96 protein-coding genes (1 of these 96 running past the window's edge) are annotated in these 115,343 nt (G+C 73.9%); 57 read left to right on the forward strand and 39 right to left on the reverse strand.

The features are described from left to right. The 3 genes from VF202_02420 to mreD all read right to left on the reverse strand — a co-directional run. Positions 1 to 557: septum site-determining protein MinC (locus VF202_02420; GenBank protein ID HEX7038948.1), on the reverse strand; the 557-nt coding region annotated here is incomplete at its 3' end. Then, entirely contained in the window at positions 554 to 2,353 is a 1,800-nt protein-coding gene (locus VF202_02425) for a penicillin-binding transpeptidase domain-containing protein (GenBank protein HEX7038949.1), read from the reverse strand. The genes VF202_02425 and VF202_02420, both read right to left, overlap by 4 nt. After that, entirely contained in the window at positions 2,353 to 2,844 is a 492-nt protein-coding gene (gene mreD / locus VF202_02430) for a rod shape-determining protein MreD (GenBank protein ID HEX7038950.1), read from the reverse strand. Before mreD ends, VF202_02425 begins: the two co-directional genes overlap by 1 nt. A gap of 121 nt (positions 2,845 to 2,965) precedes the next feature. Here mreD and VF202_02435 point away from each other — a divergent pair, with 121 nt between their 5' ends. Together VF202_02435 and VF202_02440 are read left to right on the forward strand one after the other, a co-directional pair. Next, a complete protein-coding gene (locus VF202_02435; GenBank protein ID HEX7038951.1) occupies positions 2,966 to 3,877 on the forward strand; it encodes a GNAT family N-acetyltransferase in 912 nt (303 codons plus the stop codon). A gap of 129 nt (positions 3,878 to 4,006) precedes the next feature. Further along, positions 4,007 to 4,897 (forward strand): isoaspartyl peptidase/L-asparaginase, encoded by an 891-nt coding sequence (locus tag VF202_02440; protein HEX7038952.1) that lies wholly within the window; start codon positions 4,007 to 4,009, stop codon positions 4,895 to 4,897. 107 nt (positions 4,898 to 5,004) lie between these two features. On the opposite strand, the gene VF202_02445 is transcribed toward VF202_02440, so the two are convergent. Then, on the reverse strand, positions 5,005 to 6,105 hold the full coding sequence (locus tag VF202_02445) for an S-adenosylmethionine:tRNA ribosyltransferase-isomerase (protein HEX7038953.1): 1,101 nt from the start codon (positions 6,103 to 6,105) through the stop codon (positions 5,005 to 5,007). Further along, complete coding sequence (locus VF202_02450) at positions 6,102 to 6,827, reverse strand: SDR family oxidoreductase (GenBank protein ID HEX7038954.1); 726 nt, start codon at positions 6,825 to 6,827, stop codon at positions 6,102 to 6,104. Before VF202_02450 ends, VF202_02445 begins: the two co-directional genes overlap by 4 nt. 36 nt (positions 6,828 to 6,863) lie before the next feature. Between VF202_02450 and soxR the strand changes: the two genes are divergently transcribed. Beyond that, positions 6,864 to 7,301: a redox-sensitive transcriptional activator SoxR gene (soxR, locus tag VF202_02455; GenBank protein HEX7038955.1), complete on the forward strand. Its 438-nt coding sequence runs from the start codon at positions 6,864 to 6,866 to the stop codon at positions 7,299 to 7,301. A gap of 145 nt (positions 7,302 to 7,446) precedes the next feature. Here the strand turns inward: soxR and VF202_02460 are convergent, their stop codons facing one another. Continuing rightward, complete coding sequence (locus tag VF202_02460; GenBank protein HEX7038956.1) at positions 7,447 to 10,530, reverse strand: DNA translocase FtsK; 3,084 nt, start codon at positions 10,528 to 10,530, stop codon at positions 7,447 to 7,449. Between the two features lie 105 nt (positions 10,531 to 10,635). Here VF202_02460 and VF202_02465 point away from each other — a divergent pair, with 105 nt between their 5' ends. Next, positions 10,636 to 12,999: a diguanylate cyclase gene (locus VF202_02465; protein ID HEX7038957.1), complete on the forward strand. Its 2,364-nt coding sequence runs from the start codon at positions 10,636 to 10,638 to the stop codon at positions 12,997 to 12,999. An 82-nt stretch (positions 13,000 to 13,081) separates the two neighbouring features. On the opposite strand, the gene VF202_02470 is transcribed toward VF202_02465, so the two are convergent. From VF202_02470 to VF202_02480, 3 genes are read right to left on the reverse strand one after another with little or no spacing between them, the layout of a single operon-like run. Then, positions 13,082 to 14,326: an AI-2E family transporter gene (locus tag VF202_02470; protein HEX7038958.1), complete on the reverse strand. Its 1,245-nt coding sequence runs from the start codon at positions 14,324 to 14,326 to the stop codon at positions 13,082 to 13,084. Further along, on the reverse strand, positions 14,323 to 15,051 hold the full coding sequence (locus VF202_02475) for a M23 family metallopeptidase (protein HEX7038959.1): 729 nt from the start codon (positions 15,049 to 15,051) through the stop codon (positions 14,323 to 14,325). The genes VF202_02470 and VF202_02475 overlap by 4 nt, the downstream gene beginning before the upstream one ends. A 14-nt stretch (positions 15,052 to 15,065) precedes the next feature. Beyond that, positions 15,066 to 16,073, reverse strand: a complete 1,008-nt coding sequence (locus tag VF202_02480; GenBank protein ID HEX7038960.1) for a methyltransferase — start codon at positions 16,071 to 16,073, stop codon at positions 15,066 to 15,068. Between the two features lie 175 nt (positions 16,074 to 16,248). Here VF202_02480 and VF202_02485 point away from each other — a divergent pair, with 175 nt between their 5' ends. The 4 genes from VF202_02485 to hemW all read left to right on the forward strand — a co-directional run bounded on the left by VF202_02485 (position 16,249) and on the right by hemW (position 21,122). Then, positions 16,249 to 17,427, forward strand: a complete 1,179-nt coding sequence (locus tag VF202_02485; GenBank protein HEX7038961.1) for a sugar ABC transporter permease — start codon at positions 16,249 to 16,251, stop codon at positions 17,425 to 17,427. Next, positions 17,420 to 18,328: a carbohydrate ABC transporter permease gene (locus VF202_02490; GenBank protein HEX7038962.1), complete on the forward strand. Its 909-nt coding sequence runs from the start codon at positions 17,420 to 17,422 to the stop codon at positions 18,326 to 18,328. The genes VF202_02485 and VF202_02490 overlap by 8 nt, the downstream gene beginning before the upstream one ends. 110 nt (positions 18,329 to 18,438) lie before the next feature. Then, the gene (locus VF202_02495) at positions 18,439 to 19,812 is read left to right on the forward strand and encodes an ABC transporter substrate-binding protein (GenBank protein ID HEX7038963.1); all 1,374 of its coding nucleotides are present in this window, start codon (positions 18,439 to 18,441) and stop codon (positions 19,810 to 19,812) included. Positions 19,813 to 20,003: 191 nt separating this feature from the next. Then, complete coding sequence (gene hemW / locus VF202_02500; GenBank protein HEX7038964.1) at positions 20,004 to 21,122, forward strand: radical SAM family heme chaperone HemW; 1,119 nt, start codon at positions 20,004 to 20,006, stop codon at positions 21,120 to 21,122. A 3-nt stretch (positions 21,123 to 21,125) separates the two neighbouring features. Here the strand turns inward: hemW and VF202_02505 are convergent, their stop codons facing one another. Then, a complete protein-coding gene (locus VF202_02505) occupies positions 21,126 to 25,952 on the reverse strand; it encodes an NAD-glutamate dehydrogenase (GenBank protein ID HEX7038965.1) in 4,827 nt (1,608 codons plus the stop codon). A 152-nt stretch (positions 25,953 to 26,104) separates the two neighbouring features. On the opposite strand from VF202_02505, the gene lspA reads away from it, so the two are divergent. Beyond that, entirely contained in the window at positions 26,105 to 26,761 is a 657-nt protein-coding gene (gene lspA / locus VF202_02510) for a signal peptidase II (protein ID HEX7038966.1), read from the forward strand. Between the two features lie 254 nt (positions 26,762 to 27,015). Here the strand turns inward: lspA and prmC are convergent, their stop codons facing one another. From prmC to rpmH, 6 genes are read right to left on the reverse strand one after another with little or no spacing between them, the layout of a single operon-like run. After that, positions 27,016 to 27,891: a peptide chain release factor N(5)-glutamine methyltransferase gene (prmC, locus tag VF202_02515; protein ID HEX7038967.1), complete on the reverse strand. Its 876-nt coding sequence runs from the start codon at positions 27,889 to 27,891 to the stop codon at positions 27,016 to 27,018. A 10-nt stretch (positions 27,892 to 27,901) separates the two neighbouring features. After that, positions 27,902 to 28,507, reverse strand: a complete 606-nt coding sequence (locus VF202_02520; protein HEX7038968.1) for a R3H domain-containing nucleic acid-binding protein — start codon at positions 28,505 to 28,507, stop codon at positions 27,902 to 27,904. Between the two features lie 10 nt (positions 28,508 to 28,517). Further along, complete coding sequence (locus VF202_02525; protein ID HEX7038969.1) at positions 28,518 to 30,164, reverse strand: YidC/Oxa1 family membrane protein insertase; 1,647 nt, start codon at positions 30,162 to 30,164, stop codon at positions 28,518 to 28,520. Continuing rightward, positions 30,161 to 30,466 (reverse strand): membrane protein insertion efficiency factor YidD, encoded by a 306-nt coding sequence (gene yidD / locus VF202_02530; GenBank protein HEX7038970.1) that lies wholly within the window; start codon positions 30,464 to 30,466, stop codon positions 30,161 to 30,163. Before yidD ends, VF202_02525 begins: the two co-directional genes overlap by 4 nt. Before the next feature lie 5 nt (positions 30,467 to 30,471). Then, the gene (rnpA, locus tag VF202_02535) at positions 30,472 to 30,816 is read right to left on the reverse strand and encodes a ribonuclease P protein component (protein HEX7038971.1); all 345 of its coding nucleotides are present in this window, start codon (positions 30,814 to 30,816) and stop codon (positions 30,472 to 30,474) included. Further along, positions 30,813 to 30,956, reverse strand: a complete 144-nt coding sequence (rpmH, locus tag VF202_02540) for a 50S ribosomal protein L34 (protein ID HEX7038972.1) — start codon at positions 30,954 to 30,956, stop codon at positions 30,813 to 30,815. The genes rnpA and rpmH overlap by 4 nt, the downstream gene beginning before the upstream one ends. 303 nt (positions 30,957 to 31,259) lie before the next feature. On the opposite strand from rpmH, the gene VF202_02545 reads away from it, so the two are divergent. Next, positions 31,260 to 32,303 (forward strand): hypothetical protein, encoded by a 1,044-nt coding sequence (locus tag VF202_02545; GenBank protein HEX7038973.1) that lies wholly within the window; start codon positions 31,260 to 31,262, stop codon positions 32,301 to 32,303. 12 nt (positions 32,304 to 32,315) lie between these two features. On the opposite strand, the gene gatA is transcribed toward VF202_02545, so the two are convergent. Next, a complete protein-coding gene (gatA, locus tag VF202_02550) occupies positions 32,316 to 33,650 on the reverse strand; it encodes an Asp-tRNA(Asn)/Glu-tRNA(Gln) amidotransferase subunit GatA (protein HEX7038974.1) in 1,335 nt (444 codons plus the stop codon). A gap of 120 nt (positions 33,651 to 33,770) precedes the next feature. Between gatA and VF202_02555 the strand changes: the two genes are divergently transcribed. The 3 genes from VF202_02555 to VF202_02565 all read left to right on the forward strand — a co-directional run bounded on the left by VF202_02555 (position 33,771) and on the right by VF202_02565 (position 37,932). Beyond that, complete coding sequence (locus tag VF202_02555) at positions 33,771 to 34,769, forward strand: PP2C family serine/threonine-protein phosphatase (protein HEX7038975.1); 999 nt, start codon at positions 33,771 to 33,773, stop codon at positions 34,767 to 34,769. Between the two features lie 143 nt (positions 34,770 to 34,912). Next, the gene (locus VF202_02560) at positions 34,913 to 35,290 is read left to right on the forward strand and encodes a Rid family detoxifying hydrolase (protein ID HEX7038976.1); all 378 of its coding nucleotides are present in this window, start codon (positions 34,913 to 34,915) and stop codon (positions 35,288 to 35,290) included. Positions 35,291 to 35,313: 23 nt separating this feature from the next. Continuing rightward, positions 35,314 to 37,932: an ExeM/NucH family extracellular endonuclease gene (locus tag VF202_02565; GenBank protein HEX7038977.1), complete on the forward strand. Its 2,619-nt coding sequence runs from the start codon at positions 35,314 to 35,316 to the stop codon at positions 37,930 to 37,932. A 61-nt stretch (positions 37,933 to 37,993) separates the two neighbouring features. Here VF202_02565 and VF202_02570 read toward each other — a convergent pair whose 3' ends face one another. The 5 genes from VF202_02570 to sdhC form a co-directional block, all read right to left on the reverse strand. Next, positions 37,994 to 38,593, reverse strand: coding sequence for a hypothetical protein (locus VF202_02570; protein ID HEX7038978.1), 600 nt, complete (start codon positions 38,591 to 38,593; stop codon positions 37,994 to 37,996). A gap of 206 nt (positions 38,594 to 38,799) precedes the next feature. Further along, positions 38,800 to 39,498, reverse strand: coding sequence for a succinate dehydrogenase iron-sulfur subunit (locus tag VF202_02575; protein HEX7038979.1), 699 nt, complete (start codon positions 39,496 to 39,498; stop codon positions 38,800 to 38,802). A gap of 72 nt (positions 39,499 to 39,570) precedes the next feature. After that, positions 39,571 to 41,310: a succinate dehydrogenase flavoprotein subunit gene (sdhA, locus tag VF202_02580; protein ID HEX7038980.1), complete on the reverse strand. Its 1,740-nt coding sequence runs from the start codon at positions 41,308 to 41,310 to the stop codon at positions 39,571 to 39,573. A 37-nt stretch (positions 41,311 to 41,347) separates the two neighbouring features. Continuing rightward, positions 41,348 to 41,803, reverse strand: a complete 456-nt coding sequence (locus tag VF202_02585; GenBank protein ID HEX7038981.1) for a succinate dehydrogenase hydrophobic membrane anchor subunit — start codon at positions 41,801 to 41,803, stop codon at positions 41,348 to 41,350. Further along, the gene (gene sdhC / locus VF202_02590) at positions 41,796 to 42,155 is read right to left on the reverse strand and encodes a succinate dehydrogenase, cytochrome b556 subunit (GenBank protein ID HEX7038982.1); all 360 of its coding nucleotides are present in this window, start codon (positions 42,153 to 42,155) and stop codon (positions 41,796 to 41,798) included. Before sdhC ends, VF202_02585 begins: the two co-directional genes overlap by 8 nt. Positions 42,156 to 42,309: 154 nt before the next feature. Here sdhC and VF202_02595 point away from each other — a divergent pair, with 154 nt between their 5' ends. Then, the gene (locus VF202_02595; GenBank protein ID HEX7038983.1) at positions 42,310 to 43,083 is read left to right on the forward strand and encodes an HAD family hydrolase; all 774 of its coding nucleotides are present in this window, start codon (positions 42,310 to 42,312) and stop codon (positions 43,081 to 43,083) included. Between the two features lie 85 nt (positions 43,084 to 43,168). On the opposite strand, the gene folE is transcribed toward VF202_02595, so the two are convergent. Then, positions 43,169 to 43,771 carry a GTP cyclohydrolase I FolE gene (folE, locus tag VF202_02600; GenBank protein ID HEX7038984.1) on the reverse strand — a complete coding sequence of 201 codons (603 nt, stop codon included), beginning with the start codon at positions 43,769 to 43,771 and terminating at the stop codon, positions 43,169 to 43,171. Between the two features lie 77 nt (positions 43,772 to 43,848). Here folE and VF202_02605 point away from each other — a divergent pair, with 77 nt between their 5' ends. Together VF202_02605 and dps are read left to right on the forward strand one after the other, a co-directional pair. Then, positions 43,849 to 45,084, forward strand: a complete 1,236-nt coding sequence (locus VF202_02605; GenBank protein HEX7038985.1) for an alanyl-tRNA editing protein — start codon at positions 43,849 to 43,851, stop codon at positions 45,082 to 45,084. Positions 45,085 to 45,165: 81 nt separating this feature from the next. Next, on the forward strand, positions 45,166 to 45,675 hold the full coding sequence (gene dps, locus VF202_02610) for a DNA starvation/stationary phase protection protein Dps (protein ID HEX7038986.1): 510 nt from the start codon (positions 45,166 to 45,168) through the stop codon (positions 45,673 to 45,675). Positions 45,676 to 45,768: 93 nt separating this feature from the next. Here the strand turns inward: dps and VF202_02615 are convergent, their stop codons facing one another. Continuing rightward, positions 45,769 to 46,188: a bifunctional nuclease family protein gene (locus tag VF202_02615; protein HEX7038987.1), complete on the reverse strand. Its 420-nt coding sequence runs from the start codon at positions 46,186 to 46,188 to the stop codon at positions 45,769 to 45,771. 41 nt (positions 46,189 to 46,229) lie between these two features. Between VF202_02615 and gatB the strand changes: the two genes are divergently transcribed. Further along, positions 46,230 to 47,642 carry an Asp-tRNA(Asn)/Glu-tRNA(Gln) amidotransferase subunit GatB gene (gene gatB, locus VF202_02620; protein ID HEX7038988.1) on the forward strand — a complete coding sequence of 471 codons (1,413 nt, stop codon included), beginning with the start codon at positions 46,230 to 46,232 and terminating at the stop codon, positions 47,640 to 47,642. 171 nt (positions 47,643 to 47,813) lie between these two features. Next, positions 47,814 to 49,589: an Ig-like domain-containing protein gene (locus tag VF202_02625; protein ID HEX7038989.1), complete on the forward strand. Its 1,776-nt coding sequence runs from the start codon at positions 47,814 to 47,816 to the stop codon at positions 49,587 to 49,589. A gap of 28 nt (positions 49,590 to 49,617) precedes the next feature. Here the strand turns inward: VF202_02625 and VF202_02630 are convergent, their stop codons facing one another. Further along, entirely contained in the window at positions 49,618 to 50,748 is a 1,131-nt protein-coding gene (locus VF202_02630) for an S-layer homology domain-containing protein (protein ID HEX7038990.1), read from the reverse strand. 69 nt (positions 50,749 to 50,817) lie between these two features. After that, positions 50,818 to 52,431: an S-layer homology domain-containing protein gene (locus tag VF202_02635; GenBank protein HEX7038991.1), complete on the reverse strand. Its 1,614-nt coding sequence runs from the start codon at positions 52,429 to 52,431 to the stop codon at positions 50,818 to 50,820. A 123-nt stretch (positions 52,432 to 52,554) separates the two neighbouring features. Here VF202_02635 and VF202_02640 point away from each other — a divergent pair, with 123 nt between their 5' ends. Then, positions 52,555 to 54,426: a tetratricopeptide repeat protein gene (locus VF202_02640; protein ID HEX7038992.1), complete on the forward strand. Its 1,872-nt coding sequence runs from the start codon at positions 52,555 to 52,557 to the stop codon at positions 54,424 to 54,426. A 91-nt stretch (positions 54,427 to 54,517) separates the two neighbouring features. On the opposite strand, the gene VF202_02645 is transcribed toward VF202_02640, so the two are convergent. Both VF202_02645 and VF202_02650 read right to left on the reverse strand, forming a co-directional pair. Further along, entirely contained in the window at positions 54,518 to 55,873 is a 1,356-nt protein-coding gene (locus VF202_02645; protein HEX7038993.1) for a UDP-glucose/GDP-mannose dehydrogenase family protein, read from the reverse strand. Between the two features lie 25 nt (positions 55,874 to 55,898). Continuing rightward, a complete protein-coding gene (locus tag VF202_02650; protein ID HEX7038994.1) occupies positions 55,899 to 57,491 on the reverse strand; it encodes a P-loop NTPase in 1,593 nt (530 codons plus the stop codon). A 151-nt stretch (positions 57,492 to 57,642) separates the two neighbouring features. Here VF202_02650 and VF202_02655 point away from each other — a divergent pair, with 151 nt between their 5' ends. The 5 genes from VF202_02655 to rfbF are packed head-to-tail and all read left to right on the forward strand — an operon-like array spanning position 57,643 to position 62,782. Further along, the gene (locus tag VF202_02655) at positions 57,643 to 58,941 is read left to right on the forward strand and encodes a hypothetical protein (GenBank protein ID HEX7038995.1); all 1,299 of its coding nucleotides are present in this window, start codon (positions 57,643 to 57,645) and stop codon (positions 58,939 to 58,941) included. Positions 58,942 to 58,990: 49 nt separating this feature from the next. Then, positions 58,991 to 60,079 (forward strand): SDR family oxidoreductase, encoded by a 1,089-nt coding sequence (locus VF202_02660; protein ID HEX7038996.1) that lies wholly within the window; start codon positions 58,991 to 58,993, stop codon positions 60,077 to 60,079. Continuing rightward, entirely contained in the window at positions 60,076 to 60,642 is a 567-nt protein-coding gene (rfbC, locus tag VF202_02665) for a dTDP-4-dehydrorhamnose 3,5-epimerase (GenBank protein HEX7038997.1), read from the forward strand. The genes VF202_02660 and rfbC (VF202_02665) overlap by 4 nt, the downstream gene beginning before the upstream one ends. Then, positions 60,639 to 61,985: a Gfo/Idh/MocA family oxidoreductase gene (locus tag VF202_02670; protein HEX7038998.1), complete on the forward strand. Its 1,347-nt coding sequence runs from the start codon at positions 60,639 to 60,641 to the stop codon at positions 61,983 to 61,985. The genes rfbC (VF202_02665) and VF202_02670 overlap by 4 nt, the downstream gene beginning before the upstream one ends. Continuing rightward, positions 61,982 to 62,782 carry a glucose-1-phosphate cytidylyltransferase gene (gene rfbF, locus VF202_02675; GenBank protein HEX7038999.1) on the forward strand — a complete coding sequence of 267 codons (801 nt, stop codon included), beginning with the start codon at positions 61,982 to 61,984 and terminating at the stop codon, positions 62,780 to 62,782. The genes VF202_02670 and rfbF overlap by 4 nt, the downstream gene beginning before the upstream one ends. A 27-nt stretch (positions 62,783 to 62,809) precedes the next feature. Here rfbF and VF202_02680 read toward each other — a convergent pair whose 3' ends face one another. Together VF202_02680 and VF202_02685 are read right to left on the reverse strand one after the other, a co-directional pair. After that, positions 62,810 to 63,346 (reverse strand): NYN domain-containing protein, encoded by a 537-nt coding sequence (locus tag VF202_02680; protein ID HEX7039000.1) that lies wholly within the window; start codon positions 63,344 to 63,346, stop codon positions 62,810 to 62,812. Between the two features lie 84 nt (positions 63,347 to 63,430). Continuing rightward, on the reverse strand, positions 63,431 to 63,961 hold the full coding sequence (locus VF202_02685; protein ID HEX7039001.1) for a GNAT family N-acetyltransferase: 531 nt from the start codon (positions 63,959 to 63,961) through the stop codon (positions 63,431 to 63,433). An 86-nt stretch (positions 63,962 to 64,047) separates the two neighbouring features. Here VF202_02685 and metK point away from each other — a divergent pair, with 86 nt between their 5' ends. Both metK and VF202_02695 read left to right on the forward strand, forming a co-directional pair. After that, positions 64,048 to 65,223 carry a methionine adenosyltransferase gene (gene metK, locus VF202_02690; protein HEX7039002.1) on the forward strand — a complete coding sequence of 392 codons (1,176 nt, stop codon included), beginning with the start codon at positions 64,048 to 64,050 and terminating at the stop codon, positions 65,221 to 65,223. Between the two features lie 68 nt (positions 65,224 to 65,291). Next, the gene (locus VF202_02695; GenBank protein HEX7039003.1) at positions 65,292 to 66,131 is read left to right on the forward strand and encodes a hypothetical protein; all 840 of its coding nucleotides are present in this window, start codon (positions 65,292 to 65,294) and stop codon (positions 66,129 to 66,131) included. Between the two features lie 97 nt (positions 66,132 to 66,228). Here VF202_02695 and fusA read toward each other — a convergent pair whose 3' ends face one another. Further along, complete coding sequence (gene fusA, locus VF202_02700) at positions 66,229 to 68,286, reverse strand: elongation factor G (GenBank protein HEX7039004.1); 2,058 nt, start codon at positions 68,284 to 68,286, stop codon at positions 66,229 to 66,231. Positions 68,287 to 68,398: 112 nt separating this feature from the next. Here fusA and VF202_02705 point away from each other — a divergent pair, with 112 nt between their 5' ends. Beyond that, on the forward strand, positions 68,399 to 69,028 hold the full coding sequence (locus VF202_02705; GenBank protein ID HEX7039005.1) for a CYTH domain-containing protein: 630 nt from the start codon (positions 68,399 to 68,401) through the stop codon (positions 69,026 to 69,028). 126 nt (positions 69,029 to 69,154) lie between these two features. Here the strand turns inward: VF202_02705 and VF202_02710 are convergent, their stop codons facing one another. Then, positions 69,155 to 69,910 carry a glucose 1-dehydrogenase gene (locus VF202_02710; GenBank protein ID HEX7039006.1) on the reverse strand — a complete coding sequence of 252 codons (756 nt, stop codon included), beginning with the start codon at positions 69,908 to 69,910 and terminating at the stop codon, positions 69,155 to 69,157. Between the two features lie 239 nt (positions 69,911 to 70,149). Here VF202_02710 and glyA point away from each other — a divergent pair, with 239 nt between their 5' ends. After that, entirely contained in the window at positions 70,150 to 71,364 is a 1,215-nt protein-coding gene (gene glyA, locus VF202_02715; protein ID HEX7039007.1) for a serine hydroxymethyltransferase, read from the forward strand. Positions 71,365 to 71,461: 97 nt separating this feature from the next. Here glyA and VF202_02720 read toward each other — a convergent pair whose 3' ends face one another. Then, positions 71,462 to 72,931, reverse strand: coding sequence for a HAMP domain-containing protein (locus tag VF202_02720; GenBank protein ID HEX7039008.1), 1,470 nt, complete (start codon positions 72,929 to 72,931; stop codon positions 71,462 to 71,464). Further along, positions 72,931 to 73,851: a DUF4388 domain-containing protein gene (locus tag VF202_02725; protein ID HEX7039009.1), complete on the reverse strand. Its 921-nt coding sequence runs from the start codon at positions 73,849 to 73,851 to the stop codon at positions 72,931 to 72,933. Before VF202_02725 ends, VF202_02720 begins: the two co-directional genes overlap by 1 nt. A gap of 126 nt (positions 73,852 to 73,977) precedes the next feature. On the opposite strand from VF202_02725, the gene VF202_02730 reads away from it, so the two are divergent. The 4 genes from VF202_02730 to VF202_02745 are packed head-to-tail and all read left to right on the forward strand — an operon-like array spanning position 73,978 to position 79,247. Then, positions 73,978 to 74,982, forward strand: a complete 1,005-nt coding sequence (locus tag VF202_02730; GenBank protein ID HEX7039010.1) for an isocitrate/isopropylmalate dehydrogenase family protein — start codon at positions 73,978 to 73,980, stop codon at positions 74,980 to 74,982. Continuing rightward, positions 74,982 to 75,842 (forward strand): permease-like cell division protein FtsX, encoded by an 861-nt coding sequence (locus VF202_02735; protein ID HEX7039011.1) that lies wholly within the window; start codon positions 74,982 to 74,984, stop codon positions 75,840 to 75,842. Before VF202_02730 ends, VF202_02735 begins: the two co-directional genes overlap by 1 nt. Then, complete coding sequence (locus tag VF202_02740; protein HEX7039012.1) at positions 75,839 to 77,134, forward strand: peptidoglycan DD-metalloendopeptidase family protein; 1,296 nt, start codon at positions 75,839 to 75,841, stop codon at positions 77,132 to 77,134. The genes VF202_02735 and VF202_02740 overlap by 4 nt, the downstream gene beginning before the upstream one ends. A 4-nt stretch (positions 77,135 to 77,138) precedes the next feature. After that, a complete protein-coding gene (locus VF202_02745) occupies positions 77,139 to 79,247 on the forward strand; it encodes an adenylate/guanylate cyclase domain-containing protein (protein ID HEX7039013.1) in 2,109 nt (702 codons plus the stop codon). Here VF202_02745 and VF202_02750 read toward each other — a convergent pair. Further along, entirely contained in the window at positions 79,208 to 80,074 is an 867-nt protein-coding gene (locus VF202_02750; GenBank protein HEX7039014.1) for a hypothetical protein, read from the reverse strand. The two genes, VF202_02745 and VF202_02750, sit on opposite strands and share 40 nt — an antisense overlap. A gap of 65 nt (positions 80,075 to 80,139) precedes the next feature. On the opposite strand from VF202_02750, the gene VF202_02755 reads away from it, so the two are divergent. From VF202_02755 to VF202_02840, 18 genes are all read left to right on the forward strand, one after another. Then, positions 80,140 to 81,690, forward strand: a complete 1,551-nt coding sequence (locus tag VF202_02755) for an N-acetylmuramoyl-L-alanine amidase (protein HEX7039015.1) — start codon at positions 80,140 to 80,142, stop codon at positions 81,688 to 81,690. 137 nt (positions 81,691 to 81,827) lie between these two features. Then, positions 81,828 to 82,238 carry an NUDIX domain-containing protein gene (locus VF202_02760; protein ID HEX7039016.1) on the forward strand — a complete coding sequence of 137 codons (411 nt, stop codon included), beginning with the start codon at positions 81,828 to 81,830 and terminating at the stop codon, positions 82,236 to 82,238. Continuing rightward, the gene (locus VF202_02765) at positions 82,235 to 83,254 is read left to right on the forward strand and encodes a hypothetical protein (protein ID HEX7039017.1); all 1,020 of its coding nucleotides are present in this window, start codon (positions 82,235 to 82,237) and stop codon (positions 83,252 to 83,254) included. The genes VF202_02760 and VF202_02765 overlap by 4 nt, the downstream gene beginning before the upstream one ends. Next, positions 83,247 to 84,452, forward strand: coding sequence for a Wzz/FepE/Etk N-terminal domain-containing protein (locus VF202_02770; protein ID HEX7039018.1), 1,206 nt, complete (start codon positions 83,247 to 83,249; stop codon positions 84,450 to 84,452). The genes VF202_02765 and VF202_02770 overlap by 8 nt, the downstream gene beginning before the upstream one ends. After that, positions 84,449 to 85,198: a sugar nucleotide-binding protein gene (locus tag VF202_02775; GenBank protein HEX7039019.1), complete on the forward strand. Its 750-nt coding sequence runs from the start codon at positions 84,449 to 84,451 to the stop codon at positions 85,196 to 85,198. Before VF202_02770 ends, VF202_02775 begins: the two co-directional genes overlap by 4 nt. 76 nt (positions 85,199 to 85,274) lie before the next feature. Further along, positions 85,275 to 85,880, forward strand: coding sequence for a dTDP-4-dehydrorhamnose 3,5-epimerase (gene rfbC, locus VF202_02780; protein HEX7039020.1), 606 nt, complete (start codon positions 85,275 to 85,277; stop codon positions 85,878 to 85,880). 136 nt (positions 85,881 to 86,016) lie between these two features. Beyond that, positions 86,017 to 87,126 (forward strand): dTDP-glucose 4,6-dehydratase, encoded by a 1,110-nt coding sequence (gene rfbB / locus VF202_02785; GenBank protein HEX7039021.1) that lies wholly within the window; start codon positions 86,017 to 86,019, stop codon positions 87,124 to 87,126. Then, the gene (gene rfbA / locus VF202_02790) at positions 87,123 to 88,019 is read left to right on the forward strand and encodes a glucose-1-phosphate thymidylyltransferase RfbA (protein HEX7039022.1); all 897 of its coding nucleotides are present in this window, start codon (positions 87,123 to 87,125) and stop codon (positions 88,017 to 88,019) included. Before rfbB ends, rfbA begins: the two co-directional genes overlap by 4 nt. 102 nt (positions 88,020 to 88,121) lie before the next feature. Further along, positions 88,122 to 89,246: a DegT/DnrJ/EryC1/StrS family aminotransferase gene (locus VF202_02795; GenBank protein HEX7039023.1), complete on the forward strand. Its 1,125-nt coding sequence runs from the start codon at positions 88,122 to 88,124 to the stop codon at positions 89,244 to 89,246. Then, on the forward strand, positions 89,237 to 90,172 hold the full coding sequence (gene cysD, locus VF202_02800) for a sulfate adenylyltransferase subunit CysD (GenBank protein ID HEX7039024.1): 936 nt from the start codon (positions 89,237 to 89,239) through the stop codon (positions 90,170 to 90,172). Before VF202_02795 ends, cysD begins: the two co-directional genes overlap by 10 nt. Before the next feature lie 19 nt (positions 90,173 to 90,191). Next, positions 90,192 to 92,117 (forward strand): sulfate adenylyltransferase subunit CysN, encoded by a 1,926-nt coding sequence (gene cysN, locus VF202_02805; protein HEX7039025.1) that lies wholly within the window; start codon positions 90,192 to 90,194, stop codon positions 92,115 to 92,117. 28 nt (positions 92,118 to 92,145) lie between these two features. Then, positions 92,146 to 93,669 carry a lipopolysaccharide biosynthesis protein gene (locus VF202_02810; protein ID HEX7039026.1) on the forward strand — a complete coding sequence of 508 codons (1,524 nt, stop codon included), beginning with the start codon at positions 92,146 to 92,148 and terminating at the stop codon, positions 93,667 to 93,669. Between the two features lie 80 nt (positions 93,670 to 93,749). Then, complete coding sequence (locus VF202_02815; GenBank protein HEX7039027.1) at positions 93,750 to 94,709, forward strand: sulfotransferase; 960 nt, start codon at positions 93,750 to 93,752, stop codon at positions 94,707 to 94,709. Next, positions 94,687 to 96,030 (forward strand): O-antigen ligase family protein, encoded by a 1,344-nt coding sequence (locus VF202_02820; protein HEX7039028.1) that lies wholly within the window; start codon positions 94,687 to 94,689, stop codon positions 96,028 to 96,030. Before VF202_02815 ends, VF202_02820 begins: the two co-directional genes overlap by 23 nt. 14 nt (positions 96,031 to 96,044) lie before the next feature. Continuing rightward, positions 96,045 to 97,193 carry a polysaccharide pyruvyl transferase family protein gene (locus tag VF202_02825; protein ID HEX7039029.1) on the forward strand — a complete coding sequence of 383 codons (1,149 nt, stop codon included), beginning with the start codon at positions 96,045 to 96,047 and terminating at the stop codon, positions 97,191 to 97,193. Further along, positions 97,190 to 98,404, forward strand: a complete 1,215-nt coding sequence (locus VF202_02830) for a glycosyltransferase family 4 protein (GenBank protein ID HEX7039030.1) — start codon at positions 97,190 to 97,192, stop codon at positions 98,402 to 98,404. The genes VF202_02825 and VF202_02830 overlap by 4 nt, the downstream gene beginning before the upstream one ends. After that, positions 98,392 to 99,486: a glycosyltransferase family 1 protein gene (locus tag VF202_02835; protein ID HEX7039031.1), complete on the forward strand. Its 1,095-nt coding sequence runs from the start codon at positions 98,392 to 98,394 to the stop codon at positions 99,484 to 99,486. The genes VF202_02830 and VF202_02835 overlap by 13 nt, the downstream gene beginning before the upstream one ends. After that, complete coding sequence (locus VF202_02840) at positions 99,483 to 101,342, forward strand: O-antigen ligase family protein (protein HEX7039032.1); 1,860 nt, start codon at positions 99,483 to 99,485, stop codon at positions 101,340 to 101,342. The genes VF202_02835 and VF202_02840 overlap by 4 nt, the downstream gene beginning before the upstream one ends. On the opposite strand, the gene VF202_02845 is transcribed toward VF202_02840, so the two are convergent. Beyond that, entirely contained in the window at positions 101,318 to 102,238 is a 921-nt protein-coding gene (locus VF202_02845) for a glycosyltransferase (GenBank protein ID HEX7039033.1), read from the reverse strand. The two genes, VF202_02840 and VF202_02845, sit on opposite strands and share 25 nt — an antisense overlap. A gap of 79 nt (positions 102,239 to 102,317) precedes the next feature. On the opposite strand from VF202_02845, the gene VF202_02850 reads away from it, so the two are divergent. The 3 genes from VF202_02850 (at position 102,318) to VF202_02860 (ending at position 107,490) form a co-directional block, all read left to right on the forward strand. Beyond that, on the forward strand, positions 102,318 to 105,380 hold the full coding sequence (locus tag VF202_02850; GenBank protein ID HEX7039034.1) for an exopolysaccharide biosynthesis polyprenyl glycosylphosphotransferase: 3,063 nt from the start codon (positions 102,318 to 102,320) through the stop codon (positions 105,378 to 105,380). Between the two features lie 95 nt (positions 105,381 to 105,475). Further along, positions 105,476 to 106,396: a polyprenyl diphosphate synthase gene (gene uppS, locus VF202_02855; GenBank protein ID HEX7039035.1), complete on the forward strand. Its 921-nt coding sequence runs from the start codon at positions 105,476 to 105,478 to the stop codon at positions 106,394 to 106,396. Beyond that, positions 106,393 to 107,490: a mannose-1-phosphate guanylyltransferase gene (locus VF202_02860; GenBank protein HEX7039036.1), complete on the forward strand. Its 1,098-nt coding sequence runs from the start codon at positions 106,393 to 106,395 to the stop codon at positions 107,488 to 107,490. The genes uppS and VF202_02860 overlap by 4 nt, the downstream gene beginning before the upstream one ends. A 5-nt stretch (positions 107,491 to 107,495) precedes the next feature. Here the strand turns inward: VF202_02860 and VF202_02865 are convergent, their stop codons facing one another. Continuing rightward, entirely contained in the window at positions 107,496 to 109,094 is a 1,599-nt protein-coding gene (locus tag VF202_02865) for an aldehyde dehydrogenase family protein (GenBank protein ID HEX7039037.1), read from the reverse strand. 151 nt (positions 109,095 to 109,245) lie between these two features. On the opposite strand from VF202_02865, the gene pyrR reads away from it, so the two are divergent. From pyrR to VF202_02885, 4 genes are all read left to right on the forward strand, one after another. Then, the gene (gene pyrR / locus VF202_02870; GenBank protein HEX7039038.1) at positions 109,246 to 109,806 is read left to right on the forward strand and encodes a bifunctional pyr operon transcriptional regulator/uracil phosphoribosyltransferase PyrR; all 561 of its coding nucleotides are present in this window, start codon (positions 109,246 to 109,248) and stop codon (positions 109,804 to 109,806) included. Then, the gene (locus VF202_02875) at positions 109,803 to 110,810 is read left to right on the forward strand and encodes an aspartate carbamoyltransferase catalytic subunit (GenBank protein HEX7039039.1); all 1,008 of its coding nucleotides are present in this window, start codon (positions 109,803 to 109,805) and stop codon (positions 110,808 to 110,810) included. Before pyrR ends, VF202_02875 begins: the two co-directional genes overlap by 4 nt. Beyond that, positions 110,807 to 112,075 (forward strand): dihydroorotase, encoded by a 1,269-nt coding sequence (locus VF202_02880; GenBank protein HEX7039040.1) that lies wholly within the window; start codon positions 110,807 to 110,809, stop codon positions 112,073 to 112,075. Before VF202_02875 ends, VF202_02880 begins: the two co-directional genes overlap by 4 nt. A gap of 68 nt (positions 112,076 to 112,143) precedes the next feature. Continuing rightward, positions 112,144 to 112,848 (forward strand): Crp/Fnr family transcriptional regulator, encoded by a 705-nt coding sequence (locus VF202_02885; GenBank protein HEX7039041.1) that lies wholly within the window; start codon positions 112,144 to 112,146, stop codon positions 112,846 to 112,848. A 72-nt stretch (positions 112,849 to 112,920) separates the two neighbouring features. Here VF202_02885 and VF202_02890 read toward each other — a convergent pair whose 3' ends face one another. Together VF202_02890 and VF202_02895 are read right to left on the reverse strand one after the other, a co-directional pair. Further along, positions 112,921 to 113,511 (reverse strand): SCO family protein, encoded by a 591-nt coding sequence (locus VF202_02890; protein ID HEX7039042.1) that lies wholly within the window; start codon positions 113,509 to 113,511, stop codon positions 112,921 to 112,923. 168 nt (positions 113,512 to 113,679) lie between these two features. Next, on the reverse strand, positions 113,680 to 115,343 hold the 3' portion of the coding sequence (locus VF202_02895) for an HD domain-containing phosphohydrolase (GenBank protein ID HEX7039043.1). 625 nt of this gene lie beyond the right edge of the window; the window shows 1,664 of its 2,289 coding nt (coding positions 626–2,289); its start codon lies off the right edge, out of view; the stop codon is at positions 113,680 to 113,682.

The raw sequence follows: 115,343 nt of genomic DNA on the forward strand, positions 1-115,343 counted from the left end.
GACCAGGGCCTTATGACGATGGCCCCGTCCTTCAGGAGCGCGACCTCGGGGCCGCGTCCGTTCGCCTCGTCGTGGCCGGCGGCCTGCGCCACGGCACCGCCGATGCGGAGCTGGGGGCTCAAGATGCGCTCGGCCCAGATCACCGCCTTCTCGTTGCCGCCGGCGCCGGCGTGGGCCAGGCCCCGCAGGGTGCCGATCACGATGATGTCGTCGTTGGCGAGGACCTCGGCGCCGGCGTTCACGTCGCCGAGGACCACCACGGAGCCCGTGGACTCGACGCGTCCGCCGCTGCGCACGGTGCGCGCGACGATAACGGTCTCGCCCCGCGACTGCAGCTTGTTCACCGGCGGACGCACGTCGGTGAACGTGCCGCCGGCGTCGCGCACGCTGCGGGCCACGGCCTCGATCACCTCGACCGGCGTCCTGTCGGAGACCTCGAGCGCGACCCTCTCCTTGAGCAGGTCGGCGTGGGCGTTGAGCGACTCCTCGACCTTGGCGACGTCGTCGCCGGGCTCGAGGCTCAGCAGTATGCCGCCGCGCGTACCCCTGGCCTTCACCGGGAAGCCTGCACCTCCACACCCTTGAGCTGCCAGTACCCGGCGAGGAAGTCCCGGGCCACCGGGACCGAGACGCGCGAGCTGGAGCCGCCGTACTCGATGAATACCACGAGGGCGATCTGAGGCTCCTCGACGGGGCTGAAGCCCATGAACCAGGCGTGGGTCCAATCGCCGCCGCGGCCGGTCTGGGCCGTGCCGGTCTTGCCGGCGACCGTCCACGGGTAGACGCGCGGGCCCATGGTGTTCGCCGAGGGGTAGTCGGTGAACATCAGCTCCATGCCGTCGATGAGCGTCTCCCAGTGGACGCCGGGCACCTGCGTGACGCGCGGCTCCATCACCTGGTCGCCGATGCGCTTGACGAGGAACGGCCGCGGCATCAGCCCGCGGTTGGCGATCGTGCACACGAACTGGGCGATCTGCACCGGCGTCGCCAGCACGTCGCCCTGGCCGATCACGGTGTTGAGGGTGAAGCCTGGGAGCCAGCCGTGCTCGTAACGGGGCTGGGCCCTCACCCACTGGTCGTCAGGTATGCGGCCGGCCTTCTCCTCGAGCAGGCCGACGCCGGTGGGGCGTCCGAACCCCAGCTCGCGGGCGCGCTCGACGAGGTCGGCGATGAAGGGCGCCCAGCCGCGACCGAAGTCGGGGGTCGAGTAGGCCGCGTTCCAGTAGTAGGTGTTGCAGCTGTCGGCGATCGCGTGGCGCACGTCGTACATGCCCTTGTCGAAGGTGGCCCAGTTGCGCCAGGTGATGCCGCCGTAGCGGAACACCGCGGTGCAGGGGAAGCGCTGGTCGGGCGTGACGTAGCCGTTCTCGAGCAGCGTCGAGGAGGTCACGACCTTGAACGTCGACGCCGGCGGGTAGGCCTCGACCGCGCGGTTCGTCAGCGGGTTGTCGTCGTCGTGGAGGATCGCCTCGACGGCCTCGGGGTCCGACGGCCGGTGCGTGAACACGTTCTGGTCGTAGGTGGGCGAGCTGGCCATCGCCAGCACCTCGCCCGTGCGCGGGTCGAGGGCGATGATCGCGCCCTTGGCCACGTCCTCCGTGGGCAGGCCGACGCGCAGGCGGTCCTCGTTCACGTACGTCAGCGACCGCTGCAGGACGTCCTCGGCCAGGCGCTGCAGCTGCGGGTCTATGGTGAGCACGACGTCGTAGCCGGGCTGGGCCGACCACAGCACGTGCGAGGCGACGACGGTGCCGCCGGAGTCCACCTCCACCTGACGCGCGCCCGCGCCGCCGAAGAGCGCCGCCTCGTAGGCCGCCTCGATGCCGGAGACGCCCACCAGGTCGTTGACCGAGTAGCCCGGGTTGCGCACGGGGTCGGCCTGCTGCGTGTAGCCGACGACCTGCGCCGCCAGGTTCGTGGGGTAGGTGCGCTCGATGCGCTCGCGCAGGTAGAGGTTCTCGCTGCCCGCCACGCGCTCCTCGACCGCCGGCACCAGCTCGTCTGGGATGTTCCACACGGCCACGGCGCCGCTCACGACCTCCTCCGGCTTCGTAGGGTCGGGCTCGCGCAGGTCGCCGGTGACGCCCAGCAGCGCCTTGATGCGCTCCCACTCGGGCGCCGGCCCGCCCCTGTACATGAGGTCGTGGGCCACGCGGTCGTCGGCCAGCACGGTGCCGTCGCGCGCCAGGATCCGTCCCCTGAGCGGCGTGATGCGCTGCTGGGCCAGCGAGTTCTGGATGCTCTTGAGCGCGTACTCCTCGGTCCGCACGAGCTGCAGGACCATGAGCCGCCCGGTGAACACCGCCAGGACGGTGAAGAAGAACGCCAGCAGGAGGCGCATCCGCGCGACCATCAGATGAGCTCCTTCTGCAGCACGCGGCTCTTGTCGAGGAGCGCGGCGCTCCACGGCAGCACGAGCAGCCCGGCCAGCACGGTGAGCGCGCTCTCGACGGCGACGACGGCGCCGAGCCTGTCGAGGCTGTACGGCCCGCCGACGAGCCAGGCGAGGAGCAGGGCCATCACGGCCCACTTGCCCACCACGGCGACGAAGACGACGAGCAGGCGCTCGAGGGCGCCCGCGTTCGTGAGCTGCGCGCGCACGAACGTGGCGGCCAGCGCCCCGCCGGCCAGCGCCATCGCGTGCATGCCGAGGACCCCCTGGCCGGCGACGTCCTGGACGAGGCCGATGCCGTAGGCGACGAGCACGAGCTGCCACGGCTGGACCCGCCACAGGAGGGTCAGCGCCGCGAGGAGGAAGAGGTCGGGCGCCGGCAGCGGCGCGAGGAGCGCCGAGAGGAAGCCCTGCGACACGAGCAGGACCAGGTAGAAGAGCACCAGGCGCATCGCGTCAGTCTAACCAGGGGCTCAGCCGCGCCCCATGGGCGGCGCCGGCCCCTGCCGGGAGCCGAGCCGGACCGGGGCCGGGCCGCCACGAGGTCCGGCGCACGCGGCTATGCTGGCCTGCATGCCCGACGGTACTGCGGCTCGACGCGGCGCGGCGGCGAAGCGTTTCACCGTCGAGCGCGCCCCCGCCGACCTCGCGGGTCGGCGGGCGTTCGCCGCGCGGGTCGTCGCCCACCTGGCCAGGCACGAGGCCGAGAACAACCTGCCCATAGGGGTCGCGAACTCCGTGGCCGACGGCCTCTACACCGGGGACGACGTCGAGCTCCTCCTCGCCGTCGACGCCGCCGGCGAGACCCGCGCCGCCCTCGTGATGACCCCGCCGCACCACCTGCTCGTGGCCTACGGCGACGACGAGGACGCGCGCGCGACGCTCCTCGCCGACATGCGCTCGCGCGGCGCGGTGCCGCCCGGCGTCACGGGCATCGAGCCGGACGCCGCGGCGGTCGCGCGCTGGTGGGCCGAGGGCGAGGGGCTCGCGGTGCGGCAAGGCATGCGCCAGGGCGTGTACCGTCTCTCGCGCGTGCTGCCTGCGGCCAGGGCGCCCGGCAGCGTGAGGGTCGCGACCGCCGGCGACGCCGCGCTGGTCGTGCCGTGGTTCGAGGCCTTCTACGCCGAGGTGAACGTGCACATCTGCTCCCCGGAGGAGGCCTTCCGCCTCTTCATCGGCCACGAGTACCGGCGGCTCTACCTCTTCGAGGTGGGGGGCGAGCCGGTGAGCCTCGCCGGCCTGGGAGCGCGCACGCCCCACGGACGGCGCATCGGGCCGGTCTACACGCCGCCGCCGTTCCGTCGGCGCAGCTACGCCGAGAGCCTAGTGGCGAGCGTGAGCGAGGGCGTGCTGGCCGCTGGCTACCGCTTCTGCTTCCTCTACACCGACCTCGCGAACCCCACCTCGAACCCGCTCTACGAGCGGATCGGGTACGAGCGCATCGCGGAGTCCGCCGAGTACGGCCTGGTGCGACCGGGCGGTTGACGGCGGGCGGGACGGGCGGCGCGCCTCGACCGAACCCTGCCGGGCACGCCCCGCGGACGCGTCCACGAGGTCCCTAGCCCGCCTGACGAGCAGGGCCCGCCCCGCCGACCCCCTGGTAACTTGGCGCCCATGGCGATGCTCCTCATCCACGGCGGCGCCGGCACCGTGCCGGAGAGGTACCGGGACGCCTACCGCGCGGGCCTGCGGGAGGCGGCCGACGCCGGCTACCGCGAGCTCCTGGCCTCCGGCGACCCGGTCGGCGCGGTGATCGCGTCGGTGAGCGCGATGGAGTCGAACGAGCGGGCCTTCAACGCCGGGGTGGGCGGCGCGCCCACGCGCGAGGGGCGGGTGGAGCTCGACGCCTGCGTGATGGCGAGCGACGGCAGCGCCGGGGCGGTGGCGGCGGTGACGAACTCGCGGAACCCCGTGCGGCTGGCGGAGAAGGTGCGTACGTCGACGCCGCACGTGATCCTCGCGGGCGAGGGCGCCGAGCGCCTCGAGGAGCATCCGGTGCCGAACGAGTCCCTGCTCACGGAGCGCACGAGGGAGGAGCTCGAGCGTTGGCGACAGCGCGGCACGGACAGGCCCGGACGCGGCACCGTGGGGGCGCTGGCGCTGGCCGACGACGGCCGGCTGGCCGCCGCCACCAGCACCGGCGGCATCCTGGCCCAGTACCCGGGACGCCTCGGCGACACGCCCGTGCCCGGCGCCGGCACCTGGTGCGACGAGCGCCACGCGCTGTCGGGCACCGGCATCGGCGAGGCGTTCCTCCGCAGCGCGGCCTGCCGCTCCGTGGCCCTGCGCATCGACCTGGGCGCGAGCCCCGCGGAGGCGCTGCAGGCCGGCCTCGACGACCTGGTGCGGGCGAGGGGCGACGGCGGCTTCATCTACCTCGGGCGGGACGGCCGCTTCGGCTTCGCCTACAACACGCCCATGCTGGCCCTGGCGTACAGGACGTCCCGAGCCTCCTACGAGGACGTGCAGCAGGAGCCGGGAGTGCACCTCTTCGACGACCGCTAGGGGCGCCTACCCCGGGGTCGCGGAGGCCTGCCAGCCGGGACGCCGCGTCCGCGCGGGGCGCCCCCGAGCGGTCGGCGCTGCGGGGCGGGGCTGACGGCTCTCCCGGGTCAGGCCCCGCCGCGCCGCGCGGCCAGCACGAGCAGCGCGTCGCCGAACTCGTGCCAGAGGTAGCCGCGCTCCTCGGCCGCCGCGTAGCAGCGGTGCACCAGCTCCTCGCCCGCGACGGCCTCGACCAGCGCCCGGTGCGAGGCGCCGGCCTCGTGCCAGCCGGTCAGGAGCCCGTCGACGGCCCTCACCCCGCGCTCCGGGCCTATCAGCAGCTCGGTGCGCCCGCTGCCGGGGTGGACGACGCCGGCGGAGTCGGCGACGGTCTCGAGGGCACGGGCCGCGGTGGTACCCACGGCGACCACCCTCCGGCCGGCTGCGCGCGCCTGGTTGACGAGCCGCGCGGTGGTCTCGCCCACCTCGTAGCGCTCGGCGTCGGGCCTCTCGCCGGCCTCGAAGGACGCCACGCCGCAGTGCAGGACCACGGGGGCGAAGACGACGCCGGTAGCGGCGAGCCGGGCGACGAGCCTGGCCGTGAACGGCCGGCCCGCGCTCGGCATCTCGGCCGAGCCGGGCGTGCTGGCGAAGACGGTCTGGTAGGCGCTCAGGGGCCGCGCCCGACGCTCGTGTGCGTAGCGGATGGGCTGGCCGTGTCGCCGCAGGTAGGCGAGCACGTCGCCCACGCCCCGCAGCTCGGCGAGCCACAGGCGCGGCGAGCGGGCGTCGCGCGCCAGCAGCTCCGCCGCGGCGCCCGCCGGCAGCTCGACCTCGCCGCCGGCGAACTCCCGCCAGGGCGCCGAGCCGACGCCCAGGGGCCGACGCGGCTCCACCGTCCACACGGCGCCGGCCACCGGTGAGGAGAGGTGCAGGCGCACCGGCCCCTCGGCGCCGACCCCGTCGAGGGCCGCCGGCACCGTGGCCGAGACGTTGACGACGAGCACGTCGCCGGGCGCCAGCGCCTCGGCGATGCCGTCGAAGCGTCCGTGGGAGATCGCGCCAGTGGCGGCGTCGGCGATCATCAGCCTGACCGCGTTCCGCGGTCGGTAGCCGGACGCCGGGGCGCGGGACGGGGCCCCCGCGGAGCCGGTCCGCGCGGCCGCCCCGGCACCCGGAGCCGCGACCGGTCCGCCGCCCGGCGACGCGCCGCGCGTCGTCAGCGTCACCCGGGCACCTCCTCCGCCCTGGCGAGGTAGCGGCCGGACGGCGGGCGCTCGTCCACGAGGCGCAGGATGCCGGGCACGCTGGCGCTCGGCGGCGGGCGGTCCGAGACGTCCTCGCCCGGGTAGGCGTCCTGCTGCATGCGCGTGTTCATGTCGCCCGGGTCGACCCAGTAGACGCGCACGCGCGGCTGCTCGGCGGCCAGGACGCGGCTCAGCTGCTCGAGCGCGGCCTTCGAGGCGCCGTAGCCGCCCCAGCCCGCGTAGCCCTCGACGGCGGCGTCCGAGGTCACGTTCACGACCGCGCCGCCCGCCGCCTCCAGCGCCGGCAGGCAGGCCTGGACCAGCGCCAGCGGCGCGAGGACGTTCGTCTCGATGACCTCCCTGAGCGCGGGGAGCGGGTAGTGGGCCAGGCCGGGCAGCGGCGTCGGTCCGAGCGTGGAGGCGTTGTTGACGAGCAGCTCCAGGGCGCCCAGCTCTCTCGCCGCGGCCACGAGGCGCTCGCGGTGGACCGGGTCTGTCACGTCGCCGGGGACGGCGCGTACGCGGGGCCCGAGGCCGGCGACCGCCTCGGCCAGCTCGCCCCCGTGGCGCGCGTCGACGACGACGCTCCAGCCGCCTGCCACCAGCCGCTTGGTCAGCTCCAGCCCCAGGCCGCGGGAGGCGCCGGTGACGATGGCGACGCGCCCGTCCGCCGTGCCGTCTTCGTCGGTTCGCGGAGGGTTCATGGCCGCAAGGTACAACTTCAAGTAAACTTCAAGTCAATGGCCCTGCCCAGCCACATCACGATCGGCGAGCTGGCCCGCCGCACCGGCGTGGCCACGTCGGCGCTGCGGTTCTACGAGCAGCGCGGCCTCATCAGGTCGGAGCGCACTTCCGGCAACCAGCGACGCTACCCGCGCGCCACGGTGAGGCGCGTCTCGGTCATCCGCGCCGCCCAGCGCTGCGGCATCTCGCTGGCCGAGATCGCCTCGGTGCTCTCGCGCCTGCCGGACGACCGCACGCCCACGGCGGCTGACTGGCACGAGCTCTCCACGGCCTGGCGCCAGAGCCTCGACGAGCGCATCGCCACGCTCCAGGGCCTGCGCGACAAGCTCACGGGCTGCATCGGCTGCGGCTGCCTCTCCCTCGACCGCTGCTGGCTCGTCAACCCCGACGACCAGGCGGCGAGCGGCGGTCCCGGTCCGCGGTTCCTCACCTAGCCGCTCGCCCCGTCGGCCCGCGGGCGCGGCCTCGCCCCCCGCTGGCATGGCGAGCGCCGTCGACCGGCGGGTCTCGCGGCCGCTATGACCTGCGCCCGCCCTGGGGCGGCGCCCCGGCCGTTGCGGACCGGGCCGCCGAGGGCGCCTACTTCCCGAAGATCTCCGGCAGCTCCTCCATGGCCACCAGCACCTCGCGCGGCTTGCTGCCCGTGTGCGGCCCCACGATGCCGAGGGCCTCGAGCGAGTCCATGAGCTTGCCCGCGCGGGCGTGGCCGACGGACAGGCGCCGCTGCAGGCGCGAGACGCTGGCCTGGCCCTCGCTGATCACGAGCTCGGCGGCGGCGCGCAGCTTGTCGTCGTTCCAGTCGATGAGGCCGCTGGCCGTCGACTCGTCGGCGGGCGGCGGGTCGAAGTCGGCGCCGTACGCCTCCACGAAGTCGTCGTCGAAGTACTGCCGGCGCAGGAACTCGGCCAGCCTGGCGATCTCGTTCTCGCTGACGAACGGCCCCTGGAGGCGCACGGCTTTCACCAGGCCCGGCTGGTAGAAGAGCATGTCGCCCAGGCCGATGAGACGCTCGGCGCCCATGCCGTCGAGGATCGTGCGGGAGTCGTGGCTCGAGGAGACGGCGAACGCCATGCGCGCCGGCACGTTGACCTTGATCAGGCTCGTGAGGATGTCCACCGACGGGCGCTGGGTGGCGAGGATCAGGTGCATGCCGGTCGCGCGCGCCATCTGCGCCAGCCGCATGATCGACGACTCGACCTCCTTCGGGCTCGTGATCATGAGGTCGGCCAGCTCGTCGATGACGATGACGATGAACGGCATCGGCGGCATGTCGAGGTTGCGCGCCTTCTCGTTGTACTGGTCGAGGTTCTTCGCGCCGATCTTCGACATCATCTGGTAGCGGCGCTCCATGTGAGCCACGGCGCCGATCAGCACCCCGGCGGCGTCCTTCGGGTTCGTGACGACGGGACGCAGCAGGTGGGGGATGCCGTCGAAGGGCGTCAGCTCGACCATCTTCGGGTCGATCATCAGGAAGCGCAGCTCGGTCGGCAGGAACCTGAACAGCAGCGAGGCGATCAGCGCGTTCACCGCCACCGACTTGCCCGAGCCGGTCGAGCCGGCGATGAGCAGGTGCGGCATGCGGGCGAGGTCGCCCACGACCATCTCGCCGTCGATCGACTTGCCGAGCACGAGCGGCAGGCGCGCCTTCGAGCGCTTGTAGGTGGGCGCCTCAACGGCCTCGCGGAAGCGCACGAGCTCGCGGTGGGCGTTCGGCACCTCGAGGCCGATCACGCTCTTGCCCGGGATCGGCGCCTCGATGCGCACGGACCCCACGGCCATCGCCAGCGCCAGGTCGTCGGAGAGGTTCGCGAAGCGGCTGATCTTCTCGCCCGGCGCCGGCTCCACCTCGAAGCGCGTGACGGTCGGCCCGCGCACGGCCGCGACCACCCGGCCGCCCAGCTTGAAGTTCGCCAGCGTCTCGTCGATCTGCCTGACGCGCGCGCGGTGCTCCTGGAGCATCTGCTCGCGGTCCTGCGGCGAGGCCTCGACGTCGTCGAGGAGCGCGACGGGCGGCACCTGGATGTCGATGGCGCCGACGGGCTCGCGCGACGGGGCCTCCTCGCCGCCCTCGTCGGCTGCCCCCGAGGCCACGACCGTGAGCGGCGGCGCCCGGTGCGCGCGCGCCGGCTGCGCCGCCGCGGATGCGCCCTGGGGCGCGGCTCCCACGGCGACCAGGTCGTCGAGCAGGGCGTCCTCGACCCCCGCGCCCGGCGCGTCCCAGGGCAGGTCGGGCTCGGCGGTCCATGCGGCCGCGTCCTGTCCGCCTAGGCCGTCGGTGTCCACGGCCTCCACGCCGGCCGCCGACGCCTCCTCCCGCTCGGCGGCGGCGCGCTCGGCCATGGCCGCCCGCTCGGCCGCCGCCCGCCTGGCGACGGCGGCGAGAGCCGCCCGCCAACCCTCGAGCTGGGAGAGGACCGCGCGGCCCTTGGCGTCGAGCTCGCCGGCCAGGGTGGCGTCGTAGTCCTCGACCTCCGCGACCGGCTCCCCCTCCCTGACCTCCGCCAGGGCGTCCACCAGCTCGCGCCACGGCTCCAGCGCCTCGGCGTCGAGGCCGAGGCGGTCGGCCTCGCGCTCGAGCTCGCGGAACGCCTCGACGCGGCGCGCGTGCGCCGCCGACGCCTCGACGAGCCGCCGCGGCGCCATGCCCTTGAGGGACCGCCGGTCGAGGTCGCGCTCGCGGGTCAGCTTCCTGTTGCGCTCCATCAGCGCCGTGAGGTCGAGGGCCAGCCCCTTGCGCAGGCGGTCGAGGGCCTGCGCGGCCTGGCCGGGCGCCGTGACCGGGTCGTCGATCGCCTGCTTCAGCGCTGCGCACCAGGCCTCGAAGGTGCCGACCCCCGGCTCGGGAGGCAGCGCCGCCTCGGCGTCGAGGTGGGCGCCGAGGTCGGCGGCGCGGTCGCGGGCGAAGTCGGCCACGGCGGACTGCCACGCCTTCAGGTCGGCCCTGGCGTCGCGCAGGCCCTGGGGCGTGGGCGCGCGCATCTCGCGGTGGGCCGCCCTCACCTCGGCGCGCCACCGGTCCAGCTCGGCGCTGGACGGGTAGAGCTCGCTCAGCGCCTGCAGGTCCTTGTCGAGCTCGGCGAGGCCCTTACGCACCAGCGCGGCGTCGGCGTGGAACGCGGCGCGGTCCTTGGCGGTGCGCCGCGCCCGCGCCGCGGCCTCGTAGGCCGTGCGCACCGCGTCCGCCGCCGCCCGCAGCGACAGCGTCAGCGTGCGGAACGGGCGCCAGCCGCGCAGGAGGTCGTGGCCCAGCGCGGCCACGACGACGGCCGGCACGACGGCGACGACGCCCCAGGTGGGGCCGAGCGCGGACCTGAGGCTGGCGCCCCAGGCCCCGGCCACGTCGGGCCGCACGGCGGCCGAGACGCCCCACAGGCCCGCGACGAGCACCAGGTAGCCGAGCAGGACCCGCGGCCACCAGGACGGGTTGCGCCGCAGGAGGAAGAAGCCGCCCAGGACCAGCGGCGGGACCGCCAGGCAGTAGGCGGCCCAGCCGACGTTGCCCGTCAGCGCGCCGCGCACGGTCCGCCCCAGCTCGCCGGACGGGATCGCGGGCACGAGCACGCCGACGAGGAACAGGCCCGCGGCCGTCAGGACCAGGCCCAGGGCCTCGATGTCGGGCGTCTTGTCGCCCTGACGTTGCCGTTCCCGTCGGCTCTTGCGCACGTCGCCGAGTCTACCGCCTCGGGGGTAGGTGCCCGAGGGGAGAACTGGTACACTTCGCCGCGAACTGAGCACATGTGAAGCTGTGGCGAGGATGAGCGTTCGGCAGTGAAGGGCTTGGGCTACGGGAGCGGTCGCCCAGGGCCGGCGTTGATGTTCGGGTTGTGGGGCCTGGCCGGCGCCGCCGTCGTCACCCTCCCGCTGTCGGCGGGCCGGTTCATGCCCTGGCACGGCTTCCTCATGGCCGTGCCCTTCATGGCCGCCACCGCCTGGTTCGGCTGGACCGTGGCGGCGTTCCTCGTGCCGATCTCGCTGCTCCTCGTGTGGGGCTTCGACGTCACCGGCGGGGCGGGCCCGTTCGGCGCCGGCTCGTACCTGGGGCTCATGCTGACGATGCTGCTGGCCACCGTCGTCGGCGACCGCATGCACCGCGTCTGGCGCGAGTCCGAGGCCAGGGCGCGCGGCAACGAGCGGCGCGCTCGCCTGCTGCAGCAGGCCGCGCTGGAGCTGGACCAGGCCGACGACGACGCCCACCTCTTCTCCGCCGCCCCGCGGCTCCTCTCCGACATCCTCACCTTCACCCACGCCGAGCTGTTCGTGCCCGAGGGCGACGGCCTGACGCTCGCCAAGGCCTGGCGCTGGGACGCGAAGCCCGGCTTCCGCGTGCCGCTCACCTCGGTGATAGGGCGCGCCTACCGCACGGGCGAGCCCCAGTACGTCCCCGACACGGCGCGGGACGCCGAGTTCGTCGTCGCCCCCGGCGCCGTGCCGACGCGGTCGGAGCTGGCGCTGCCCGTCAAGGTCCGCGGCGAGGTGAGGGCCGTCATCAACCTCGAGCACACGGCGCCCGACGCCTTCTCCGGCGACGACCACGACACGCTGCGGGCCTTCACCCGCATCGTCGCCGAGGTCCTCGAGCGCCTCGACGCCAGGGCCGAGCTCGACGCCGAGCGCCAGGAGCAGGAGTTCCTGGCCCGCCTCTCGCACGCGCTGCTGCACGCCGACGACGCCAAGCAGGCGGCCAGCACCGCCGTCACCGACCTCGTGAGGTTCCTCGGCCTCGACGCCGGCGGGGTGCTCGAGCTGCGTCAGGCCAGGGTGCGCCCGCTGGTCCGCGTCGGCACCCTGCCGCCGGCCATCGCGAGCCGCGCGGAGTCCGGCCTGGAGTTCGCCGGCCTGATCGAGGAGACGTGGCTGCAAGGACGACAGGTGCAGGTGCCCGACCTCCAGGAGCGGCGCCTGTCGGGCGGCGCCTTCGCCTGGCTGGAGGGCGAGGGCGGGGTGAGGACGGTGGTCCTCTCACCCCTGCACAACGGCCAGGGCGACGTGAGGTACCTCCTCGGGCTCGTCAGCCTCGGCCGGCCCAAGCCCCTGAGCGAGCGCCAGTTGACGCTCGTGAGGCGCGCGGCGGAGGCGCTGGGCGCCGCCCTCAGCCGCGTGGTGCTGAACAAGCAGCTCTTCGCCACGCTGGACGTGATAGGCCAGCTGGCCCGCGCCGAGGCCCCCAGCACGCTGTTCCAGCGCGCGGCGGAGGCGGCGGTCGACCTGATCATCGGCGCCGAGGCGGCCAGCGTCCTCGTGCGCGACGGCGACCTCTACCGCTTCGAGGCGGCTGTGGGCTACGACCTCGACGCGATCAAGGAGGGCGCGGGGCCGTTCACGCTCGCCGAGCAGCTCAAGTGGTACGCCGGCTCGGAGGCCGACTTCAGGCGCGGCATCGGGCGCATCGCCCGCGGCGAGGACGTCATGCGCTTCTCGATCGCCAGCTCGAACGAGAGGACGCCGGCGAACCTCGCCGCCGCCCGCGTGCCGGACATCAAGGCGAACATCGTCATCCCCATCACCGAGGGCTCCGAGGTCGTGGCGCTCCTCAACGTCGACAACTTCTCCAGCGAGGCCGCCTTCAGCTCGAACTCGCTGCGCATCGCCGAGGCGTTCGCGCAGCACATCGCCGTGATCGTGCGGCAGGTCGAGCAGGTCAGGCGCCTCGAGGAGAGCCTCGTCACCGACGGCCTCACCCGCCTGGGCAACAGGGAGGGCTTCCAGCGCCGCCTGCAGGCCGAGCTGGCCCGGGCCGAGCGGTACGGCCACCCGCTGAACCTCGTGATGGTGGACCTCGACAACTTCAAGCAGATCAACGACCGCTTCGGGCACGCCGCCGGCGACGCGGCGCTGGTCGCCGTGGCCGACTCGCTGACGCGGCACCTGCGCTCCTCCGACCACGCCTTCCGCTGGGCCGGCGACGAGTTCGTGCTGCTGCTGCCGGAGGTGCGGCCCGAGGAGGCCCAGGCGGCGGCGGAGCGCTTCGTCGAGCTCGTCTCCCAGATCGAGGTTCACGGGGTCAGCCTGGCGGCCTCGGTGGGCGTGGCGTCCTACCCCATGGACGGCCACGACCCCGAGACCCTGCTGCGGCGGGCCGACGACCTCATGTACTTCCGCAAGCAGCGCAGCCGCCCCACCGAGGCGACCTGAGGCGCGCGGGCGGCCTCCCGCCGCGCCCCGAGGAGGGCGCCTCCCTGCCCTGCGCCGTCCGGGCGCGCCGCCCCGGGCCGCCTCAGGCGAAGGGGAGGTCCTCCTCGTCGAGGTCCTCCGGGTCCACGTCGGGCGGCACCGACAGGAACTCGCGCCGGCTGAGCACGTAGTCCTCGAGCACGACCTTCGCGAACGCGACGGTCGGCACCGCCAGCAGTGCGCCCACGAGCCCGAACAGCCCCAGGCCGGCCATGATCGCCAGCAGCACGGTCACGGGGTGCAGGTTCGTGGAGCGCGAGAGGACCAGCGGCGAGAGGATGTTGCCCTCGACCTGGTTCGCGATCACGAAGACGCCGATCGTGAACAGGGCCGTCAGCGGGCTCACGGTGAGCGCGAGCAGGACGGCGGGCACGGCGCCGATCACCGGCCCGAGGTAGGGCACGAGGTTGAACACGGCCGCCAGGAAGGCGATCGCCGTGGCCAGCGGCACGCCGAGGATCGTCAGGCCGATCCAGATCGTCACGCCCACGATGGCCGTGATGAGGAGCTGGCCCCTGAGGTAGCCGCCGACGGCCGTGTCGGCCTTCTCGCTCACCTCGGTGAAGATGCCGTGGTAGCGCGTGGGCACCAGGCGCCTGAACTGGGCCGTGAAGCGCGGGTAGTCGTAGAGGAAGTAGACGCTGGCCAGCACGATCAGCACGATCTGCAGGCCCGTCGAGATCACGACGGTGGCCCCGGTGTAGAGGATGCCCGGCCCGCGGCTGAGGAAGCTCTCCATCAGCGTGGCGAAGTCGCTGCCCAGCTGCTGCAGCGCGGCGATGACGCGGTCCCTGATCTCGGTGCCGAGGATCCCGTTCGGGTCCACGTCCTGGAGCCCGTCGGAGAGCAGGAACGGGATCCTGTCGAGCCACGTCAGGACGCGTCCCTGGACCTCGCCGACGATGCGCGACAGGCTCTCGAACGCGTCGGGGAGCAGGTTGACGAAGGTGGCGGCCTCGGCCACCACCTGCGCGACCAGCATCGAGCCGAGCGTGACGAGGCCGCCCAGCAGCACGTAGGTGACGAACACGGACCAGCCGCGGTTGAGCCGCAGGCGCATCAGCAGGCCGACGAGCGGGTTCAGGATGTAGGCCAGCAGGAAGCCGAACAGCGCCACCTGCAGCGCGAACATGTAGCCGGCCCTGGCGCGCCACAGGACGACCAGGGCGAGGACGATGAGGCTGACGTAGACGACGGCCCGTACCCACGGGTGCCGCCACGCCCACCTGAGCGCGGGGAGCTGCTCCTCCGCCGGGCGCGGGTCGGGGCTGACGCGGGTCTCCCTCATGGCCCCACGAACAGGGACGCGGCCTCGAGCCTGACCTGCTCGGGGGTGAGGCCCTCGCCGAAGTACCGTCCCTCGTCGGGCCACACCTCGAAGCGCAGGCGGGGCCGTTCCCGACCGCCAGCCGCCCCGGCGTCGGTGCCGGAGTTCCCCACGTAGCCGACCACCTGGCCACGATACACAGTGCGCCCGACGCTCACGCCGCTGGCCACACCGGACAGGTGGCCGTAGCGCAGCACGGTGCCGCCCGAGGTCTGTATCCACACCTGGCGCCCGCGGAGCAGGTCGAGCTCCTCCTCGGTGGCGCCGTCCTCGACCTCCTCGAGCAGGCGCTCCCACCTCTCCGCGGAGAGCTCCGCGTAGGCGAGGTCGGCCCTGATCACCTGGCCGGCCGCGGCGGCGATCACCGCGGCGCCGTAGGTGACGGGCACGTCGAGGTCGCCGTCGACGAAGTCGAAGCCCTGGCTGACGCCGGCGCGGTAGGGGCGCGGCGCGCCGGGCAGGTTCGAGTCGCTGCGCGGGAGCCTCGCGCCCGGGATGGGGAACCACAGGCCCTCCGGACCGTAGGCGGCCGCCTCCCCCCTGCCCGCCGGCGCGGGCGGCGGAACCTCCCCTCTCCCTGCGTCCCCGGCGGGCGCCGCGGGTCTGGCGAACAGCAGGACCGACACCACGACGGCGTAGACCGTGACGGCCGCGAGCACGTACCAGCCGGGCTTGACCCTGCGCACGCGCGGAGTCTAGCTCAGCCGTCACCCACGCACTCCAGCACCGCCAGCAGGGGCCTGTGGCCGCCGTGCTCCACGCGCCGTGCCGCCACCGTCCGCCAGCCGCCCTCGCGCAGCAGCCTCTCGACGAGCCTGACCTCGTGGCTGAGCAGCGCGAAGCGCCCGCCGGGGGCCAGGTGGCGCCGGGCGGCGGCGAGCAGCGCGCGGTACAGCGTCTCGTTGGCGGCGTGGTCGCCGACGGCGTCGCCCCACGGCGCGTCGGCCGCCACGACGTCGAACGCGCCGGGCACCCTGAAACCGGGCCGGGCGACGTCGTCGACGACGAGCTCGGCGCCCTTAACCCCGGCCGCCGCGAGGTTGCGCCGCGCGCAAGCCACGGCCTCGGACGAGACGTCGACGCCCACGAGCGGGCCGCCGGGACCGGCCAGAGCACGCTCCACGAGCAGCGTGCCGGAGCCGCACATCAGGTTGAGGTACGAGCCGCCGGCGCCCGCGAGGTCGGCCATCGCCGCCGCCACCGTCGCGTTCGCCCCTCCCGGCAGGTTGCACACGCGCCAGGGGCGGGTCGAGAGCGGCCGCGGCGTCAGGCGCAGCAGGGCCTCCCAGCCGGACCCCGACCGGCGGAAGCGCGCCAGCAGCTCACCCCCGTCGGGCTCGTGCGCGAGGCCGGTGGACGCGGCGAGGGCCTCGGCGAGGCGCCGGAACGCGGGGGAGTCGACGCCGGCGGCGGCCAGCCTGAAGCCGCGCATGCCGGCCGCCTCCGCGACCTGGCGCACCGCGCCGGAGAGCCGCCGGAACGCGGCGTCGCCGAGCAGCGCCTTGGGCCGCGGGACGTCGAAGGCCAGCGACAGGTAGACGGCCGAGGCGAGGCGCGAGCGCCGCAGCACCCTGGCGACCTCCGGGTGGTCGAAGCGGACCTCGCCTCTCCCCTCTGCCACGGACGCGGCGCCCAGCCGCCGCAGCTCCGCGGCGGCGAGGTCCTCGAGCCCGGAGACGACGTCGGCGACGTAAGGGGCGCTGCGCACGCCGCATGCTATAGGCCCGGCGCACCGCCGACCGGGCCCGCTCGGCACGCGGCTATGATGGTCCCGTGCCTCGACCCAGCCCAGACTCGGCCGCGGCAGGCCAGCCGAAGTTGCCATGACGCCAAGCCGCCAACAGCCCCTGGGCCGCGCCGGCGGTCCGGGGGAGGGCTAGCGCATGCGGGCGGCCGCGCGCGTCGGGAGGCCGCGCGTCTCCGCCTTCCGGCGCCGCGAGTGGCTCACCGGGTACCTCTTCGTCCTGCCGGCGACGCTGATCATCGGCGTCTTCGGGATCTTCCCCATCGGCTACGCGATCTACATGAGCCTGCACCGCTGGCGCATCCGCCGGGGCGCCTTCATCGGGCTCGAGAACTACCGCGACGTCCTCGGCGACTGGTGGGGCGCGCTGGCGTTCTTCGGCGGGCTGCTCCTGGTCCTGGCCGCGCACTGGCTGTGGACCGACGCCTTCAGGCGCGACGAGGGCACCGTCCCCCTCGTCGGTCGTCTCCTGGGAGCGCTCGTGCTACTCGGCTCCGGCGTGTCCGTCTCGCTCGGCTGGCGCCTGATGACGGCGGAGGGGGACCGCCGCTTCCTGGCCGGGCTGACCCGCACCGTCTACTACGGCTTCGGCTCGGTGCCCGTGCAGATCGTGCTGGCCCTGGTCATCGCCACGCTGCTGTTCCAGAACCTGCGCGGGCAGGAGCTGTTCCGCATGCTCTACTTCCTGCCCTACGTCACGCCGGCGGTGGCGGCCGCGGCCGTGTTCCGCAACATCTTCAGCCCGCGGCCCGAGCGTCCCGCCAACACGGTCCTCGAGTGGCTCGGCCTCCCGCCGCAGCAGTGGCTGTTCGAGACGCGGCCCATCACCGAGGTGCTCTTCGGCGGCCTCTTCGACAGGCTGGGGATCGACCCCTCCGGCTTCTGGGCCGGCCCGTCGCTGGCGCTGGTGACGGTGATCGTCTTCGGCGTCTGGACCTACACCGGCTACAACGCCGTGATCTTCCTCGCCGGCCTCGGCAACATCCCCAAGCAGCTCTACGAGGCGGCGGCCATCGACGGCGCCACGCGCCTGCAGCAGTTCAGGCACATCACGGTGCCGCTGCTCTCGCCCGTGACGTTCTACCTGACGGTGCTGGGCTTCATCGGCACGTTCCAGGCGTTCACGCACATCTACGTCATGCGCTCGCCCAGCACGAGGGACGCCGTCGACACCGCGTCCATAGTGATCTTCGACACCTTCTACGGCCGCAACAACTTCAGCCTCGCCGCGGCGCAGTCGGTGATCCTCTTCGTGATCATCCTCATCCTCACGCTGCTGCAGAACCGCTTCTTCGGGCGGAGGGTCGTCGGTGTCTGAGCAGGCGCTGGGGACCGTGGCCGCCGAACCGCCGCGGACCGTGCGGACCGCCGCCGCGGCGCGCGAGCCCTACGAGTTCAGGCTCGCGCACCTGCCCGTCTACCTCGCGCTGCTGATCGGCGCGGTCGTGTCGATGAGCCCGTTCCTCTACATGGTCTCGACCAGCCTCATGACCCTCGGCGAGACGATCAACAGGCGGCTGCTGCCCCGTTCGCCGCAGTGGTCGAACTACCGGACGGCCTGGTCGGAGGCCGACTTCGCCCTCTACTTCCGCAACAGCGTGATCATCACGGCGCTGGTGATCGCCGGCGTGCTCGTCACCTGCACGCTCGCCGGCTACGCCTTCGCGCGCATCGAGTTCCCGGGACGCGACGCGATCTTCCTCGTGCTGCTCGCCACGCTGATGATCCCCGGCACCGTGACGTTCCTGCCCAACTTCCTCATGATCAGGGGCGAGGTGATCCCGTGGGGGAGCTGGCTCAACACCCTGCCGGCCCTCACGGTGCCCTTCATGTCGACGGCCTTCATCATCTTCCTGTTCAGGCAGTTCTTCCTGGGCATCCCGCACGAGCTCTACGACGCCGCGCGCATCGACGGCGCCGGGCACCTGCGCTTCCTCACCTCCGTGGTCGTGCCGATGAGCAAGCCCGTCATGATGACGGCCACGCTGCTCACCTTCGTGACGTCGTGGAACGAGTTCCTGTGGCCGTTGCTCGTCACCACCACGCCCACGTGGCGCCCGTTGGGCGTGGGCCTCTACACGTTCATCTCCGAGGCCGGGCCGGAGACCCACCTGCTGATGGCCGGGGCCGTCATCACGGTCCTGCCCGTGCTAGTCGTCTACTTCGTGACGCAGAAGCAGTTCACCGAGGGCATAGCCACCTCGGGCCTGAAGGGGTGATGAAGCCGGGACCAGCACGCGATACTCAGGCCAGCAACGCGCGACTAACATCAAGGCGAGAGGCAACGTCCACGGGGCCGAACTCGGCCCGCAAGGGAGAAGGAGCGCAGATGAAGCCAAGGGCACACTTCCCGGTAGCGGTCCTAGTCACTCTGCTCGCGCTCGCGGGCGCCGCCACGGCGCAGGAGAGCCTCGAGGGGGTCGACTGGGACAGCGTCGACCCCAGCGGCCAGACCGTCACGTTCTGGCACCAGCACACTCAGGAGCGCGAGACCGCGCTGCAGGAGATCATCGCGGAGTTCAACGAGACGAACGAGTACGGCATCACCGTGGTCGCCGAGTACCAGGGCGGCTACGGCGACATCTTCCAGAAGATGCTCGCCCTGCTCGGCACCTCCGACACGCCCAACATCGTGGTCGCCTACCAGAACCAGGCCGCCACCTACCAGCTCGTCGACGGGCTCGTCGACCTGAACCCGCTCGTCGAGTCGGAGCGCTGGGGCCTGAGCGAGGAGGACATCGCCGACTTCTTCCCCGGCTTCTGGAACTCCGACGTCTTCCCGAGCTTCGACGACAAGCGCCTCGGCATCGCGCCGAACCGCTCGATGGAGATGCTCTACTACAACATCGACTGGCTGGCCGAGCTGCGCGAGGGCGGCTACATCGACTTCGACGGACCGCCCACCACCCCCGAGCAGTTCAGGCAGGCCGCCTGCGCCGCCACCGAGCACCCGTTCTCCGGCGCCACGGCCGAGGGCGCCAGCATCGGCTACGAGCTCGCCCCCGACGCCAGCCGCTTCGCCTCGTGGACCTTCGCCCACGGCGGCGACGTCTTCGACTACGAGGAGAGCCGCTTCACCTACGACTCCCCCGCCGCCGTGGAGGCGATGACGTTCCTGCAGCAGCTCTTCGCGGACGGCTGCGGCGCGGTGACGACCGAGCAGTTCGGCGACCAGACGAACTTCGGCGCCGGACGCACCCTCTTCACGGTCGGTTCGTCCTCGGGCCTGCCGTTCTACGCCAGCGCTGTCGAGGAGGGCTCGGGCCACCAGTGGAGCGTGGCGGCGATCCCGCACACGACCGAGGACCCGGTCATGAACATCTACGGCGCCTCCGTCAGCCTGCCCGCGGGCCACAGCCCCGAGGAGACGCTGGCCGCCTGGATCTTCCTGAAGTACTACACGGGCCCAGAGGCGCAGGCCGAGTGGGCCGCGGCCAGCCAGTACTTCCCGGTGCGGCAGAGCGTGGCGGCGAACCTCGGCCCGGTCTTCGAGGCGGTCCCCGGCTACGAGGTCGCCTTCAACCTGCTGCCCTACGGCGTCGCCGAGCCGCCCGTGCCCGGCTACGACTTCGTCCGCGACATCGTGACCTCGACGATGGTGGACATCGTCACGAACCCCGACCTCGACGTGCAGGAGGCCCTGACCGAGCTCAACGAGGAGGCCAACGAGATCCTCGCCGAGCAGATGGCCGAGCTGCCCTGACCCGCGCACCGGTCTGAGGCATGGGGCGGCGCCCGTCGGGCGCCGCCCCGCTCTATCGCGGGCGCTCCCACGCCTCGTCCGCCGCGGAGGGCGCCGCCTCGCTCCGCGCCCGCCGCGGCGGCGGCTGCCACCCGTCGCGTCCGCTGCCGCGCCACCGGCCGCGGCGCGTCCGCCCGGTAACCTCGGCTGGCATGGCCGCCCTCTCCCTCTACGTGCACGTCCCGTTCTGCCCGAGCGTCTGCCCCTACTGCGACTTCCACAAGATGCTCAGGCACGAGGGGCTGGCGGCGCGCTACGTAGCCCGGCTCGAGGCCGAGCTGGCGGAGCTGGCCGCCGAGCACGGCGGACCGCTAGACACGCTCTACCTCGGCGGCGGCACGCCCTCGCACCTGCGCGACGACGAGCTGGAGCGGGTGTTCGCGGCCCTGCGGGCGTTCGGGGGGCCCGGGCGGCGCGAGACGACCCTCGAGGCCGACCCCCTCACCTTCGACGCCGAGCGGCTCGCCTCGTTCGGCGCGCTGGGCGTCACGCGCCTGTCGATCGGGCTGCAGTCGACCCAGGACCGCGTGCTCTCGTTCCTCGGCCGGCTGCACGACGGCGCGCAGGGCCTCGCCGCCGTGGAGACGGCCCTGGCCAGCGGCCTGCGCGTGAACGTCGACGTCATGGCGGCGATCGCGGGGCAGGACCTGGAGCTCGACCTGTCGAGGGTCGTGGGGGCGGGAGCCAAGCACGTCTCCGTCTACTCGCTCACCGTGGAGCCGCACACGCCCTTCGCGCTGCGCGGCGTCACCGTCGACGAGGAGGTCGACGCCGCCGCCTTCGAGCTCGCCGCCGCGGTCCTCTCCCGCGCCGGCCTCCGCCGCTACGAGGTGAGCAACCACGCCGTCCCCGGCGAGGAGTCGCTGCACAACCTCGTGTACTGGCGCGGCGGCCACTACCTCGGCGCCGGGCCCTCAGCGGCGTCCCACCTGCCCGGCGGCGACGGCTTCGGCGTCCGCCTGAGGAACCCGCCGCTCAAGGGCTGGCTGGCCGGCGAGCCGCCGGAGACGGAGGTGCTCACGGCCGACGACGTGGTCCTCGAGAGGCTTATGACCGGCCTGCGCACGCTCGAGGGGGTCGACCTCGCCGCCCTCGAGTCGTTCACGGGCTACGCCGTGGAGTCGGGGGCCGCGCGCTGGCTCGAGGACTGCCTGTCCCACGGCCTGCTGGCGCTGGAGGGGCGGCGCCTCGCGGCCACGCCCGCCGGCCTCGTGCGGCTCGACGCGGTCCTGCGCGCGTTCGTCGCCACGCGCCGGTCCGCCGCCGCTTAGGCCTCAGGCCGCCGGCGCCAGTGAGAGCAGCCGCGCGAGGACCGCCCCGCCGGCGAGGCTCAGCTCTCCCGGCAGGCGCAGCTCCCGTACCGCGGCGTCGTAGCGCTTCGCGAACGGCTGGCGCGCGACGAACGCGTCGACGGTCAGGCGCGGCTCCTCCCGCGCGGCACGCAGGTAGGCGGCGGTGAGCCGCTGCTGCGCGGCGCGCAGGTCCATGACGATGCCCGTCTGGGCGATCTTCTCCCACTTCCCCTGGGCGGGCAGGGCGCGCAGGGCGTCGCGGAGCTGGCCCAGCGCGAGCCTGTCGCCGAGGGCGAAGAACGCCGTGGCGGCCACCTCCAGCTCGGCGCCGGCGGCGCGCGCCGCCTCCACGAGCCCCATGCCGGCCGGCACGTACTCGAGCCCGGCGACGCTCGCCGCCGTCGCCTCGTCGTGGCCGGCCTTGACGTAGTGCTTGACGCTGGCGCGGAAGCGCCGCTTCTCGGCCGCCGGCAGGAAGCCCTCCAGGTCGCGGCGCAGCGCGTCCAGCGCGCCGCCGTAGGCGTCCACGACCTCGCCGAGCGGCCGCCGCGCCTGGTCGGTGGCGAGCAGCCAGCCCACGACGCCCTCGACGGCCTGCCCCATGGCGCGGAGCGCGGCGTAGGAGGCCTCGGGCGGCAGCTCCTCGTCGCGCGCCTGCAGCTCCTCGGCGAAGGCGAGCGTGTGCAGCAGCTCCATGGCCGCCAGGGCGGCGCGGACGACCTCGACGGGGGTGGCGCCGTTCTGGCGCACCGCGCGGTGCACGAACTCGACGCCGAGCAGGTCGACGACCGCGTTCGTGATCTGCGTGGCGGTGATCTCGCGCCGCAGCTGGTGCGCCGCTACCGCGTCCGGGAAGCGCTCCCGCAGGACGGCAGGGAAGTAGTCGCGCAGGTAATGGGCGAGCTGCGGGTCGTCGGGCAGGTCGGTCTCGAGCAGCCGACGGTAGAGGCCCATCTTCACGTAGGCGAGCATCACGGCCAGCTCGGGGCGCGTGAAGGTCACGCCCTCGGCGCGGCGCTCGGCGAGCTGGCGCGCGGTCGGCAGGAACTCGACGCTCCTGTCGAGGCCCGCCGACTCGACGAGGTAGTCGAGCAGCGAGCCGAACAGCTCCTGGTCGGAGGCGGACGACCTGAGCGCCAGGCTTATCGCCTGCGACTGCCTGTCGTTGTCCCGCAGGACCAGCCGGGCCACGTCGTCCTGCATCTCGGCGAGGAGGGCGTCGCGCTCCTCGCGGCTCAGGCGCCCCGCCCGCAGCAGGGGCGCGAGGCAGATCTTGATGTTCACCTCGTGGTCGGAGGTGTCCACGCCGGCCGAGTTGTGGATCGCGTCGGTGTCGATGCGCCCGCCGGCGCGCGCGTACTCGATGCGGGCCAGCTGCGTGAACCCGAGGTTCCCGCCCTCGCCGACGACCTTGCAGCGCAGCTCGCCGGCGTCGACGCGCACGGCGTCGTTCGCCGAGTCCCCGACCTCGGCGTGCCGCTCGGCTGACGCCTTCACGTACGTGCCGATGCCGCCGTTCCACAGCAGGTCGACGGGCGCGCGCAGCACGGCCCTGATCAGCTCGGGCCCGGAGAGCTCGTCGGCGTCTATGCCCAGCGCGCGCTTCATCTCGGGCGTCACGGCGATGCGCTTGGCGCCGCGCTCGAACACGCCCCCGCCGGGGCTGATCAGGCTCCTGTCGTAGTCGTCCCACGACGAGCGCGGCAGCTCGAAGAGGCGCCTCCGCTCGGCGTACGACCGCGCGGGGTCGGGGTCGGGGTCGACGAACACGTGCCTGTGGTCGAAGGCCGCGACGAGCCTGATCTTGTCGGTGTAGAGCATGCCGTTGCCGAAGACGTCGCCCGACATGTCGCCGATCCCGACGACCGTGAACTCGTCGCGGAAGACGTTCAGGCCCATCTCGGCGAAGTGGCGCTTCACGCACTCCCAGGCGCCGCGGGCCGTGATGCCCATGCCCTTGTGGTCGTAGCCGGCCGAGCCGCCCGAGGCGAACGCGTCGCCGAGCCAGAAGTCGTACTCGGCCGCGGTGGCGTTGGCGAGGTCGGAGAAGGTGGCCGTGCCCTTGTCAGCCGCGACCACGAGGTACGGGTCCGGCTCGTCGTAGACGAGCACGCCGCGAGGGTGCACGGTCTCGCCGTCGACGACGTTGTCGGTGACGTCGAGGAGCCCGCGGATGTACTCCTGGTACTGCGCCCTCACGTGCTCGCGCAGCGCGGCCGGGTCCGCCGGCGCGCGCTTGACGACGAAGCCGCCCTTCGACCCCACGGGCACGATGACGGCGTTCTTCGTCATCTGCGTCTTCATGAGGCCGAGCACCTCGGTGCGGAAGTCGTCGGGCCGGTCCGACCAGCGGATCCCGCCGCGGGCGACCTTGCCGCCGCGCAGGTGCGTGCCCTCGACCGTGGGCGAGTGCACGCCGATCTCGTAGAGGGGCCGCGGCTCCGGCATGCTGCCCACCTTGCGCGAGTCGATCTTGAAGCTGATGCGGGCGTGGCCCAGGTAGTAGTTCGTGCGGACCGTCGCCTCCATCAGGTCGAGCAGGCCCCTCAGCGCCTGGTCCCCGGCCAGCGACGCGACCGTGGAGAGCGCCCCGCGGACGGCGTCGGCCGCCTCCGCCAGGTGGGGCGCCCGCTCCCGCGGGGCCAGCGGCGCGTCGCCGCCGCCCGCGAAGGCGGGGTCGAAGCGGCGCTCGAAGTACTCGACGAGCAGCCGCGCCACGTCGGGGTGCGCCAGCAGCGTGGCGGTGACGAACGCCGGGCTGGTCACGAGGTTGAGCTGCGAGTAGTACATCTGGTACGCCCGCAGCAGCGCGACCTGCCTGATCGTGAGGCCGGCGTAGAGCACGAGCCGGTTGAGGGCGTCGTTCTCGGCCTCGCCGGAGGCCAGCGCCCGCAGCGCCGCGATGAGCCTCTCCTCGTCGCGCGCCACGTCGAGCCGCCGGCCCTCCATGTCGGTGACGCGGTAGACGTCCACGGCGCGCTCGCCGCCATCGAGCGCGACGTCGTAGGGGTTCTGGTCGACGACCCTCAGGCCCAGGTTCTCGAGCATGGGCAGCACGTCAGACAGCGCCCGCCTGCGGCCGGCCGGGTAGTAGACGAGGACCGTGGCCTCGCGGTCCTCCTCGTCGTCCACGAGGTCGAAGCCCGTCTCGCCGGGCCCGAGGCGCTCGAGGTTCGCGATGTCCTGGACGGCGCGGGCCGGCCTCACCTCGGCGTAGTAGCCCTCGTCGAAGGCGCCGCCGTAGCGGCGGGCCAGGGCGCGGCCCTCGGCCTCGCCGAACCTCTCGATCAGGCGCTCCTGCAGCTCCTCGCGCCAGCTGCGCGACAGCCGGGCCACGTTCCGCTCGAGCTCCTTGACGTCGACGTCCTCGAGCTCGACGTCGGTGGCGAAGTAGAAGTGGAACCTGGCGTGGTCCTGGTCCTCCGAGAGCGCCAGCCGGTAGTCGACGTGCGTGGCGGAGAGCGACCGCTGCAGGTACTCCTGTATGCGCTGCCTGACCTGGCTGTTGAAGCTCTCGCGGGGCATGACGACCATGGCGAGGATCCCGCGCTTCAGGGGGTCGGCCCGCAGGCGCAGACGCGCGCCGCGCTCCTCCCCCGGCGAGAGGATCGCGCGGATGTCCTTGTGGAGCTGCTCGGGGTCGGCGCCGAACAGCTCCTCGCGCGGCAGCGAGTTGAACGCCGACACGATGGCCTTGTAGTCGTGGCTGCCCGGGACCGCCTCGTCGAGCTCGAGGACCTGCCGCAGCTTGCGCCGGAGTATGGGTATCGCGTCGACGGGCGTGTTCTGCGCCTTGCTGGTGAACAGGCCCAGGAAGCGCCGCTCGCCGACGACCTCGCCGCCGTCGCCCAGCTCCTTGACGCCCACGTAGTCCATGCGCCTGGCGCGGTGGACGGTGGCCTCCGAGTTCGTCTTCGTCACGACGAGCAGCCGGCCGCCGACCACCCGCTGGCGGAGCTGCCTCGGCAACCCGGAGACGGCCACCGGCTCCCTGTAGCGGCTGTCGGCGTCGTCCGACAGGATGCCGAGGCCGGTGCCGCGCCTCACCTGCAGGTGCGGCTCGCCCCCCACGTCCTTGAGCTCGTACTCGCGGTAGCCGAGGTAGACGAAGTTCTCGTCGAGGAGCCACCTGATGAACTCGGCGTACTCCTCGAGCTCGTCCTCGAGGTCGCTGCCCACCTCGTCGGCCTTGATGCCCGCCGCCGGCTGCACGCCCGACCGGGCCAGGACGAGGAGGTAGTCGACGGCCTCCCGCGAGCGCTCCTGCATCGGCAAGTAGTCGCGGGTGGCGCGGTAGACGTCGTGCAGGACGGCCTTGACCCGGTTCCGCAGCCGCCGCAGCGCCGCGCCCTCGACGCGCTCGACGAAGAACATCTCGAACGCCTCGGGACGCCCGCCGGCGTCGCCGTCGACGTCGACGAGGCGGCCCCGCTCGTCGCGGACGACGTCGAGGATCGGGTGGAGCTGGTAGGCGAGCTCGAGCCCCTGCCTCGCGACCTCGGCCTGGACCGAGTCGACGATGAAGGGCCTGTCCGTCATCACCAGGCGGACGACCGTGAAGGGCGACTCCCAGCCGTTCGCCGCCCTCGTCGGGTTGAGCACCTCGACCTTGAACACGCCGGCGAGCTCCCGCAGGAACTCGAGACCGTCCACGGCCATCGCGTAGAGGTCGGCGCCGTCGAACTGCGCGGCGAAGCCCTCCTCCGCCTTGTCGAACAGCGCCGTCACGAAGCGCTCGAGCAGCCCCGCCTCGGCCGCCGCGTCGCCGCGGCCGATGTGCTGGCGCACGAGGTCCACCGTTGCCGCCATGCAGATCACTCCCGGGGCCGAGAGAGGCCCTCAGCGTCGTTGGGGCCACCATATCCCCGGCCCGCCGGCGGCCGCGTAGACGGCTTCTCACCCGGGAGAACGCCGGCGCGCGGGCGCTACCCGCGCCGGCGCGAGGACTATACTCGGGCGCGATGACGCTTCTCCTGGCGGCCCTCTTGGTCGCTGTCGACCAGCTCAGCAAGGCCTGGATCGCCAGGAACCTCCCGCTGAACCAGGCGGACATCCCCGTCCTCCCCGGCCTCGGCATCACCCACACGCGCAACAACGGCGCGGCCTTCGGGATCCTGCGGGACATCGACCTCACGGTCCTCGGCCTGCACATCGACGGCACCAGGCTGCTCGGCCTGCTCTCGGGCGTCGTCGCCCTCGTGCTCGTCGTCTACCTCGCCACGCACGGCCGCCGGCTCGCGGCGCTGCAGCGCGTGGCCCTCGGCCTCGTGCTCGCCGGCGCGGTCGGGAACATGATCGACCGCCTGCGCATCGGGTACGTCGTCGACTTCGTGCACCTGCGCAGCGGCGGCTTCAGCTTCCCCGTGTTCAACGTCGCCGACGCCTGCATCGTCGTGGGCGCGGCGCTGCTGCTGCTCTCCGGCCTGCGCGGACCGCGCGCCGGCGCCGGCGAAGCGGAGCCGGAGCCGAGCGGCTACGACACCTCGGAGGAGGACGAGCCCGTCACCTACGCCGCCCGCCCGGCGCCGAACCACCCCAGGACGGCCCGCGAGCGCAAGCGCCCCCTCGACGAGCTCCCCGAGCTGCCGCCGCTGCGCCGCGCTTCCGAGGCGGAGTGAGGCGGTGACTGCGGCGTCGGGATCGGCATCTACGCCAGCGTCCTCCGGGCGCTAGGGCTCCGCGACAGCGCGCCGTTCCATCCCCGGCGCGGGCGTCGAGTCACCCGGACATCGTCGACGCTAGCCCGAGCACGGCGACCTCGAGAGGGCAGTGGTGCTCTAGCGCGCTGCCGCACGGCTTACAGCCCGGTGGGCCCGCGCCGGACCAGCCACTCGACGTGCCCAGGGCGGCCGGCGGAGCGTCCGGGAGCCGCCTACCGCCTGGCGACCACGAACCTCTCGCGGCCCGCGAGGTCCTCCTCGACGCGCACGCCGCCCCAGCCGCGCAGCTCAGCGGCGAGGGCCCTCACGTTGCGCGGGTCGAGCTCCAGGGCGACGAGGGCGCCGGGGCGCAGCGCCTCCGCCAGCTGCGCCGCCAGCCGCCTGGCCACGTCGAGCCCGTCCACGCCGGCGAAGAGCGCCGCGGCCGGCTCGGCCGCGACCTCGGGCGGCACCGCGTCCCGGTCCGACGCGGGCAGGTAGGGCGGGTTCGACACCACGGCGACGGCTCGTCCGGCGGCCGCGCGCACGTCAGGGTCGGCGAGCAGGTCGGAGTGCCTCACCTCGAGAGGCAGCCCCAGCGCCTCGGCGTTCCGCCGCGCCAGCGCCAGCGCGTCCGCCGAGACGTCGGTAGCCCACACCTCCGCCCGCGGGTGCGCGCGCTTGAGCGCCAGCGCGATCGCGCCGCTGCCCGTGCCCACGTCGAGGAGCACGTCGCCCGGTCCGGGCGGGTCGTCCGCCAGCTCCGTGAGCGCCAGCTCGACGAGGCGCTCGGTCTCGGGCCGCGGCAGGAGCACGCCGGGCGCCACCGACAACGTGAGGTCGAGGAACGTCGCCTCGCCGAGCACGAGCTGCAGCGGCTCGCGCCGCTCCCGCCGTGCCAGCAGCGCCAGGAACGCGGCGCGCTGCGGCTCGGTCAGGGCGTCGCCGCGGCGAACGAGGAGCTCGGTGCGCGACAGGCCGAGGACGTGGCCGAGGACCCGCGCGGCGTCGGCGGCGGGGCTGTCCACGCCGGCGGACGCCAGGCGCTCCTCGCCGTAGGCGAGCGCCGCCCCGACGGTGTCGGCGCGGCGGCCTGCGCCTGCGCTCAAGGCGTCTCTCTCAGACGGGCTTGACGACCACGCGCCGCTCGGCGCCCTCGCCCGTCGATTCCGTGGTGACCCCGGACTCCTCCGCCAGCGCCATGTGCACGACGCGGCGCTCGGCGGCCGTCATGGGCTCGAGCTCGACGGCGACGCCGCTCTTGCGCACGCGGGCGGCCGCGGCGAGCGCGGTCTCGCGCAGCCTGGCGTCGCGGCGGCGCTTGTAGCCCCCCACGTCGATGTTCACGCGCACGGGACGCCCGCCCTCGCGGTTCACGACGGCGTTGGTCACGTACTCCAGCGCCGCCAGCGTGCGTCCGGCGCGGCCGATGATCTTGCCCGGGTCCCCGCCGTAGACCTCGATGAAGACCTCCTCGTCGGTGACGCCGTCCACCTCGACGGCGTAGGCGGGGTCGATGTTCAGCAGGAGGTTCACGAGGAACGTCTCGGCGCGCTCGGCGGGGTCGCCCTGCACGACGATCGCCGCGTCGTAGGCGGCGACGTCGAACTCCTCGAGCTCCGGCTCGGCGTCGTCGAGGCGCTCGAGGACCTCGGGGGCGGCGTCGTCCTCCCCGACGTTGATGCCGATGCCCTCGAGGTACCGGTCCAGATCGGAATCGCTCATCTAGGTGGCCTCACTTGCCGCGCTTGCCGGTCGCCAGCGCCGGTGTCGCGCCGGCCGGGGCGCTCCTGCCCCGGTAGAGCAGCCAGTACTGGAACACCTGTACCAGCATGGACACCACATAGTAGAGCAGCACGCCCGCCGGGAAGCCGAAGATGATGATGCCGAAGACCACGTTGATGATCATCGACTGCCGCATCTGCTGCGGGTTGGCCCGCGACGAGAAGTACGACATCGCGACCATGACGGCCACGTAGAGGATCGGCAGTATGAAGGTGGGGTCGGCCCGGCCGAGGTCGGGGATCCAGATGAAGCCCTCGGCGAACTCGAAGTTCACGAACACGCGCCACAGGATCAGGAACAGCGGCATCTGCACGAGGATCGGGAGGCACCCGCCGGCGGGGTTCACGCCCGCCTCGCGGTAGAGCTTCATCGTCTCCTGCGTCAGCTTCTCGCGGTCGTCCTTGTACTTCTTCTGCAGCTCCTGCAGCTTCGGCTGGAGGGCCTGCATGCCGAACATCGACTTCGTCTGCGTGCTGATCAGCGGCCAGATCACGGCCCTGAACAGCAGCGTGAGCACGATGATCGACAGGCCCCAGCTCGGCACGTAGTCGTGGATGAACTCCAGCAGACGCACCACGAGGAGCGAGAGCCGCCCGAGGATGTTCGGGTTGAAAAGGCCGGGCAGGTCGAGGTAGCCCTCCTGCGTGTAGCGCACCAGCTCGTTGGGCCCGGCGTAGAGGTCCACGGCCAGGGTGACCGCGTCCTCGTCGGCCGGCAGCGGCGCCTGCAGGACCCCGAAGTTCGGGCGCAGGAAGGCGCCCTCGAGGGTCGCGCCCTCGTCGCGCGGGAGGAGGATGATCGCCTCCTCGCGGTTGTTGTTCGACTTCTGCAGCGACACGTAGGTGACGTCGCCGAACGGCCTCTCGCCGGGGTTCATGGCGAACGTCTCGCCGTAGCCGACCTTCACGACCGGGTCGGCCACGCGCCCGATGCCCGGCGCCGCCACCTGCAGCAGCACCTCGCCCGCGCCCGTCGGGGCCTCGGCGCCGCCCGCGCCGTCGGCGCCCTCAGCGGCGGCCGCGCCCTCACCGGCGGCCGACCCGCCCGCGGGCCGCTCGGCGCCGGCCCTGGTCACGACCAGCGTGTGGGAGGCCGTCTCGCTGACGCTGCTGACGACGACCGTCCTCTCGACGAGGAGGTCGCCGGCCCGGTACGTGAAGGTGCCCGTGAGCGTGACGTCGTCGGTCTGGACCCAATCGCCGCTGACGTCCTCGGGCGGCAGGTACTCGCCGTCTACGAGCAGCGCGCCGCCGGGCGCGATGGCGTCGAACGGGATCACGTTGTTGCCCGCCGTGACGTTGTACTCGTTCTGCTCCTGGCCGCGCCTGACCTTCACGAACGCGGCGGCCAGCTCCCCGGCCGGCGTGAAGAAGAAGTCGGCGCCCTTCGTGGGCACGCGCGTCAGCTCGTCGTCCTCGAGGTGGCAGAAGAAGGAGGGCTGGGCGCTCTCGCAGGTGGCGAGCGCCTCGTCGAGGCCGCGGAAGCCGGCCGGCTCGAACGGGCCGGACTCGATGGCCTCGCGCGCCGCCGCCGGCGGGGCGACGAGGGCCAGGACGATGGCCGCCGCTAGGGCCAGCCGGGCTGGTCTCGCTGTCAACGTGCCTCCGGGCGGGCGCGGCGGACGCGGCGCGGCGCCACGAAGCCGTGGTCGACGCCGTGGCGGTGGGGCTCGCCCCGCCGACGCGGCGGCACCGGGTCGTAGCCCCCCGGGTTGAACGGGTGGCAGCGCAGCACCCGCCACGTCGCCAGGGCCAGGCCCTTGAGGACGCCGTGGGTCTCCACGGCCTGGATCGCGTACTCGCTGCAGGTGGGGTGGAAGCGGCAGCTCGGCGTGGCCTTGAGCGGCGAGAGGTAGCGCCGGTAGAGGCGCACCGGGGCGAGGACGACGTCGGCGAGCAGGCGGCTCACGCCGCGCCCCCGCGCGCCAGCGCCGTCCGCAGCGACGCCTTGAGGTCGGCGAAGGACGCCTCCGCCGCCGACGGCTTGGCGACGATCATGACGTCGAACGAGGGTCTGGAACCGCCCTCCCGCAGCAGCGCCAGGAGCGCCTCGCGCAGCCTGCGGCGGACGCGGTTGCGGACCACTGCCTTGCCGACCTTGCGGCTGACGACGATCGCGACCCTCACCTCTCCCGTACGGGTCTCGCGCACGCGCACCGTCACGTGCCTGCTGCCGGACGCCCGTCCCCTGACCAGCCGCTGGAAGTCGCGCTCCGACTTCAGCGAACGCAGCCTGGGGCCTTGCGTCAGCGATCGGAGACCGTCAGGCGCTTGCGGCCCTTCGCCCTGCGGCGGGCGAGGACGCGGCGGCCGGCTGGCGTCGCCATGCGCGCCCTGAAGCCGTGCGTCTTGGCGCGCTTGCGGCGGTTCGGCTGGTACGTGCGCTTCATATCTGCTCCTCGGACGGCCCGGCGGCAGGACCGCCTGCCTGTGAGGCGCCTCCGCTCGGTCGCTTGGCGTGCTCTTCTCCTCCCGGCGGGCGCTCGGGCGAGAGCGCTGGCGCCCGCAGGGGACCCCGCCGGCGCGGCGGCGGACGGTCAAGCCGGAGAAGCATATCACACGCACCGGCGTGTCTGCAGGTCGGGTCGCCGCCCCGCGGGGCGCCGCGCCGGCGTGGGCGTCATGCGAGACACGCGCGCGGCCGGGCGCCTGCTAGCTTCGCGCATCCGCCCCGAGGGACGGAGGAGGTGCGCATGACGGCCTCGCCGAGGATCGGCGTCTTCTACGAGCACCCTGTCTGGTTCGAGCCCCTGTTCGACGAGCTGGCCCGCCGGGGCATCGCGTTCGACAGGATCCTCGCCCACTCCCACTCGTTCGACCCCCTGGAGACGCGCCCGACGCACGACCTCATCGTCAACAGGATGAGCCCCTCGGCGTTCACGCGCGGTCACGCCAACGCGATCCCCTACACCCTCGAGTACCTCGCGCACCTCGACGCCGTCGGCGCCCAGGTGATCAACGGCCTGGCGGCCTACAGGTACGAGTTCTCGAAGGCGCGGCAGCTGCAGCTCATGGCGCGCCTCGGCGTGCGCCACCCGCGGGCCAGGGTCATCAACCACCCGTCGCAGGCCGCGGACGCGGCGGAGGGCCTCACCTTCCCCGTGCTGGTCAAGCCGAACGTCGGCGGCAGCGGCGCCGGGATCAGGCGCTTCGAGACGCCGGACGAGCTGCGCCGGGCGAGCGAGGACGGCTCGATCGACCTCGGCCTCGACCACGTCGGCATCGTCCAGGAGCACCTGCCGGCCCGCGACGCGAGCATCGTGCGCGTCGAGGTCCTGGGCGGCAGGTTCCTCTACGCCATAAGGCTGCGGCTCGAGTCGCCCACGTCGTTCAACCTCTGCCCCGCCGACTACTGCCGCCTGCCGGCCCCGGGCGAGGCCGCCGGCGCCGCTCCGGTCCGGGCCGTCGCAGCCCCTCAGGTCGCGACCGTCGTCACCGCGCCCGGCGAGGCCGCCGGCGCCGTGGGCAGCGTCGACGAGTGGGTGCCAGTCGAGGGGTACTCGCCCCCGCGCGAGGCGATCGACACGGTGCTGCGCCTGACCCGCGCGGCCCACATCGAGGTGGGCGGCGTCGAGTACCTCGTGAACGACAGGGACGGCGAGGTCTACTACTACGACGTCAACGCCCTCTCGAACTTCGTGGCGAACGCCCCCGACGTCGTCGGCTTCGACCCGTTCCCCCGGCTCGTCGACTACATCGAGCAGCGCGCGGGCCTGCGGGCCGCGGCCGCGGACTGACCCGCCCGGCGCTCAGGCCGCCAGCGCGCCGGACAGCCGCTCGGCGAGGTCCAGCAGCGCGTCGTCCGACCAGCGCGCGCCGATCAGCTGCACGCCCACGGGCAGACCGTCGTCTCCCGCCCCGGCCGGGACGCTCACGGCCGGCAGGCCCGCCAGGTTCGCGAGGCAGGTGGCGACGTCGCCGGCGTACATGGCCACGGGGTCGGCGAGCTTCTCCCCCAGGCGGTAGGCCGTGCTCACGGCCGTGGGCGTCAGCAGGGCGTCGACGCCCGCGAGCGCGGCGGCGAGGCCGGCGGCGACCAGCCCCCTGGCCCTCACGGCGCGCCCGTAGTAGGCGTCGCGGTAGCCGGCGGAGAGCGCGAACGAGCCCATCAGCACGCGGCGCTTCACCTCGGGACCGAACAGGGCGCTGCGCGTGCGGGCGCTCACCGCCGCCTGGCCCTCGGCGGGGTCGCCGACCCTGGCGCCGAACGTGGCGCCGTCGTAGCGCGACAGGTTGCTGGCGGCCTCCGCGGTCGCGATCAGGTAGTAGGCGGCCACCGCGTACTCGACCGCCGCGACGCTCACCTCCACGACCTCGAGACCGGCCTCCGCCAGCGCCGACCTGGCCCTCGCCAGGCCCTCGAGCGCGTCCCGCGACATGCCCTCGCCGGACAGCTCGCGCAGCACCGCCACCCGCCCGGTGGAGGCCGGGGCGGGGCCCGGCTCGCGGCTGGTGGGGTCCAGCTCGTCCGGGCCCCGCATCGCGTGGAAAGCCCGCCGCGCCACGCCCACGTCGCGGGCGACGATCCCCACCTGGTCGAGGGAGCTGGCGTAGGAGATGAGGCCGTAGCGCGACAGCGCGCCGTACGTCGGCTTGAAGCCCACTACGCCGCAGAACGCCGCCGGCAGCCTGACCGAGCCGCCCGTGTCGCTGCCGAGGGCCAGCGGCACTACGCCCGCGGCGACGGCGGCCGCCGACCCGCCCGACGAACCGCCGGCGACGCGTCCGGGGTCGTGGGGGTTGAGGACCGGCCCGTACGCCGAGTTCTCGTTCGTCGAGCCCATGCCGAACTCGTCGAGGTTCGTCTTGCCCACCACGACGGCCCCGGACGCCTCGAGCCGCTCGACCACGGTCGCGGTGTAGGGCGGCACGAAGCCCTCGAGCGCGCGCGACCCCGCCGTGGCGGGCAGGCCAGCGACGCAGATGTTGTCCTTCACGGCCACGGGCACGCCGGCCAGGGGCGCGTCGGGGCGGACCGCCGCGGCGGACGCCCGCGCCCGCTCCGGCGCCAGGGCCAGGAACGCGTTCGTGCGCGACTGCGACTCCGCCGCCGCCGCCAGGGACCGCTCGACCGCCTCAGACACGCGCGGCAGCATACCAGCCCCGCGCCCCGCCCCGGCACCCCGGGAGAGCCGTCCAGGACGGCATCCTGCGCGTCGTGGACGCACCGTCTCTCACGGCCGCGCTGGTATCATCGAGGGCGCATGAGCTCGGCGCTGGCACCCAGGCCCAACGGCGCGTCCGCCGCGCCGCGCGGCGAGACCGTCGTCGTGGGCGCCGGCGCCAGCGACCCCGGACGCGTGCGCAGCCTGAACCAGGACGCGTACTTCTGCGGCCGCGTCGGGCCGCACGGCTACCTCGGCGCCGTGGCGGACGGCATGGGCGGGCACATCTCCGGAGAGCTCGCCAGCCGCCGCGCCGTCGAGGTCCTCGTGGAGACGCTGCAGCGCAGCCGGGCGCACGCGCCCGTGGCGCTGGCGCGCGCGGCGCAGGCGGCGAACGTCGAGGTCTACAACCACGCTCTCGAGCACCCCGAGCACAGGGGCATGGGCACCACGCTCACCGCCGTGCTCGTCGACGACCAGGTCGGCCTCGTGGGCCACGTGGGCGACTCCCGCGCCTACCTGCTGCGCGAGGGGCAGCTCCTGCGGCTCACCGACGACCACTCCTGGGTGGCCGACCGCGTGCGGCAGGGCCTACTCTCCGAGGACGAGGCGAGCCGGCACCGCTACCGCAACGTCATCACGAACGCCATCGGCGCCACGCCGCGCTTCCGGCTCGACGTCCTCCACTTCGAGGTGCGCCGCGGCGACCGCCTGCTCCTCGTCTCGGACGGCGTGAGCATGCTGCTGCCCGAGGCGCTGATGGCGCAGGTCGTGGCCGAGAGCCCGCCCGAGGAGGCCGTGCGGCGGCTGCTGCGCGAGGCGAACGACCGCGGCAGCCCCGACAACGTCACCGCCGTCGTGCTCCAGGTGAGGGAGGTCGTGCCGCGCCACAAGCGCTACGACCTGCCTGCGAACCAGCTCGAGGTCGCGACGGTCGCGATCGGCGACACGATGTCGGGCATCAGGCAGGTGGAGGACGGCTACCCGCCGAACGGCCCGCTGGCGCGCCTGAGGCGGCACCCGTGGTACCCGTACCGCGGCTGGGTCTTGGGCTCCGCGCTGCTGTTCGTGCTCCTGGTGGTGCTGCTCGCGCTCTGAGCGCCGGCCGGCGCGCCGCGTGCGCCTCGAGCGCCGGTCCGCGGGAGCCTCGACGCTCGATGACCGGGGCCCCCGCCCCACCCCTGACACGGGCGCCGCGCCCGCCCGCACCGCCGGGCCTCCCTCCCTGCTAGGCTCCCGGCATGCGCCAGACGATCACCACGACAGGAGCGCCGGCAGCGGTGGGTCCCTACTCGCAGGCCGTCAGGGTGGGCGACCTCGTGTTCACGGCCGGCCAGGTCGCGCTGCGCCCAGACGGCAGCTTCGTCGGGGGCTCGGTCGCGGAGCAGACGGAGCAGGTCATGCGCAACCTCGCCGCCGTGCTCGAGGCGGCGGGCACGGGCTTCGAGCACGTGGTCAAGGCCACCTGCTTCCTCACCGACATGGCGAGCTTCGACGAGTTCAACCGCGTCTACGGCGCCCACTTCCCCGGCGAGCCGCCGGCGCGCACCACCGTGGCGGTGGCTGACCTGCCCCGGGGCGCCGCCGTGGAGGTGGAGCTCGTGGCGCGCGTGCCGTAGGCCGCGCGGGGCTCCCGGTCCCGATGGAGCGACCCGCCCGCGTCGTACTCGGCGTCCTGCTGCTCCTGCCCGTCGCCTGCTCCGAGGTGACGAACCCGTCCGCGAACGCCGCGGCCGAGGAGGCGTCCCTGCGGGTCGCCCTGGCGGCCGCCGAGCTGCTCATAAGCGAGTACGTCGAGGGCTCCTCGAACGACAAGGCGCTCGAGGTCTTCAACGGCACGGGCTCCGACGTCGACCTGGCGGCCGGCCGCTACGACGTGCAGGTGTTCTTCAACGGCAGCTCCGCGGCCGGGCTGACGATCCCCCTGACGGGCACCGTCGCCGCCGGCGACGTCCACGTGCTCGCCCACGCGTCCGCCGACCCGGCGATCCTCGCCGTGGCCGACCAGACGAACGGCGCCGGCTGGTTCAACGGCGACGACGCCGTGGTCCTGCGCCGGGGCGGGACCGTCATCGACGCGATCGGGCAGGTGGGGTCAGACCCTGGCTCCCAGTGGGGCGCCGTCCTCGCGAGCACCCAGGACAACACGCTGCGCCGCAAGGCCGACGTGACCGCCGGCGACGACGACCCGACCGACGCCTTCGACCCGAGCGCCGAGTGGGAGGGCTTCGCGACCGGCACCTTCGACGGGCTCGGCCGCCACGGCGACGGGGGCGACGACACGGACCCGGCCACCTGCGAGGAGCCCGCCGAGCTCACGCCCGTCAGCGCCGTCCAGGGGCCAGGCGAGGCGACGCCGCTGGGCGGGAGCGTCGTGACGATCGAGGGCGTCGTCGTGGGCGACTTCCAGGACCTCCCCGACGAGGAGGGCGACGTCTTCGGGACCGACCTCGGCGGCTTCTTCGTCCAGGAAGAAGCTGAGGACCAGGACGGCGACGCGGCCACCTCAGAGGGCGTCTACGTCTTCGGGGCCGCGGTCGACGTGGTGGTCGGCGACAGGGTGCGGGTGACCGGCCGGGCGGGCGAGTTCCACGGCCTGACCCAGCTCTCGTCCGTGTCGTCGGTCGTCGTCTGCGGCGCGGGCGTGGAGCTCCCCGCCGCCGCGTCCGTCGAGCTGCCGGTGGAGAGCCTCGACGACCTCGAGGCGCTCGAGGGCATGCGCGTGACCTTCCCGCAGGAGCTGTACGTCGCCGAGTACTTCGACTTCGACCGCTTCGGCGAGGTCGTGCTCTCCGCGCCCGTCGACGGCGGCAGGCCGCGCCAGCCGACCGCGCTGCTCGGGCCGGACGACCCGGCGATCGCGGGCCTCCGGGACCTCATCGCGCGCTCGCGCATCGTCCTCGACGACGGCCGCGGGCGCCAGAACCCCGACCCCGCCAGGCACCCGAACGGCGCGGTCTTCGACCTGGGCAACCTGTTCCGCGGCGGCGACACGCTCCAGGGCGTGACCGGCGTCCTCGACTTCGCCTTCGGCCTCTACCGCGTGCAGCCGACGCAGGGCGCCGTCCACGCCGCCGCCAACCCGCGGCCGGAAGCGCCCGACCCCGTGGGCGGCTCGGTGCGCGCGGCCGCGTTCAACGTCCTGAACTACTTCGAGGACTTCGGCTCGGTCTGCGGCCCCGACGGCGACGAGGACTGCCGCGGCGCGGACGACCCCGAGGAGTTCGAGCGTCAGCGGGCGAAGATCGTCGCCGCGCTCACCGCCTTGGACGCCGACGTGGTCGGCCTCATCGAGATCGAGAACGACCGCGACCAGGGCGCGCTGGAGGACCTCGTCGGCGCGCTCGACGCGGCCGCGGGCGCGGGGACGTACGCCTACGTCGACGCCGGTGGGCCCGTCGGCACGGACGTGATAAGGGTCGCGCTGGTCTACCGGCCGGCTGCCCTCACGCCCGTGGGGGCGCCGGCGGTGCTCGACGACCCGGCGTTCCTCGACCCCAACGACACGGGCGAGGACCGCAACCGCGCCGCGCTGGCGCAGACGTTCGAGGACGCGGCGGGCGGACGCTTCACCGTCGTCGTCGACCACCTCAAGAGCAAGGGCGACGGCTGCGGACCCGGCGACGACGACCCGGTCCAGGGCAGCTGCAGCGTCACGCGCCTGCTGGGGGCCCTCGCCCTCCTCGAGTGGCTCGGGACCGACCCTACCGGCTCAGGCGACCCCGACTTCCTGCTGCTCGGCGACCTCAACTCCTACGCCGCGGAGGACCCGATCGCGGCGCTCACCGCCGCGGGCTACGTGGACCTCCTGCGGGAGCACATCGGGGAGGGGGCGTACACGTACGTCTTCGACGGCCAGCTCGGCTACCTCGACCACGCCCTCGCCAGCGCGAGCCTCGCGCCGCAGGTGACGGGCACGACGGCCTGGCACATCAACGCCGACGAGGTCGACCTCATCGACTACGACACGACGTTCAAGCTCCCGAACCAGGACGCGCTGTACGCGCCCGACCCGTACCGCTCCTCCGACCACGACCCCGTGATCGTCGGCCTCGAGCTCAACGCCTCGCCCAGGTGCGACGCGGCGTCCCCGAGCGTCCCCGAGCTCTGGCCCGCGAACCACCGCATGGTGCTCGTCGCGGTCGGCGTGCCCGACCCGGAGGGCGACGCGGTCGCGGTGAGGGTCGCGGTGCCCCGCGGACGGGGACGCGACGGCGCGGCGGTCGACGACGGGCCGCTGTTCGACTCGACGGTTCCCTGAGGGGAGGTCGTCCGGGGCGCCCCAGGGGCGGGCCCCCTGGCTCTCGGCGTCCGGCCCGCCCTCAGTCGGCCGCCTGGGCGTCGCGCAGCTCGCCCAGGTCGCCGAGCAGGCGGTCCCGCGCCTCCTCGTCCTCCACCTGGTGGGCCAGCAGCCACGCCTCGGCCCGGTGGAACTCGGCCCTGTCGAGGTCGCCGCTCAGGGCGTGGGCGCGGGCCAGCGCCTCGTGGGCGCAGCCCAGCAGGTAGGCGGGCTCGTCCTCCGGCGGACGGGAGGGCGGCGCGTCGTCCCGCACCCCGGCAGGGACCGTGTCGGTAGCCACGGGAGGCATGTCGGCGGCGAGGGCTGTCGCGTGCTGGGCGTTGAGGTCCCTGGCCGCCTCCAGCGCGAGCCGCGCGTGCGCCAGGGCGGGCTCGGCGCGGCCCAGCAGGCAGTTCACGCGCGACAGCTGCCAGTGACCGATGGCGCGCTTGGCCACGCCGTAGTCGGGCCGCCTGGTCCAGTGCCACAGCGAGGCGTGCGCCAGCAGCAGCATCTCCTCGTCGTCCTGCGCGGTGCGCTCCGCCTTCTCCATCAGTTCCCAGCAGGCGTTGAAGCACTCCGCCGCGAAACGCTCGTGGGCGGCGGGGTCTCCGGTGGCGGACCCGTCCCGTCCTGCAGCCATGCCTCACCTCCGCAGGTGCGAGCCTAGACGGACCTCTCATGAGGCGGCTCAGAGGCTCGTCCGCCCCCAGCCGCAGGGGTCTCGGGACCGGTCCGTGGCCGCCGGCGCCTCGCTGGCCGGACCGTCCCGGAGCGGGCGGCGTGAGCGGCCTCACCTCGAGCGCCGCGGCCCGCCCTTCCCTCGCCATGCCGAGAGGCTAGCGCGCCTCAGGCGCGGCGGTAGAGGATCTCGCGCTTGACCTCTTCGATGGCCTGCGTCACGGGGATGCCGCGCGGGCAGGCCTCCGTGCAGTTGTAGGCGGTGCGGCAGCGCCACACGCCGTTGAGGTCGTTCAGCACCGCGAGCCGCTGGGCCGAGCCCCTGTCGCGCGAGTCGAAGATGAAGCGGTGCGCGTTGACTATGGCGGCGGGACCGATGTAGCGCCCGTTCGTCCAGAAGACCGGGCAGGAGGACGTGCAGGCGGCGCACAGGATGCACTTGGTGGTCGCGTCGAAGCGCTCGCGGTCCTCGGGGCTCTGCAGACGCTCCGTCGCCGGCGGCGCCTCGTCGTTGATGAAGTAGGGCAGCACCGCCCTGTAGGCGTCGAAGAACGGCTCCATGTCGACGATGAGGTCCTTGAGGACCGGCAGGCCCGGCAGCGGCTCCACCGTGATCCGCGGTCCCAGGTCCTTCACCAGCACCTTGCAGGCGAGCCGGTTGGTGCCGTTGATGAGCATGGCGTCGGAGCCGCAGATGCCGTGGGCGCACGACCGCCGGAACGACAGGCTGCCGGAGCGCTCCCACTTGATGTGATGGAGGACGTCGAGGACCCGCTCGTTCGGGTCGACGTCGAGCTGGTGCTCCTCCCAGCGGGGCCGCTTGTCGGCCTCGGGGTCGAAGCGCTTGATGCGAACCGTGATCTGCATGGTGCTCCCTAACGGCCGCGCCGTCCAGGGCGCGACCTCGCTGCTGACGCTGTCGGGTTCCGCATGACGCTCCTAGTAGACGCGGGGCTTGGGCTCGTAGCGGCCCAGCGTCACGGGCTTGTAGCTGATGCGCAGGCCGCCCTCGTCCTTGTGCACGAGGGTGTGCTTGAGCCAGTTGGCGTCGTCGCGCTCCTGGTAGTCCTCGCGGGAGTGCGCGCCCCGCGACTCCTTGCGGTTGAGGGCGGCGTGCACCAGCAGCTTGGCGTTGTCGAGCAGGAAGCCGAGCTCGAGGGCCTCCATCAGCTCGGTGTTGTAGACCCTGCCCTTGTCCTCCACGCCGATGAGCCGGTAGCGCTGCTCCAGCTCCGCGAGCTTCTCCGCCTGCGCCGTGAGCGTCTCGTGCGTGCGGAAGACCGAGGCGTTGTCCATCATCGACGCCTGCAGCTCGCTGCGGAGCTGCGATACGCGCTCCTGACGCGGGCCGTTCAGCGCCCTGTCGACCATCTCACGGGCGCGGTCCTTGACGTCCCTGGGCAGTGTGCCGAACTCGGCGGCAGCGGCGAAGGCCGCGGCGTTGCGCCCGGCGCGCCGCCCGAACACGAGGAGGTCGCCGAGGGAGTTCGTCCCCAGGCGGTTCGCGCCGTGCAGGCTGGCGCAGGCGACCTCCCCGGCGGCGTAGAGCCCGGGCAGCACGGTGTTGTCCCCGTCGAGGATCACGTTCGTGTCGATCGTCGTGGGGATGCCGCCCATGTTGTAGTGCGCGGTCGGCTGGATCGGCACGAGCTCCTTCACCGGGTCGACGCCCAGGTAGATGCGCGCGAACTCGGTGATGTCGGGCAGGCGCTCCTCGATGATGTGCGGGTCGAGGTGCGTGAGGTCGAGGTGGATGTAGTCCTTGTTCGGCCCCGCGCCGCGCCCCTCGCGGATCTCGAGGTACATCGCGCGGCTGACCATGTCGCGGGGGGCGAGGTCCTTGATCGTGGGGGCGTAGCGCTCCATGAACCGCTCGCCCTCGGCGTTGCGCAGGATCCCGCCCTCGCCGCGCGCGCCCTCGGTGAGCAGGACCCCCAGCTTGTAGAGGCCCGTGGGGTGGAACTGGTAGAACTCCGGGTCCTCGATGGGGATGCCGCGCTGGAACGCGATGCTGATGAGGTCGCCGGTGAGGGCGTGCGCGTTCGAGGTGACCTTGAACATGCGCCCGTTGCCGCCGGTCGCGATGATCACGGCCTTGGCGAGGAACGTGTGCAGCGTGCCCGTCGCCAGCTCGTAGGCGACGACGCCGCGGCAGGCCCCGCCCTCGATGATCAGGTCGAGGACGTGGAACTCGTTGAAGAACCGCACGTCGTCCTTGATCGACTGCTGGTAGAGCGTCTGCAGGATCATGTGGCCCGTGCGGTCGGCGGCGTAGCAGGCGCGCTCCACGGCGGCCTTGCCGTGGTCGCGCGTGTGCCCGCCGAACTTGCGCTGCGCGATCTTGCCGTTGGGCAGCCGGCTGAAGGGCAGGCCCATGTGCTCGAGCTCGTAGACGGCCTCGATGACCTCGTGCGCGAAGACCTCGGCCACGTCCTGGTCGGTGAGGTAGTCGCCGCCCTTGACGGTGTCGAAGGCGTGCCACTCGGGGTGGTCCTCGCTGACGTTGCCGAGCGCCGCCCCCACGCCGCCTTGCGCCGCGCCGGTGTGCGACCGGGTCGGGTAGAGCTTCGAGATGACGGCCACGGAGACCCCGGGGTGCTGCGCCGCGTAGCGCGCGGCCATCAGACCGGCCCCGCCGGCGCCCACGACGATGACGTCGAACCTGTGGAAGTCGCTCATCTACCCCTCTTCGGCCGAGGCCCCGCGGCGCGCCGGCTCACTGGCCGAGGTTCCTCACGGCCTCGCCCATCTCGTCGAAGGTGTACGTCCAGAGCGTCATGACCCCGACGACGAAGACGGCGAAGACAACCGTGTAGAGGACGGCCTTGACCCAGAAGCGCGCCTGCGGGCGCCTGATGTGGTCGTCGACGACGTAGCGCAGGCCGTTCGTCCCGTGCAGCAGCGCCAGGCCGAGCAGGAACGAGTCCATGACCCGCACCGCCGGCTGCGCCAGGCGCTCGGCGACGTAGTCGTAGTCGATGGTGCCGGCGTTGGTGACGATGTTGTTCACGAACACGTGGGCGAAGACCAGGAAGACCAGCAGGAACCCGCTGATGCGCATGAACACCCACCAGGCGAGCTCGCTGTTCGTGGCGTAGGCGGACCGCGCCTCGCGCAGAGTGCGCGGGCGCGCCGCCCCGGTCGTGCGGGCGTCCACCGCCACCTCAGGCACCTCCGATGATCTCGGGGACGATCTTGATGAGCACCGGGATGCCGATCGCGACGGTGATGCCGAGGACGCCGTACCACATGACGCGCTGGTAGCGGATCGCCCACGGCGTGAAGTCGAGGAGGATGATCCGCAGCCCGTTGAGGGCGTGGTAGACGACGCCCGCGATGATCAGGATCAGGCCGATGCGGAACGGCCACTGGTGGTAGAAGAGCAGGAAGTCGTTGAAGGGGCCCTCGGGCCCGTACATCACCAGGCTGATGTCGAACACGTGCAGCAGCAGGTAGAGCGCCAGTGCGACACCGGAGATGCGGTGCAGGAAGTACGCCCACTGGCCCTCGCGGCCTCGGTACATGCCAACCTCCGTACGAGCGAGCCGACCGCCTCGTAGAGGCGCCCTGGGTATCGTACACCCGCCTCCGGAGCCGTCCCCGACGGCAGGAGAGCCGAGCGAGACAACGCGGCCTGCGCTGCCTGGGAAGCCGCTCGGACGGGGTAACCTGCTGCGGATGCTCCTCGCCTTCGACCTCGACAGGACGCTCGTCGCGGACGACTTCACGCTGCCCGACGACGTCGCCGACGCGATAAGCGCCGCGCGCGCCGCGGGCCACCACGTCACGGTCCTCACCGGCAGGCCCCTGGTGGCCGCCAGGGGGTACCTCGAGCGCCTCGCCGTCGACAGGCCGTACGCCGTGAACCACGGCTCGACGATCCTCGCCCCCGACGGGTCGCTCATCGACCGCAAGCGCCTGCGGGAGGACGAGGTGAGCGCGATCCTGGGGGCGTTCCTCGCCGACGCCGAGCTCGAGTTCTCCTGCGTCGTGGACGACCACATCTACGTGCGCGACCCGGCCCACGAGCGCTGGCTGCACGCCCACGCCCAGGGACGCGTCGTCGCCCGCTACGCCGCGGGCCTCGAGCTGGCGGCCGACAAGGTCGTCTTCCACGCGAACGGACGCTGCGCCGAGGTCGACGCCCACGTCGCGCGCAGCCACCCGCACCTCGTGCGCTACGCCTGGGGGGACGGCTGGCTCGAGGTCGTGCCCACCGGCGGCGACAAGGGCTCGGCCCTGGCGCGGATCGCGGAGCTCCTCGACGTCCGCCGCGACGACGTCGTGGCCTTCGGCGACGGCCTCAACGACGTCAGCATGCTGAGCTGGGCCGGCCACGCCGTGGCGGTGGGTCCCGAGGCGCACCCCGAGGCCCTCGCCGTCGCGCACGAGCGCGTCGCCGCGCCCGAGGCGGGCGGCGTGGCCGAGTGGCTGCGGGCCAACGCCCTCTGAGGCCGGCGCCCTCGGGCGCCGGCGCGGCGAGCAGCCACCGCGCGGACCGGCGGGCCGGCGACGCGCAGGGCCCCGCCGGCGGCCGCTAGCCGATCGCCTGCATGAACTCCTGGCGGGTGCGGGCGTCCTCCCTGAAGATGCCGCGCATCGCGCTCGTCACGGTGACGGAGCCCTGCTTCTCGACGCCGCGCATCATCATGCACAGGTGGCTGGCGCGGGTGACGACGGCCACCCCCTGCGGCTCGAGGATCTCCTCGAGGGCGTCGGCGATCTGCGCGGTCATGCGCTCCTGCACCTGCATGCGCCGGGCGAAGACGTCGATCACGCGGGCGAACTTCGACAGGCCGAGGATCCTGTCGCCGGGCACGTAGCCGATGGCCGCCGTGCCGAAGAACGGCAGCATGTGGTGCTCGCAGAGCGAGTAGAACTCGATGCCGGTCAGCACGACCATCTCCGAGCTCTCGGCCTTGAACAGGGCCCCGTTGATCACCTGCTTGGGGTCCTGGGCGTAGCCGCTGGTCAGGTACCTCAGCGAGCGCTCCACGCGCTGCGGTGTCCTCCGCAGGCCCTCGCGCGTGACGTCCTCGCCGAGGACCGTGATGAGCTGGGCGATGAGGGGCTCGAGGCTGGTCTCGCCCACCTCGTCGAAGTCGTCGACGCGTCCGAAGTCCACCCTGGTTTCTCTCACTGGGCTGTCATGCTAGCCCACGTCGCTCATCCCCACCCTCGCCGGTGTACGCAGGGCCGCGGGCTACTCTTGTGGGCGTGCGACTCGACAGGCTGCACAGCTACCTGACGCGGTTCGAGACCACGGTGACCGCCGTCGAGACGGCGGACGGCGGCGCCTGGGTGCGCCTCGACCGCTCCGCCTTCTACCCCACGGCCGGGGGGCAGCCCCACGACACCGGGCTCCTCGCCGGGCGCAAGGTCGTGGACGTCGAGGCGCGGGGCGAGGAGGTCTGGCACCTGCTCGAGCCGGGCGAGGCGCCCGCCGTGGGCGACGCGGTGGTCGGCGAGGTCGACTGGGAGCGCCGCTACGCCCACATGCAGCGCCACACCGCCCAGCACATGCTCTCGCAGGCCTTCATGCGCGTGGGAGCCGCCCGCGGCGCGGCGGACGAAGGCGGCGAGCCCGGCTACCACACCCGCTCGGTGAGCATGCGCGGGCCCGACTGCACCCTCGACCTCACCGGCGAGCCCGACGACGAGGCGCTTGCCGCCGCCGAGGAGGAGGTCAACGCCGCCGCCCGGCGCGCGCTGCCCGTGCTGGCGTTCGAGGTGCCGGAGGGGATGCTGAGCCACTACCGCCTGCGCCGGCCGCCGAAGGTGCGCGGCCTGGTGCGGCTCGTCGCCGTCGGCGACTACGACCTCGTGGCCTGCGGCGGCACGCACCTGAGGAACAGCGCCGAGGCGCTGCCCGTGAAGGTCATGGGCCTCGAGCGCGTGCGCGGCGGCCTCACGCGGGTGACGTTCAGGGCCGGCGCGGAGGCGCTCGCCGACCACGCCCTCAAGCACGCGGTGGCCAGCGGCCTCACGGCGCTCCTGAGCGCCCCGCCGGCCGACCACCCGGAGCGGGTGCGCGCGCTCCTCGACCGCGTGGGCGAGCTGGAGCACGAGCTGGGCCGCGCCCGCTCCCGCCTCGCCGACGGCCTGGCCGACGCGCTGCTGCGGGGCGCGCGGGACGAGCTGCCGGGCGGCGTCAGGCTCCTGGCGCACGCCCTCGAGGAGGGCGACGCGGCCCTCCTCGAGCCGCTCGTGGAGCGGCTGCAGGGCGAGCCCGCGTGCGTGTCCCTCCTCGCGTCGCGCGGGGGAGGCGCGGCGCGGCTGTCGTTCCTCGCCGGGCCGGGGGCGGACGTGGACGTGAGGCCGGCTCTCGCGGCCGCCCTCGAGGTCCTGGGCGGACGGGGCGGCGGCCGTCCGGACCGCGCACAGGGCGCCGGGCCGGACCGGGGCCGCCTGGGCGAGGCCATGGCTGCGGCCGTCGCCGCGCTGCGCGGCTGAGCCCGTCACCGCATCTCATCGCCGGCCCGCCTACCGTGCGGTGAGGGACGCGGACCCGGGTCCGCGTCCGTGGGAGGCGACATGGCGACGAAGACCGGGGCCAAGCAGGAGAAGCTCTTCGCCACGCGGATCGACCTGCCCGAGGAGGAGCGCGGCGCGCTGGTGGCGCTCTGCAACCAGATGCTGGCCGACACCTTCGACCTCTACTCGCAGGCGAAGCAGGCGCACTGGAACGTCAAGGGCACGGACTTCATGCAGCTCCACGAGCTCTTCGACGGCGTCGCCGAGGCCGTGCTCCCGTTCGTCGACGAGATCGCCGAGCGCGCCGCGACCCTGGGCGGGGTCGCGCTCGGCACCGCGCGCCTGGCGTCCGCGGCGTCGCGGCTCGCGGAGTACCCGGAAGGGCTGGTGGAGGGCCGGGAGCACCTCGAGGCGGTGCGCGAGCGCCTGGCCCAGTACTGCGGCGCGCTGCGCGAGGCGATCGAAGAGGCGGAGCGGCTCGGCGACCCGACGACCGTCGACCTCTTCACCGAGGCCTCGCGCGCGGCCGACCTGCAGCTCTACTTCGTCGAGTCGCACCTGCAGGGGTAGGTCTGCGCGGCGCGCGGGTGGCCGCGCCCGGTGTTCGGCCGGGACGCCCGGGTCGCCGCGCCGCGCACCGGACCGCTGCCGCTCGGCCCGCGCTCAGGCCTCGGCGCCGCCGCCGAACTCGTCGCGCAGCGCGCTCTGCTCCAGCACGTGCTTGGCGACGTAGACGGGCGCCTTGACGCGCACCGCCAGCGCCAGCGCGTCCGACGGACGGGCGTCGACGTCGAAGCGCACGCCGCCCCGCTCGAGGATCAGCATCGCGTAGTACGTGCCGTCGACGAGGTCGGTGACCTCGACGCGCGCGATCTGGACGCCGAGCAGCTCCAGCACCGAGACGAACAGGTCGTGGGTGAGCGGGCGCTCGAGCTTCTCGTTCGAGCGACCCGCCGCGATCGAGATCGCCTGCATGGCGTCGATGGCGATGGGGAGGATCTCGCCTTCCCCGCTCTTCAGCAAGGCCAGGAACTGGTTCTCGTCCCCGGAGACGGCGATCTCCTCCAGCTCCACCTTGACCATGGCGGCATGATAGCCCGGGCGCTTGGGTACACTCTGAGCCCATGTTCGAGCCCGTGGTCGGTCTCGAGGTGCACCTGGCGCTGAGGACCGCCACCAAGCTCTTCTGCGCCTGCCCCGCCGACGTCGAGGGCGGCGAGCCCAACGAGAACGTCTGCCCCGTCTGCCTCGGCCTGCCAGGCACCCTGCCCGTCGTGAACGAGCGGGCGCTCGACCTGGCCGTCACCTTCGCGCTGGCGCTGGGCGCCGAAGTGGCCCCGGCGGCGCGGTTCGACAGGAAGCACTACTTCTACCCCGACTCCCCGAAGAACTACCAGATCAGCCAGCACGCCCTGCCCATCGGCCGCGGCGGCGGCGTGAGGCTGCCCTCTGGCAAGGTCGTGCGCATCGCGCACTGCCACCTCGAGGAGGACGCGGGGCGGCTGGTGCACCCGCCGTACGCCCCGTACTCGCTCGTCGACCTGGGACGCGCCGGCACCCCGCTCGTCGAGCTCGTCACCGAGCCGGACATCGCCTCGCCGGAGGAGGCGCGGGCGTTCCTCGAGGAGGTGCAGGCCATCGCGCGCGCCACGGGCGTCTCGGACGCCTCGCCCGAGGAGGGCAAGATGCGCGCCGACGTGAACGTCTCGCTCAGGGGCGATGACGGCGGGCCCGGCACGAAGGTCGAGGTCAAGAACCTCAACTCCTTCCGCAACGTCGCGTCCGCCGTCGCGTTCGAGGCGCGGCGGCAGCGGCGGGTGCTGGAGGCCGGCCGCGCGGTCGTGCAGGAGACGCGCGGCTTCAACGAGGGCGGCCAGCGCACCTACACGCTGCGGGTGAAGGAGGGCTCGGAGGACTACCGGTACCTCGCCGACCCCGACCTGCCCGGCATCGACCTGACGGGTCGGATACGGGAGCTCGCCGCGGCGCTGCCGGAGCTGCCGGCCGAGCGGGCGGAGCGCTACGAGGGCCTGGGCCTGCGGGCGGAGGACGCGCGCCTGCTGGCCTACGACCCGGCCGCCGCCCGGGTGTTCGACGACGCCGTCCTGGCCGCCCCCGGGCACGTCAAGGCCCTGGCGGCCTGGCTCACCGTCGACGTCGCCGGCGCCCTGGCGTCCGCGGGACGCTCCCTCGACCCGGAGACGTTCCCGACCGAGGGCTTCTCCAAGCTCGTCTCGCTCGTCGAGGAGGGGAGGGTGTCGGGACCCACGGCGAAGGGCCTGCTGGGCGAGGTCCTGGCCGGCGCCGACCCGGAGGCCCTCGTGGACGCGCGCGGCCTCGCGCAGGTGAGCGACGAGGGCGAGCTGGGCGACGTGGTCGACGAGGTCGTGAGGGCGAACCCCGAGCTCGTCGCGCGCGTCAGGGTGAACCCCAGGGCGCTCAACGCCCTGCTCGGCGAGGTGATGCGCGCCACCCGCGGCACCGCCAAGCCCGACCTCGCCCGCCGCCTGCTCGAGGAGAGGCTGCTGGGGGGATAGCGCTCGACGAGAGGCTGCCCGATGGCCGGCGCCCGCGGCGCCTCCGCCGATGGGACGCGTCTCGCGGCGCGGCGGTCGGGGGCTAGACCCTCTCATCGAGAGCCAAGCGGTCCGCCGCTACCCTGGACCCGTAGGCACACGCCAGGCGCACGACCCAGGGAGGTATGACACGTGCTCCAGCGCGCGCAGCGCCCCGTCCAGCGGCTCGGCCGCGCGTCCGCGGCGCTGGCCGCGGCCCTCTGGCTGTCCTCGTGCGCCGCGCCCGGCACCCAGCCCGGGCCGGTCACCGCGGTCACCGTCACCGCCGTGCCGGCGGGGGTCGTGGTCGCGTGGTCGGGGGGCGAGGGCGCTTCCGGGTTCGTCGTCTACCGCGCCCCCGCCGGCGAGGGGATGACCGAGCTCGCGCGCGTGCCCGGAGCCGCCAGGAAGCACGCCGACTACACCGCCGAGCCCGGCGTCGCCTACGCCTACGCGGTCGCCGCCGTCGGCCCGGGCGGCCCCGGCGAGCACGTGGTCCAGGAGGCCGGTCCCGTCGCCGCGCTGCCCGGCGCGCGCCTGACCGTGGACGTCGACGGGCCCGGCACGGTCGTTGTCGAGGGGCCGGCCGGACCCGTCACCTGCAGCGAGGACTGCGTGGTGGGCTTCGAGCCGGGGTCCGAGGCCTCCCTGGCCGGCGTCGACGGCGACCTCGCGTTCGCCGGCTTCGGGGAGCCGTGCCCGCCGACGCCCGAGTGCCTCCTCACCGTGGATGAGGACATCAGCGTCGAGGCCCTCTTCCGCGCCCACGTGCTGCGCCTGAGCCTCGACGGCGACGCCCCCGTGAGCGTGACCTTCTCCCCTCCCGACGACAGGGGCCACGACGCCTGCCAGGTGCGCCCCGACGCCGACTGCCTCCTCGGCTTCACCTACACGGCCGGGAGCACCCTGCAGGTCAGCGTGAACGCGGCCCCGGTCGACCCTGACGCCGCCCGGGTACTCGGCCTGGCCGGGGACTGCGAGACGAGCCAGCGCTTCTGCGTCGCCGACCTCGGCGGCGCCGCGTCGGTGGCGGTGATCGCCGCCGTGACGCCGGTGGCCGTGCCGGACGACTTCGCGGTCAGGGCCGACAGCGCCTACGACGTCGGCGCGCCCGGCGTGCTGGCCAACGACGAGGTCGGCGGGACGGCTCGCGTCGAGCTCGTGGAGTTCGCGGGCCCGGGCCAGCTCCATCTCGGCGCCGACGGGTCGTTCAGCTACTCCCCGCCCGCTCGTCCGCCCGAGAACGTGACGTTCTCGTACCGGGTGCGCGGCGCCCACGACGTGGCCGGACCCGCCGCCGAGGTGGGCCTCGCGCTCGTGCCGCCTCCCCGCGCGGCGCCGGACGAGTACGCGACGGCCGAGGACGCCGACCTGAGCGTGCCCGCGCCCGGGGTGCTGGCGAACGACGCGGCGGACGGCGAGGTCGAGGTCGAGCTGGTGGCGGCCGACGGCCACGGCGAGGTCGACCTCGCCCCCGACGGCTCGTTCGTGTTCCGTCCGGGGCCCGACGACGTGAGGCCCTACGGCTTCACCTACCGCGTCAGGAACGAGCTGGGCGCCGTCAGCGAGGAGGCGACCGTGACCGTCGCCGTGGCGCCCGTCAACGACCCGCCCTCGTTCGCGCTGCTGCAGGAGACGGTGAGCGCTCGGCCCGGCCAGGCGGTGACGGTGGAGGGGTTCGCCCACGACGTCTCGCCAGGGGGCGGCGAGGACGAGGCGGGCCAGGGCCTGCGGTTCCTCGTGAACTGGCACGAGGGCGACAGGCCGCCGTTCTTCCCGGCGCCCTCGATAGACGGCCAGGGGACGCTGCGGTTCACCGGCTTCGGGACCGGGTCCGCGACGTTCGAGGTCGTGCTGCGGGACTCGGGCGGGGCGGGCGGCGGACCGGCGCGGTCGGAGCCGCGCTACTTCACGATCACGCTGCAGTAGGGCGCTCGAACCGCGGACGCCTCGGCGGTCAGCCGGGGTCGCCGGGCGGTCCCTGCGGACCCTGCGGTCCCTGAGGACCCGGCGGGCCCTCGGGGCCGGGCGGACCCTGCGGACCAGGGGGGCCCTCTGGTCCCGGCGGACCCTGCGGTCCGGGCGGGCCCGGCGGACCTTGCGGTCCGGGCGGGCCGGCCGGGCCCCGTTCGCCGCGGCAGTCGAGGACGCCCACCACGCCGTCGGCGTCGAGGTCCTCGCCGAGGTCGGGCGCGCCGTCGGCGTCGAGGTCCCAACAGGCCGTGCCGGGCTCGCCCGCCGGACCGGGCGGTCCGGGCGGGCCGGGCGGGCCCGCCTCGCCGGGCTCCCCTGGCGGACCCTGCTCGCCCGGCGCTCCGGGCGCTCCCGGGAGACCTAGCGGCCCGCGCTCGCCCGGGGGCCCCGGCGGTCCCGGGGGACCCGCGGGACCCGGCGCCCCGTCGGCACCGCGGCAGTCGCGGACGCTCACGACCCCGTCGCCGTCCCGGTCCTCGCCCGGGCCGGCCTGCCCGTCGCCGTCGACGTCCCAGCACGCGACGCCGGGAGGGCCCGCCGGTCCGGGCGGGCCGGGCGGACCCGCGGGGCCGACGAACTCGCCGGCGGCCATGGCGTCGAGCACGGCCTGGAGTCGGCTCCCGAGCGCGTCGACGCGCTCGTACAGCCTCTCCTCGCCGCAGACGACCTTCTCCATCGCGAGGTCCAGGGCCCTGTCGAGGAGCAGCGCCGTCTGGTAGCCGGTGAGGAACGCGTCGCCGTGGAACTCGCCCGACGGGAACGCGACGCCCACGCCGAGCGACGCGACGCGCTCCACCGAGGAGCGCGCCCAGTGGTCCGCGGGCACGTCGGCGAAGCCGAACCCCTGGTCGGGCCCGGCCACGAGCTGGTCGGGGCAGCCGGTGGCGGCGTCGACGCGGGAGAGCATGCGGTCGACGAGCACCGCGGCCTGGTAGCCCGTGAGCGAGCCCCCGCCGAGGAAGGAGCCGTCGGGGAAGGTGACGTCGACGCCCTTCTCGCCGAGGCCGCGCACGGCGTCGCGGCCCCACTGGACGTCGCCCTGGGTCAGGCCGAACGTGGCCAGGACGAGGAGGAGCGCCGTCGGTAGGAGCCTGCCCGTGAACCTCGCACGCATGGCCCAGGGTAGAGGAAGCGGCGCGCGGGCCGATGTGCCGCCCGCGCGCGCTCTCGCGTCCCCGGGCCGCTAACCTCCGCCCGGCCCCCGCGCGGTGAGCTCCAGGCTCGGCAGCGGCTCGATCACGTAGTCGACGCCCGGCGGCAGGCCGCCGGCGGCGCAGGCGGCCTGGACCGTCCCGATCACGGCGAATGCGTCGGCGTGGCCCGGCGCGGGCGCAGACGCCACCGTCGCTCCCGGCTGGCTCAGGGCCTCGGGGCACTCGCACACGCCCGGCTCGCCCTGCGGTCCGGGAGGACCGGGCGGACCGGGCGGACCCTCGGGGCCCGCCTCGCCCTGGTCGCCCTTGGGTCCCGGCGGGCCAGGCTCACCGTCCTCGCCCGGGTCTCCCTTGTCGCCCTTGGGACCTGGCGGGCCTTCGGGACCACGCGGACCCGGCGGACCCTCCTCGCCCTGCGGACCCTCCTCGCCCTGGTCGCCCTTGGGACCGGGCGGTCCCTCGGGCCCCGCCGGACCAGGCGGACCTGCCTCGCCCTGCGGACCCGGAGGGCCCATCGGGCCCGGGTCGCCCTGCGGGCCCGGCGGACCCTGCTCGCCCTGCGGACCGGGCGGGCCCTGCTCGCCCTGCGCCCCCGGCGCTCCGGGAGGACCCGGCGGGCCCATCTCGCCCGCGGGCCCCGGCGGTCCGGGCGGGCCCATGGGTCCCTCATCGCCCTGCGGCCCGGGGGGTCCTGGCGGACCGACGCAGTCGCTCGCCCCGACGACCCCGTCGAGGTCGACGTCCTCGCCCTCGCTGGGCAGGCCGTCGCCGTCGCTGTCCCAGCACGCCAGCCCGTCGCGTCCGTCGGCGCCGGGAGGCCCCGGCGGCCCGGCGGGACCGGGCGGGCCCGCCTCGCCCTGAGGCCCGGGCGGTCCGGGCGGACCCGCGGCGCCCACCTCGCCCGGCGCGCCCGCCGGGCCGACTGGGCCCTCGGGCCCGGCAGGACCGACGGGGCCCGGGGGACCGGGCTCTCCCGCCGGGCCAGGAGGACCCGGAGGTCCCGCGGGACCCTCGGGCCCGGGGGGACCCTCGGCGCCAGCCTCCCCGGGCGGGCCTGGCGGTCCCGGAGGCCCGGGCGGGCCCGTCTCGCCCTGAGGCCCCGGCGGCCCGGGAGGCCCCTGCAGCGCTCCCTCGGCGATGGCCGCCCGCACCGACTGGACCTCGGCGCTCATCTCGCCGAGACGGTCGGCGACGCTCGCCTCGCCGCACCCGACCTTGGCGTCGATCGCCGACACCGCGCCGGCGATCAGCGCCGCCGTCTGGAAGCCCGTGAGGAACTCGTCACCGTTCAGGCGCCCGTCGGGGAACGCCTCCTGCACGCCCAGCGCCGCCACGCGCGCCGCGGCGCCGGCCGCCCAATGGTCCTCCGGCACGTCGCTGAACGCGAAACCGGTGTCGGGTAGCCCGGCCATGGCGTCGGTGCAGCCGGTGGCCGCGTCGGCGCGCGCCAGCAGCCTGTCGACGAGCACCGCCGCCTGGTAGCCGGTCACGGCGCCCTCGCCCAGGAACGAGCCGTCGGGGAAGCCGAGGTCGAAACCGGCCTCGCCCAGCTGCCCCAGCGCCTCGCGACCCCAGTCGGGCCCGCCACCGTCCTGGCTCGAGCCGATGGCCAGCAGCGCTAGGGCGGCCAAGGCGGCCGTCAACGGTCGAAGCCTTCGCATCCGCACCTGCCGATCCCGCCGCCGGGCCCGGCGGCGTCATGCGCTCATGATTAGGCCTCCCCCATGTGAACCCGTCTACGGAACGCACGGCGCTAACCTTTACCCGTGTCCCACCGTCGGCTCAGACACGCCTCGCTGCCCGCGCTGGCGCTGGCCTGGGCCCTCTCCGCGGCGCTGGCTCAGGGCGCGCTGCCCGAGGAGGCCGCCGCGGCCCTGCGCGCCGGCCAGGCGGCCGCCGCCGAGGCCGTGGCCACCTACGAGGCCCACTTCCCCGACCAGCCGCTGTGGCGCGAGGCCATCGCGCAGGGCGAGCGCGCGCGCTCGCTGGCTCCCGACCGACTCGAGCCGCTGCGGTTCCTGGCGCAGGTCTACGGGATCACGGGCTGGACGTCGCGCACCTGGGAGGCGTGGCAGGCCTACCTCGAGCTGGGCGGCACGCTCGACGCGCGCGCCCGTGCCGACGCGGCCCGCGCCGCGCTCGTCCTCGGCTACCAGGCGTTCACGGCCGGGGCCATGGAGAGGGCGCGGGAGCTGCTGGAGGCGAGCCACGACCTCGTGCCCGACGACCTGACCACGGTCACCTACCTGGGCCAGGCGCGGCTGCAGACGGGCGACGTGGAGGGCGCGATACCGCTGCTCGAGGTCGCCGCCGAGACCTACCCGCAGCTCAGGCCGACCCTGCAGAGGGCCGCCCTCGGCGCCGAGCACGGCCTCGGCGCGGCCGACGCGTTCCTGGCGGCGGAGCGCGAGTTCGCGCGGGACAACATGGCCGGCGCCCTCTCGCTCTACGTGGCTGCCATGCAGGGAGACCCGGGCTTCGTCGAGGCCATCAAGGGCGCCGCCGAGGCCAACGCCGCCCTGGGCCGCGCCGACGAGGCGCGGCGGCTGTGGGAGCGTGCGCTGGAGGTGGACCCGGGCGACGCGGAGGTGCAGGCGGTGCTGGCCAGGCTCGACGCCGCGGCCGAGGCCGCGGACGTCGCCGCCCAGGCGGCTCAGGAGGCGCAGGCCGCCGCCGAGGCGGAGGCGGCCGCGCAGGCGGCGGCCGAGGCCGAGGCGCCGCCGGTGGTGCTGGCGCCGCCGGGCGCCCAGCCGCCCGGCGCGGCTCCTGGGGGTCCGGCGGACGAGGGGCCGGAGGACGCGGGGCCGCCGGCGGAGGAGCCGGAGGACGTCGAGGCCCAGCCGCCCGCCGAGGAGCCGCCAGTGGCTGAAGAGCCCGCCGAGGAGCCGCCAGTGGCCGAGCCTCCCGCGGAGGAGCCCCCCGTGGCCGAGGAGCCCGCGGAGGAGCCGCCGGCCGAGGAACCTCCGGTCGCCGAGGAGCCGGAGGAGCCCCCGGTCGAGGAGCCGCCCGTGGCGGAGGAGCCGGAGGAGGAGCCCCCGGTCGCCGAGGAGCCTCCCGCCGAGGAGCCCGGGGAAGATGGCCTCGCCGCGGTGCCGCCCGCACCCGCGCCACGGCCCGCGCCGGGGCTGGGGGGCGCCCAGACGCTGGCCCTCGTCGACGCGACGATCAGTCCGCGGCCCGTGGAGCAGGGCGGCGAGGGGGCCTTCACGTTCCTGGAGGCGCCCGCCGCCGCGGTGGGCGACCTGGGCGCCTACGGCCAGGGCACCCTGCACGTGCAGGTCGAGCTGCTCGAGAAGCCGACCGACGACCCCGTGCTCGTGCAGCTGTGCCTGGTGCCAGACGACCTGATCACGGTGCGTCCCGCCTGCAGCGAGCCGAGCGCGCTGCGCCTCGAGGGCGAGGGCGTGGTCAGCGCCGCGCAGAGCGTGGCCGGCATGGAGGGCGCCGCGGCCATCGACTGGTCGCAGGGCATGGCCCAGGTCCTCGTCGTGCTGCGCGACGCAGCCGGACGCCCGCTCGACGCCCGCTACGCCTACGACGAGCAGGGACGCCCGCTCGACGTCGCCGCCTACTACCCGATGAGCCTACGCGTGCGCGCCGCGCTGGTACCGGCGGGCGGCACGTTCACCGGCTGGTGAGGGCCGCGCGCTGCGCCCGCCGGCCCCGGGTCGGCGACGGGACGGCTCGGCGCTCGGGCGGCCGCCACGCGGCTACCGGGCGGACCGGACCTCAGCGACCCACGCCCACGTAGTCGAGGCCGGCAGCCCTCACGGCGTGCGGCTGGAGGTAGTTGCGCGCGTCGAGGAGGAGCGTCCCGCGCATGCGCCGCTTCAGGGCGGCGAGGTCGAGCTGCCTGAACTGCGGCCAGTCGGTGACGAGGACGAGCGCGTCGCAGCCCACGGCCAGGCACTCGGGGTCGCGGCAGTACTCGACGGGCAGGTCCGGGTGGAGGCGCCTGGCGTTGTCCATCGCCACGGGGTCGTAGACCTTGACGATGGCGCCGCGGTCGGCGAGCTGCTCGATCAGCGTGAGCGCGGGCGAGTCGCGCAGGTCGTCGGTGTTGCCCTTGAAGGCGAGCCCCAGGAGGCCGATCGTCGTGCCGCGCAGGACCTTGAGGTGGTGCTGCAGCTTCTCGACGATGAACTGGCGCTGTCGCCGGTTGACCTCGATCGCCGAGCGGACGATGGGCATCGTGTAGTCGTAGCTCGCGGCCAGGGCGAGCACGGCGGCCGTGTCCTTGCCGAAGCAGGAGCCGCCCCAGCCGATCCCGGCGTGGAGGAACCGCGGGCCGATGCGCTGGTCGAGGCCGATGGCGCGGGCGACCTCGGTGATGTCGGCGCCGACCATCTCGGCGAGCTGGGAGAACTCGTTGATGAAGCTGATCTTCGTGGCGAGGAACGCGTTGGCCGCGTACTTGGTGAGCTCGGCGCTGGTGGCCGACGTCGTGATCAGCGGCGGCAGCTCGTAGCGCTCGGGCCGCGGCGTGCCCGGCGGCGGGTCGAACGTCTGCTCGAGGATCGGTTGGTACAGCTCGCGGAGCAGGCCGACGGCGAACGGGTCCTCGGCGCCGATGACGATGCGGTCCGGGTAGAACGTGTCGTGGACCGCCTTGCCCTCGGCCAGGAACTCGGGGTTCGACGCCACGTGCACCGCGGCCGTCACCCCGCGCGCCTCCAGGCACCGCTTGATGATGCCCTCGACGTGGCGGGCGCTGCCCACGGGCACGGTGGACTTGTTCACCACCACCAGCCGCGCGCCCTCCTGGATCAGGTCGGCGACGTCCTTGGCGGCGGCGTCGACGTACCTCATGTCGGCGTCGCCGTTCTCCTTCGACGGCGTGCCCACGGCGATCATCACGACGCCCGTGCCGGCCAGGGGCGGGATGTCGGTCCGGAACGAGATGCTGCCGCTCACGGCCTGCAGCAGCTCGGCGAGGCCGGCCTCGTGGATCGTGGGCTCGCCGCGGCCGAGGGCCTCCACGACGCGCTCCTGCTTGTCGACGCAGGTGACCCTGTGGCCGAGGTAGGCGAGCGCGGTCCCGGTGGTCAGGCCGACGTAGCCGGTGCCGATGATCGTTACGTTCACCGCTTCTTCCTCCATGGGCCGCGGCTCAGCCGCGGCGGTTGGTCGTGGACCTCACGCTGACCCGCGCCTCGGGGCGGGGCGGGGCGGCGGGCTCCGTGGGCGGCGGGGCGCCGTAGCCGTAGCCGTAGCCGACGGTCCTCAGGCGCGGCTCGTCGACCATCGTGGCGGCGATGCCGAGCAGCCTGACGCCCATGCGCTGGAGCAGGTCGAGGGTGGCGCGCAGCGGCCGCCTGTCGGCCTTGCGCAGGCTGACGGCCAGGACGGCGCCGGTGCACGACGGCGCGATCGTGAGGGCGTCGGCCACGGCCAGCACAGGCGGCGAGTCGACGACGATGACGTCGTAGTCGTGGCCCCAGCGGTTCACGCACGCCGAGAAGCCGCGCCCGAGGATCTCGGCCGCCTGGGTCGAGACCTGGAACGAGGGGACGATGTCGAGGCGCTGGCGTCCGCCGAGGGGCACGCGGGCCACCATGTGCGGTCCGTCGGGGTCGCGCAGGAAGTCGAGCAGCTCCGAGGCCTGGCCGCGCCTGAGCCCGTACTCCTGGAACAGCACCGGCTGCCTGAGGTCGGCGTCGACGAGCAGCGTCCGGTAGTCGTTGCGGGCGAAGCTCTCGGCGAGGTTGAGGGCGACGGCCGACTTGCCCTCGCCCGAGCGCCCGCTCGTCACCAGGATCACGCGCGGCGAGGCGTCGGCGGTGGCGAAGAGCACGCCGGTGCGCAGGTAGCTCGCGGCCTCCCGCGGGAAGCGCCGGCCGGGCTTGGAGAGGCGCTGGAACTCGGCGAGGATGGGCACGCCGGAGACGGCCTCGACCTCGGCGACGTCGGTGATGCGGGTGTTCATGAGCGAGCGCAGGATCACGATGCCGTAGGCCACTACGAGGCCGGCCAGCGCGGCCAGCAGCGCGTTCACCAGCGGACGCGGCGCCACCGGCGAGGCGCTCGGCACGGCCTCCTGGATGACCTCGAGCCGGCCGATGGCCGACACGCCCATGGCGCGCGCCACGGCCAGCGACTGCTGCTGCTGGGCGCGCAGCGAGATGAGGCCGTCGATCTCCGACTGCCGGCTCGGGTCGCCGAGCGCCTGCAGCGCGCGCACCTGCTCGGTGAGCGCGGCGATCTGCTGCTCGAGCGCCTGCACGACCTGGCCCACGCTGCGGGTGGCGCGCTCGACGTCCCAGGCGACGAGGGCCGACGCCACGGCGTTCGCCACGCCGGCCGCGCGCTCGGGCGTGCCGGCGCGTCCCGTGATCGTCAGCAGCGCCGACGTGCCGTCGTCGCGCGACGTCACGCGGTACTGGGCGCGGATCGCAGAAGGCGGCTGGTCCTGCTCGCCCAGCTGGGCCTGCGCCGTCTTCGCCACGGCGTCGCTGCGGCTGGCCACCTCGTAGGCGCTGGCGTCGATCGCCGGCGCCACGAACGGCGACACGCCGAACGACCTGAAGTCGGCGGTGGAGGAGGACACGAGCACCGTCGCCTCGGCCTCGTAGACGGGGGGCTGCCCCTGCGACCAGAGGTAGACGGCGAGGCCGAAGACGACCGCCAGCACCATCCCGAGGCTGAGGCCACGGCGCACGAGCCGCATGGCCTCGCCCACGGCGACCGACACGTCGTTGGTCATCTGACCTCTCTCGGGCCGATGGCTCGGCCAGAACGGACTGTAGCAGACGGTTCCTGAGAGCTCTCAGCCGCACTCACAGCCGCCCGGTGGAGGACGCCGGCGCTGTGACGGTGCGGGCGGGCCCCGCCGCCCCCGGCGCTAACCTGGCCGCGTGCCGACGACCGCGAGACCGGGCGCCCGCGTCGCGCTCGCGCTCGCCCTGACCCTGGCGTCGGCGGCGGCGCGTTCGCCGCTGGAGCCTCTCGGCCCCCTGCCGGCGTCGGCCGACCCCTTGAGGGAGGACCTCGCGCTGCTCGCGACGAGGGTCAGCGACGAGGCGGCGCTGCGCCTCGCGCAGGTCCAGGCCGCGCGCGACGAGCTCGACCTGGCGCTCTGGGACCCCACGGTGGCGCTGGAGGCGTCGCCGGAGGCCGAGTACGAGCTCGACCTGCTGGCGGGCCAGGGCGGCTGGGACGCCGGCTTCGAGGCCTTCCTCGAGCTGGGGGCCGAGCGCGACGAGGACCGCCTCCTCGCGGCGCGCGCCGCGCTGGCGGCGGCCGAGGGCAGGTACAGGGCCCAGCTCCGCGCCGACCTGCGCCAGGGCCTGCTGGCGCTGTCGCAGGAGCGTCTGGCGCGGCGAGAGCTGGCGGACGCCGAGGCGGAGGCCGCGGCGGCGTCCGCGGCGCTCGCGGAGGCGCAGGCCGCCGGGGCCACGGAGCAGGAGCTGGCCGCGCTCGAGGTCGAGGCGGGCCTGGCCGACGTGGAGCTGGAGCGCCGGCGGCTCGCCTACCGGCCGCGGGAAGCGCTCCTCGCCGAGCTCGGCGTGGCCGGCGCGTCCGCGAGCGCCGACGCCTACCTCGCGGGACCCGTGCCTCCCGGCGTGGAGCGCGCCTCCCCGCACCGCGAGGCCGCCGCGCTGCGCATCGCGGCCGAGCGCGCCGACCTGGCCGTGCGCGAGCTGCCGTTCCAGAGCCTGCCCGAGCTCGAGGTCACGGCGTCCTACCGCGACGGCGGGTTCTCGGTCGGCGCCGAGCTGGGCCTGCGCCGCGGCGTGCCCACGGCCGACGCGCGGCTCGGCTGGAGCAGCGGTGACGACGACCGCGCCCTGCGCTTCGGGGTGAGCGCCAGCCTGCTCTTCAGCAACGGCTCATCGAGCCGTTCGACGCTGGTCTTGGCCGAACGGGAGCTCGCGCTGAGGGCGCTGGCCGAGTTCGAGGCCGCGCAGCCCGCCCGCGAGCGGGAGTCCCTGGCGCTGCTCGAGCTCGCCTACGAGGAGCTGCACCTGCTCCTGGCCGCCCGCGACGAGGCGGCCGCGGCCCTGGAGGCGGCGCTGGCGGAGGGTCGGGACACCGACCGGCTCGCCGCCGCGGCCAGGCGGGCGGAGGACGCGGCCGAGAGGGCGTGGCAGCGGTACGTGCGAGCGCTGTTCGACTACCTGGAGACGACCGACGCGGTCCTCGGCGGCGCCTAGCGCCCCCGGGGGCGGTTGGGGACGAGAGGTGAAGGTGATGCGAGTTCTGGTGACCGGAACCGAGGGCTACCTCGGCACCCTAGTCGCGCCGGAGCTGATGCGGCGCGGCCACGAGGTCACGGGCGTCGACACCGGCTTCTACAAGGAGGGCTGGCTCTACCACGACCCCGCCGCCACGCCGCTCACGAAGGCCCAGGACCTCAGGCGGCTAACCGTCGAGGACCTGCGCGGCTACGACGCCGTCGTGCACATGGCCGAGCTCTCGAACGACCCCACGGGCGAGCTGCTGCCCGCCATCACCTACGAGATCAACCACGTGGGGTCGGTGAACCTCGCCAACCTCGCCAAGCAGGCGGGCGTGACGCGCTTCGTCTACATGTCGTCGTGCAGCGTCTACGGGGTGGCGGAGAGGGACTTCGTCGACGAGACCTCGCCGGTGAACCCGCAGACCGCCTACGCCGAGTGCAAGGTCCTCGTCGAGCGCGACCTCACGCGGCTGGCCGACGACGGCTTCTCGCCCACGTTCCTGCGCAACGCCACCGCCTACGGCGCCAGCCCGCGCATGCGCTTCGACATCGTGCTCAACAACCTCGCCGGCTACGCGCACACGACCGGCGAGATACGCATGGTCTCCGACGGCACGCCGTGGCGTCCGCTGGTGCACGGACGCGACATCGCCAAGGCCGTGGCCTGCGCGCTCGAGGCGCCGCGCGAGGCCGTGCACGCCCAGGTGTTCAACGTCGGCGACACGCGCCACAACTACCGCGTCAGGGAGGTCGCCGAGATCGTCGCCGACGTCTTCCCCGGCTGCCGGCTCTCGTTCGGCGACCGCGGCGCCGACAACAGGAGCTACCGCGTGCGCTTCGACAAGATCGCCGCGGAGCTGCCCGGCTTCTCCTGCGACTGGGACGCCCGGCAGGGCGCCGAGGAGCTCAGGGCGGTGTTCGAGCGCATCGGCCTCACGCGCGAGCAGTTCGAGTCGCGCATGTACACGCGCCTGAAGATGCTCAAGCACCTGCTCGCCACCGGCCAGGTCGACGAGCGCCTCTACTGGCTCGACGCGCGCACGCCGCTGGACGCGGCGTCCGCCGCCGGCCAGCCGCCCGTGCCGGCGGAGGCCCTGGAGGCGGGCGCGTGATCTTCACCGAGACCGGGCTCCCGGGGGCGTACATCGTGGAGCTCGAGCGGCGCGAGGACCACCGCGGCTTCTTCGCGCGCACCTACTGCGCCGAGGAGTTCGCGGCGCACGGGCTGAAGCCTGTCGTGGTGCAGGCGAACCTCTCGTACAACCACGCGGCCGGCACGCTGCGCGGGATGCACTACCAGCTCCCGCCGGCCGCCGAGACGAAGCTGGTGCGCTGCACGGCGGGGGCGGTGCACGACGTGATCGTCGACCTGCGGCCCGACTCGCCCACGTACCTGCGGCACTTCGGCGTCGACCTCACGGCCGAGAACCGGCTGGCCCTCTACGTGCCCGAGATGTTCGCGCACGGCTACCTCACCCTCACGGACGGCGCCGAGGTCGTCTACCAGGTCGGCGAGTTCTACACGCCCGGCGCGGAGCGCGGCATCCGCTACGACGACCCGGCCCTGGGCATCCGCTGGCCGCGCGAGGTCGCCGTGGTCTCCGCGAAGGACGAGGCGTGGCCGCCGTTCCGGCCCGCGCCGCGTCCCCCGGCGGCGACGGAGGCGGTCCGGTGATCCTCGTCGACACCGCGCTGAGGCGCCGCGAGGAGGAGGGCCGTCCGGTGCGCGTGGCGATGGTCGGCGCCGGGTTCATGGGCCGCGGCGTGGCGAACCAGATCGTCAACCGCACGCCGGGCATGCGGCTCGTGGGGATAGCCAACCGCACGCCACAGCGCGCCGAGGAGGCCTACGCCTACGCCGGCGTCACCGAGGTCGCGCGCGCCGCGACGGCCGCCGAGGTGGCCAGGGCGTTCGCGTCCGGCACCCCCGTCGTCACCGACGACCCGCTGCTCCTGGCGCGGGCCGACGGCGTCGACGTCGTGCTCGAGGCCACCGGCGCCGTCGAGTACGGCGCGCACGCGGTCGTCGCGGCGATAGAGGCGGGCAAGCACGTCGTGCTCCTGAACGCCGAGCTCGACGGCACCGTGGGGCCCATCCTCAAGGCCATGGCCGACGAGGCCGGCGTCGTCTACTCCGTCTCCGACGGCGACCAGCCGGGCGTGCAGGCGAACCTCATCCGCTTCGTGAAGGGCATCGGGCTCGAGCCCCTCGTGGCCGGCAACATCAAGGGCCTGCAGGACCCGTACCGGAACCCCACGACCCAGAAGGCGTTCGCCGAGCGCTGGGGCCAGCGGCCGAGCATGGTCACGAGCTTCGCCGACGGCACGAAGATCAGCTTCGAGCAGGCGAACGTGGCCAACGCCTTCGGGTTCACGATCGAGAGGCGCGGGATGACGGGCCGCGAGCACCGCGAGCACGTCGACGCCGCGGTGCGCTACTACGACGTCGACAGGCTGCGGGAGCTGGGCGGCGTCGTCGACTACCTGGTGGGCGCCCTACCGAGCCCCGGCATCTTCGTCTTCGCCGCCGAGGACGACCCGAAGCAGCGGCACTACCTGGACCTCTACAAGCTGGGCCCAGGCCCGCTCTACAGCTTCTACACGCCCTACCACCTCTGCCACTTCGAGGTGCCCACGTCGCTGGCCCGCGCGGTCCTGTTCGGCGACGCCGTCCTGGCGCCGGCGGGACCGATGCGCGTCGAGGTCGTGGCGACCGCGAAGCGCGACCTGAAGGCCGGCGAGGTCCTCGACGGGCTGGGCGAGTACATGACCTACGGCCAGTGCGAGACGGCCGCGGAGACCCGGCGCCTCTCCCTGCTGCCCATGGGCGTCGCCGAGGGCTGCCGGCTGAAGCGCGACGTCCCCCGGGACCGGGTCATCACCTACGACGACGTCGAGCTGCCGCAGGGGCGGCTCGTCGACGAGCTGCGCACGCGCCAGGCGCGCCGCTTCGGGCCGCCTGGCGACGAGGCGCCACGGCCCGCGCGGGGCGACGCGCCAGCGGAGGTGAGGACGTGAAGGCTGTGATCCTCGCCGGGGGCTTCGGGACCCGGCTCTCAGAAGAGACCACGGTGAAGCCCAAGCCCATGGTCGAGGTGGGGGGACGCCCCATCCTCTGGCACATCATGAAGATCTTCGAGGCCGGCGGCGTGGACGAGTTCGTGATCGCGCTCGGCTACAAGGGCGAGGTCATCAAGGACTACTTCCTGAACTTCTACGCCATCAACAACGACATAACCGTCGACCTCGCGACCGGCGCGACGACGATCCACGACGGCAACCAGCCCGCCTGGAAGGTCCACCTCGTCGACACGGGCCTGCACACGATGACGGGCGGGCGCCTCAAGCGCCTCGAGCGGTGGCTGACCCCCGGCGAGGCGTTCTTCTTCACCTACGGCGACGGCGTGGCCGACCTTGACGTGAGGAGGCTGGCGGCGTTCCACCGTTCGCACGGGCGCCTCGCCACCGTCACCACGGTGCGGCCGCCGGCGCGCTTCGGGAACCTCACGTTCGAGGGCGACAGGGTCGAGAACTTCCACGAGAAGCCCGAGGAGGGCGAGGGCTGGATCAACGGCGGCTTCTTCGTCCTCGAGCCGCAGGCCATCGACTACATCGACGGCGACGCCAGCGTCTGGGAGCGCGAGCCCGTCGACCGCCTCGTGCGCGACGGCCAGCTCATGGGCTACCGCCACTACGGATTCTGGTCGTGCATGGACACGCTCAAGGAGAAGCAGATGCTCGAGGAGATGTGGTCCTCGGGCGCGGCGCCGTGGAAGGTGTGGGAGGCGACGCGGGAGCCCGTCACCGCTCCCTGAGGGGACGACCCCGCCGCCCGGTCGTCCTCAGCGGGGCGGCAGGAAGATGCGCTCGACCTGCGTGAGGTCGACGAACCGGTCGCAGGCGTCCTTCAGCTCCTGGCCGGCGAAGTCGCGGAACGCCAGCACCTCGACGCGCGCCCCGCGCTCCTGGGCCAGCTCCACCAGCGGCGTGAAGTCGGCGTCGCCGGTCGCCAGCGCGACGACGTCGCAGCGCCCGAGGGACCTCACGACGTCGACGGCGATGCCGAGGTCCCAGTCGCCCTCGAGGACCTGCCTGTCGTCCTCACCCACCCGCACGCGCACCTTCAGCCGCCTCACGCGGTAGCCGAGGGCGGTGAGCTTGGCCACGAAGCCGTGGTTCGCGGTGTCGCCCTCGCGCTCGACGACGTAGGCCGTCGCCTGCGCCAGCCGACGACCGCGCCCGGCGACCTCGAGGAGCCTGGCGTAGTCGACGGCGGCGCGGCTCAGGTCGCGGGCCGCGTAGAACAGGTTCTGGGTGTCGACGAAGAGGGCGACGCGCTGCTCGCCCCACTCGAACGCGTCGGCCGGCTCGCCGCTCACGGCGGCCAGTCTACCCGGCCCGTGGCGGGCCCCTGCCCGCGGGCCGGTCGCGGCGCACCGAGGCGGCGCCCGCCCCGACGGCGCCTAGCCGCCCGGGGGCGCCCCCGCCAGCCAGCGCGCCATGATCACGTTGTCCTCGAACTCGTCGCGTCCGGGCCGCAGGCGCACCTGCCCCCTCTCGCGCCCCTCGACTACGAACCCCTCGGACTCGTAGAGCGCGATCGCCGCGGCGTTCCCGGCGCGCACGTTGAGGCTGACCTTCAGCACGCCCACGCGCCGGCACCAGTCGTACGACCGCCGCATGAGGCTCCTGCCCACGCCGCGGCGGCGCTGCGCGGGCGCGACGGCCAGCGTGAGCACGGCCACGTGGCTGAGCCGCCAGGCCGCAGAGCGGTGCAGCTCCAGCCAGCCGGCCACCTCGCGGCCGCAGAGCGCGACGAGGTAGAGCGACTGCGTGGGGTCGTCGGCGGCGATGCGGGCGGCCAGCGACGAGGCGGGCGCCGGAGCGTCGCCGACGAAGTAGCTCTGCTCTGAGTAGATGACCTCGAGGAGCCTCGTCACGCCGGCCGCGTCCGCCGCGCGGGCGCTCCTCACCTCGAGACCGGCCGGGCCCACGCCGCGAGTATAGGCGCCGGCGTGCTGATATCCTTGCCGGGGCCGCGTGCCGCCGGCCGGCGCCGGCGGCCGCGCCCGGAGCCCACATGGCGAGACTGGTATCCGCTGAGTCGGTGACCGAGGGTCACCCAGACAAGCTCGCTGACCGCATCAGCGACTCCGTGCTCGACGCGATCCTAGCCCAGGACCCGAACGCCCGCGTGGCCGTGGAGACCCTGCTGACGAAGGGCCTGGCGCTCGTCGCCGGCGAGGTGACGACCACGGCCGACGTCGACGTCCAGGCGTGCGTGCGCGGCGCGGCGCGCGAGGTCGGCTACGTCGACTCGTCGTACGGCTTCGACGCCGACCACTCGGCGGTGCTGATCGCGCTCTCGGAGCAGTCGCCCGACATCGCCCGGGGCGTCGACGCCGCCGTGGAGGCCGGGAGCGGCGACAGCCTCGACCTCATCGGCGCCGGCGACCAGGGCCTGATGTTCGGCTACGCGATCGACGAGACGCCGGAGCTCATGCCCCTGCCCATCACGCTGGCCCACCGCATGGCGCGGCGCCTCGCCGAGGTGCGCCGCAGCGGCGAGCTGCCCTACCTGCGGCCCGACGGCAAGACCCAGGTGACGCTCGTCTACGAGGACGGCGTGGCCACGGCCCTCGACACCGTGGTCCTCTCGGCGCAGCACCACGACGGCATCGACCTCGTCGAGCTGCGCGAGGACCTCGTCGAGCGCGTGATCGAGGCCGTGCTGCCGCCCGGTCTCGACACCTCGCGCGCCAACTACCTCGTGAACCCCACGGGACGCTTCGTCGAGGGCGGGCCCGCCGCCGACGCCGGCCTCACCGGCCGCAAGATCATCGTCGACACCTACGGCGGCGCGGCGCCCCACGGCGGCGGGGCGTTCAGCGGCAAGGACCCGACGAAGGTCGACCGCTCGGGCAGCTACTACGCCCGCTACATCGCCAAGAACGTGGTCGCCGCCGGCCTCGCCGGCCGCTGCCAGGTGCAGCTCGCCTACGCGATCGGCGTGGCCAGGCCCGTGGGCATGTACGTCGACACCTTCGGCACCGGCGCGGTGCCGGACGACAGGCTCGTCGAGGTCGTGAGGCGCTGCTTCGACGGGCGCCCCGCGGCGGTCATCGCCGAGCTCGACCTGCGCCGGCCCATCTACACGCCCACGAGCTCCTACGGTCACTTCGGCGACCCGTCCCTCCCCTGGGAGCGCACGGACAGGGTGGAGGCCCTGAGGGCGGCGGCGCGGGAGGTCGCGTGAGCAGAAGAGTTCGCTCAGGACGGGCTTCCTGGGTTCTAGAGGGCGGACGCTTCGGTTAGACTTGGCCCATGGCGAGAATCGTGTTGGGCAACAGGGAGGGGACCCTGGCCGTGCGCCACGGACGCGGCGTCATGGAGGCGCTGAGCGAGGAGTGGCCCGACCTCCACGTCTCGGTCCGCACGCTCCAGGGCGGCGAGGGCTCCTCGCCGCTCCTCGACGCCCTCGCCAAGGGCAACATCGACGTCGCCGTCGTGCAGCTCGACACGCTCCCGCCGCACCTGCCGGACGAGCTGACCCTCGCCGCCGTCTGCCGCCGGCCTGAGGCCCGCAGCGCGCTCGTCGCCAAGGGCTCGAGCTCGCTGGACAAGCTGCCCCAGGGCGCCGTCGTCGGCGTGTTCTCGGCGCGCGACGAGGCCTTCCTCAGGGCCGCCAGGCCGGGCGTGCAGACGCGGCTGCTGGCGGGCACGCCGGAGCAGCGCCTCGCGCTGGTGGCCTCGGGCGAGCTCGCCGCGATCGTCATGCCGGCCGCGGCGCTCATCGCGCTCGACCTGCGCGACCACCTGAGCGCGCTGCTCGACGTCGAGGCGTTCACGCCCGCCCCCGGCCAGGGGGCCGTGGGTCTCGTCGTGAGGGCCGACGACGACCTCGCCTTCGAGTCCATCTACCCGCTGCAGCACCGCCCCAGCTTCGACCGCGTGCGCGCCGAGCGCGCGTTCGCCGCCGCCGTGGGCGAGCTGCCCGTCGGGGCGTCCGCCACGGTGACGGACGACGGCGACCTCACGCTGGTGGGGGCCGTCGTCAAGGACGACACCACGCTGCAGGCCAGCGTGAGCGGCGAGGCCCGCGAGGCCGACGAGCTCGGCCGCGAGCTGGCCTCCGACGTCATGGAGCGCCTGGCCAGGATCTGACGCTCGCGGCGCCGACCGGCCGCACCTCGCCGCGCGACGCGGCCCTCGGCCGGACCAGGGGCGCCCTGAGCCCCCCGTGACCCGTAGCCACGGCGCCTCAGCCGACGGCGCGCTCGGTGGCCTCGGACGCGCGGGCGGCCAGCACCCTCTCGGCCACCTGGTGCGGCACGGCCTCGTACCTGTCGAACTTCAGCGAGAAGGCGCCGCGCCCGCCGGTCATCGAGCGCAGGTCGGCGGAGTAGCTCTGCAGCTCCGACATGGGCACGTGCGCGCTGACGACGCTCACCGAGCCCTCGGCGTCCATGCCGAGGATCCTCGCCCGGCGGGTGTTGAGGTCGGAGATCACGTCGCCGGTGAAGCGGTCGGGGACGCGGACCTTCACCAGCATCAGCGGCTCGAGGAGCTGCGGCGACGCCTTGGCCATCGCCTCCTTGAACGCCTGGGCGGCCGCCGTCTGGAAGGCGACGTCCTTCGAGTCCACGGGGTGGTCCTTGCCGTCGTAGACGACGACCTTCACGTCCTGCACCGGGAAGCCCCCCAGCGCCCCCGAGGACATGCCCGCGCGCACGCCCTTCTCGCAGCTCGACTGGAACTGCGTGGGGATCGCGCCGCCCACGACGGCCCACTCGAACTCGAAGCCCGCGCCGCGCGGCAGCGGCTCCACGCGCAGCGCCACCTCGGCGAACTGCCCGGCGCCGCCGGTCTGCTTCTTGTGCCGGTAGCGGGCGTCGCCGGTGCCCGCGATCGTCTCGCGGTAAGCGACGAGCGGCGTGCGGGTCTCGACGTCGACGCCGTAGCGCTCCTTCAGGACCTGGGCGGCGATCTCGAGGTGCACGTGCCCCATGCCCCACAGCACCGTCTCCCTGGTGTCGGCGTTGCGCTCGAGGCGCAGGCCGGGGTCGGCGTCGAGGAGCCGGTGCAGGGCGTCGCCCAGCTTGTCCTCGTCGCCGCGGCTCTTCGGGTAGAGGGCCAACGCCATCACGGGCTCGGGCATGCGGATCTGCGAGAGCACGAGGTCCACGCCCGGCACGGCCAGGGTGTCGCCGGTGGCGACGACGTCGGCCTTGTTCAGGGCGCCGATCATCCCCGCCGTCAGCTCCTTGACCTCCTTGAGGTCCTTGCCCTCCGGCACGTAGAGGTGGGCGGTCTTCACCTCCTCGCCCTTCGTCGTGTCGACGACGGCGTCGCCGGCCTTGAGCGAGCCGCCCAGCACGCGCATCAGCGAGACCTTGCCCATGTACGGGTCGATCACGGTCTTGAACACGCGGGCCGTGAACGGGGCGTCGGGGCCGAGCTTGGGCGGCTCGCCCCTGTCGACCCGCAGCGGCTTGTGGTCCTCGACCTGCCGCACGCCCTCGAGCATGAAGTCGAGCAGGAGGCTGACGCCCATGACCTTCGTCGCCGACGTGAGCAGCACCGGCGTGAGCTCGTTGCGGCGCACCGCGGAGTCGAAGGCCCGCTTCAGCTCGTCGTCGCCGATGTCGGCGTCCTCGAGGTACTTCATCATGAGGTCGTCGTCCGTCTCGACGATCGCCTCCACGAGCCTGTCGCGGTACTCCTGCGCCAGCCCCGCCACCTCGTCCGGCATGGGGACCGGCCGCGGCTCGCCGTCGTCCCACTGGTAGGCCTGCATGCCGAGGAGGTCGACGATGCCGCGGAACGACTCGGCCTGGCCGATGGGCACCTGGATCGCCGCGAGGTTGCCCGCCAGCGTCGACTCGATCTCGGCCATCGTGCGGAAGAAGTCCGCGTTCTCGCGGTCCATCTTGTTGACGACGACCATGGTCGAGAGCTCGCGCTCGAGGCTCGAGTTCCACACGCGCTCGGTGCCGACGGCGACGCCGGAGACGGCCGACACGACGATCATCGCCGAGTCGGCGGCGGCCATCGCCCCGCGGATCTCGCTGACGAAGTCGGCGTAGCCGGGCGTGTCGATGACGTTGAAGCGCTGACCCTTCCAGGTGAGCGGGTGGACCGTGGCGTAGATCGAGATCTTGCGGCGCTTCTCCTCCGGCGTGTAGTCGGACGCGGTCGTGCCGTCCTCGACCGAGCCGAGCGTGGGGATGGCCCCAGCGCGGTAGAGGAGGGCCTCGACCAGAGACGTCTTGCCGGCGCCGCTGTGAGATAGGACCGCGACGTTGCGGATGTCTGACATCTCGGCTCCAATCCTCGGGCGAGGCCTGAGTTCCGTGACGTGCCCGCTCCCACCGGGCGGACGCGCTTGGCTGGAAGTGGGGCCATGGTAGCAGAGGCGCTAGAGTCCGGATGTGGACGTGGAGCGCGAGCTGAAGTACTCGACGACCGACGAGCACGTGCCGAGCCACGCCGAGCTGGCCGCGGCGACGCGGGACAGCGGGCTCGAGCTCGGCTCGCCGACGGTGGAGCGCTACGTCGACGTCTACTACGACACGCCGCGGGGCGAGCTGCGCGCCGCCGGCGCGGCGCTGCGGCGCCGGCACCGGCCCAGCGTGACCCTCGCGACGCTGAAGGGCGCGGCGACGCGCGACGGCGAGCTGCACGCCCGCCCCGAGCTCGAGGTGCCCATGGCGGGCGACGGCTGGCCCGGCGAGGTGCTGGCCGCCCTGCCCGCGTCCGCCGACCCCGAGGCGCTCGCGCCCGTGGCCGAGCTGTGGGTCGAGCGCGTGCGGCTCGTGGCCAGCGACGCGCGCGGGCCCGTGGCCGAGCTGGCCTTCGACGCCGTCGAGTGCCGCGCGCCCGGCCGGGAGGACGCCGCGGTGCGGTTCAACGAGGTCGAGGTCGAGGCGCTGGCCGAGGGCGACGACGCCGTCGGCCGCATGCGCGCGCTGGCCGACGCCGTGGGCACGATCGTGCCGCTCACGCCGTCGAGCGCCTCGAAGCTGGAGCGCGCGCTGGCCCTGCTGGCCGCTTTCGGCTAGGGCGCGGCTCTCGTCAACTGCGGCCTCCCGTCGGGCCCGAGGGCGCGCCCCGTCGCACGGCCCTCCGGTCGCCGGTCGGGTCCGCGGGCGGTCGCCGCTCGCCCCGGTCGCGGGCCGATGGGGCCCTCAACGCGCCAGGTAGCCGCCGTCCACCGGGAAGTACGCGCCGTGCACGAACGACGCCTCGTCGCTCGCCAGGAACACCGCCAGCGACGCCACCTCCTCGGGCTCGCCCAGCCTGCCGATCGGGTGCAGCGACACCAGCATGTCGTGCGCGGCCTTGTCGTCCTCTAGCGCCGCGATGAGCGGGGTGCGGATGAACGCCGGGCCTATCGCGTTCACGCGCACGCCCTTGGACGCGTACTCGAGCGCGGCCGACTTCGTCAGGCCCAGGACGCCGTGCTTGGCGGCGACGTAGCCCGCCGACGTCGCCCAGCCGACCGCCCCGAGGATCGACGCCATGTTGACGATCGCGCCGCCGCCGGCCGCCAGCATCGCGGGGATCTCGTGCTTCATCGCGTAGAACACGCTGGAGAGGTTGACGGCGATGATCTTCTGCCAGCCCTCGACGCTGTAGTCGGCGACGGGGTTGACCTCGCCGCCGATGCCGGCGTTGTTGCAGGCGACGTGCAGCGCCCCGAAGCGCTCGACGGTCTCGCGCACCATGCGCTCGTTGTCCTCGGGCCGCGACACGTCGGCCCGCACGAAGACCGCCTCGCCGCCGGCGGCCGTCACGGACGCCACGGTCTCGCGCCCGCTCTCCTCCGTGAGGTCGACGACGGCGACCTTGGCGCCCTCCCTGGCGTAGGCCTCCACCACGGCCCGACCGATGCCAGACGCGCCGCCGGTGACCAGCGCGACCTTGCCCTCCAGGCGTGCCATAGATAGCTCCTTCCCCGCCGCCCTACGCGACCAGCGGCGGCTGCGCGACGCCCGAGTATGGGCCCGCGCCCTCACCCTGCCACCGCGGCGCGCGACGCCCCAGGAGCGGATGTCCCGGCGCCGGAGAGGCGCGGCGGCGGTCCTCCGCGGCGGCCGCAGCGACCGACGTCCCGCGCGGTGCCGCGCCGCGCGTCACGACGGGAGCGGGCGTGCCGGAGGGCCGACTTATACTCGTCGCCATGCAGCGCGACGCCACGGTCTTCGACCTCATCGCCCGCGAGCACGAGCGCCAGCGCGCGGGCCTGGAGCTCATAGCCTCCGAGAACTTCGTGTCACGCCAGGTCCTGGAGGCCGTGGGGTCGGTGCTGACGAACAAGTACGCCGAGGGCTACCCGGGCAAGCGCTACTACGGCGGCTGCGAGTTCGTCGACGAGGTCGAGCGCCTGGCGATCGCTCGCTGCAACGAGCTCTTCGGCTCCACCTGGGCGAACGTGCAGCCGCACTCCGGCTCGAGCGCGAACCTGGCGACCTACTACGCGCTGCTCCAGCCGGGCGACAGGGTCCTCGGCATGGACCTCGCCCACGGCGGCCACCTCACGCACGGCTCGCCCGTGAACTTCTCGGGCATCTACTACGAGGTGAGGGGCTACCCGGTCGACCGCGAGACCGAGCGCATCGACTACGACGAGCTCGCCAGGATCGCCGAGGAGTTCCGGCCCAGGCTGATCATCGCCGGGGCGTCGGCGTACAGCCGCCTCATCGACTTCGCGCGCTTCCGCCAGGTCGCCGACGCGGTGGGCGCCTACCTCATGGCCGACATCGCGCACATCGCCGGGCCGGTCGCCGTCGGCCTCCACCCGCACCCGCTGCCCCACGCGCACGTCGTGACGAGCACGACGCACAAGACGCTGCGCGGCCCGCGCGGCGGGCTGATCCTCGGCCAGGACGAGGAGGTGGGGGCCAAGGTGGCGCGGACGATCTTCCCCGGCACGCAGGGCGGGCCGCTGATGCACGTGATCGCCGGCAAGGCCGTCGCCTTCGGCGAGGCGCTCACCGAGGAGTTCCGGGAGTACACGCGGCGCGTGCTCGAGAACGCCGCCGCGCTGGCGCGGGCGCTGGCGGAGCGCGGCTACCGCATCGTCTCGGGCGGCACCGACAACCACATGTTCGTCGTCGACCTCAGGCCGCAGGGCCTCAAGGGCAACAAGGCCAGCAACCTGCTCGACGCCGCGCTGATCACGGTGAGCAAGAGCATGATCCCCTACGACCCCGAGAAGCCGTGGGTCACCTCCGGCATCAGGATCGGCACGCCGGCGATCACCACGCGCGGGTTCACCGCCGAGGACATGCCCGTGATCGCCGAGCTCATCGACGAGACGCTGAGCGGCGCCGACCCGGCCAAGGTCGCGGCGCGCGTGCGCGAGCTCACGGACGCGCGGCCGCTGCCGGCCTGAGGGCGAGCCGCGCCCCTGACGGCCAGGGGGCTAGCGTCCCGCCCGCCGCCTGCCGCGAGCCTCGCGTCGGCGTCGGACCGCCGCCGCGGGCCCGGCGTCAGCGCCGGCGCCTGAGACGCTCCAGCCCCTCGCGCAGGCTGATGCGCATGCGCTCCACGGCCCTGGCGATCTGCCCCAGCTCGTCGTCGCGCCTCAGCTCCACGGGCTGCTCCAGGTCGCCATGGCTGATGCGGTCGGTGGCCACCAGCAGGTAGCGCACGGCGTCGGTGATGCCGCGCGTGAGCGAGAGCGCGGCGAGCACGGCGAACAGCACGGGGACCAGGCCCACGAGCAGCGCGGTCAGCAGCACGCGACCGAGGTCGTCGCGCAGGCCCGAAGGGTCCACGCCCACGACCACGGTGCCCAGCGGCGAGCCGAGGCGCTCCATGCGCGCGGCGGCCACCACCGGCTCGGCCTCGCGTAGGCCGACGACCGTGAGCAGCGTCCCCCAGGTGCGCGAGAGCGAGTCCACCCAGCCGGCCTCGGGCAGCGGCAAGGCGCCCCTGGCGGCCTCCTCGACGAGCCCGCTCGTCGCCGGCGAGAGCTGGTCGCCCCGCCCCTCCCAGCCGAGCACCGTCCGCCCGTCGGCGCCCACGACGGCGACGAACGCCACGCCCTGGTCGGCGAGCTCGGCAGCGGCCCGGTCCTGCACGCCGACGAGCCGCGCCCTGATCACCGGGGACGACGCCGGCAGGCCGCCGGAGAGGCCCTCGATCGTGGCCGCCACCGCCGTCGCCGTGCCCTGGGCGCGCTCGAGCTGCTGGGCGCGCAGGGCCGGCAGGAGCGTGGCGCTCAGGACGACGAGCGCGGCGAGCAGCGTGAGCACCGCCGGCAGCGTCGCGGCCGTGGCGATGCGGCGGCGCAGGCCGCGCCTGTCGACGTCGGGCGGCTCGCGCACCAGGGTGGTCTTCGTGGGGTCGCGCGGCGGCGTGGTCGTCGTCGTGCCGGCCGGCGGGGCCTGCGTGGAGCGGGCGGCCTCCTCGGGCCCGTCGTCCGCCTCCGGAGCGCGCTCGGCGCTCCCTCCCTCGGCAGCGGCCTCGTGCGAGGACCCCGCGGCCCGCTCGCCCGGGGCGACCGCCTCCTCGGCGGCGCCTACCCCGTCCTCGGCGGCGCCGGTCTCGGCCTCCGCCGCCCGCCCCTCCTCCTCGGCGGCGCGGACCCGGGCCGGCGACGGGCCGATGCCCAGCCCCTCGGCGCGCGGGTCGAACGGCTGCCCCGGCGGCGCGGTCTCGCTCGGCGCCCCCGCCTCGCGGTCCCCGGCGTCCGCCGGCGGCGCCGGCGCGGCGAAGGGCACGGCGGGCCCGTCGACGCCGCCCTCGCGCAGCTCGACCTCCAGGCCGGCCTCGGCGAGGATCGCCGCCACGGTGCGCGCCTGCGCCTCCGCGACGGGCTTCGTGACCGGCCCCGGCACGCGGCGCAGGAGCTGCGCCGCGCGGTCCTCCGGGATCTTGAAGCGCTGCGCCACGAAGCTCGTGATCCCTGTCAGGTCCTCCGGCAAGGGGCTGAGGACGACGACCACGTAGTCCATCACTGCCTCCCGGCTGGCACGGGGTCGAGCGCGAACATGTCCCTCAGCTCGGCCGCGCGTCGCGCGAACTCCTGGCGGGCGGCGGCGTCGCCGAAGGCCGACTCGATCGCCGCGACGAGCTCGCCCACGCGGCCCACCGGCACGGCGTCGGCGCTGAGCCCCAGCTCGTAGAGGGCGTCCTCCACGACGATCGCGCCCACCGGTCCGAGCAGGTCGACGGCCTCCCTGGCCAGCTCCTGCGGGAAGCGCGGGTCGGCGACGGCCACCGACTCGAAGCGGGCCAGGCCGCACCCGAGCAGCTCGTCGCCGGCGGCGACGACCTCGGCCAGGGGCCGGCCCGACGCCGCGGCCAGCTGGCGCAGGCTGGAGACGCCGTCGAGGCGCCGCCACAGGTGCAGGGCCGCGAGCGAGAGCGACACGCTCTCCGGCGCGGCCACGCCGACGCCCAGGTAGGCGTCGCCGACCTCGCCGAGGACGCGGACGGGGCCGAACGGCCCGTCGCCGTACGCGTCGCGCGCCAGCGGGCCGGCCAGGGACGAGCGCGGCGGGTCGGCGGGCTCGCCGCTGACCGCCGTGAGGACCGAGTCGGGGTCGACGGCCCCGTTCGCGGGCTCGTCGGCGCGCCGCGCGGCCTCGAGCAGCAGCGCCTCCATGGGCATGTCGAGGGTCCGCCGCGGCGACGGCACGCCGGCGCGGAAGGCGAAGCGGCCGTCCTGCCAGCCGAGCAGCTCGCTCAGCGCCGCGACGTCGTGGAGCGGCCTGGCGTCGACGAACACGACGCGGCCGCTCTCCAGGTAGACGTACGCCTGCCGCTGCTGCGGGTGACGCAGCAGCAGGCAGCCCGAGGCGCGCGAGAGCGCCATGTACTGCAGCAGGTCGGCCAGCGCCCCGGGTCCGAGGCGCCCGCTGAGACTCGTCACGCGTCCGCTCCAGGCATGTTTCGCGCCATCCTAACAGCGCTCTGGCGCCACTGCCCCGCGTGATACCTTCGAGGGGCTTCGCCCACGTCGCCCCCCTGAGGCCGCGGGCCCCACGAGGAGTGTTCCATGCCTACCATCTGCCTCATCCCCGGTGACGGCATCGGGAAGGAGGTCGTGCCGGCCGCGCGCCGGCTCCTAGAGGCGACCGGCCTAGACCTGGAGTTCGTGGAGGCCGAGGCCGGCTGGGCCACCTTCAACCGCACCGGCACCAGCGTCCCGGCCGAGACGCTCACGAAGGTGACGAGCTCCGACGCGACGCTGGCCGGCGCGTTCACCAGCCCCTCCCACAAGGTCCAGGGCCACCAGGGCGCGATCCGCTACATGCGCCGCACCCTCGACCTGTTCTCGAACCTGCGCCCGGCGCGGTCCCGTCCCGTGCCCAAGTGCCTGCCGGGCATCGACATGCTCATGGTCAGGGAGAACACCGAGGGGCTCTACGTCGAGAACGAGCGCCGCTACGCGGGCGGCGAGATCGCCATCGCCGACGCGGTCGTCACGCGCCGGGCCAGCCTGCGCATCGCGCGCGTGGCGCTGGAGCAGGCGCGCCGGCGCCGCAAGCGCCTGGCCGTGATCCACAAGGCCAACGTCCTGCCCCTGACGTCGGGGCTGTTCCTCGAGACCGTCATGGAGGTCGCGAGGGAGTACCCCGACGTCGAGACCTACGACGTCATCGTCGACGCCGCCGCCATGAAGCTCGTGCGCGAGCCGGAGAGCTTCGACGTGCTCGTCTCGACGAACCTCTTCGGGGACATCCTCTCCGACCTCATGGCCGGCCTCACCGGCGGACTCGGCGTGGCGCCGAGCGCGAACGTTGGCGAGCGCTACGCGATCTTCGAGCCCGTGCACGGCAGCGCGCCGGACATCGCCGGCCAGGGCGTCGCCAACCCCACGGCCACGATGCTCACGGCCGCGATGATGCTCGACCACCTCGGCTTCAGGGAGGAGGCCTGCCGCATCGAGGCGGCCGTCGACCGGGTGCTGGCCGCGGGGCCCGTCACCCGCGACCTCGGCGGCGACGCCACCACCGAGCAGTTCACCGACGCGGTGATAGCGGCGTACACTTCCGCCTGATGTACGCGCTGGCGCAGGCCATGCGCGCCATCCGGGCCAACTGGGTGGCGAGCGTCTCCACCATCACCACGATGACGCTCTCCCTCACGATGTTGGCCACGCTCAGCCTGGCCAGCGCCAACCTCAGCCAGGTGCTGGCGAACCTGCAGGGGGAGCTCGAGGTGGCGGTGTACCTCGCACCCGAGGCCAACGACGAGCAGCTCGTAGGGACGGTGCGGGCCTGGCCGGAGGTCGAGCAGGTCGAGTACGTGCCCGCCGACCGGGCGCTGGCCGAGCTCGTCGCCGAGCTCCCGGCGCTCTCGCGGGCCGCCTCGTTCGTCGAGAACCCCCTGCCCGACACGATGCTCGTGCGGCTCCTCGACCCGGCCCTGACGCGGACCGTGCGCTTCCGGCTCGAGCAGCTCCCCGGCGTCGACGAGGTGGACGACGCCAGCGAGGCCGTCGACACCTTCCTCGCCGTCTACGACGCCCTGCGCGTGGGCGGCTCGATCCTCGTGGTCGTGCTCCTCTCCGCCGCGCTCTTCGCGATCGTGAACTCGATACGCGCGGCCATCACCGCCCGCCGCGACGAGATCGACGTGATGCGCCTGGTGGGCGCCAGCCGCGGCTTCATACGCGGCCCCTTCCTCATCGAGGGCGTCCTCCTCGGCCTCATCAGCGCGACGGTCTCGCTCGGCCTGGTGATACCGGGCTACCAGTTCGGCGTCGCGCGCCTCTCGGAGCAGTTCACGTTCGTGCCGTTCGTGCGCGACCCGGCCCTGCTCGGCTGGATCGCCGGCGCGCTGGCGGCGCTGGCCGTGCTCGTCGGCTTCGTGGGCAGCGCCATAGGCCTCTCGCAGTTCCTGCGGGAACGGCAGTGAGGCGCCGTCTCCCCGCTCTCCTGGCCGCCGCCCTGCTCGTCGGGTCGTTCTCCGCCGGCCAGCCGGTGCTCGACTCGCCGGAGCGTCGTCAGCTCGAGGCGGACATACAGCGCTACGAGCAGCTCCAGGCCCAGCGGAGCCAGGAGCTGGCCGAGATCGAGGCGGCCCTGGGCGCCACCGCCGCCCAGCTCCAGGAGCGCATCGAGGAGCGCAACCGCGTCAGCGCCGAGCTCGCCGAGAAGCGCCGCGAGCGCGAGGGGATCCTCGCGCGGATCGGCGAGCTCGAGGAGCAGCGTCGGCAGACCGAGGAGCGCATCGCCGGTCTCGAGGTGCGCCTGGGCGAGATGCGCACGCGGGTCAGCGAGGTGCTCGTCGCCCTCTACAAGCAGCGCGGCTCTCCCGCGCTCTTCGCGCTCTCGCGCAGCAGCAGCTTCGCGGAGCTGAGGGTCAGGAACCACTACGTGGGGCTGCTCTCCCGGCAGGACGCCGACGTCATAGGCGAGCTCGACTCGCTCCTCTACGCCCTGCAGATGGAGCGCCAGAGCCTCGCCGAGCAGGAGGACCAGCTGAGGCAGGCGGAGGCCGAGCTGGCCGCCGCCGAGGCCGAGCTGTCCGCGGCGCAGGAGCGACTCGACGCCATCGTCGCCGACCTCGAGTCGACGCGCGAGGGCCAGCTCGCGCTGCGGGCCGACCTCATCGCCGAGCAGCAGCGGCTCGAGGCGAGCCTCGGGGACCTGGGGGCCGCCCTGGACGCCGAGATCGCGCGCCTCCGGGAGCAGGAGAGGCGGGACCGCGAGGAGGCGGCGCGCGCCGCGCAGGACCGCGAGCGGCAGCTGGAGGCGCAGCGCCGGGCGGACGCCGCCGCGGAGCAGCTGGGCGAGCTCGAGGCGGCGCTGCAGCCGCTCGAGAACGGCCTCGTCAGGCCCCTCGACGGCGCGCGCCTGATCACCCGCTTCGCCGAGGTCAACAACTCCTACATCGCGCTGCAGTCGCCGGTCGAGAACGCCGCCGTTCACGCGGTCGGCCCCGGCGTGGTGCTGGCGACGAACTACCTCGGTGCGAACCTCGGCTACCTAGTTGCCGTCGAGCACGGCAGCGGTTTGCGCAGCATCTACGTGAACCTCCGGCCGCCGGTGGTGCACGAGGACCAGATAGTGGCGCGCGGCGACCTGCTCGGCTACCTTGGTGGCGGGACGCTGGTCCATAACGACACGTTGCACTTCTTCATGCAACGTACCGCTGCTGACGGCGAGGCCACCTACGTGGACCCCGCACCGCTGCTCGGTTGGTGACGACTTGACCTGCACTACCTGCGGCAACCACAACCCAGAGGGCAACCGCTACTGCGGTATGTGCGGGAGCCCTCTCGCGCGCCAGCTCACCGGCCGCGAGCGCCGCAGGGTCAGCGTCGTGTTCGTCGACCTCGTCGCGTTCAGCTCGATGACGCGGGGCCTCGACCCCGAGGAGGTGCGCGACCTCGCCGACAGGGTGCTCACGGCCGTCGCCGGCGTCATCGAGGACTTCGACGGCTACGTGGACTCGTTCAAGGGCGACGGCCTCATAGCGCTCTTCGGCGCGCCGCACTCGCACCCCGACGACCCGCAGCGCGCCGTTCTGGCCGCCGCCAAGGCTCTCGAGACCATCGAGGAGATCGGGCGCTCCCGCGGGCACGAGCTCGCGGGTCGGGCCGGCGTGAACACGGGCATCGTGATCGCCGGCGCCATCGGGTCGGGCAAGGTGCGCAGCTACACCGTCATGGGCAGCGCCGTGAACCTCGCCGCGCGCCTCGAGGAGGCCGCCAGCCCGGGCGAGGTGTGGGTCGGACCCGAGACCTACGAGGCGACCCGCCACCGCCTCTTCTACGAGCCCACGGGCGAGATCGAGCTCAACGGCTTCCCCTCGGTGCGCGAGGCCTACAGGCTCGTCGCGCCGCCATCGCAGCCCGACGTCGACCCGTTCGCGCACCTGGCCTTCGTCGGGCGCCACGAGGAGATGCTGCGCCTCACGGCCGCCCTCGACACCGTGGCGGCCACCGGCCAGGCCGCCGAGCTGTGGGTCGCGGGCGAGGCCGGACGCGGCAAGACCAGGCTCATGCGCGAGTTCGTCTCGCGCATCAAGGACAGGGCCGTGACGCTGTGGCTCGAGCTCACGCCCGCCTCGGAGTTCTCCTGGGAGCCGCTGGCCGAGCAGGTCTTCGGCCTCGCGCCCGGCCTCGAGGAGCACGCGGCGATCCTGCAGGCGCAGGCGGTCCTCGACGCCGTGATGCCGGGCGACACCAGGGCGCACCGCGCCGTGCTCGGCAGCCTGAACCTGGCGCCGCTGCAGACCTGGACCCGCCTGGAGCGCCGCCGCGTCGACCGCACCAGCCTCGCCTGGCGCGACCTGCTCGCCCGCCTGCCGGGCCGGCAGGGGCGCCCTCCCGCCCTCGTGCTCGTCGTCGAGGGCGAGCCGCGCGACAAGCAGCTCCTGCAGTTCCTCGACCTGCTGAGGAACGCCGCCGCGCCGGTCCTGGTGCTGCGCTCGAGCCGCGCGCGCACGCTGCCGGAGGGCGCCGACGCGATCCACCTGCCGCCCCTGTCGTTCGAGGAGAGCCTGCACCTGCTCGGCGAGGTCGTCAGCCCCGCCCTGCGCGTGGCGGCCGACAGCCTCGTGCGCCAGGTGGGCGGCGTGCCCGCCTACGTCCTCGAGCTCGGCCGCGCGCTGTCGATCACGCAGGAGGAGTCGTTCTCGGGCTCGCTGGCGTCGCTGCTGCAGTCGCGCCTCGACATGCTCGACCTGCGCCCGCGGCGCCTGCTGGCGCAGGCCGCCCTGGTGGGCGAGAAGTGCTGGGAGGGGCTGCTCAGGGAGCTCGCCGGCGGCGTCGACGCCGCCGACATCAGGGTGCTGGTGAACGAGAACCTGCTCGTGAAGCAGCCGGGCTCGCTGATCCCCGATCAGGTGGAGTACCGCTTCCAGAGCGAGCTCCTGCGCAACGCCGTGCTGCGCATGGTGCCCTACGGGGACAGGCCGCTCCTGCACCTGCGCATCGCCACGTGGCTGGAGCTCCACGCGCCGCTGGCGCTCGCCTCGCTCACCGCCGAGCACTTCGAGAAGGGCGGCTCGCCCGACTCCGCCTTCGACCACTACCTGACCGCGGCCGAGCACGCGCTCTCCCAAGGCGACTTCGAGACCTGCTTCGCGCTCTACGAGCGCACGCTGGCCCAGAAGGTGCCGGCCGTGACGCTGGCGCAAGGTGCGCTGGCCTACCTCCAGGCGGCGACGCTGCAGGGCGACCCCGAGAGGGTGGCCGAGGCGCGCGTCCGCGCCGAGCGCGCCGTGGCGGCCTGCCCCGAGGACGCCAGGCGCGACCTCGAGCCGCTCCTGGATCAGCTCAAGGAGGCCCCCGCCACGTCGACGCTGGGCTGAGGCTCGCCGAACACGGCGAACCACCGCCTGAAGCTCGGCTCGACCTCGACGAGGGCCCGCGCGACGTCGCCGCGGTGCGGGGCCGGCGCGCCCTCGTCGCGCGCCAGGGCAGCCCTCAGCGCCACGGCCAGCTCCCAGCCGCGGGCCTCGGCGAGCTCGAGCGCGCGCTGCGTGAACGTGCCCTGGAACCACAGCAGCTTGGCGAGCTGCATGCGTCCGCGCGGGTACTCGAACTCGTCGAGCGCGCCCCTCAGGTCGGCGGTGGCGGCGACCTGCACGCGCGTCCACCGCTCCAGGAGCGCGTGCCCCTCGGCGCCGCCGGTGGCGAGCAGGCCGGCGACGAGCAGGTAGGTCGCCATGAGCTCGTCGAGCCACTTGACGCCCGTCCGCAGGCCGGAGCGGTTCGCGACGGCGTGCCCCCACTCGTGGCCGACGAGCAGGTCGAGGAACTCGCTCACCGGACCGGGCGCCGCGCCGGCCTTGCCGGCGGCGAGCAGCAGGTCGTCGAACCGCTTCTTCAACCGCTCGGGGTAGTCGGCGGCGGCGATCACGACGGAGGTGCCGGGCAGGCTCCGCGTGAACGGCAGGCCGTAGGGGTAGCTGCACACGAGCTGCCAGTCGCGGGAGTTGACGACCAGCAGCGAGACCTCGCCCTGGGGGTCGAGCGCCGCCGCGGCGGCCTCCTGGAGGGGGGAGAGGAAGCCGAGCAGGTGGGCCGTGCGGGTCCGCGCCCCCGACGAGTGGCGCGCCGAGAGCGCGTCGTCGGCTAGGGACCGCAGGTAGAGGCGAGCCGAGGAGAGGCGCTCGCCGGGCCGGCGCCTCGACACGGCCCGATGATAGCGAAGCATCTCATCCGGGTCGTCGCGGGGCCGATGATAGACTCGGCGGCGTCGTGCCCCGTCGGCTACTCAGCGTCACGTTCGCGCTCCTCGTCGGCCTGGCGGCCGCCCAGCAGCGGTACAACTACCTGGCCGTCGACGGCGAGCTCGTGGAGGCCGGCCCCTACTACTTCATCGCGTACGGCGACAACACCAACGCCTTCGCGCGCGCCTCGCTCCTCGCCGAGGCGATGGGCCTGAAGGTCGAGTACCTGGGCGAGCAGAGGCTGCTGCGCTTCACCGACGGCTTCCGCGTCGTCACCTTCGAGGCGACGGCCGACGTGGCGCTCGGCCTCGAGAAGCGGCCGGGCATCGTCAAGCTCGACCCGCCGCTGCGCGGCTCGAACACCCTCGACAGCCCCATGGCCATCATCGTCGACGGGGTCTCGTACGTGCCCATCACGCCCCTCGTCACCGCTTTCGACGGCCAGAGCGACTGGGACCCCGACGCCAAGCTGGTGACGATCGACACCGCCGATGTCCTCGGCTTCGTCGTCCCCGCGCCGCGCATCGGCGTCAACGGCGGGTACACGCGCGTCGCCCTCGACCTACCGCAGGGCGCCACCTACCAGCTCGCGGCGGGCGGGCGCAGCTTCGTCGTCATCGTGCCGGGCGCGCGCGCCGAGGCGCTCACGGTGCCGGTCGACGACGAGAACCTGGGCAGCGTGACGGTCTCCAGCTCCGGCGGGCGGGTGACGGTGACGGTCGCGACGCGCTTCGACCTCGACCCGAGCGGGCGCGGCTTCTCGGTGGGCACCGTGCCCAAGGAGAACGGCACGACCCTCTACGTCGACTTCGCGCCGGGCCGCGAGGGCCAGGCCGTCACGGCCATCGGCCAGGGACGGGCCGAGGGCCCGCAGGCGCTGGCGCAGGCGCCGGAGGGGCGCCAGATCGTCGTCATCGACGCCGGCCACGGCGGCCACGACCCCGGCACCCAGTCGCGCTACGCCGTCGAGGAGCAGGTCGTCCTCGACGTCGCCCTCAAGCTCAAGAAGCGCCTCGAGGAGGCCGGGCTCGAGGTCGTCCTCACCCGCGACCGCGACGCCTTCCTCACGCTGCAGCAGCGCTCCGAGTTCGCCACGATGGACAGGAACATCTTCGTGTCGATCCACGCCAACTCGGCGCCCAGCGACTCGGCCGAGGGCGTCGAGACCTGGGTGTTCGGCGAGCCGCTGGACCCCACGCTCATCGAGAGGGCGATCCGCGAGAACGGCGGCGGCGCGGTCGGCGAGGAGCTGACGCGCGAGGCGCGGCGCGTGGCCGACCAGCTCGCGTTCGACATCCTGCGCGAGGCGCAGTTCAACCTGTCGCTGGCGCTGGCCGAGTCGGTGCAGTCGCACCTCGTCGCCGCCACGGGCGCCAAGGACCGCGGCGTGAGGACGAACCTGTTCTACGTGCTCAGGACGGCGCGCATCCCCGCGGTCCTCGTCGAGCTGGGCTTCGTCAACCACCCGCGGGAGGGCCCGCGGCTGGCCGACCCCGGCTACCAGGACACGCTCGCCGAGGGCCTGGCCGAGGGCATACTCTCCTTCCTCCGGAGCGGCGGCGCGATCGCTCGGCGCTAGCCCGGCGCTCTGTCCCCGGGGACGCGGGCGCCTCTCCGCCCCGCCCCGCCGCCTGCGCCCTCACCCCTACTCCCGCGCCGCCGACGACGGCCGCCCCCGTCACGAGACGCGTGCTGCACGGTGATAGCATGGGGCCGATGTACCGGGCGGCGCAGGTCCCCGGCGCCGGCGGCGTCGTCTTCGACGACGCTGGCCGCGTGCTGGTCCTCACGCTCGCGGGCGGCGAGACGGTGTTCCCCAAGGGGCACATCGAGCCGGGAGAGACCGCGCTGCAGGCGGCGGTCCGGGAGGTCGAGGAGGAGACGGGCGTGAAGGCCTGGTGCGACGACCCGACCGAGTACACGACGAGCTACGTGAACCCGCGCGGCGTGCCCCGGCGCGTCACCTGGTTCGCCATGCGCGCCTCCGGACAGACGCCGGTCGTGACCGAGCGGGGCCTGCGCTCGGCGCGGTTCCACCCCGTCGGCGAGGCCCTGCGGCTCCTGACGCACGAGGACAACCGCGAGCTGCTGCGCAAGGTGGCGTCAGCCAAGGGGATCCTGCGGTGAGGCAGGGCCTCGTCGGCTACACCGGCGACCTGGGGGCCGACGCGGTCCTCGAGGACCTGCGCTCGCTCAAGCGCAGCGGCACGCTGCTCGTCTCCGACGAGGGCGGCTCGCTGGTGCTGCTGCTGGCGCGCGGCCAGGTGGAGGCGAGCTTCAGGCTCGGTGCCTACGGGCGCCTGGAGTCGCCGGGGCAGTCGTACCACCTCCACCTGCACGAGCCGACGCCCACCCCGCAGCTACCCAGCCGCTCCTCCGAGAGCGCCTCGGCGCTCCTCAGGGCGCTGCCGCGCACGCGCGCGCCCATGCGCCTGCCCACCGGCATCGTCGACCTGCCCGCCCTCCTCGACAGGCTGGCGTCCCTGGCCTTCGACGGCCTGCTCGCCTACGTGGCCGACGACGAGCTCGCCGTCGCCCTGCTCCTCGACGGCACCGTGCGGGCGGCGGTGCACGAGCGGTCCGGCCGTCTCTCGAGCCGCGCCGAGGCGCTGCGCGTGCTGCAGAAGCGCTGCCAGGAGCCCGGGCCCGGCGAGCTCGAGCTGGAGCGCATCGAGCGCGCGATCCTCGAGCCGCTGCTGGCCCTGGCGATCGAGAGCGTCGCGCCGCCGGAGAGCGGCCCCTTCTCGGGCCTCGAGGTCGACGAGCGGGGGTACAGGTACGTCAGCCAGGGGCAGGCGTTCCTCACGGTGCCCTCGGCGCCATTGGGGCCGCCGCGGCGTCACGCGCTCGACGTGGCCATCAGGCCGCTGCCGCACATCGCCATGCCGACAGAGCCTCCCGGCTGGGAGGAGAGCCGCTACACGCTCACGCTGCGCGGGAAGGACGCGCTGAACCCGATGACCGACCTGAACATGGACTTCCGCAGCCACCACGGGGAGGAGGGCCAGCGCGTGCTCACCCTGCTCGGCTCCGGCGAGACCCTCACGGGCTGCGCCGAGCGCCTCGGCCTGGACCTGGCCGACCTCAAGCCCTGGGTCGAACGCTTCGAGTCCGCCGGCTTCATCAGGGCGCAACGTGGTTGACGAGCGGCTGGCGGCGGCCGAGGAGCCCCGCGCCGGCGCCGTCGACCGCGGCGCCGGCGCGGGGGGCGAACGCCCCGCGGCGGCGCCCCGCACCGAATCCGCCGGCTCCGAGGACACGGTCACGCTGCGCGAGCTCTACCTCGTGTTCCGGGCGGGCCTGCCCGTGGTCCTCGGCGTGGCCCTGCTGCTCGGCCTGGCGGCCTTCGCGTTCCGGGCGCTGCAGGGCGCGACCTACACCAGCACCGCCGTCGTGCAGGTGGTCCAGCCCCGCGTCTCGGCGCAGCCGGGCCCCGGGCTGGACGTCAACGTCGCCTCGCCGCTGAACGCCCCCACCTACCGCGCGATCGCCATGAGCCCCGCCATCCTCAACGCGCTCGCCGACCGGCTAGACCTGGCCGACGTCCTCGAGCTCGGCGTGCTCGACGTCGTCCCCGGGCCCGGACCGTCCTCCGGCGACGCCATAGGCGTGACGCACGTCGTGACCGTCCCCACCGCGCGCGGCGCGGAGTGGGCGGCCACGGTCGCCAACGCCTGGGCCGAGGCGACGGTCGAGGCCGCCAGGGAGGTGCTTCTAGCCCCGTTCAACGAGGCCGGCGACCGCGTGGCCGCCGACCTCGCCGCGCGCGAGTCCGCCTACCAGGCCGCGAGCGAGGCCTGGGCCGACTTCCTGGCCGTGGACGAGCGCGAGGAGCTGCGGCGCCGCTTGGGCGCCCTCGTCGACCTCGAGGCCTCGCGGCGGGGGCGTCTCGACGACGTCGAGGCCGAGGCCCAGGCCCTGCGCGCCCGCATCGCGGCGCTGCGGGACGCTGGCCGGACGTCGGACGAGCTGGCGGCGGACCTGGCGGCCCTGGAGGCCGAGGCCGAGCACCTGCGGGGCGAGCTGGAGGCCAGCGGCAGGGAGGGCGACGGCCTGCGCACGCGCCTCGGCGAGCTGGAGCGGCAGGCCGCGGAGCTGCAGCGTCGCGTCTCGACCACCTCGCTGGCCTACTTCAGGGCCGCCCCGGCGGCCGCCGAGCTGCAGCTCCAGCGGGAGCTCGCCGCCGGCGCGGTGCACGTCGCGATCCCAGCCGACGTCCCGCTCGAGCCAGACCCGCGCAACACCTTGCTCACGGTCCTGGCGGCGATGGTCGTGGGCGCGCTGGGGGCCACGCTCTACGTGTTCATGCGCGAGGCGATAAGGGAGCCGGAGCCGGCGTGAGGGTGCTCCTCACCGGCGGCAACGGGCGACTGGGCCGGGAGCTGAGGGCCCTGCTGGGGGCTCGCGAGGACGTGGAGCTGCTGGCGCCGCCCCGCGCCGAGCTCGACGTCACCGACGCCGGCAGCTTCCGCGCGGCCGCCCTGGGCTTCCGGCCGGACGCCGTCGTCCACGCCGCGGCCTACACCGACGTGGCCGGGGCGGAGCGCGACAGGGAGGCCTGCTGGACCGTGAACGTGGTGGGGACGCGCAACGCCGCGTCCGCCGCCGACGCCGCCGGTGCCCGGCTGGTGCACGTGAGCACCGACTACGTCTTCTGGGGCGACCGCGGCGGCTACGCCGAGGACGACGTGCCGGGCCCGGTGCGCAACTACTACGCGCTCACGAAGCTCGTCGCCGAGGAGGCCGCGCGCGCGTCCCGGCGACCGCTGATCATCCGCACCAGCTTCAGGCCCCGGGAGTGGCCCTACCCCGAGGCGTTCACGGACCTCTACACGTCGCAGGACTACGTCGACGTGATAGCGCCGGAGGTGGCGCTGGCCATCCTCCACGCCGCTACGATCCCGTTCGAGGTGCTGCACGTGGCGACGGAGCGCAAGAGCGTCTTCGAGCTGGCGTCCCGACGCGCTCCCGGCGTGCGCCCGGCCAGCAAGGACGGGGCGCCCGTGGCCCTCCCCGACGACGTCTCCCTCGACGTCGGCCGCTGGCGGGCGCTGCGGGACGAGCTGCTCGCGGGGAGCGTGGCGTGAGGGCGGCGGAGGCGGCGTCGGACGGCGCGGCGGCGCGCGGCGCGACGGCCTCGAGCGCAGCGTTGGGGGCGACGGCGTGACGGGCGAGCGGGACGCGGCGGCGGCGCGGGGCGTGTCCGTGGAGCGCTTCGACGTCCCGGGCCCCCTCCTGCTCACGCCCATCGTGCGCCGGGACGACAGGGGCTACTTCCTCGAGCGCTGGCGCGACGACGTCTGCGCCGCCGTGGGCCTCGACGCGAGGTTCGTGCAGGACAACCTCTCCCGCAGCCGCCGCGGCGTGCTGCGTGGCCTCCACTTCCAGCGCGCGCCGCACCAGCAGGGGAAGCTCGTGAGCGTCGTGCGGGGGCGCGTCCTCGACGTGATCGTCGACCTGCGGCGCGGCTCGCCCACGTTCCTGCGCCACCTCGCGGTGCTCCTCGACGACGAGGCGCACCGTCAGCTCTGGGTGCCGCCGGGCTTCGCGCACGGGTTCCTCGCCCTGGGCGAGGTCAACGACGTGCTCTACAAGGTCGACGCCTACCACGCCCCCGAGGCGGAGGGCGGGCTGCGCTGGGACGACCCGGCGCTCGGCATCGACTGGGGCCTGGACGAGCACCTGGGCGGGGAGCGGCCCTCCCTCTCGGCGCGCGACGGCGCCCTGCCGACCGTCGCCGACGGCCTGCCCGACTTCCCGTACCCGTAGGCGCCGGGCGGCGGGCGCCGGTCGGCCTCCGCGCCCCCCGGGCGCGGCAGCGGCGGTCCGGTGTCGGCCTTCGCGCCCCGCGCCTGGCGCGTTGGCCGTAGGCGCGAGGGGCCGGCGTGCCTGGTAACCTCCGGGCGTGACTGACCTCGATCGGCTGGGCACGGCCCTCGTCACCGGCGCCGCCGGGTTCATCGGCTCGGCGCTGGTCAGGCGCCTCAAGGCGCGCGGGGCCCCGCGCGTCGTCAGCCTCGACTCGCTCACCTACGCCGGCGACGTCTCGCGGCTCGAGGAGGCGGGCGGCGAGCCGGGCCACAGGTTCGTCCACCTCGACGTGCGCGAGCTGGACGCCGTGCTCGCGCTCCTGCGCGAGGAGCGCCCGACGGTCGTCTTCCACCTCGCGGCCGAGACGCACGTCGACCGCTCGATCGACGGGCCGGAGGCGTTCGTGCAGGCGAACGTGCTCGGCACCCTGCGGCTCCTGGAGGCGCTGCGGCGCTACCGCGACGAGCTGCCGGACGCCGAGCGCCGGCGGCTGAGGGTCGTCAACGTCTCCACCGACGAGGTCTACGGGTCCCTCGGACCCGAGGGCGTCTTCACCGAGGACTCGCCGTTCGCCCCCCGCTCCCCCTACAGCGCCAGCAAGGCCGGCGCCGACCACCTGGCCGCCGCCTACTTCCACACGTACGGTTTGCCCGTCATCACCACGCACGCCTCGAACAACTACGGCCCCTACCAGTTCCCCGAGAAGCTGCTGCCCCTGGCGCTGGGCAAGGCGCTGGCCGGCGAGAGCGTGCCGCTCTACGGCACGGGCGAGAACGTGCGCGACTGGCTGCACGTCGACGACCACGCCGACGGGCTCATCGCCGCCGCGTTGCGCGGCGCGCCCGGCGAGGCCTACCTGCTGGGCGGCGGCAACGAGCGCAGTAACCGGGCGGTGCTGGAGGCGCTGCTCGGCGCCCTCAACGAGCTGGCCCCCGCCGGGCGCGACCACCGCGAGCTGATCACGCTCGTTCCCGACCGCCCCGGCCACGACTTCCGCTACGCCGTCGACTCCGGCAAGGCCGAGCGCGAGCTGGGCTGGCGACCGGCGGTGCCGTTCGAGAGGGGCCTGCGCGACACCGTGGCCTGGTACCTCGCGCACCGCGACTGGCTCGACGCCGTCACGCGCGGGCGCTACCGGCTCGAGCGCCTGGGCACCGTCGGCGTGGCGCCGGGCGCGCCCCGGGAGGGCGAGCGTCCGGCATGAGCCTCAAGGGCATCGTCCTGGCCGGCGGCAGCGGCACGCGCCTCTACCCGGCCACGCTGGCCGTGAGCAAGCAGCTCATGCCGGTCTACGACAAGCCGATGGTCTACTACCCGCTCTCCGTGCTCATGCTCGCCGGCGTGCGCGAGGTGCTGGTCATCTCCACGCCGCGCGACCTGCCGCTGTTCCGGTCCCTCCTCGGCGACGGCTCGCGCTGGGGCATGAGCTTCGCCTACGCCGAGCAGCCGCGGCCCGAGGGCCTGGCGCAGGCGCTGGTCATCGGCGAGGAGTTCCTGGGCGGCAGCCGCGTGGCGCTGGTCCTCGGCGACAACCTCTTCCACGGCTACGGTCTCTCCGGCCTCCTGCGCGCGGTGGCGACGCGCGAGGACGAGGCGACGGTCTTCGGCTACCGGGTGAAGGACCCCCAGCGCTACGGCGTCGTGGCCTTCGACGACGACGGACGGGTCACCGACATCGAGGAGAAGCCCCGCGAGCCCAAGAGCGACTACGCCGTCACCGGCCTCTACTTCTACCCGCCCGACGCCCCCGCCTACGCCCGGGGCCTGAGGCCCTCGGCGCGCGGCGAGCTCGAGATCACCGACCTCAACCGCGTCTACCTGGAGCAGGGCCGCCTGCGCGTCGAGCTGCTCGGGCGCGGCATGGCCTGGCTCGACACCGGCACCCACGAGAGCCTGCTGCAGGCCGCGAACTTCGTGGAGACGCTCGAGTCGCGTCAGGGCACGAAGATCGCCTGCCCCGAGGAGGTGGCCTACAGGCAGGGGTGGATCGGCCGCGACGAGGTCGCCGCCCTGGCGCGGGAGTACGGGCCGGGCAACGCCTACGGACGCTACCTGCTCACCCTGCTCGAGGAGCGCCAGCCGACCCCGGCCGCCTGAGCGGCACGACCACGAGCACGTCGTCGGACGGGCGCGTGCCCGCCACCGGTGACCCCGAGCGTTAATCGTCTCCCACGCTCCGCGGGGGTAACCTTGCCCGGTATGCCCGAGGTATCGACCCCGCCGTCGCCGGCCCACGTCCCCATGCTCGACCTCGCGCCCGAGGTGGAGGCGCTGTGGGACGGCCTGGCGGCGGCGTTCGAGCGAGTCATGAGGAGCGGCCAGTTCGTCGGGGGGCCCGAGGTCGCGGCGTTCGAGGCCGAGGCCGCGGCGTACCTGGGCGTGCGCCACGCGGTCGCCGTGAACAGCGGCACCGACGCCCTGGCGATCGCCCTGCGCGCCCTCGGCGTCGGGCCCGGCGACGAGGTCGTCACGACGCCCTTCAGCTTCTTCGCCACGGCCGAGGCGATCGCCAACGTGGGCGCCGCCCCCGTCTTCGTGGACGTGGACGAGCGCACCTACAACATCGACCCCGCGCTGATCGAGCCGGCGGTGACCTCGCGCACCAAGGCGGTCCTGCCCGTGCACCTGTTCGGGCGCCCCGTGGACATGGACGCGGTCATGGACGTGGCCGAGCGGCACGGCCTCAAGGTGGTGGAGGACTGCGCGCAGTCGTTCGGCGCCGCCTGGGGCGGACGCAAGACGGGCGCCATCGGCGACGCCGGCGCCTTCTCGTTCTACCCGACGAAGAACCTGGGCGGCTTCGGCGACGGCGGCCTGGTCGCGACCGACGACGACGAGGTCGCCGCCACGGCCCGCATGCTGCGCGACCACGGCTCGCGGCGCCGCTACCACAACGTGATGCTCGGCTACAACTCCCGTCTCGACGCCCTCCACGCCGCGATGCTGCGCGTGAAGCTGCCCTTCGTCGACGAGTGGAACGAGCGCCGGCGCGAGGCGGCGCGGCGCTACGACGAGCTGCTGCGCGACGTGCCTGGGTTGGTGACGCCGGAGCTCGTCGACGAGCACGTGTTCCACCAGTACACGGTGCGCGTCCTCGGCGGACGCCGCGACGAGGTGCGCGACCGCCTGGCCGCGGCGGGCGTGGCGACGCTCGTCTACTACCCCGTCCCCCAGGACCGGCTGCCCGTCTTCGCGCACCTGGGCGGCCGCTGCCCGGCAAGCGACAGGCTGGCGCATGAGGTCCTCAGCCTGCCCATGGGCCCGTTCCTCGACCCCGCGGCGCAGGCGTCCGTGGCCGGCGCCCTGGAGGGGGCGTGCCGGTGACGCCGAGCGAGCCGGGCCTCGGCGCGGCGGAGGTGAGCCACCTCAGGGACCTGGAGGCCGAGGCCATCTACATCCTGCGCGAGGTGGCCGCCGAGTTCGAGAAGCCCGTGATGCTCTACTCGATCGGCAAGGACTCCAGCGTCATGCTGCACCTGGCGCGCAAGGCGTTCCACCCGGGCAGGGTGCCGTTCCCCGTCCTCCACGTCGACACGACCTGGAAGTTCAAGGAGATGATCGCCTTCCGCGACAGGACGGCGCGGGACCTCGGCCTCGACCTCATCGTCCACGTCAACGAGGAGGGTCTGCGCCAGGGCATCACCCCCTTCACGCACGGCTCCCGCGTCTACACCGACGTGATGAAGACGGAGGGCCTCAAGCAGGCGCTGAGGCGGCACGGCTTCGACGCCGCCATCGGCGGCGCGCGCCGCGACGAGGAGGCGAGCCGCGCGAAGGAGCGCGTGTTCAGCTTCAGGAACGCCAACCAGGCCTGGGACCCGCGCAACCAGAGGCCGGAGCTGTGGCAGCTCTACAACACCAGGGTCCACCCGGGCGAGTCGTTCCGCGTCTACCCCCTCTCGAACTGGACGGAGCTCGACGTCTGGCTCTACGTGCTGCTCGAGCGCATACCCGTGGTCCCGCTCTACCTCGCCGCCAAGCGCCCCGTCGTGGAGCGCGACGGGCAGCTGATCATGGTCGACGACGAGCGCTTCCCGCTCGCGCCGGAGGAGACCCCCAGGATGGAGATGGTGCGGTTCCGGACGCTGGGCTGCTACCCGCTGACCGGCGCCGTGCGCTCCGAAGCCGACACCGTCGCGAAGGTGATCGAGGAGCTGCTCCGGACCCGCTTCAGCGAGCGCCAGGGCCGCGTGATCGATCGCGACCGGGCGGGCAGCATGGAGCTCAAGAAGCGCCAGGGCTACTTCTGATGTCGAGGCACGAACCCTGATGGCAGACGTGTCAACCTCGGCCGAGCTGGCCACCTACCTGCGGCGGCACGAGAGCCGCGGCCTCCTCCGCCTCATCACGTGCGGGAGCGTCGACGACGGCAAGAGCACGCTGATCGGGAGGCTCCTCTACGACTCGCAGGCGGTCTTCGAGGACCACCTCTCCTCCCTGGCCGACGACAGCGCACGCTGGGGGACGACCGGCGCGTCCCCCGACCTCGCGCTCCTGCTCGACGGGCTCCAGGCGGAGCGCGAGCAGGGCATCACCATCGACGTGGCCTACAAGTACTTCGACACCGGCCGGCGGAAGCTCGTCATCGCCGACACGCCCGGCCACGAGCAGTACACGCGGAACATGGCCACGGCCGCCAGCACCGCCGACCTGGCCGTGCTCATAGTCGACGCCACCAAGGGCGCGACGGCTCAGACCAGGCGCCACTCGGCGATCGCGCAGCTCATGGGCATCCGCCACCTGGTCATCGCCGTCAACAAGATGGACCTGGTGGGCTTCGACCGCGCGAGGTTCGAGAGCGTCCGCGACGGCTACCTCGGCTCGCTGGGCGCCCTCGCCGAGCGCCTGTCGATAGCCTTCGTCCCCGTCAGCGCCCTGCACGGCGACAACGTCGTCCACAGGAGCGACCGCACGCCGTGGTACGAGGGTCCCAGCCTGCTCGAGCACCTCGAGACGGTGGAGGCGCGGTCCCCCCGGGCGCCGGGGCGGCTGCGCTTCCCGGTGCAGTACGTGATCAGGCCGGACCCCACCTTCCGCGGCTACGCGGGCACCGTCGCCGCCGGCGAGGTCAGGGTGGGCGACGACGTCCTGGTCCTGCCCAGCAAGCGCCGGACCCGCGTCAAGCGGATCGTGACCTGGGGCGGCGAGGCGGGCGGAGGGACAGAAGAGGCCCTCGAGGGCGACGCCGTCACCCTCGTGCTGGAGGACGAGCTTGACGTGACGCGCGGCGACGTGCTGGCGCACCCGAACGACGCCCCCAGCGTCACCGACGCCGTCGAGGCGAACCTGATCTGGCTCGACGAGCAGCCCCTGGTCCCGGGCAAGGCCTACGACGCGAAGGTCGGCACGAGGCTGACGCAGGCGACGGTGAGGGCGCCCCTGCACCGCGTCGACATCGACACCTTCGCCGAGCTGCCCGACGCCGCCCTGCGCCTCAACGAGATCGGCCGCGCCCAGGTCTCCTTCAGCTCGCCGGTGGCCGTCGACCCCTACGCGGCGTCGCCGCGGACCGGGTCCTTCGTGCTGATCGACCCCATCACCCACGCCACGGCCGCCGCCGGCATGGTCCTGCGGAGCGCGCGGGAGGGCCGCGAGGTCAGGGCCACGAACGTCACCTGGCACGAGTCCAAGGTCACGAAGGCGCTGCGCGCCCGCCTCAAGGAGCAGACGCCCTGCTGCCTCTGGTTCACGGGCCTGTCCGGGGCGGGCAAGAGCACCATCGCGAACGCTCTGGAGCACCGCCTGGCGTCGATGGGCTACCACACCTACCTGCTCGACGGCGACAACCTCAGGCACGGCCTCAACAAGGACCTCGGCTTCTCCGACGAGGACCGCATCGAGAACATCCGCCGCGTCGGCGAGGTGGCGCGGCTGTTCGTCGACGCCGGCCTCATCGTGATCACGGCGTTCATCTCCCCGTTCCGCAGCGACCGCCAGATGGCGCGCGACCTGTTCGACGCCGGCGAGTTCCTGGAGGTCTTCGTCGACACGCCCATCGAGGTCGCGGAGCGGAGGGACCCCAAGGGGCTCTACGCGAAGGCGAGGGCGGGCCTGCTCAAGAACTTCACCGGCATCGACTCGCCGTACGAGAGGCCGGAGGAGGCGGAGGTCGTCCTGCACGCTGGGGAGCACGGCGTGGAGCGCTGCGTGGAGGACGTGGTGCAGGCCCTCGTGTCCCGCGGCCTGATCGGGTAGGCGCATGCCGAGGAGCGGTCGCTAGCCGATGCTGGCCAGGGCCGTAGGGGGCACGCTGTGGCAGGCCAGCACCACGGTGGTCCAGCTCTTCCTCCAGCTCGGCGTCACGGCCACGCTGGGCCGCCTGCTCGAGCCCGCCGAGTTCGGGCTCGTGGCGATAGCCACGGCCGTGGCGGCCTTCGCGGGCCTGGTGGCGCAGCTCGGCGTCGGCCAGGCGCTGATCCAGCGCCAGCACCTCGACGAGCGGATCGTGAGGGCCGGCTTCGGCCTCAGCGCCACCGGCGGACTGCTCGTCGCCCTGCTCGTGGCGGCCGCCGCCGGGCCGCTCGCCGACGCCTTCCTGGAGCCGGCGGCGGCGCCCTTCATACGGCTCGTGGGCCTGTCGGTGCTGGGCATCGGCCTGGGCACGACCTCAGACGCCCTGCTCCAGCGCGACATGCGCTTCAGGGACCACGGCGTCATCACCGTGGCGTCCTACGGCGTCGGCTACGGCCTCGTGGCGATCCCGCTGGCCGCCCTGGGAGCGGGCGCGTGGTCGCTGGCCGCCGCTCCCGTCGTGCAGGCCCTGTTCAAGGCCGCGCTCACGTTCGCGGCCCGCCGCCACGACGTCAGGCCGCTGCTCTCCCTCGGCCTGTGGCGCGAGCTGATCGGCTTCGGCGGCGGCGTGACGGTCTCGCGGCTCCTCAACGCGCTCGCGCTGCAGGGCGACAACATCATCGTGGCGCGTGCCCTGGGCCCCGTCGCGCTGGGCCTCTACAGCCGCAGCTACCAGCTCATGCTGATACCGGTGCAGCTCGTGGGCCAGACCATGGCCAACGTCCTCTTCCCCGGCCTGTCCCGGGTCCAGGACGCGCGGGCCCCGCTGCGCGAGGCGTACCTCACCGCGGCCAGCTTCGCGACTCTGCTGGGCGGGGCGAGCGCGGCCGTCTTCGTGGTCCTCGCGCCCGAGATCATCGGCGTGCTGCTCGGCGCGGGCTGGGAGGGCGCGATAGCTCCCTTCCGCATCCTGTCGGCCGTGATCATGCTCCGCGTCGCCTACAAGCTCGACGACACCCTGGCCAAGGCCACCGGGGCGATCTCCGCCCGCCTGGTCAGGGACATCGTCTACAGCGGGGCGATCCTCGTGGGCGTCGCGATCGCGGTCCGCTGGGGCATCGGCGCCGCGGCCCTGGCCGTGAGCGTCGCGATCGGCCTGAACTGGGCGCTCGGGCTCGCCATGAGCCTGAGGATCACCGAGACCCCTTGGCGCCGCTACGTCGCGTCGCAGCGCTCTTCGCTCCTCCTGGTGCCGGCCGTGGGCCTGCTCGCCCTCGGCCTGAAGGCGGCGGTGACGGGGCTGACGTCGCACCCCCTGGCCGTGCTCGCGCTGGTGGTCGCGTCCGTCGCGGTCGTCATGGCCGTCATGGTCTGGCTCTGGCCGCAGCTCCTGACCGCGTCGCAGCGAAGGGTGGTCGCGGTGGGCCTGCGGGCGATCCCGCTGCTGCCCATGGCCGGGGCACTGGCCGTCCGCCTCGCGCCCGACCTCTCATCTCCGCGTCTGGAACGACCTTGATAGAATCGGGGGCCTGGCGCTGGGAGACCGCGGCCCTGGGGCGACGCAGGGCCTGACAGTGAACGGAGTCGTACCTCAGATTGGGTGGCGAGCCATCGCTCAACTCGGCGCCGATCTTCATCGGCGGGTGTGACCGCAGCGGCACGACGCTCCTGGGCTCGATCCTGGGCAGCCACCCGGCCTGCGTCGTCACGCCGGAGTCGCCCTTCAAGACCGAGGTCATCGCGAGGCTGCGCGGCACCGGCGAGGGCACGGGCAAGGCGGCGCTCGAGGCCATCGGGAGCCACTGGCGCTTCAAGATCTGGGGGCACCCGCTGCCCGAGGGGCTGAGCCCCGGGACCTACGCCGAGGCGCTGAGCGCGCTCGTCGCCAGCTACGCGGTCGCGCACGGCCGGCCCCCCGACGCCCGCTGGGTCGACCACACCCCGAACAACGTGCGCTACGCCCCGACACTGCTCGCGCTCTTCCCCGACGCGCGGTTCATCCACATCGTCAGGGACGGTCGCGCCGTGGCCGCGTCGGTCATCCCCCTCGACTGGGGCCCATCCACGACCTACTTCGCCGCGCCCTGGTGGGTGGAGAGGGTCGCGTACGGCCTCGCCGCCGAGTCGAGCCTGGGGCCGGAGCGCGTCATGCGCGTCAGGTACGAGGACCTCGTCACGCAGCCGGAGGCCACGATCCGGCGCGTCCTCGCGTTCGCGGGGCTCGACCCGGACCCCGCCGTGTTCGGCACGCCGCAGGGCGTGCGGCCCACCTACACGGTGCAGCAGCACGAGCTGATAGGCCGCCCCGTCGACCCGAGCCGCGTGAACGCCTACCGCAGCAAGCTCAGCGGGCGCGACCTCGAGGTCTTCGAGTGGTCTACGAAGGAGTTCCTCACCCTCCTCGGCTACGAGCAGGAGTTCGGGACGAGGGCCGCGCCGCCGACGCGCTCGGAGAGGGCCGCGGCCATGGCGCGCGAGCTGGTCGCGCGCCTGCGGAACCGGGTCCGGCACGCCCGACGGAGGCTGAGCGCCGATGCCGGCGACGCGCGGGGCTGAGCTGGCCGCGCGGCGCGCCGCCGGAGCCGTCCCCTGGAGCGCCGGCGGCATCTTCCGCGCGCTCGGCGCGGCGACCGCGGCGCTGTACGCGTTCTTCGCGACCTTCCCCGTCGAGGTCCCGGGGCTGCCCGCGCGGCTGAACCTCGTGAGCGCCGTCCTGTGCGTGGCCGCGCTGGGCTGGCTCGTCCTGCTGTACCGCCGCGTGCCGCTCCTCGGCGCGGGTCCGGGGACCGTGGTCCGCGCGCTGCTCTTCGCCGGGCTCCTGTCGGTCGCGGCCACCGGGCTGATGGCGAGCGCCGGCGCCGAGGACCTCGGCGCCGCGGTCTCCTACAGCCTGCGCTTCGTCCTGGGCGCCCTGCTGATCATGGCCACCGCCGGCTACGCGGGCGACGGCCAGGCGCGCGTGCGCCAGGTCACGCGGGCGCTGCTGGCTGGCGGCGTCGCCTCGGTGGTGCTGGCGGTCGCGGGCTACGTCGTACCGGCCATCGGCGCCACGACGATCGGGGTCGGACGACGCGCCCAGGCCCTGTTCGACCACCCGAACCAGCTGGGCATGGTGCTCGCCTGCCTGTTCCCGCTGGCGCTCGGCAGGTTCCTCGCGGCGCCGGCGCGCGTGCCGCGGCTCCTCACGATGGCGCTGCTGGCCGCGGGAGTGGTGCTCAGCGGCTCGTTCGTCAACACGCTGCTGCTCGCCGTCGGTCCCCTGCTGGTGATGGTCACCACCATGAGCCGCCGCGTGTCGCGGGCGCGGACGATCGCCGTCCTCGGCCTGACCGTGGCCCTGGGCACGGCGGTCGTCGTGATGGGGCCCGACCGCCTGGCGGAGGTATCGCCGCGGGTGGCGCGCATGTTCGTCTCGCTGCAGGAGGAGGGCGACCTCGAGGACCGCCTGCCCAGCGTCCACGAGCGGCTGCAGCTCTACCGGGTGGCGCTGGAGACCTGGCTCGAGCGGCCGCTCACCGGCGTCGGCGGGGACAACGCCTACCTCTACCTCTACAACCCCTCCGGCAGGCCGATCTCCCACGCGCACAACCTGTTCGTCAACGCGGCCCTCACCACCGGGACGCTCGGCCTGCTGGCGATGGTCGCGTTCGCCTTCGGCTGGGTGCTCCTGGCGCTCCACCTGCTCCTGACCAGGCTCGCGCTCACCGGCGGGGAGAGGTTCCTGGCCCGGGGCGTGGGCGCGGGCCTCCTCCTGCTGTTCCTGAGCAACCAGTCCAGCGACTCGCTCAGCGGGACCATCGCCTACCCGCTCTGGTCGCTCATCGGCGTCGGCCTCCTGCTCGTCCGGCGCGGCGCCGGGGCGCGGGGGCAGCCGTGAGCGGGAGGCTGCGGGTGCACCTCTACGGCGCCGCGGGGCACAACCTCGGCGACGACGCCATAGCGCTGGCGGCCGCGCACGAGATCGCGAGCCGCCTCCCGCACGCCGCCATCAGGGTCGCGAGCGTGGCCGGACCCGCCTTCACCCGACGGTACGGGTTGCCGTCGCTGGCCCTGAACCGGAGGAGCCCCATCGGCATGCTCCGCCTCGTCGACTCCGTGAGGCGCGCCGACGTCGTGCTGCTCGGCGGCGGCACCCTCGTCCAGGACCGGCTGGGCCTGTCCCGGTTCAGGGGGATCCTGGCCTACGCGCGGCAGGTCGCGGCGTTGGCGAAGGCGTTCGGGAAGCCGCTGGGCACGCTGGCGATAGGCGTCGACGAGCTATCGACCCCGCGCGGCAGGGAGTACGCGCGCGACCTGCTGGCGCTGGTGGACGCGCTCGTGGTCCGGGACGAGCGCTCGCTGGCGCTCGCCAGGTCGTACGCCGGCGCCAGACCCGTGGACGGCGTCGCGGCGGCCGACCCGGCCTACCTGCTGCGCCACCACCCTGCGGCCGTCGCCGCCGCGAGCCGCCCCTCCCCGCACGGCGCGTACGCCGTGGTGTCGCTTGCCAACGAGGGCATGGAGTTCGGCCCGCTGCTGCCGGAGCTCACGAGCGCGGTCAGGCGCCTGGTCGAGCGGCACGGCGTCGACAAGGTGCTGCTCGTCGCGATGGACACGCGCCCCGGCGAGGAGCTGGCCGTGTTCCGGCGCTGGCTCGCGAGCGCGCCCGAGGTCTCGCGGTGGGCGCAAGCCGTCACGCCCCGCGACGCCTTCGAGGCCCACGACCTGGTCTCGCGCGCCAGGTGCGTGGTCGCGATGAGGCTGCACGCCATGATCTTCGCGCTGGGCCGCGCCCCGCTCGTGGGGATCTCCCGCACCACCAAGACCGACTCGCTGCTGCGGTCCGCCGGCGTGCGCGGGCTGGGCTTCGCCGAGGCGTCCTCGGGCGCGCGCCTGGCGGAGCTGGTAGACGAGGTCATGGCGGACTCCCGGGCGCTGGCCGTGCAGGCCGAGCACCGAGGCGAGCAGGAGGACCTGGCGCGGCAGGGCATCGCGAGGCTCGTCGAAGAGCTGACGGTTGGGCGGTCCGCCGCGGTCGTAGAGGCGGGGGCGAGCGGTTGAGGCTCCTGCTGTCGAACACCAACTACCTGTCTGGGGTGGTGGGGGGTGGCCAGCGCTCCGTACAGGTCCTGGCGGAGGGGCTCGCCGCCCAGGGGCACGAGGTCACGGTCGTGAGCCTCGGCGAGACCGGCGCCGAGGGCTCCACCAACGGCGTCCGCACCGTCCGCCTGCCCCTGCGCAACCTCTACTGGCCCTTCGACGGCCGCGAGCGCCCCGCGCTCGTGAAGGCCGCCTGGCACCTCGGGGACGTGTACAACCTCCGCATGCGCGCCGACATGGAGGCCGTCATCGACGAGGTGCGGCCCGACCTGCTCCACACGAACGTGATGACGGGGTTCTCGTCCGCCATCTGGTCGGCCGCGACCGGCAGGGGCGTCCCCGTGGTGCACACGCTGCGCGACTACCACGCCGTCTGCGTGAGGTCCGAGATGTTCCGCTCCGGCAGGCCCTGCGTCCGCCAGTGCCTCGACTGCCGGGCCTTCAGCGCCGTGAGCCGGCGGCTCAGCGACACCGTCGACGCCGTGGTCGGCAACAGCCGCTACATCCTCGACGCGCACCTGGAGGCGGGGGCGTTCGGGCGCGTGCCCATCAAGGCCGTGATCTACAACGGCTACGAGCCGCCCGCCGACCGCGCGCCGGCGCCGCACGGCGACGGGAGGCTGCGCGTGGGGTTCCTCGGGCGCATCGCGCCGCACAAGGGCGTGGAGCACCTCCTGGAGGCGCTGCGCGGGCTGCCCGCAGGCAGCTTCGCCCTGCTCGTCGCCGGCGACGGCGACGGCGCGTACGTGGAGAGGCTGCGCGCCAGGTACTCGGGCCTCCCCGTCGAGTACCTGGGGTTCGTCAAGCCCACCGAGCTGTTCCGGCGCATCGACGTGCTCGTCGTGCCCTCGCTGTGGCCGGAGCCGCTGCCCCGGACGATCATCGAGGCCTACGCCCACGGCGTGCCCGTGGTCGGCTCCGACCGCGGCGGCATACCCGAGGTGATCGCGGAGGGGGTGACCGGCTTCGTCTTCTCGCCCGACCGGCCCGGCCACCTGCGCGACGTCCTGGCGTCCCTCCTCGGCGACCGGGAGCGGCTCGCCGCGCTGAGGCGCGGCGCCGCGGAGCGGTCGGCCGAGTTCCTGCCCGGCAACGTGGTAGCCAGGTACCTCGAGGTGTACGCCGAGGCGCTGGCCAGGCGCAAGGGAAGCGGGGCCGCATGGACCTCGTGATCAACGCGCGGTTCCTGACGCAGCGCGTCACGGGGGTCGAGCGCTACGCCCGCGAGGTGACCCCCCGCGTCGCCGCCGCGTTGGGGAGCGACCGCGTCGTGGGCATCGCGCCCCGCGGCGCCGCTGACGCCGGCGCTCTGGGTTACCCGGTCGTCACGGCGGGCGCGACGAGCGGACACCTGTGGGAGCAGCTCGAGCTGCCCAGGCTGCGACCCGACGCCCGCGCGCTGCTGTGGTCGCCGTGCAACGTCGGGCCGCTGGCCGTGGCGCGCCAGGTGCTCACGCTCCACGACGTGTTCTCCGTCAGCCGGCCCCAGTGGGTCAGCCGCCCGTTCCACCTCTGGTACTCGGCCCTGCTGCCGCCGCTGACGCGGCGCGTCAGGCGGATCATCACGGTCTCGCGCTGGTCGCGCGACCAGATAATGGAGCACCTGGACGTGCCAGAGGAGAAGCTCGTCGTGATCCCCGAGGGCGTGGACCCGCGGTTCTCGCCCCCGGGGCCCGGGGCCATGGAGCGGGCGCGCCGCGCGCTGGACCTCCCCGACGAGTACGTCCTGGTGCTGGGCTCCCTCGAGCCCCGCAAGAACCTCGAGCGCGTGGTCATCGCCTGGTCGCGGCTGCCCGAGGAGAGCCGCCCGCCCCTGCTGATCGCGGGCGGCTCGGGCCTCGCGAAGGTCTTCGGCGACTACGACGCCGCGCGCCTCGTCGACAGGGAGGGGGTGCGGCTCCTGGGGTACGTGCCGGACGAGCACCTGCCGGCCCTCTACGCCGGCGCGACGCTGTTCGTCTACGCGTCGCTGGAGGAGGGCTTCGGCCTGCCCCCGCTCGAGGCGCTGGCCTGCGGCACCGACGTCGTCACCTCGAACACCTCGGCGATGGCCGAGCACTGCGCTCCCTACGCCACGCTCGTCGACCCCACCTCGGTGGAGGACATCGGGCGCGGGATCGCGTCGGCGCTGTCCTCCCGCGCCTCGCCTGAAGAGCGGTCGCGCCGCGCGGCCGCCGTGCGCGCAGCCTTCGACTGGGACCGCACCGCGCGGGAGACCGTGCGCGTGATCGGGGAAGCCAGCAGCGCGGGATGAGGCGCGAGCGGACGCTCCGCCTGGCGAGCGCGGCGCTCATCCCCTTCCACGTGGCACCGGCGCTCCTGCTGGCGGCGCTCGCCGGGCCCTTCACGCGCCGCGCGTACGGGGGCGCGCTCGCCGCCTGGCTGCCCACGTGGGCCGGGTTCGCGCTGCCGCTGCTCGTCTGGGCCCTCGTCTCGGGCCGGTGGCTTGAGGGGGCCCTGCTGCTGGGCCAGGCAGCCCTCGGGCTGGCCGCCGGCGCGTTCATGCGCGGTCCGGCCAGGCCCGTGCGCGTCGGACTGCTCGCCGCCCTCTGCGCCCTCGCCCTGGCGGGAGCGGCCGGCGCCTGGCTCGGCCCGCGCAGCTTCAGGGCCTACGAGGGCCATCGCGTCGCGACGCGCCTCGGCCCCACGGGGATCTACCAGAGGGTCGCCGGCGGCGGGGACGGGCAGCCCTCCGCCAGCCGCTCCTGGCTGCTGAGCGGCGCGGCGCCCCTGCGGCTCGAGGCGCGCGTCAGGCTCGCCGGCGACGACCCGAGCTGGCTGTGGTCGACGCGCGGACCCGCCGCGGTGACGCGCGGAAGCGAGCCCGGCGCCGCGCACGCGGTGCTGGGGGACGGGGGCGAGGTCCTCCGCTTCGCCGACCCCTACCTCCTGGCCGGGAGCGACGAGGTCAGGGGAGCGGTCACGTGGTCCGCCGCCGGAGCCGCGGAGGCCTGCGTCACCGTGAGCCTGCGCACGGGGGACAGGGTGCTGGGTCGGTCCGCACGCGAGTGCCTGGCGCCGGGGGCCGGCCCGCGCACCACGTCCCTGGTCGCGCCGGCCGTCCGCGCCGCGGCGCCGGTGGAGCTCGTCGTGAGCGGGACCGGCGAGCTGAACCTGGAAGGCGGGACCGTGGAGGTCAAGGGCGCCGTGTGGCGCAGCGTCGGTCCGCTGGGGCCGGGGTCGGTGCTCCTGACGCTCGACTGGCCCGGCAGGACCGAGCCCGCCCGCGCGCGCTTCACGCCCGGCGCCGACTGGACCGACGTGGCGATCGCGGTCCCGACGCCCGTCGACGCGCCCTTCGTCATCGCCCGCGTGCACCTGCCGCCCGGCGCCGCGGTCGACCTGGCCGGCGTGCGCCTCTCCGCGACCGAGGGGCCCGACCCGTCGCCGCCCCCGCCCACCAGGCAGGGCCTGTTCTTCGGCGGGCCCGTGACCCTGTCGCACGTCGCCGTGGCGCTCGCCACCGGCCTGGTGGCCGGCGGGGCGGGGCCCCGCGCCCTGCTCGTCGGAGCCGCCTCGCTCGGGGTCATCGGGCTGACGAGCGCCTCCCGCGGCGCGCTCCTTGCGGTCGGCGCCTGGGTCGTGCTGCTCCTGGGCTCGCGCCGTCCCCGGCGCCTCCTGCTGGCGGCCGTCGTGGCCCTGGCGGCGGGTCTCACCGCCTACCTCGTGCAGCTCGGCCGCGAGCCCGACCTCGCGAGCGCCGTCCCCCGGACGCAGATATGGACCACGGCGCTGGCGGCCGTGCGCGACCACCCGGTCCTCGGCCTGACCGGCGCCGGAGAGACCTTCGAGGCCTACGCCGCCGAGCGCGGGGCGCCGAGGTCCGTCGCGCACGCGCACGACCTGTGGCTGGACCTCGCCAGCCGCTACGGCGTCCTGGGGGGTCTGGCGGCGCTCGCCCTCGTGGTCGGGCTCGTGAGGTCGGCGTGGCGACGCGCCGGCGCGCGGGGCGCGATCGTCCTGCTGCCCGTGCTGGCCCTCAACGTCATCGACAGCACGCTCCTGCAGGGGCCGGTCCTCGTGGCGACCGTGCTGGCCGTGAACCTCCTCGGCGAGGCGCGCGCCGGCGAAGACGGCGCCCCGGCTCAGCCGGCGTCGCGAGACCAGTAGGCCCTGTGCCAGCTGAACCTCCTGCGCAGCGGCAGCGGCAGCAGCTCGTGGCGTCGGCCGAGGTGGAACGCCGTGAACTTCGTAGCGGCCTCGACGAGCACCCTCAGCGCGTCGGCCGCGGAGCCCTCCGCGAGGGCGTAGCTCAGCTGCCCGCGGACGAAGGACAGGCCGGCCGAGGTCGTCCCCACGCGGCGGAGCAGCCCCTCCGCCTGGGCGTGCGACACGCCGATGTCGAAGTTCCGCCGGAACTGCAGCGACAGCGGGTAGTCGTGCGAGTGGACCACCCGCGACTCGGCCACGTAGGCCACCTTGTGGCCGGCCGCCAGGAGCTTGGCGGCGTACTGCCCGTCCTCGTTGATGATCGTCCGCGTCGGGAACCCGCCGACGCTCTCGAACACCCGCCTGTCGGTGGCCGAGCTGACGTTCGAGAAGAACGTGGCCCGCACCCCCAGCCTGTCGGCGTCCGCGAGGGTCCTGACGTGCGAGGCGTCGGGGTAGTTGTGCAGGCGCGCGTACCGCTCGAGGACCGTCGCGTCGGGCCGCGGCAGCTGGCGCGAGAAGGAGGCGGCGGACGCGCCGGCGGCCACTGGGGCGACCAGTGCCTCGAGCCACTGCTCGTCGGCGGGCAGGGCGTCCTGGGTCAGGTAGACGAGGATCGACCCGGCGGCCAGGGAGGCGCCCAGGTTGCGCGTGCCGCCGTGGTCGAACTCCTCCCTCCTGATCTCGTGGACCCGCCAGCCGTAGCTCCGGCAGGTGGCGGCCGTGTCGTCAGTCGAGCTCGAGTCGACGACGACGACCTCGTCGGGTCGTCGGCGCTGGGCGTCGAGCGCCTCGCGCAGGGCCGGGAGGTGGGGCCCGGCGTTCAGGGTGGGGATGATCAGGGAGACCTTGTGCATGGTCGAAGCGTCGAGGGGCGCCCGCGAGACTATGCGCGTCTGTGAGAAGACTCAAGAAGCGGGGCTAGACTTGCCCCCGATGGCCACGCGAGCCAATCCTAACTCCAGCAAGAGTATCGCCTTCCTCGCCGGGGTCGGTTTCGCGGCGGTGCCCGCGGCCGGACCGTTCCTGGCCCTGCTCGCCTGGCTGAACCGCCGCCTCCAGCTCCAGAGGGCCGACCAGCTGTGGTGGTCCGCCGCCGCGCTCCTCGCCGCCCCGCTGCTGCTCACCGGCCACGCCGTCGCCGCCGCCGAGACGGTGGCGCAGGTCCTCGCCGCCTGGCTGCTGTTCCGCTCCGCCACGGCGCTCCGCGAGCGGCTGGCGCCGCACGGGCTCGCCGACGTCATCGGCGCCGGGCTCGTCGTCGGGCTGGGCATCGCGTTCCTGGTGGGCCTGCGCCAGCTCGACGGCTTCCGCTGGGAGACGGCCCGCACGCCACTAGACGCCATCACCTGGCAGTCGCACCCGGCCACGTTCGGGCACATGATGGTGGTCCTCGCTGCGCTCGTCGCGATCACGGTGCCGTCGCCGCGCCTGCGCGTCGTCTCGCTGGCGCTGGGCGCCGCCGGCGTGGTCCTCTCCGGCGCGCGCGAGGCGATGTTCGCCTGGCTCCTCGTGGCGGTGCTGCTGCGCTTCGTGGGGCGTAAGGGCACGGCGGGCACCCGCTTCGCCGAGTGGACGCTCGTGGGCGTCATGTTCCTGCTCGCCTCCGGCGTCCTCTCGCCCGTGGGCGTCGGCCGCACCGGCTTCCTCACCGCGTTCCAGCCCGCGCCGGCCGAGGCGAACCTCTTCCGCGGCACCGAGGTCGCCGACGGCGACTGGTGGCTGCCGCTCGGCGTCACGTACTCCGGCTCGACGCTGGAGGTCGAGGGCGTGCTGCGCTCGGCGATCATCGTCACCAAGCGCTCCGAGGACAACTGGTCGCGTCTGCAGCAGGTCGTGATGCTCGAGCCCGGCCAGACGTACACGCTCAGCGCCGTGCTGAGGCCGCTGGCCGAGGCCCGGCCCGGCTTCGACGGCTGGGGCATGCAGCAGGGCGACGCCGGCGCCGTCCACCTGGGGACGACGCTGGCCGAGGGCGCCCACGACGCGAGGGCCACCGGCCCGCTGGCCATCCTCTCCGCGAGCGCGGTCGAGCTCGCGGACGGCATGACGCGCGCCCAGGTGACCTTCCGCTACGACGGCGAGCACCCCCTCGCCTGGTACGTGGGCGTGGTGCCCGACCGCTCGAACCTCACGAACGTGAGCACGGCCTTCGCCGAGCTGCAGCTCACCGCCACCGACGCGCCGCTGCCGTACGTCCCGGGGCGCGCCGAGCGCGGCGTCGCCTCGCTGCGCGCCTCGCGCTACCCCATCTGGCGCGACGCCCTCACGGCGATAGGCGCCAGGCCCCTGCTCGGCTGGGGCCCGGGCGGCCTGCCGGCGGCGGTCCACGAGCTCGAGGGCGAGCAGGCGCGCCTGCGCCCGGTGGCCGTCCACGCCCACAACATGGCCCTGGCCGTGTGGGTCGAGCGCGGCGCCGTGGGCCTCGCGGGCCTCGGGGTCCTCTTCGTCGCGCTGGCCCTGCGCGCCGTCCAGCAGCGGGACCGCACCGCTGCGGTGGTGCTCCTCGGCGTGGTGGTCCTCAACGCCCTCGACGCGACGCTGCTCACGGGCGCCCTCATCTACCCCCTGGCCGCGGTGCTGGGCTGGCGGGCCGTGGGCAGCAGGGCGTTCGCCCAGGCGGAGACGGGGGTGCTGAGCGCCGCCGGCGTGAGGGTCGCGCTCGCGCTGGGTGACGCGGTGGCCGGCGCCCTGTCCATCGCCCTGGGGCTGCTGGCGGCCGAGGGCGGGACCGGCGTCTTCACGTCCGCCCTCGCCTACGCGACGCTGGCCTGGCCCCTCGTGGGCGTCCTCACCGGGCACTACCCGGCGTACGGGCGGCCCAGCCACCTCGAGCTCGCCGGCTCGGTGAACGTGGGCGCCATGGGCTCGCTGCTCGTGGCGGGCGCCTCGGTGCTGCTGCCGGCGGTCGAGCTCTCGGCCGGCACCCTGGCCGTCACCCTGGCCGCCAGCGTGGTGCTGGCGCCGGGTCTGCGCGCCCTCGTGAAGGCCGCTCTGCGCGGCCTCCACCTGTGGGGGCGAGCCGTCGTCGTCCTCGGCACCGGGCCGGCGGCGGCCCGCACGGCGCGTCACCTCGCCGCCCACCCCGGCCTCGGCCTGCACCCCGTGGCCGCCTTCGGCGACAGCGGCTGGGACCTGGAGCGTCCGCCCGTCACGGGGCGCCTCGAGCACGCCTGGCGCTACGTCAGGGACAACAACATCAGGCACGCGATCGTGGCGCCCGCGGCCGCGCGCCGGCTCGCGTTCGACGAGGTGCTGCGGCGCGCCGACAGGCAGCTCCGCTACGTCCAGTACCTGCCCGACCTCGGCGACCTGCCGGCCAGCTCGGTCACGGCGGCGCCGCTCGGGTCGTCGGTCGCGCTCGAGGTCACGAACCAGCTCGCCTCGCCCACGAACAGGGCCGTGAAGCGCGCTATCGACCTGTTCCTGGCCACCCTGCTGCTCGCCGTCCTCGCCCTGCCGCTGGCGCTCGTGGCCCTGCTGGTGGTCCTCGACTCGCGCGGCTCGCCGTTCCACCTGTCTCCGCGCGTGGGGCGCGGCGGCAAGCCGTTCGACTGCCTGAAGTTCAGGACCATGCACGTGGACGCCGAGAGCCGCCTGGAGCGCCTCCTCGACGAGGACCCCGCGGCCCGCGAGGAGTACGCCCGCTACCGCAAGCTCACGAACGACCCGCGCGTGACCCGCGTGGGCCGCGTCCTGCGCCGCCTCTCGCTCGACGAGTTCCCGCAGCTCGTGAACGTGATCCTCGGCCACATGAGCCTGGTGGGCCCCCGGCCCTACCTGGTCAGGGAGCTCGAGGACATGGGCCCCGAGCGGGAGCTGATCTTCCTCGCCCGCCCCGGCATGACGGGCTACTGGCAGGTGGAGGGGCGCAACGACTTCAGCTTCGAGGAGCGCCAGGCGATGGAGGCGCACTACGTGCGCAACTGGTCGGTGTGGTGGGACCTCGAGATCCTGCTGCGCACGCCCCTGGTCATGCTCTCGCCCAACGGCAAGTAGGGCGCGGGTCCACCGGCAGCGTCCCGCAGCGCGCATGAGGGCGCTCTCACGGGCGCGGGCACGGGTCCCGGTCCGGCGGCGTTAGACTCACCAGCGTGCCCGCAGTGAAGACCGGCCCCGTGGTGGCCGAGGAGCCGGAGGCCGCGCCGACGCCCCCCGGGTCACCAGCCGCGGAGCCCGCCCGCGGCGGCGACGGCTCTCGCGCCAGGGCGGCCCGGCGCACCCTGAGGGCGTTCAACGCGCTCACGCGGCCGCTCTACTGGCTCTACGAGCGGCGGCTCGTCAGCGCCATACGCGCCGGCGGCAGGGTGCCGCGGCACATCGGCATCATCATGGACGGCAACAGGCGCTTCGCGCGGGCCGTGGGCCTCGACGTCAAGGCCGGCCACGACCACGGCGCCGACAAGGCGCGGGAGGTCCTCGACTGGTGCCTCGAGCTCGGCATCGAGCACGTGACGCTGTGGGGCTTCTCGACGGACAACAGGGGCCGCGCGCCCGACGAGGTGGCCCACCTCCACGCCCTGTTCGCGCAGCAGGCGCGCGACCTGCTGAGCGACGCGAAGCTGCACGCCAACCGCGTGCGCGTGAAGGTCATCGGCGACACCTCCGACTTCCCCGACGACGCCAAGGAGGCGCTGCGGGCGATGGAGGAGGCGACGGAGGGCTACGACAACCTCCACGTGAACGTCGCGCTCGGCTACGGGGGCCGCGAGGAGATCATCGACGCGGTGAACGCCCTGCTGCGCGCTCGCCTCGCCGCCGGGGAGACGCTGGAGAGCGTCGCCGGCAACGTGCGCGCCGAGGACCTCACGGAGCACCTCTACACTGCCGGCATGCCGGACCCCGACTTCGTGATACGCACCTCTGGCGAGGTGAGGCTCTCCGGGTTCATGCCGTGGCAGACGGCCTACAGCGAGTTCTACTTCTGCGACGCCAACTGGCCGGAGTTCCGCAAGGTCGACTTCCTGCGGGCGGTCAGGGACTTCCAGGCGCGCGAGAGGCGGTACGGAAGGTGAAGGCAGGCGACGACACGCCGGGCGAGCCGGGGACCATACCCGGCTTCCGCGCGGTGGTCATGGCGGGCGGTCAGGGCCAGCGCTTCTGGCCGCTCTCCACCCCCGAGAGGCCCAAGCAGTTCCTCGACCTCGGCCGCGCGGGACGCACGCTGATCCAGCAGACCTACGACAGGGTGCTGCCGCTGGCGGGCTCGCCGGCGAACGTCTACGTGGCGACGGCCCGCAAGTACGTGGGGCTCGTCTGCGAGCAGCTCCCCGACGTGCCCGTCGAGAACCTCCTGGTCGAGCCCACGCCGCGCGACTCCGCCCCGGCGGTCGCGCTCGCCTGCCTGACCATCGCCCAGCGGGACGGCGACGTCGTGACCGGCTTCTTCTCCTCCGACCACCGCGTGGGACCGGGCTTCCACGAGGCGATACGCTCCGCCGCCCAGGTCGCCGCGGCGACGGGCGGCCTCGTCACGGTGGGCATCACGCCCACCCGCCCCGCCACCGGCTACGGCTACATCGAGGCCGGCGAGACCGAGGGGCCGGCCCTGCGCGTGCGTCGCTTCGTCGAGAAGCCCAGCGCCCGCACCGCCGAGGCCTACCTCGCCGCCGGCGGCTACCTGTGGAACGCCGGCATCTTCGTGTGGCGCGTCCACGCAGCGCTGGCCGAGCTCGACCGCCACGCCCCCGACCTGATGGTGCCGCTGCGTGACGCCTTCGATGCCGGCAGGGTGGCCGAGGCGTTCCCCGACCTGCCGCGCATCTCGATCGACTACGCGCTCATGGAGCGCACCGACAGGGCCTACGTCGTGCCGGGACGCTTCGAGTGGGACGACATCGGCGACTGGATGGCGCTCGAGCGCCTGCTGGAGGGCGACGGCACGAACACGGTCGTGGGCAGGCACGTGGGCCGCGACGCCTCGGGCAACATCGTCTACACCGAGGACGACGGCGACGTGGTCGTGACCCTCGGCGTCCACGACCTCGTGATCGTGAAGCGCGGCCACGCGCTGCTGCTGGTCCACAAGGACCGCGTGCAGGAGATCAAGGAGCTGCTGGCCGACGAGCGCCTGTCGGGCCTGCTCGAGGAGCCGGTCGGCAGGGGCTGAGGCCGTCAGAACAGGCTCGAGACGTCCACCTCTCCCTTCGGCTCCACGTAGGCCGTGTCCATCTGCGCCAGCTGCAGCCTGCCGGAGACGTCGTCGTTGACGGCGTGCCAGTAGGTGTAGCCCTCGATGACCCAGATGCCCGACTCGCGCGCGCCGTTGCCCGAGCCCTTCACGCCGCCGAAGGGCATGTGCGCCTCGGCGCCGACTGTCGTGTTGTTGATCGAGGACATGCCGGCCTCGATGTTCTCCTTGAAGTGGTGCGCCCACTCGCGGTCGTTCGTGTAGATCGCGCTGGAGAGGCCGTAGTCCACGGAGTTCGCGACCCGCACCGCCTCCTCGATGCCGTCGACCCTCACGAGGTTGATCGTGGGGCCGAACACCTCGGTCTGGAAGATCCTCATGCCGGGCCTCACGCCCTCCCACACGGTCGGCCAGCCGTAGTAGGCGGCGTCGGGGTCGCCCACGAAGCCGGCCGGCGCGTTGCCGGGCGCGATGCGGCCCCGGCCGTAGAGCAACGTGGCGCCGTCCTCCCGTCCCCAGTCGTAGTGCTCGAGCCACCGCCGGAAGAAGCGCTCGTTGATGAAGGGGCCGTACAGGACGTCCTCGTGCTCGTTGGGGTCGCCGATCCTGATGGCCTCGACGCGCTCGAGGAACCGGCGCTTGAACTCGTCGTAGACGGGGGCGTCGACGATGAGGTTGCCGGCCGAGGTGCAGCGCTGACCGCCGGTGCCGAACGCCGAGAAGACGGCGCCCTCCACGGCGTTGTCGAGGTCGGCGTCGCGCATGACGATGAGGGGGTTCTTGCCGCCCAGCTCCAGGGTGGGGTGCAGCAGGTTGCGCCCGGCGATCTCGCCGATGCGCCGGCCCACCGCCGTGCTGCCCGTGAACGCGAACTTGTCGAGGCGACCCTCGTCCATCATGTCGACGAGGAACTCGCCGGCAGCGCCGGCGCCGCCGCCGAAGACGACGTTGAGCACGCCCGCCGGCACGCCGGCCTCCTCGAAGAGCTTGGCGAAGGCGTAGGCGACAGCTGGGGCGTCCTCGGACGGCTTCCACACGACGGTGTTGCCGGTGAGGAGCGCCGGCACGATCTTCCACGACGGCACGGCGATGGGGAAGTTGCCGGCCGTGACGATGCCGACGACGCCCAGCGGCCGGCGGTAGGTGTTGAGCTCCTTGCGCGGCATCTCGGAAGGCACGGTCTGGCCGTAGAGCCTGCGTCCCTCCGACTGGAAGAAGTGGCAGGTGTCGATGGCCTCCTGCACGCTGCCGCGCGCCTCCTTGAGCGTCTTGCCCATCTCGCGCGTCACCAGCCGGGAGAGCGACTCCTTCTCGCGCTCCAGCGCCTTGCCGAGCTGCCCGATGAGCTGGCCGCGGATCGGCGCGGGCGTGCGCGACCACGTCCTGAACGCCTCGCAGGCGGCCTCGCACGCCTCCCTCACCTGGTCCTTGGTGGCCTCGGGGAAGTGCCCCACGACGTCGGACAGTCGGCTCGCGTTGCGGGAGGCGAAGGTGCCCTCGCTGGGCACGCTGCGCCAGCCTATGAGGTTACCGTAGGTCTTGGCGGCGCCGGCCGCGGGCGCCTCGGTTGCCGTCTCGGTCATGATCCGCACGATACCACCGGGTCCCCGCGGGCCCGTCGCGCGGTTCGACCCGTCCAGGACGGCGCGTTCTCGGCGCTCATGGCGGGACGGGGCACCGGCGTTATGCTGCCTCGACCTTTAATCCGGTCCAGTGAGGCCGGGAAGGAGGGCCATGCCCGAGACAGCTGACCTCACCCTGAAGTCGCAGATCATGTCCCCGGCCGAGTTCGGCCGGGCCCTCAAGCGCATCGCCCACGAAGTGATCGAGCGCAACAAGGGCGCGGGCGACGTGGCGCTCGTGGGCATACACACCCGCGGCGTGCCGCTCGCCGAGCGCCTGGCCGGCCTCATCGAGCTCTTCGAGGGCACGAGGCCGCCCGTCGGCAAGCTCGACATCACGCTCTACCGCGACGACCTCACCGAGATCTCGCTGCAGCCCGTCGTGAAGCGCACCGAGGTGGACTTCGACGTCCACGGCGCGAAGATCGTGCTCGTCGACGACGTGATCTACACCGGCCGCACGGCGAGGGCCGCCCTCGACGCGATCATCGACATGGGGCGCCCCGCGGCGATCCAGTACGCGGTCATGGTCGACCGCGGCCACCGCGAGCTGCCGATCCGCGCCGACTACGTCGGGAAGAACGTGCCGACGAGCCGCTCCGAGATCGTCCACGTGCGCGTGCAGGAGGTCGACGGCGAGGACGGGGTCGAGCTGTGGGAGCGCCAGGCGTGATCGGCGCCGCCGCGCAGGTACCCCCGCCGACCCCGCCGGCCGCGGTCGCCAGGCGCCACCGCCACCTCCTCGACTTCGAGGGCTGGACGGCCGAGGACGTCGCGTCGCTGCTGGAGACGGCCGAGGTGATGGCGCAGGTGCTCACCCGCCCCGTGAAGCGGGTGCCGGCGCTGCAGGGCTACACGGTCGCCACGCTCTTCTTCGAGGAGAGCACGCGCACGCGCCTCTCCTTCGAGCGCGCCGCCAGGGCCCAGTCGGCCGACGTGATCTCGTTCGCCGCCGGCTCCTCGAGCCTCAAGAAGGGCGAGAGCGTCCGCGACACCCTGCGCACGATCGAGCAGCTGCAGGCCGACCTCTACGTCGTGCGGCACCCGTCGGCCGGCGTGCCGCACCAGCTCGCGCGCTGGACCGCCGGCGCGGTCGTCAACGCCGGCGACGGGCGCCACGCCCACCCCACGCAGGCGCTCCTGGACGCCTACACGCTGCGGGCCGCGCTCACCGAGGCGGGCCTGCCGCCCGCGGAGCGCGCCAGGCCGTTCGCCGGGCGGCGGCTCGCCATCGTCGGCGACGTCGAGCACTCGCGCGTGGCCCGCTCGAACGCCGAGCTGTTCACGCTCCTCGGCGGGGAGGTCGTGCTGTGCGGTCCGGCCGCGCTGCTCCCCCGCGAGCTCTCGAGGCTCCCCGGCGTGCACCTGACCACCGACCTGGACGAGGCGGCCCGCGACGCCGACGCGCTCATGGCCCTGCGCATACAGCGCGAGCGCCTGGGCCCGCGGCGGCTGCCGTCGCTGGCCGAGTACGTGGCCCGCTACCAGCTCCGCGAGCGCCACCTCGAGGTCGCCGAGCCGCACGCCTTCGTGATGCACCCGGGCCCAATCAACCGCGACGTCGAGGTGAGCAGCGAGCTCGCCGACGGACCGCGCAGCCTCGTCGAGCGCCAGGTCGCCAGCGGGGTGCCGGTGAGGATGGCCGTGCTCTACGCGCTCCTGGTGGGCAAGCGATGAGGCTCGCCCTGAGAGGCGGTCGCCTGCTGGACGGGGCGGGCGACCGCGGCGTCCACGACCTCTACGTGCGCGACGGGGTCATAGAGGGGCTCGACCTCGGGGGCGAGGTGGACCTCGACGTCGACGCCGCGGGCCGGGTCGTCACCCCGGCGTTCCTCGACCTCCACGCCCACCTGCGCGACCCCGGCCAGGAGGTCAAGGAGGACCTCGCCAGCGGCCTGGCCGCGGCCGCGGCCGGCGGGTACGGGACCGTCGTCTCGATGGCGAACACCGACCCCGTCGTCGACGACCCGGGGATCGTCGCCGACCTGGTCGCGCGCGCCGCGCGCGTGGAGGGCGCCAGGCTCAGGCCGGCGGCGGCGATCAGCAAGGGCCTGCGCGGCGAGGAGCTGACGGACCTGGCGGCGCTCAAGGCCGCCGGCGCGGTCATGGTCACCGACGACGGCGTGCCCGTCGCCGACTCGCGGCTCTTCCGCAGCGCCTGCGAGTACGCCGCCGCGCTGGGCCTCATCGTCCAGACCCACTCCGAGGACCCGTCGCTGCGCGACGGCGGGGTCATGAACGAGGGGGCGGTCAGCCAGCGGCTCGGCCTGCCGGGCAACCCTGACGCGTCCGAGGCCGTGATGGTCTTCCGCGACGGCGAGGTCGCCAGGCTCACGGGCGCGCGCGTCCACCTGGCGCACGTGAGCTCGCGGCGCGGGCTCGAGGTCGCGCGCTGGCTGAAGGCCGGCGGCGCGCCCGTCACCGTGGAGGTCACGCCGCACCACCTGACGCTCACCGACGAGTGCCTGAGGAGCTTCGATCCCGTCTACAAGGTCGCGCCGCCGCTGCGCACCGCGGCCGACGTGGAGGCCCTGCGCGCGGGCCTCGTCGACGGCGCCGTCGACTCGATCGGCACCGACCACGCGCCGCACACGCTGGCCGAGAAGCAGCAGGACATGCTGAGCGCGCCGTTCGGCATCGCGAACCTCGAGGTGGCGTTCCCGCTGCTCTACACGCGTCTCGTCGCCACGGGGAGCCTCCCGCTCGAACGCCTGCTGTGGCTGCTGCAGGACGGCCCGGCGCGCGTGATGGGCTGGCCCGCGCCGCGCCTCGAGCCGGGCGCACCGGCGGACCTGACGGTCCTCGACCTCGAGGCCGAGCGCGAGGTCGACGGCACGCGCTTCAAGAGCAAGGCCAAGCACACGCCCTGGCAGGGCGAGGCGCTGAGGGGCTGGCCCGTGGCCACCGTGGTGGCCGGCAGGCTCGTGCACGGGGAGGGGTAGAGCCGCCCGCGCCTCGGCCTGAGACCGGCTACACTCGCGAGCCCCGCGCACGGGCTTAGAATCGTTTCATGACGCCGGCCTACGACGCCACTACGACCCGCGTCGCGGCGCCGCAGGAGCTGCCACCGCCCCAGGCGCAGCCCGCGGCGGAGGCCCTGCTGCTGCCGCAGCACGACCTCGGGCGCGGCATCACGCTGTCGGCCGGCGAGACCCTCTACCGCGAGGGCGACGAGGTCGAGTCCGCCTACCTCGTGGCGTCGGGCCTGCTGGCGCTGGCGGTCGGCTCGGGCCGCGGCCGCGAGCGCGTCGTCGACCTCGCCGGACCGGGCGACGTCGTCGGGGCCCTCTCCGGGCACCAGGTCAGGTACCTCGACACCGCCACGGCCCTGGGGCCCGACACGCGCGTCGTCGCCGTGCCCCTGGGGCCGGGCTCCGACGCCGCCAGGGACCTGGTCGACAGGGCCGCCGCCCGGCGGCTCGAGCGCCTCACCGAGCAGCTCGAGGAGGAGGGCGCCCCGGTCGCCGCGCGCGTGGCCACCGCGTTCGCCCGCCTGGCCGAGCGGTTCGGGCAGGAGGTGGCCGACGGCATGGTCCGCCTCACGCTGCCGCTGACGCACGACACCCTCGCCGGGCTCGTCGGCGCCGCGCGCGAGACGACGAGCGCGGCCGTGCAGCAGCTGCGCCGCGCCGGCCTCATCGCCGGCACGCGCGGGCGCTACCTCGTGCTGCCGCGCGCCCTGCGCGCTTTCGCGCAGGAGTCCTCCCTCAACTGAGGGCAGGTCCTCCCGACCGACGAAGCTCCCCGCTGGCGGCGGACGCGGCGGGCCCTGCGCGCCTCGCCCGACCTAGAGCTCCCGGAGCAGGCGCGGCAGGTCGCGCCCGAGGCTCCTGACGGCGTCGGAGCCGTAGACGTACCGCAGGCGCCCCTCGCGGTCGAGAACGGACACGTACTCGGTGTGGACGGTCTCCACGCCCGCGCCGCCGTAGCCCACGAAGAACGCCTTGGCGGCCTCCGCCACCTGCGAGTTCGCCCCGGTGAGGCCGATGAACGCGGGGTTGAACCGCTCGACGAAGGCACCCACCACCTCGGGCGTGTCGTACTCGGGGTCGACGCTGACCATGACGACCTTCAGGTCGTCCGGCTCGCCGACGGCCTCGTAGGCGCTGGAGAGCTGCGCCATCGTGAGCGGGCACACGTCGGGGCAGCGGGTGAAGCCGAAGAACACGAGCGTGACGTGGCCGCGCAGGTCGTCGGCGAGGTGGAACTCGTCGCCGTCCTGGTCGACGAGCGTGAGGCCGGAGATGCTCACGGGGTCCCGCAGCGCCGTGCCGGCGGGCTCCGGCCGCGGGCGCAGCCAGGCGCCCAGCAGGTAGGCTCCGGCCCCGGCCGCGACGAGCAGGGCGAAGGTGAGGAAGAAGCGCGCGGGACCTCTCACGCGGGCCAGCATAGCCCCGGCCCTAGCGCGTCCCCGGGGCCGCATGAGACCGTGCCGGCCGTCCCGGCGCCGCCAGGACCGGCCGCCGAAGCGCCGCCGCCGGTGAGCGGGCGCAGGGCCCCGGACGTCCGGCGCGCGACTCGCCGCCGCGCGCCGGCCGGCTGACGGCTACTCCCCCGCCTCGATCATCTCGAAGAACGCCTCGGCGACGCGCGGGTCGAAGCGCGTGCCCACGCCCTCCCTGATGTGGGCCAGCGCCTCCTCGCGCGTCCACGCCCGGCGGTAGGGACGGTCCGACGTGAGCGCGTCGAACACGTCGACGATCGCGAAGATGCGCGCCGCCAGCGGGATCTCCTCGCCCTTGAGCCCGCGCGGGTAGCCGGTGCCGTCCCAGCGCTCGTGGTGGGCGTAGGGGATGTCGAGGGCGGGCCTGAGGAACTCGATCGGCCCCAGGAGCTCGTAGGCGTAGACGGGGTGGCGCTTCATGATCTCGAACTCCTCCTCGGTGAGCGGGCCGCGCTTGAGGAGTATCGAGTCGGGTATGCCCATCTTGCCGATGTCGTGGAGCAGCGCGCCGCGCTGGACGTGCACGAGCTCCTCGGCCGACATGCCCAGGCGCCGCGCCAGGCGCACCGTCATGTCCGTCACGCGCTTGCTGTGGCCGGCGGTGTCCTCGTCCTTGAGGTCGAGGGCGTTCGCCCAGCCGGCGATCGTGCGGTCGTAGGCGCGCTGCAGCTCCACGTTCGAGCGCTCCAGCGAGCGCAGCAGCTGGGCGTTCTCGATCGCGATGGCGCCCTGGTCGGCGTAGGTCTCGAGGAACTCGAGCCACTCGTCGTTGGGCACGAGCGTCTCCTTCGAGTAGAGCTCGATCACGCCCTGGAGCTGGCCCTTCGCGAACATCGGCACGGCCATGTAGCTGGCGAAGCCTTCCTGCTGCGCCTCCGCCACGGCCGCGCCCTTCTGGGCCTCCTGCTTGAGCTCGGGCAGGAAGATCGAGCGCTGCTCCAGCGCCGCGCGCCCCGCCGGTCCGTCCCCCAGGGCCAGCCGCAGGCGCTGCCTGAGCTCGCCCGTGAAGCCGCGTCCGACGGCCGGCCGCAGCACCTGGCCGGCCGGCTCGTAGAGGAGCACGGCCACGGCGTCCACGCCCAGGTCCTGCACGAGCTGGTCCATGAAGATGTCGAGCACCAGCCTGACGTCGACGGAGTTCGTGATCGCCATGTCGATGCGCCGCAGCGACTGCACGTGGTCGAGGCGGCGCTTCAGCTCCTCGTTGAGGTTCTGGATCTTCTCCATCGCCCGCACGCGGTCGCTGATGTCGCGGAAGTTCAGCACGTACGCCCGCACGTCCGGGTCCTCGAGCAGGTTCGTGACGGTGCCCTCGAGCCAGCGCCAGTCGCCGCGCGCGTCGCGGCAGCGGAAGCGCAGGCTCTCGGTGGCGCCCGGCATCGCCTCGGCCATGTCGAGCGCGTCGAGGAGCGCGTCGCGGTCGTCGGCGTGGACGAGGTCGGTGCGGTCGAGCCCCACGAACTCATCGGCGGGGTACCCGAGCATGTTCACGACGGCGCCGCTCACCGAGCGTACGCGCCTGTCGCGACCGAGGAGCACGACGCCCTCGAGGCTCTTCTCGAAGATCGCGCGGTAGTACGCCTCGCTGACCCGCAGGCGCTGGGCCGACTCCTCGCGCTCGGTGACGTCGCGGACGTTGAGCACGATGCCGCGGACGTCGGGGTCGTCGCGCAGGTCGGTGCCGACGGCCTCGATCCAGCGCCACTCGCCCCGCACCCGGTAGCGGAAGCGCGACACGCGCGGCGGGCTCTGCGGCGTGGAGCCGG

The organism is Trueperaceae bacterium (genome assembly GCA_036381035.1).
Taxonomy (GTDB): Bacteria; Deinococcota; Deinococci; order Deinococcales; family Trueperaceae; genus DASRWD01.

Coding starts and splice junctions, on each gene's coding strand:
- VF202_02880 (HEX7039040.1), top strand. CDS start 110,807: ATGAGGCTCGCCCTGAGAGGCGGTCGCCTGCTGGACGGGGCGGGCGAC.
- VF202_02495 (HEX7038963.1), top strand. CDS start 18,439: ATGAAGCCAAGGGCACACTTCCCGGTAGCGGTCCTAGTCACTCTGCTC.
- VF202_02545 (HEX7038973.1), top strand. CDS start 31,260: ATGACGGCCTCGCCGAGGATCGGCGTCTTCTACGAGCACCCTGTCTGG.
- VF202_02865 (HEX7039037.1), bottom strand. CDS start 109,094: ATGACCGAGACGGCAACCGAGGCGCCCGCGGCCGGCGCCGCCAAGACC.
- hemW (HEX7038964.1), top strand. CDS start 20,004: ATGGCCGCCCTCTCCCTCTACGTGCACGTCCCGTTCTGCCCGAGCGTC.
- VF202_02570 (HEX7038978.1), bottom strand. CDS start 38,593: ATGGCTGCAGGACGGGACGGGTCCGCCACCGGAGACCCCGCCGCCCAC.
- VF202_02505 (HEX7038965.1), bottom strand. CDS start 25,952: ATGGCGGCAACGGTGGACCTCGTGCGCCAGCACATCGGCCGCGGCGAC.
- VF202_02440 (HEX7038952.1), top strand. CDS start 4,007: ATGGCGATGCTCCTCATCCACGGCGGCGCCGGCACCGTGCCGGAGAGG.
- VF202_02840 (HEX7039032.1), top strand. CDS start 99,483: ATGAGGCGCGAGCGGACGCTCCGCCTGGCGAGCGCGGCGCTCATCCCC.
- VF202_02885 (HEX7039041.1), top strand. CDS start 112,144: ATGACGCCGGCCTACGACGCCACTACGACCCGCGTCGCGGCGCCGCAG.
- VF202_02720 (HEX7039008.1), bottom strand. CDS start 72,931: ATGGACTACGTGGTCGTCGTCCTCAGCCCCTTGCCGGAGGACCTGACA.
- VF202_02850 (HEX7039034.1), top strand. CDS start 102,318: ATGGCCACGCGAGCCAATCCTAACTCCAGCAAGAGTATCGCCTTCCTC.
- VF202_02470 (HEX7038958.1), bottom strand. CDS start 14,326: ATGAGGGAGACCCGCGTCAGCCCCGACCCGCGCCCGGCGGAGGAGCAG.
- VF202_02565 (HEX7038977.1), top strand. CDS start 35,314: ATGGAGCGACCCGCCCGCGTCGTACTCGGCGTCCTGCTGCTCCTGCCC.
- VF202_02615 (HEX7038987.1), bottom strand. CDS start 46,188: ATGGTCAAGGTGGAGCTGGAGGAGATCGCCGTCTCCGGGGACGAGAAC.
- VF202_02425 (HEX7038949.1), bottom strand. CDS start 2,353: ATGGTCGCGCGGATGCGCCTCCTGCTGGCGTTCTTCTTCACCGTCCTG.
- glyA (HEX7039007.1), top strand. CDS start 70,150: ATGCAGCGCGACGCCACGGTCTTCGACCTCATCGCCCGCGAGCACGAG.
- VF202_02520 (HEX7038968.1), bottom strand. CDS start 28,507: ATGAGCGATTCCGATCTGGACCGGTACCTCGAGGGCATCGGCATCAAC.
- VF202_02760 (HEX7039016.1), top strand. CDS start 81,828: ATGTACCGGGCGGCGCAGGTCCCCGGCGCCGGCGGCGTCGTCTTCGAC.
- VF202_02630 (HEX7038990.1), bottom strand. CDS start 50,748: ATGCGTGCGAGGTTCACGGGCAGGCTCCTACCGACGGCGCTCCTCCTC.
- gatB (HEX7038988.1), top strand. CDS start 46,230: ATGTTCGAGCCCGTGGTCGGTCTCGAGGTGCACCTGGCGCTGAGGACC.
- VF202_02450 (HEX7038954.1), bottom strand. CDS start 6,827: ATGAACCCTCCGCGAACCGACGAAGACGGCACGGCGGACGGGCGCGTC.
- fusA (HEX7039004.1), bottom strand. CDS start 68,286: ATGTCAGACATCCGCAACGTCGCGGTCCTATCTCACAGCGGCGCCGGC.
- VF202_02795 (HEX7039023.1), top strand. CDS start 88,122: ATGCCCGAGGTATCGACCCCGCCGTCGCCGGCCCACGTCCCCATGCTC.
- sdhC (HEX7038982.1), bottom strand. CDS start 42,155: ATGTACCGAGGCCGCGAGGGCCAGTGGGCGTACTTCCTGCACCGCATC.
- lspA (HEX7038966.1), top strand. CDS start 26,105: ATGACGCTTCTCCTGGCGGCCCTCTTGGTCGCTGTCGACCAGCTCAGC.
- VF202_02435 (HEX7038951.1), top strand. CDS start 2,966: ATGCCCGACGGTACTGCGGCTCGACGCGGCGCGGCGGCGAAGCGTTTC.
- rfbA (HEX7039022.1), top strand. CDS start 87,123: ATGAGCCTCAAGGGCATCGTCCTGGCCGGCGGCAGCGGCACGCGCCTC.
- VF202_02810 (HEX7039026.1), top strand. CDS start 92,146: ATGCTGGCCAGGGCCGTAGGGGGCACGCTGTGGCAGGCCAGCACCACG.
- VF202_02735 (HEX7039011.1), top strand. CDS start 74,982: ATGTACGCGCTGGCGCAGGCCATGCGCGCCATCCGGGCCAACTGGGTG.
- pyrR (HEX7039038.1), top strand. CDS start 109,246: ATGCCCGAGACAGCTGACCTCACCCTGAAGTCGCAGATCATGTCCCCG.
- VF202_02555 (HEX7038975.1), top strand. CDS start 33,771: ATGAGCTCGGCGCTGGCACCCAGGCCCAACGGCGCGTCCGCCGCGCCG.
- dps (HEX7038986.1), top strand. CDS start 45,166: ATGGCGACGAAGACCGGGGCCAAGCAGGAGAAGCTCTTCGCCACGCGG.
- VF202_02710 (HEX7039006.1), bottom strand. CDS start 69,910: ATGGCACGCCTGGAGGGCAAGGTCGCGCTGGTCACCGGCGGCGCGTCT.
- VF202_02695 (HEX7039003.1), top strand. CDS start 65,292: ATGGCGAGAATCGTGTTGGGCAACAGGGAGGGGACCCTGGCCGTGCGC.
- VF202_02650 (HEX7038994.1), bottom strand. CDS start 57,491: ATGACCAACGACGTGTCGGTCGCCGTGGGCGAGGCCATGCGGCTCGTG.
- VF202_02485 (HEX7038961.1), top strand. CDS start 16,249: ATGCGGGCGGCCGCGCGCGTCGGGAGGCCGCGCGTCTCCGCCTTCCGG.
- mreD (HEX7038950.1), bottom strand. CDS start 2,844: ATGCGCCTGGTGCTCTTCTACCTGGTCCTGCTCGTGTCGCAGGGCTTC.
- VF202_02845 (HEX7039033.1), bottom strand. CDS start 102,238: ATGCACAAGGTCTCCCTGATCATCCCCACCCTGAACGCCGGGCCCCAC.
- metK (HEX7039002.1), top strand. CDS start 64,048: ATGGCGAGACTGGTATCCGCTGAGTCGGTGACCGAGGGTCACCCAGAC.
- VF202_02820 (HEX7039028.1), top strand. CDS start 94,687: ATGCCGGCGACGCGCGGGGCTGAGCTGGCCGCGCGGCGCGCCGCCGGA.
- rpmH (HEX7038972.1), bottom strand. CDS start 30,956: ATGAAGCGCACGTACCAGCCGAACCGCCGCAAGCGCGCCAAGACGCAC.
- sdhA (HEX7038980.1), bottom strand. CDS start 41,310: ATGAGCGACTTCCACAGGTTCGACGTCATCGTCGTGGGCGCCGGCGGG.
- cysN (HEX7039025.1), top strand. CDS start 90,192: ATGGCAGACGTGTCAACCTCGGCCGAGCTGGCCACCTACCTGCGGCGG.
- VF202_02835 (HEX7039031.1), top strand. CDS start 98,392: ATGGACCTCGTGATCAACGCGCGGTTCCTGACGCAGCGCGTCACGGGG.
- VF202_02595 (HEX7038983.1), top strand. CDS start 42,310: ATGCTCCTCGCCTTCGACCTCGACAGGACGCTCGTCGCGGACGACTTC.
- VF202_02560 (HEX7038976.1), top strand. CDS start 34,913: ATGCGCCAGACGATCACCACGACAGGAGCGCCGGCAGCGGTGGGTCCC.
- VF202_02730 (HEX7039010.1), top strand. CDS start 73,978: ATGCCTACCATCTGCCTCATCCCCGGTGACGGCATCGGGAAGGAGGTC.
- soxR (HEX7038955.1), top strand. CDS start 6,864: ATGGCCCTGCCCAGCCACATCACGATCGGCGAGCTGGCCCGCCGCACC.
- VF202_02575 (HEX7038979.1), bottom strand. CDS start 39,498: ATGCAGATCACGGTTCGCATCAAGCGCTTCGACCCCGAGGCCGACAAG.